Below are 113,787 nucleotides of genomic sequence, written 5' to 3' on the forward strand. Positions count from 1 at the left end.
GCACGTATGATATGGAGATAGTCAATCATGATATTGTTATAGACAAGCCTACCGCTGATCCGGTGAACCTGACATACAGCCTGACCGCAGAAAACGCCCTGATTGCGGCGACGGCGGTCCTAGGCAGCACGGCGCTCAGTGTCGGCCTCACGGCGAGGAGTGTGACGAAGATGAAACCAAAGGCCGTTTTAAGGGCCATGTGAGACCATTCTAACGGGGGGTTGACGATGTCGGTCATCAAAAGAGGCTTTTTGCACATAACCCGCAAGCGGGGCCGGAGCATTCTGCTGCTCATCATCATGTTCGTGGCGGCGGTTCTCGCAATGCTGGGCCTCGCCGTCAAGCAGAGCGCGGATAAACAGGCGGACGCCGTCCGCATGAGCTTGGGAAGCAGTATCGCCATTAACCAAAACGAAGATATGCCGAGCGACAAGGCTCATGTTATCAGCACAGACCTGACAAGCCAAATCCTGAAACTGGACCATATAACGGACTATTATGCGGATATGGTGGCTCCCATGATATACATTGACGCGCAACTAAGCCCCGGTTCATGGGGGGGTGAATACCAATTGTATCAGAAGGACCCCGCAAGTTTTTCGAATATACCCATTAATCTTGACATGGTTACAACTTGGATGCATGTCCCATATATGCGTTACTGCAATAACAGCGGACTCCACGAGTTCTTTAGAAACGGCGCCTTCACGCTTGTTCAAGGGCGTCATATCCAGGAGGCAGATGTCAATAAAGTTGTGATATCGGCGGGTGTAGCCCGTAGGAACAACTTGTCCGTCGGAGATACGATCACTCTCGAAAACAGGGAAGAGTTCTGTGCTTTCCCCTCAGCTGGGGACTATAAAGAAAACGTCGGAGAGCCGATCAGGCTGGAAATCGTGGGCTTGTTCGACATCAACTTTTCGCAGGAACTGTCGTTTGTAGGGGATAAAAACGGCAGTTATGTTATCTTAACATCGGAGTCCGAAATTGCCGATAATATGATCTTCAGCGATCTGGCGACAGGGCTTCAGACCAAAAATATCGTCCGGACATATCGGGAAGCCAACGGTTTAGAGGAGAGGCGCGATACCAGACCAAACCTTAACAGCGCCACGTTCTTTGTAGACAACCCTGAAAATCTGGAGGCCGCCATCGCGGAGGTCAAGGCGATTCAGGGGATCGACTGGAATTATTTCACGATCAAAGCGGACGATTCGACGTACAAGACCGCCGTTAGGCCGCTGACGCAGCTCGGCACCATCTCGGCGGTCCTCATCGCCATCGCCGTCGTCGGCTGCGTGGCAGTCCTGGGGCTCACTCTGAACATGTGGTCGAAGAGCCGGAAGCGCGAAATGGGTATTCTGATGTCGCTGGGCGAGAGCAAGCGGAAGCTTGTGCTGCAGCAGCTCTATGAGAGCCTGACGCTGGCCGTCGTTGCGCTTATCCTCGCCGCCGCCGTTACCGCCGCCCTGGCGGGCCCCGTCGGAAGCATGGCCAACCGGCTCGCGTCTCCCAAGGAGACGGGGAGCACGTATGATATGGAGATAGTCAATCATGATATTGTTATTGGCAAGTCTTCCGCCGACCCGGTGAACCTGACCTACGGCCTGAACGCGGAAAACATTCTGATTGCGGCGGTGGCCGTGCTGGGCAGCACGGCGCTCAGCGTCGGCCTCACGGCAAGGAATGTGACGAAGATGAAGCCAAAGGCCGTTTTAAGGGCCATGTGAATAATTAAATCACCGGTCTGTTATACTCCGGATCGACTCTCAATTTGTCTCCGGTTTCAGCGGTATCATCACGGCCTATTATCGTCATAGAAAACGGACTGTCATCGGCACGATGAGATGATGCAAAAGGCCAACCGGTACGCCGCCTTTTTCATATCGAGCCGACCGATATATTTGGAAGAAAGTGGGTCTATAAGGATGCATATCGCGGTGATTGACGACGGTGTAGACGAACGCTGTTTTGACATTGGCAAGCTGGAAAACAATATTGTCTTTAAGAAAGACGTCGGTGAACGCTCAGCAGCCTTACGTTACAGCCATGGGACGATCTGCGCGGCGATTATCAGGAAATATGCTCCGAACGCGCATCTGAGCAGCATCAAGGTATTGAGCGGCGAAATTCCTACAGGGGAAAAAACAGATTTAGTAAAAGCCTTGACCTGGTGCTTGGATAACGATGTACAGATTGTCCATATGAGTATCGGGACTTCATGCTTTAAGGACTTCGACGATATCCGGGAAATCATATCCAGGCTATATCACAAAGGGACAATTCTTGTCGCGGCCCATAAGAACAGATACTGCTTTTCCGTTCCCGCGTGCCTGCCCGGCGTCATTCGTGTCAGGCATTGCGAGGAGCTGAAGGATGCCGAGTATTCCCTGAAGAAAAACAGTTACTACGACCATGAGATCGTTGCCTCAGGGAATCAATTATTACATGATGATAATTCGATTGTTTGTCCTTCCGGCTCGTGCAACAGCTATGCTGCGCCTGTGATTACCGCCACGATCAATAATATTATGGATGACCCTAGCGAGATTCGGAGCTTTAAAGCTGTTCTGGATGCCTTAGAACGCAATATGCCCCACCCCCGACAGCCACAGTCAGAAGCGATGAAGCCGGTGCCGGGCAGCTGCATCCCTTATTTCATACGTGAAGCAACTGTCTGTGGAGCAACGGAGCATGCGGAGTTGTTCTTTTTCCGGGCGGCACCAATCGGGGAACAGACAAACGCGCTTGTCTATATTCCCGGCCAGACGGAAGCGGGCGACCGTTTTTTGAATGTCGTCGAGCAATCCGGCAAAAGTATCGAGAATATCATTTATGCCGGAATTCTCAAAGATACGGACAAAGAATACTGCCACAAGAATACAAGCGCGGTGGTCTGGGACGAGAGCTTATGCCGCAAGTCCTTCTCTCCGGCAAAGGATAAGCGTCTCACCATTCCGGCAGTGGGAATTAGAGGCGATGGCCGGGACGTCATTCTGCTCCTGCGTCTGCTCCGAAAGGAATTCGCCAGGAACGATTATTTTGCGAAAACCCTGTCAATGACCAGGCGAAGTTATCTGTACGGCATCGATTATATCCCTCAAAATGAAGATCTGATTGATTTTCTTATAACGGTGGAAAAACTTTATGGCTGCGACCTGATCTTAATCGGCATATCCAGGGACCAGACATACGAAGATAGTTTTTTCGATTACACGATCGATCTTGACAACGCCGAGGACGAAAACAGCCGCTTATTTGCTTCGGGCAAAGCTGACGCCGCCGGTTTTATTTTTAATAATATAAAAACATCTTTTGAAGCCTTTGATCCCTGATATCACACCTCCGCGAGCTCTTCACATACGTCAGGAACCTGGTTATGGATTGTGCCACAACCGGGTTCCTTTTTGGTCTTATGTATTATCGGCATTATCACAATCCAGATTAAAAAGCTTCCCTTGCTTTAATTCGAATCTCTCGTGGGCCTGTTTGGCCAGTTCCTGCGAATGCGTGACGACGATCACGCACCTATCGTACTTTTCCGCCGCCTCCTTGAAGATGGTTGTAATCTCCCGCGCGGTGTCCTCATCCAGGTTGCCCGTCGGCTCGTCCGCCAGGATGACGGGTGTTTCGGATGCCAGGGCCCGTGCGATCGCGACGCGCTGCTGCTGTCCTCCGGAGAGCTTCAGCACGTTCCTTTTGATCTCATCCTCCGTCAGTCCGAGCTGACAGAGCGCTTTGACCGGGTCCTCCCTGGCCGTCAGCATGACGTTTTCCAGGGGCGTCATATAGTCGATCAAGTTGTAATTCTGGAACACGAACGACACGTGCTGCCGCCGGTACGACTCCAGGTTTTTCTGCCCGATATCCGCACCCTCGAAAAGGATGCTGCCTTCTTGGGGGATGTCCAGGCCGCCGATCAGCGAGAGGAGCGTTGTTTTCCCGCAGCCGGACGGCCCCAGGATAACGTACATTTTGCCCTTTTCAAAGCGCATATCGATTTCATCCAGGATTTTTCTCTCCACATAATACGCATAAGAGACCTTTTTCAATTCCAAAACGCTCAATTCATTCACTCCATTATAATTAATTATTCACATGGCCCTTAAAACGGCCTTCGGTTTCATCTTCGTGATATTTCTTGCCGTGATGCCAACGCTGAGCGCCGTACTGCCCAGCACGGCCGCCGCCGCAATCAGAATATTTTGCGCAGTCAGGCCGTAGCTCAGGTTCACCGGGTCGGCGGAGGCCTTATCAATAACAATATTAAAATCGACTGTCTTAATATCGTACGCACTCCCCGTCTCCCTGGGGGACGCGATCCGGTTTGCCGCGCTGCCGACGGGGCCCGCCAGGGCGGCGGAAACGGCGGCGGCGAGGATCAGCGCGACGACGGCGAACGTCAAGCTCTCAAAAAGCTGCTGCAGCACAAGCTTCCGCTTGGCGACGCCCAGCGACATCAGGATGCCCATTTCCCGCTTCCGGCTCTTAGTCCACATGTTCAGGGTGAGCCCCAGGACCACCACACAACCGACAACGGCGATGGCGATGAGAACTGCCGAGATGGTGCCGAGCTGCGTTAGAGGATTGGCGGCCGCCTTGTACGTTGAATCATCCGCCTTGATTGTGAAATAATTCCAATCGATTCCTTGAATCGCTTTGACCTCAGTGATGGCAGCCTCCAGCTTTTCCGGGTCGTCTACAAAAAACGTGGCGCTATTAAGGTCCAGTCTGGAATCACGCCTCTCATCCAAGCCGTTATCCTTCCGATATGTCCAGACGATATTTTTGGTCTGAAGCGCTGTCGCAAGATCGCTGAAGATCATATTGGCGGCAATTTCATCTTCCATCGTAAAAACAGTAGTAAGAGTGTAGTTATCTGTTTGAAGTGTATTATACGACAGTTCCTGGGAGAAGTTGACGTCGAACAGGCCCACGATCTCCAACTTAATCGGCTCTCCAACGGTTTTTTTAATGTCTCCATATGCTCCGGGAATAGCGCAATACCATTCTCTGTTTTCGAGCGTGATTGTATCTCCGACAGACAAGTTGCTCCTATGGGCCACATCGGTTGATATCACCGCTTTATTGACGTCATCCGCACGGATATGCCGCCCCTCTTTGAGCGTGAAGGCGCCATTTCTGAAAAACTCGTGGAGTCCGCTGTCACTGCAGTAACACATATATGGGACATGCATACCAGTTGTAACCTCATCAGAATTAAAAGGTACAATTGAGAAATTTTCGGGGTGTTCCTGATAATTTTGGTATTCATTCGCCCATGCACCAGGGCTGAGCTGCACGTCTGCGTATACCATTAAAGACACCATATCCAAATACCTGCCTGTGATATGGGGCAGCCTCAGGATTTGGCCTGTCTGATCCATGCTGATCGCTTTATCTTTTGGTATACCGTCATTTCTTATAATGGAGAAGCTGCTTTCCAGGCTCCTGCGCACGGCATCCGCCTCTTTGTCCGCGCTCTGCTTGATGGCGAGGCCCAGCATCGCAAGGACCGCCGCCACGAACATAATGACAAGCAGCAGGATGCTCCGGACCCGCTTGCGCGTTATATACAGAAAGCCTCTCTTGATGACCGACATCGTTAAACCTCCTAACTTAAAGACGAGAATATCTCTTTCGGTTTCATCCTGATCACCATGATCGACGATATACCGGTGGAAACGATGACGATCAAAAAGCCAATGCCGACGATCAGCAAAAATTCCGTGACGCCCGTTCGGATTGTCAGGGCCTCCTCCGGATTAATTTCCGGTGCCTTAACGGGATCAATGTACATCTGCGGGCTCGTCTGCTTATCTTCCGCCGTATCCGACGCCGCGGTGATATTGCCCAGGAGCATGCTCCCCGCCTGCTGCGCCGCGATGCCTGATACGCCCCAAGCCAGCAGGAAGGCTAGAATAGCAACTAAGAGGTTTTCAGCGATGTGCTGCGCGATGATGTTCATCTTCCCGTATCCGACGGAGAGCAGGATGCCGATCTCGTATTTGCGGTCCTTCATCCACATGACGAGAATCAGCGACAGCATCGCAGCGCTCACAACGACGATAACGATGGTCAGTGTTATCAAAAGGCCGGAAAGCCGCTCCAGCGGAACGGCGGAGTCGTCATAGGCTTTATTGTTTTCGCTGATCTTGTAGCCACTCCAGTCGTATCCGGGGATACTTGGAAGGCTTTTGACGATCTGATCCAGCTTTCCGGGGTCTTTTACAAAAAATGTGGCGCCGTTTGTAAATGCCGTCGTCGTACTGCCTGATAAATCTGCCATCATTGACCTGATGGAGGAGGTATCCGTGAAAATAAAGTTGTCCTGAATATCGCATTCGGCGCTGTTGCTGTCTGACGTCTGCTCCGAGTTTATTTTGTAAATGCCTACTACGGTAAATTCGTATTGTTTATTCGTTTTTTTCATAGACTCAGGCAGAGATTCCGTGTTAAATGACGCTGCAAATGTCCCGCCGACAGAGAGCTGGTTATCCCGGGCCAACGTGTCGGAGATCACGGCGGCAAAGTGATCGTCCGGACCTATTTGGCGCCCTTCCGACAATGAAAAAGATTTTAAGTAAAAGTATTCGTGGAAACTGCTGTCCGTATTTGCCAGAAACCGGGCCAGGTGCGCTTTCGGATCGCCCTGAGACGTAAATCGCCCGGGCGTCAGTTGGAGGCCATTCGTCATGAGGTACTGTATATCCATTCCGTTGAAAACCTTGATCCCGCCCTGCTGCATGACTTTTTGGACTAGAGCGTCGTTAATGTACCCGACCTGGCCGCCGTCACGGTTGGGTTCGATCTTGAAATATCCACCCAAGGACTCGCGGAGCTTCTCCGCCGCGAGATCGGATGCTCGGGCAATTGACAAGCTGGTGAGGACCAGAGAGGCAATCACGGTAAGAATGAACAACAGAATGATGGCCTTTCCTCTTTTCCTGAGCAGGAAAAGAACCGCGCGTTTATATAACTTCATATCTTCACCTCGTCAGTAGTCGTTTTAGCAGGTTCGCGTCCTTGATATTCGTTAAACTGCCTCAATACGCGACTGGATATAACTAGTCTTTATGTTATAATATTACATCATTTTTATTATTTGTCTACAAAATGCAGAAATAAAGATATAAAATGCAAGCTCATATTACTGCTTCCCATATAAGCTGATACTTCTATAAAGGTTAATCCGACTGGTACGCTTCTCCCTTGTAAAATAAATAAGGTGGCACAAGTCACCTTATTTATTAGAATCCATTTGCAATTCATGAACTTACTAAAAGCTATTTCTTAAAATTTTTAATTCCTTCAGGAGCCTTTGGTTGATATGTCCAAAAAGTAGATGCAGTATCATTGGCCCGGCTGACTGCTTTCGCAGCTATATTCGCAACCAATTTAAGTAATGGTGTCTTCATATTTTTCACCTCTGTTCATAATGTATTTTGGAAAATAGTAATAAGAAAAACACTCCGAAAACAGCCCATGAAATTGCAAATGAAATGTCTAGCCTTGAGAAAACACATGAAATGACAAAGCTGGCTGTGATTATACTTATTATTAAAATACTAACCTTTTTATATTTCTTTTTTTGCTCATTGCTTAAAGGCTTATTTTCGTGTTCAACAGGCGCAAATTTAATGATAATAGGCACTGAAATACCAATAAGAACGCAACTTAATATTAGCTTGTATTCTGCTGTTTGATTCAGTATCAACATAATTATGTAGTTTATTACACTAATGCAAAAGCATTTGAGGTATGTGTTACTATGATAGCCGCCTACATATGCCCGGAGAATACAAAAAGAAAGCGAAAAGATTATGCTTATCAGTATTGTTTTTGTAATTATTGCAAGAGCTATAATACCCAAGCAAATCAGTACATTATTTAAGACTAATTCAATACCATATATATAATATTTTCGATTTTCAATTGGTATAATCTTATTCGCAACCATTACCAAACTTAATTCTTCTGCTATCATTCTCAACATGTAAAATTTCCTCTTAAAACAAAAGGATATAATTAAGAATATAAAATGCAATATAAATAGACCGAACGGTATCTATTTTCAACCGAACGGTCATTCTTGGATATTAAGTTCTATCGGTAACAATATTGTTGCCGTGAAAATGTCATTATCTATGTAGAATTTAAATGATCCGTAATTCTTTTCAGCCGCCAACTTAATTGATTGTAAACCATATCCATGAAACATTTTATCCGGCTTACTTGTTTTTACCAGATCATTATCATATTCAATATTATTTTTAAAAGGATTTTTCACTACTATAGACAGAAAATTCTTATAGCAAAAAATTTTTATTGAAATAAAGCGTTCTAATTGTTCAATTTTTTCATTAGCTTCAATTGCGTTGTCCAACACATTGGAGATAATAGCTGACAAGTCCAACGGGTTGATATTTATCTCAGGCAGATTATCAACATTTATTTGTGTTTTGATATCAATTTTCTTACATACTGCGATTTTATAATTTAATACTGAATCTATTATGATATTTCCACTATTAACGGCGGGCTTAGTTTCATCTAAGGCCACTGTAATAGCATCAATATACTTTTTGGATTCTTCCAGATTATTGCGTTTTAATAAATTGGAAATAAGCGCCAGGTTATTCTTAATATCATGTCTAATTATTCGCAGTTCATGTGCTTCAATCTTCTGATGAGCCATTTGTTGTTCTAAGAATTTGGCCTTTATATTTGCAATAGAATTTTGCTTATCTTTTTCGTAGAAATAACAAATTTCTTGGAAAAAGTATATGACTAAAAAGCCTAAAGCGAAAAATGATATTGAAATTCCAAAAAGATATAACGAATAGATATTAGATATGTTTTGTAATGATGCATTGATATACATGATAAAAATTAATGTAACAATGAATAAGGTCAGGATAAAATCCATAGTAACCCAATATTTTTTGGAGATATCATATTTTAGTTTTCTAAAATAATGGATACTAATTAAAAATAAAATAATATTAATCATTTTAGATATTATTGAAGTAATAATTGTGGTGTCGCTTGTAAAAAGTACAATATTAATATCCGTTCTATTTATATACGAAACAGCATTGCCTGCCATTAAATCACTGGTAAGCAGGATGTAATAATTTAATAGGATATAAAATGATTTTATATAAAAGTTTCCTTCAAATAAAAAGCTAATTATTGCAACAGATATTATATAAAATAGGATAATTCTATAGAAAAATGAATTAACAGGGCAAAAATACACAGCAAAAGAATAAAATAGAATTGCTGTGATTATAAAAGATAATCTTTTAACTCCATTATATTTACAAGGCAGAACTCTAAAAACCATATAGTAAAATAATGTGGCTTCAATTAATGTAAAGGGATAGTTACTTAAGAAGGAAATCACTTCAAATCATCCTTACCTAATTATCTCCGAAAATTTATCAAAAATTTGCTGCTTCTTACGTCTGCTAAGTGGTAATCGAGTATTATCATCTAGTCGAATTTCGATATCGTCTACAGAAAATATGTATTTCATATTGACTATACAAGTTCTATGAATATCGATAAATCCCAAAGGGATATAGTGATTAACTATTTCCGAGAATTGGTAATGGCGCAAAGTGAATGTTCCCCTTTGAGAGTGTAAATATACCTTCCTATTAATACTTTCAAAATACACGATATCATCTAAAGGTACTTTGATTTCCATTACTTCATCTCTATCACTATCAACTTTGAAGAATTGAAACTGCGGATTGTCCTCAATAATTGCTCTATTAATTCTTTCGATTAATTGACTTAATTCTTCATCAAGACGGGTCTTCGTAAGGAATCCGATTACGTCATATTGAAATGTGTTTAGTGCTTCTGATTCATAAGCTGTAATAAAAGCCAATTTAAATTTTTTATCTAAAATGCGCAGCTGCTGCGCCACATCTTTTCCATTAATAACCGGCATTTCTATATCTAAAAAAATGACGTCATAATATGGATCATATTTTCTGAACTGTTCTACTAATTCCATCCCATTTGTAAAGCTATGAATAAGCACGTCTGTTTTCAGTTGTTTGAAAATTTTCTCTGTTTTAGGAACGATATATTTTAGAAAACGTGTGTCATCATCGCAAAATGCTATATGCAACATTGAAAGCCACGCCCTTTAAATAAGTAGTTTTATGCTATCCAAAATCGTTGGGTCTTATTTTCTCATGTTAACCTCCATTCTTTATCCAAGCAGAAACTCATACGATACGCATAAAATTTTTGATAAAGCTTTGACTTCATAATCAGCTACAAATCTTGTCCCATTCTCTATACGCAGGATTGTAAGATCACTGAATTCAAAACCTTCTAACTGAAGTTTTTCAGCAAGCACTTTTTGCGTCAGTCCTTGTTCAGTGCGTATTTGTTTAATTTTTGTGCCTATAATATTTTTAGACTTCCCGGTCCAATATATTTTCATATCGTTATTATGCCTCAATAACTTCTAAAAGCGAAGGTTTATATGTAGATTTTAATGGAAAAATATGCCGAATATCCTTCTAAAGATGAAGTCAAAACAAAATAGACTCATCGGCTGACCCTGCCGAGCTTTGAAAACCGAGGTATGAAACCATACGTGGTCAAAGCAAATTTTCTCTCGATATTCTAAACGCCCTAGCTTTGGAGACCGTCCACGATGACGCAAGCGTGAACTGGATAGCTAGGAAATACAGGTGTCGATACGAATTGTATAGTCCACGTAAGACTTCAATATATCTCGTGCAGCGTCAATATAGACTTTGGAGTATAAAAGGGCAAAAAAACGGCCTGAAACTTTCGTTTCAAGCCATTTGGTGGAGATATTGCTGTCGATTGTAAATTTGCACAAGATAAGACTACTGTAGTAGACTGGCATCGTTTCAGCATAGTATACTTGCTTTAAGCATATACCAGAGCGGCCTGTGCCGGTATGCTCTGGATACTAAGGAGAGTAAAGAGATGGAACGGATTTACTCAATTGACGAACTAAAAAGTATTCTGTCGCCCATTTTTACCCGGTATGGCGGAAGCGTGCTATCCTCTTTGGCTCTTTGCTTTTCTGCTAGTGTTTATCTTTGCTCCACGCAGAGGCTTTGTCAGCTCCCTGCGCAGACGTCGGAACCAAAGAATACAGTTTGCTAAAATGATGTTCCTTTTCCATCTTTATAACCATGACGGCAGTGAAGATGAAGCGAGGGAGGCCGGGTTCGATACCATACAAGCGCAACTGCACTGGGATGCGGCCTTTACAAGTAATATCATGGCGCTTCTGAAAAAAGAAGATTGCATAGAGTTTACGGTTGACGCGGTCAAGCTGACCGAACAGGGCCGCATAAACAGCGTTCGTAACTATGAGGCATTGTTCTCGAAATAAGTCCGCATCACCACGAATTCGGAATATCGTCCCTCGTGAAGAATGGTTTTTTTCTGCAACCCGACAAGAGTCAATTAACTTTCCTTAATATTCCCAAGCAGGATGACATCATCACAAACCAAATCGATCAGCAGTTGATCGTGGGTGATCACGATAACGGTTTTGCCTTCCCGAGCCAGTATCTGCACATACCGAACAAGTCTTTGAACATTGATGGCGTCCAGTCCGCTGGTAGGCTCGTCCAAAACAATTAGGTCCGCGTCTGTGCAAAAGGCCGCTGCCAGAGTGACCCGTTGCTTCTCTCCCCCGGAGAGGGAGGCGGGATGCCGGTCTTTGAGGTGCATCAGACCAAACAGATCAAGTGCCTCGTACGCCCGTTTCCGAAGCACGTCAGTCATGGCGCGTCCCAGTACCAGCTCGTTGCCGACGCTGTCCGTATAAAGCTGATAGTCGGCGTCCTGCATCACAAAATAGCTGCCCTCTCTGCGGGCCGCTCTGGAGAGCGTCTTATCCCCGGAAAGCACCTTTCCTTTTTGGGGCGAGAGCAGGCCGCACAGGATTTTGCACAGCGTGGTCTTGCCCGTGCCGTTGCCGCCGGTCAAAGCGGTGACCGTTCCAGGACATAGTGCAAAATCAACGTGCTTGATGCCCCGGCTGCTTTCGCGGTAGCAGTAAGTGATGCCGCGACCATAATAAGGCAGACGCCCAGGCGTTGCAGTATTTTTTCTGTCCTGACCGCGACGCGCTGCATCGGGATGACGTAACCCATACTCCATTGCCTCTGCACAGGACAGTGCGGCAAATTGCTCTCGGCTCCACTCCTTGACAAGCTCACCTTGTCCTATGCATAGATACCGGTCAGCCACCGGCAGGAACTCGTGTAGCCGGTGCTCGCTGACGATGATCGTTGTCCCCGCCTGTTTGATGGCCAGCAGTATCCTGATCAATTCTTCCTTTGAAGCGGCGTCCAGGTTGGCGGAGGGTTCATCCAGAAGCAACAGCAGTGGACTGAGGAGGCATGCGGAGGCAATGGCGACCTTCTGCTTTTGCCCGCTGGACATTTTATTCAGGTCTGTGTCCAAGAGGTCCGTTATCCTGAGCAGGCCGGCAAGCTCGTCTATTCTTTCGATTATCTTGTTAGGCGGTAAGCCGAGGTTCTCGCCGGAAAAGGCCAGTTCGTCCCGGACTTTGGACATGAAGAACTGGCTTCGGGGGTCCTGAAACACCATGCCGATTTTCTGGGCTTTTTCTTCCGGGGAAAAAGCTGCGGGCGGTTTTCCGTCCACCAGGGCCGATCCGTGCATTACCCCGTCGTATACGGATGGGATCAGGCCGCTGATGAGCCGCAGAAGCGTTGTCTTCCCGCAGCCCGACGGGCCGCACAGCACGACACACTCGCCCTTTCGGATGTCCATCGTTACATTGGTGAGTTCGCCATCCATCTCATCCTCGCCATATGCAAAGGACAGATTTTCAAGATGTATCATACGTTTCCCTTCACCAGCCATAGAATCATACAGGCACCCAAGGTATAGAGCCCTACCGCGAGAAGTCCTGTTGGACGAACTCCCACGGGATAGATGCAGCTTCGGGGCCGCCTGCTTTCGACGCCACGGAACTGCGCGGCGCAAGTGAGCTCTGTGGAAAGCTTGAGGCCACGGATAATGAGCGGAAGGACAAAGCACTCATACGCCATTGCGGGATGCAGGAGGATACTGTACCAGCGGGGTAAAATACCGCGGGCGCGGATGCCCTGCCGGATAGCCGCCATCTCGATGCGGATCACCGACGAGAACCGGAACAGGATACAGATCATAATCAAAACCTGTCGCGGCAGGCGCATACGCGCGCCGGACCATAAAATGGCGCCAGGCGGCGATGAAATCAGCAGTGTTCCGATCATCAGCACGGGAAGCATGCGCAGCGTCAGGTAAACGATCATCAGCGCGGTTCCCAATCCGGAGGGCAAAACGATCAGCAGGCAGGACGCAGCCGCATACCCGATTGCGCAGCGGAGGCTTTGACTGCGCCTGCCGTGCGCAAAGAGATAGAGGAGGCTCAGCAGCATCAGCAAATGGAGCTGCCAGTCACTTCGGATGGCAATGGCAAAGATGCCGGCTGCAAGCAGCGTTGCAAGATGGATTCTGGGATCCTCTACGCGGCTCATATTTTGGCTTTTTTCACATGCCGGTTGACGATGGCGCGGCCGATCAGGCAGCCGAGCACCGCGCCTGCCGCAGTCAGGAAAATGATGATGGCAATGGCGCTGGGGCTGGAATACACATTGGTCAGGAACTCCACGGCAGCGGGATCGCTGTAGGCGCTGTACCAGCCAAGATAACTCTCTCGGAACAGCAGCATAGGAAGGATTCCGGCGCCGGAAAACGCGAAGAAATAGATGAAAAAGCCGATGCAGTTGCGCCAGAAATTCTTATACGCATCCCGCCCCAGCATGCACAACTCCCCAATTACACCTAAGACAGCGTATACGCCGAAGGTATAGATCTGGCCGATGATCAGAAAGGCCAGCGCGGTGATCAGATGGACGAAAAACAACACGCCCCGCCTGCCCACCCGTGTCGCCAGCACCATATAAAACGGGCCGGCAAGAACGGCGGCGATCCCTGGGCCGGCATAATACGCCCCGATGGGCGTCAGTACGATATTGGTTGCCATCGTGACCAGCATCATGACGATGAAAATAATGACGGTAAACACAGCCAGCGTGATGACGTTCTTCAGCGTCCACCGATTGGGATGAGCTGTCGCCTCTGAGGCATTGACTTTGGTGACCTCATTCATGTATGAACCCTCCTTGAATTCCGCGCATATGTTTGTTATACTATAAATGAGTTAGAAATATCTAACTCGGCGTCAAGTATAGCATCTCCGAATCGATGATAACAGCTGGCTATTTGCCGTTTGGCTGTTTGCCGTATTTTTTTGGCTTTTAGAAAAAGGTGAGCGATGTGACAGACAATCCCATAAATAAAATGTTTTTTGAGCCCTTGCGCAGTATGAGCGCTTACATCCAGGAAAGGAGCCCGTACAACTGGGAGGGGGTGTGCTTTGCGATGCATGACGAGCGGTGCAGCGCGGAGTACTGGATGTATCCCTGCGGCGATTTGTTCACAATTAGCGTGACGAACATTCTATACAGGAAGGATACCACTCTGACATTTCAGCAGCCGGACGACTATGTCGGGGTATTCTATTATGATTCTGTTGAGGGAGTGGATGAGGAAACGCAACTGCCTATCGCGGTGGGGCGCGTCGCGGGGCATATCGGCACGGGGCAGCCATATACCGCCACATATCGGGGCAACGTACCCATCCGCGGCGTTGCGATCAATATCATGCCGGAGTATTGCGACAGGGTGCTTGCCTCCAAGTTCCCCGGCGGGTATCGCAGGCTGAAGGACGCCTTTTCCTGCCTGAACGATAATCCCGAGATACCAGAGCTGCTGCTGGTGCTCCGGCAAATCCAGAACTGCCGCGCAGAGGGTCCTGCGGCGGCACTGTATTACGAGAGCAAGGTCAACGAGGCGCTCTCCATCATTCTCACAAAATCAGGGGAACCGAAGAGACCGCGTGTGTCCTTGCCGGCGGACGACAGGGAAAAGCTGTTCCAGATGGAAGCGTACATACACAGCCACTATGCCGAGGAGCTGCCGCTTGCCCATTTGGCGTCCATCGCCTGCATGAGCGTGAGCAAGCTCAAATACAGTTTTCAATCGGCGTATGGATGCCCGGTTTCGGAATATATCACCGAGATCCGTATGCGGCAGGCGCAGCACCTGCTGGAAAACGGCGTGGACAACGTCGCACAGATAGCCGGTAAGGTCGGATATTTACGCCCCAGTTCTTTCACCAAGGCGTTCAAGGAAAGAGTCGGCGTTTTACCCAAGGACTACAGGAAGAGCACTTCCGGGCCGCGATAATGCAGCCAAATTTATAGAAGCGGACGTCCCTGCGTTACAAGATGCAGGGGCTTTTCCTTTTGAAAGACCTTTTTCTACGCTTGACGGCCAAACCGTTCCCAAATCACTTGCAGTTCTCGCCGGCTGTTTCCATGATAGAGAATGAACATAAGCGATTGTATCATTGATTCACGAAAGGACTGGTTGAGATTTATGTCTACGTTTCAAAAAGTATATGCCTTTGCCGCTCACGGCAAACGGTATATGCATAAAGCGTTTCTTCTTCTGACATCCAGCGCGGTGATCGGCATCGTGCCGTATATCGCCGTCTATCTCATTATCATGCGGCTCACCGGCGGACAGCTCACCGCCGGGTTTGGCGTCGGCGCCGCGGGGGTCATCCTGCTGAGCCTGCTGCTGAAAAGCCATACCCAGGAAAAGGGGCTTGCAGCCTCACACCGGCTGGCCTACGATACGCTGATGGGGATGCGGCAGAAGGCCGCAGATAAGCTGCTGAGCATGCCCATGGGCGAGATCGAGCGCTACGGCAGCGGCGCCCTGAAAAAGATCTTTGTGGAAGATATCGAGGGAATGGAGCTGATATTGGCTCACGCGATCCCCGAGGGCGTCGGCAACATCATCGGCCTGTGCACGGTCGTGGTGACACTGTTTATTGCCGACTGGCGCCTGGCGCTGTGCGCCCTGGCCGTGATTCCTTTCGGGTTTCTGGCGCTGAGCGGAATCAGCAAAACCGCCACGCAAAAGCTGGAGCTCTATTACCAGGCTTCACGGGAGATGAACAGCACCATCATCGAGTATGTCTCCGGCATGGAGGTGATCAAGGTGTTCGGGCAGGGAGAGAGTGCCTTCTCGCGTTACCGCAAGGCCATTGAGGGGTATAAGAAATTTTCCCTGAACTGGTATAAAAGCTGCTGGAAATACATGAGCATGTACAACGTGTTCCTGCCCACGACGCTGCTCTTTGCGCTGCCTGCGGCCATCCTGTTTTACACCTCCGGCTCGCTGTCTTTCGGCCTGCTGGTGTTGTGCGTCCTGCTGGCCATGAGCATGGGACCGATGCTGCTGCACCTGGTGATCTTTTTCCCGATCATTCCCAACTTGCGTCAGAAGTTCAAACGCATTGAGGATCTGTTTGAAGAAACAGAACTACCCGTGGGCCATGACCGTTCGTTTCCGGATGGATACGGCGTGAGCTTCCATAACGTGACGTTTGCCTATCAGGATATTCCGGTGCTGAAGGATGTTTCCTTTGAAGCCCGCGCGGGTGGGATTACCGCCATCGTGGGAGAGTCGGGCGCGGGCAAATCCACCGTGGCAAAGCTGACGGCCCGCTTCTGGGACGTAGGCGAGGGGAGCATCCGCATCGGCGGCAGGGATATCCGGGAATATGCCTTCGAAGCCCTCATGGATACCATCAGCTATGTTTCTCAGGATAATTTTCTCTTTAATCAGAGCATCATGGAAAACATCCAAGTTGGCAGGCCCGGCGCGTCCGACGAGGATGTCATGGAGATGGCGAAGAAGGCGCAATGCCACGATTTCATTATGGAAATGCCACAGGGGTATCAGACCGTGGTGGGCGAAGCCGGAGACAGGCTTTCGGGCGGACAGCGCCAGCGCATCACCATCGCGCGGGCCATGCTCAAAAACGCGCCGATCGTACTGCTGGACGAGGCGACCTCCAGTACGGACGCCGAAAACGAGGACCTGATCCAGGAGGCGCTCAACCAACTCCTGCGGGGAAAGACGGTGCTGGTCATCGCCCATCGGCTCTCCACCGTCGTGGATGCCGATCATATCATCGTGCTCAAGGCTGGCAAGGTCATTGTCCAGGGCAAACACCCGGATCTATTGCAAGCCTCGACGGAATATGCCCATATGTGGCAGAGCTACCGGCAGTCCGCGCGCTGGGAATACAAAACTGAAAGGAAGGTGGCGGAATCATGCTGAAACTGGTCGGAAGGGTCCTGCGCCTTGCGGGCGAATATGCCGGTAAGCTCAGGCTCTCTCTTGTGCTGAGCTTCGTTGAAAGCCTGCTGCTAGCTGTGCCTATTTTTATGGCCTGGTATGTGTTCAGTCTGGTCCTGGACAATGCGCTGCAGGTGCGGGACGCATGGATATGCTTCAGCATCATCTTGGGTTCCGTGCTGCTCCGTATGGTGCTCCGGTACTGGTTCGTGATGCTGGAGAGCGGTACCGGCTATGAGATCTGCGCGCGTGAGCGGATCACGCTGGGCGAACGACTCCGACATTTGCCCATGCGCTTTTTCAGCGAAGGCAACCTGGGTTGGATCACCTCGATCATCACCGTGGACCTGCCCTTTGTGGAAGAGATGGGGATGGACGCGCTGGATAAGGTGATCAGCGGGCTGGCCGGGGCCCTGATCGGCGTGATCATGCTGCTTTCCATCGACTGGCGTATCGGCCTGATTACGGTTATTATCTATTTTGCTGCTTTCCTGACCTTCCAGCGGCTGGAGCGGGTATGCCGCCGGGAGTCACCCATCAGGCAGAAGCAGCAGGCAAAGCTTGTGAGCGCCGTGCTGGAATATGTCCGGGGCATCCCGGTCATCAAGGCGTTCAACATGGGCGGCGACCGGGCGAAAGCGGTCAAAGACGCCATAGAGAGCACAAGAGATCATTCTGTAGGTTTTGAGCTGCAGTCTGTGAACCCCGTGCTTTGGTACAGGGCCTGCTTCGCCGTCGGCACCGCGGTGACCATTCTTGCGGCTACGTTGTTTGCCATAAACGGCCTGCTGCCCGCACCAACAGCCATCATGGTCTTCATCTTTGTCTTCTACCTGTATATGCCGGTACAGGCATTCACCAACCTCAGCAGCCAAACCCGCATCACGGAAGCGGCTTTGGACCGCTATGAGGACCTGAATGCCGTGGATATGATAGAGGATATGGGCAAGGAGGCTGTACCGCACCGGCATGATATCACCATGCGGGATGTCCGCTTTTCCTATGGGGAGGGGCAGGTACTCGACGGTGTCAGCTTCACAGCTCCCGCAAAGAGCGTCACCGCGCTGGTCGGCCCTTCCGGGGGCGGAAAGACGACCATTGCCAACCTGATCGTCCGGTTTTGGGACGTCGACAGCGGCAGTGTGGAGATCGGCGGAACTAACGTCAGGGATATCGCCTATGACAACCTGCTGGGAAACGTCAGCATGGTGTTCCAAAATGTTTATCTGTTCAATGACACGATCCGCAACAATATCCGATTCGGGCGGCCCGAGGCCAGCGAAGAGGAAATCATCGAGGCGGCTAAAAAGGCGCGGTGCCACGAATTCATCATGGCGCTGCCGGACGGCTACAACACCCTAGCGGGCGAAAGGGGTGACCGCTTATCCGGTGGCGAAAAGCAGCGCATCTCCATTGCGCGCGCTATTTTGAAAAATGCGCCCATCATCCTGCTGGATGAAGCCACCGCCAGCGTGGACCCAGACAACGAGGGGGATATTCAAAGGGCCATCGGCGAGTTGATTCAGGACAAAACGCTGATCATCATCGCGCACCGCTTATCCACTATTCAGAACGCCCACCAGATCCTGGTCGTGGACAACAAGAGGATCGTAGAACATGGAACGCACACAGAGTTGCTAAACCAAGACGGGGTATATCATGAACTCTGGAAGCACCGGGAAAAGGCCGGTGGATGGAAAATATCCCGATGAACCGAGGCATGGTAGCAGGATAGAATCTGTGTTATTTAAACTGCCACAGATGCCGGAAGTTAGGTATTTTCTCTCTCGCTTTTTACAAAATCCATATCCTTTCTTACAGAATATAAGAGTTTGCAAACCTATTTGGAGTGGCGTTTGTTTTCACATAGCAGCTTCCTTTACATTTCCGGTTGGTAAAGCGGCATAAAGAGCAGAGTGTTTCAACGCTCACCACATGCTCTATGGCACAGGCGTCGGATTCCGCGGCTTCATGATTCACGCCCAGCACATCGGTTGCAGTTTAAGCTTCTAGGTATACAAATTGCCGAGGCCGAATTGATGACTCAGCTTAAATCGAAAGCTTTTGTTCCGCACTCCACATGGCCACATACTTGCCGTCCTTTGCCAATAATTCTTTGTGAGTGCCGGATTCTGAAATCCTGCCGCCCGATACGACAAGAATCTGATCTGCATTTTTGATAATAGAGAGGGTGTGCGCGATCATAATAACGGTCTTTTCATCATCCAGCAGATTGACAATGGCCTGCTTGACCGCCAGCTCGTTCTCGATGTCCAAAGAGGCAGTAGCCTCGTCCAGAAGCAGGATAGGGCTGTTTTTCAGTATGGCGCGAGCGATGGAAAGCCGCTGGCGTTCACCACCGGAGAGCAGATTTCCATTTTCTCCAATGGGCGTATCATAGCCCTTTTCCATCTTCCGAATAAAAACATCGCAATTCGCTTTCCGGCAGGCGCTCTCAATTTCCTCATTGGTAGCCTCCGGCCTTGCATGGCGTATGTTTTCACGCACTGTATCATCGAACAGAAATACATCCTGATCGACGATGGATATTTGCTCCAGCACCCGCTGCGCTGTAACATTTTCAACCGGCCTGCCCCCGATCAAAATCCTGCCACCCTGCGGCTCGTAGTATTTCGCAATCAGGTTCAGAATCGTAGATTTGCCGGAACCGGAGGCCCCCACGATAGCGGTCAGTTTATGAACTTTGGCACGGAAGTCCACGCCGTTCAGCACAGTTTCACCCTGCACGTAGGAAAACCGCACATTCTGAAAAGTGATATCATGCGAATCCGGCGCGAATGGTTTATCCATCCCCTGTTCTTCCGGTCCATCCACGACCTTCTGAATATTGTTCCTTGAGATCCGCAGGTTCTTATAGCTGAACAAATCAATGGAGATGGAAGTAAACAGCTTGGCCAGCAGCATGGGCATCATGCAGATCATCAGGTAATCGACGCCCGCCAATCCGCCGGACATCCACGCTTTTGCCGCCACCAACATGACAACGGGCACGGTCAGCCAGTCGATGATACTGAAAGCAAATCCAACCGGAATCCCCATCGCTTCATACTTGTAGCAGACATTGCTGAAATCCTTCATGGCGTTGGTAGTTGCCTTGTTCTTGGCTCCGCTCATATTGTAGGCTCGAAATGTCTGAATGCCCGAAACATATTCCACAATACTGCTGACTGCTTCCGCACAAATGGTGTTTTTTGCCTGCCCGTATTTCTTCACGATTCGGAAGGATAGCCACATGTTAGGGATAAACAGTAGGCTCACCGTCAGTAAAATCAGCCCTGCTGGCAGATATAGCCAGCAGACGAATCCCATAAGCATGATAGAAAGGGTGATGTTCTTCACCAGATTACCCGTCTTGTGGGTCAATATCTGTTCATAGCTGTTTACATCGCTGGTCATGGTGTTCACATACTGGCCCACCTGTCCCTGAGTGAAACGGAACAGCGGAATCTTTTTGAATTTATCGCCCAAATACAGACGGATCTGTTTGGAAACCGCGGCACCCCCGATCTGTCCCTGTGTGTAGCCAATGCTGTATGTAATCAAGCGAATCAGGAAGATCCCCGCCAATCCAAGCGTGAGCTGCGTGAGGCGGCTGCTCGACACGTTGTGATTCAGCAGCATTTCAATCAGAAGATAGAGGGAAAAGTAGATGCAGCTGGAGAGAAGGCCTTCCAGCACTGTAAACGCAACGCCCAACCCAAAACGTCTGTTTTTTTTGAATGGATTGTTATCTTTCAATGCTTTCAGCCCCTTTCAGTGCATAGGCGACATCCCTTGCCGACTGATAGTCCTTCCACACTTTCTGATAGTAGTGATTGGTTTTTAAAACCTCCGCATGGCTTCCGCAGGCGGTAATGGTGTGGTTTTCCACCACCGCCGCTTTATCACACATTTTGACGGCCCCGAGCCGGTGTGCGACAATGATGACGGTTTTTCCACAACATAGGTTTTCAATGGCTTTGTCGATCTCCACCTGATTTTCCGGGTCAGCCGCGGAAGTCGCCTCGTCAAGAATCAGGATCGGAGCATTTTTCAAAATGGCCCGCGCAATAGCGAGGCGCTGCTTTTCACCGCCCGAAAAGCGGGAACCAAAACTCCCCACCTTTGTATCGTATCCGTCGGGAAGCGACATGATGAAGTCGTCAATTTGCGCTTCCTTCGCCGCTGCCCTGACTTTTTCCAGCGTAGCATCCCCGCCCATACGGATATTCTCCAAAACGCTGTCACGGGTCAGAAATGCTTTCTGAAAAACGATCGAGGTGTTTTCCAGCAATTTCTCATAGTTGATGTCCTTTATATTTTTCCCTCCAATGAGAATCTCGCCCTCCTGCACATCGTAAAATCTGGAGATCAATTCAATGATGGTACTTTTTCCCGTGCCGGAAGCACCTACGAGAGCGATCTTTTCTCCGTCTGACACATGAAGGCTGCAATTTTCCAAAACATTCACTTTCCCATCATAGGAAAATCGGACGTTCCGCATCTCAATATCGCATTGTTTCGGAAAATCACCGCCTCCCTGATAAATAGGTAAATTCAAAATCCCTTTAGCCTTGGCCACCCCATTCAGCGATTGAGCGAAGTCCATACTAAGCTGCTGTAAAGGCAGAATTTCTGCTAAGTACAAAGAGCCGATATAAGCAAACAGCAGGAAAATACTGGATGTTATGGAACCGTTCAGAAAAAACATGCCGCCGATGGGCACCATCAGCAGCATGCCGCACTCCAGAATGATGATAAAAGCGGCATAGGGCGGCGCTGTCCTTTTAGATATCTGATTCCACACCTTGTTTTCTTCTTCAATGGCGTCGGAAAATTTTCGAAAGGATTTGCTTCCCATATTATAGGCCTTAATCAGTTTCATGCCACTGATGTATTCGATAATGACCGAGTTGAAGTTTGCCAAAGACTTGCTCACTCTCGGAAGAACGCCGGACATATATTTGAATACCGCTCCCATGATCAAAAAGACGACAGGCAGAGGAACCAGGGAGATCAAGGCCAAAGGCACATTCACGGTCATTAGGTAGACGAAGATGACGACCGGGCCGGTGAGAAAGCTGACCAGTTCCGGTATATTATGTGCCAGACACAGTTCCAGTTTCTCAATATCTTCATTGAGTACGGTCTTGATATCACCGCTCCGTCGTTCATCCAGAGCGCCCAACGACACTTTTGCCAAATGCTCTGTGATCATACACCGAACATGGAACAGCGCTCCATAAGCACCCTTATGGGAAAGGACGCCGGATGCGCCTTGAAAGATCTGACGGATAATCGTTGTAACGGTAATCAGAATTGCGTTGCCGGTGACGATTTCTATCGTGCAGGTGCCGGACAGGATCGCCGTCATGAGCTGATAAATTCCGATATATGCGCCGATGGTAAAAAGCCCGCCGATAAAAGCGCAGGCGACCGACGCTATCAAATAGATTTTATCCCGTCCCGCCCACTTCAGAAGGAGAGCGACAGGATTATCCCGCTTGTTTTTCATCTTTCTTAGTCCTTTCTTTCTAATGTATCGACCGCGCCGATCCGTTCCCGGATCTGTTTCTCGTTTTCTTCGGAAACCACGATTCCGCCTGTCATCTGCCCCTGCCCGAAATGAATGATTCTGGAACACACCTGACAAATAAATTCGTAATCATGGGTAACTACAAAGATAATCTTATCGGCGGCCAATTTTTGAATCAGCGCAGCCACCTGCTGCATACTGTCAAAATCTAAGCCGCTGGTCGGCTCGTCAAATACCAACAGCTCTTTTCCGCATATCATGCTGACAGCCACGGCTACCCGCTGCTTTTGCCCTCCCGAAAGGGTATTGGGATGCTTTTCCCGAAAGGGAATCAGCTCCAACTCGCTCAAGGTCTTTTCCACAAGCTCCATATCGGGATTCTTGATTCCGAAAGAGCATTCTGCCCCCACACTATCGGCAAACAATTCATAATTTACATCCTGCATGACCATGTAAGACCGCTTCATGCGGTCTTTTCCGTTTTGCTGTTTGCCCGACCAGAGGAATGCTCCGGTATAATCCTTATGCAGTCCGCACAGTGTCCGCAAAAAAGTGGTTTTCCCGGTTCCATTGCAACCGACCACACCGATAATTTCTCCCTTGGCCGCCTTCAAAGTAATGTTCTTCACAATAGGTCGCTTTTTATAATGCAGGGCCACATCCTTTACTTCCAACAGGACAGAGTGTTCCCGTCTCGGTTTGTCTTTCGGATGGACGCACCTCAGATCTACCGCCCGCAGCCCCATGCTCTTTCTTGTGTTGCCTGAAAGCGCACAAAAGGATTCCGGCGTGTGGATCGCCTCGATTTTACCTTCTGACAGATAGACGATCCTATCGGCTACATCCATTAAATAATAAAGCCGGTGTTCGGCAATCAATATGGTTTTTCTCTGCTGTTTAAGGAGCTGCAAATATGCTTTCAAATCATAGATGGAAGCCATATCTAAATTGGAGGACGGCTCATCCAGAAGATATACATCGGGATTCATGGCATAAACGGAGGCGAAAGCGATTTTCTGCTTTTCGCCCCCGGAGAGTTCAAAAATATTCCGGCCCTGTAAAGGCTTGATTTTCAGGGTGTCGATAGTGGCGTCAAGCCTTTGATGCAGTTCATCGGGCCGGACAGCTTCGTTTTCGATGCCAAAGGCGATTTCGCTGTCAACGTCTATGTTGAAGAATTGCGTTCTCGGATTTTGAAAAACAGACCCCACCTTTTCCGCGAGCTGGTACATCGGCGTTTGAAAGGCGTCGAGACTGCCTACCTTCACACTCCCGCTGAGCTCACCGGCGAAGTAATGGGGGATCAGTCCGTTAATCAGCTTCGTGATCGTGGTTTTCCCACAGCCGGATCGTCCACAGAGCAGGATACATTCTCCGGCATTTACGGACAGGTTAATATTTTCCACCCCGCCCTCGGCCATCTCTGTTCCTGAATAAGAAAAGTTGATTTGTTTAAGCTCAATCACTCCGGCCCTCCTAACAACAAAGACTGGCGACCGGCACAGCCAGAAAGCAGAGAATGATCAGGACATCCTGTATTCGGAAGCGAATCTGGATGAGGCAGGTTCTTGGTTTTGGGTTTTCTATCCCTCTGGTTACGGAAGCGATAGCAAGCTCGTCCGCAGCCTTTGACGCTGCCATCAAAAGCGGCGAATAGAGGCATTCGACCGTCATTCCCGGATGGGTAAACAGCCCTATGATGGAGGGAGACACATCCCGCAGCCGCATGGCATCCTTGATGTAGCGCCAATCCTCACGGATGGTCGGAATATAGCGCAGCATGACCGCTAAAGGGATAATGATTTTTCTTGAAATATGTGCTTTGTTCATAGCGGACAGAAATTCATTGACCCGTGTAGTGGATACCGCAATTCCAGCCAGCATACCGCCTGGGTAGACCTTAAAGACAAGGCTGAGCCATGCCGTGAACATCGTATGCATTGTTCCTGTGCTATTCTCTAAGTAGAAAACTGTAGATAGATATAGTGCCATAAAGACTGCTGAACCAATCAGGGAATACCTGACTTTTCCGCACACCGAACCGAACCCGGCAATCAGCAGAATCAAAACGCATTCATATAGGAGCGACGGGGTTGTCGTCGCAACAATCATGCTGAGTACCAGCAGAATGATCTTGGTGCGGGGATCGAAACGGATAAATTGCTTTTTCTTTTCTATTGTAACCGTCACGCGATAATACCCGCCTTCTCAAATTGCTTTTTCAGCAATTTGCTTCCGATAAACCCGCTGAGCCAGGCCACAAGAATCGTTCCAACAATCATGATAACAAGCACCCGCCAGTCAGCGGTATTATTCATGGCATTGATGTAATCCTCCGTGGTCCCTTTTTTCAACATGGTACTTGCCCAGGTCTGAGGATCAATGAAATACGCAAAATAGGTTCCGGTAGGTCCGAAAGAATACACTATGTAAGCTAAAATATTCATTTTCTTGCTGCGATACTTCTTCGTACCGGCAACCATATCCGCAAGAAGCGATCCGATCAGCCCTCCTAAGCCCATCGCCCAATGCATACCCAGCACAAGGCTCAACACTGCCACAATCGTGCCGATAATCGCGAGTGCGCCCCTTTTTGGCACCTTTGCCAGAAGCAGCAAAAACACCGGCCCCGGCAATAGAGCTGCGCCGATGGAAAAATAAAAAGTGAGAGTCGGCGTAATGGCAAAGAAAATGCCCCCAATCATGGAGCAGACAGTCAAAAGCGCGGCAAATACGCCCATGATAATTAAGTCTTTCACCGTCAAGCCTTTCTTGACAGTATTGGTTTGTAGCTGATTCGACATAGCTCATTCCTCCATTTTTCTCTTTGATGGTTCATACCAATTGACTTTGCAAGTTCAATGGTGATATTATTTAGTTAGTGCTTTCTAACTTCACTATCCATTGTAATCTCCGCGTTTGTTTTATCCAATAGCTCCAGCGCAGGAAAGACCAAAGCGGATGATAAAACGACCAAAGTGTATTACGGAGGTGACCCTATGATCGATATAGAAAGTATGTATCGCTCCAATTTATTTAAAAATGGATTTCAAGAGGAAATGTCGAATGGGGTCTACAACCCCATAGGGAGACTTTATTCTGTGCCGAAGGAATTGGGTCAGGGCGTTTATTGGGTGTATGGCCAGAGGGACCTGTATGATATAAAGATCCACGACTTTTATTTTTATAAGGATTCCTTTTTCAGCTTTGAAATACCGCAAGGCAGCTTAGGTGTCTGTTATTACGATTCCATATCCGGAGAGGAAATCTCTCCGTACCGGCGCCTGACCGCCGGATGCGTCAACAGCTTCATAGGTGGGTATGAGCCGTGTAAAACCCTTGTCCACAAAAACATTCCCGTCCGCACCATTGATATTGAGATCACGCCCTCTTATTATGAGAAATATCTGAGAGAAAACTTTCCCGATGAATATATCGATCTGCATGACGCTTTCTGCAATATTGCTCTAACGGATCGTTTCCCTGAGATGATCCAGCTGCTCCGGCAGATTTGGAATTATCAAGGAGATGGCATTTCGGCAAAGTTGTTTTATGAAGGAAAGGTGGCGGAAGCCATTTCTCTGATCATGGAATACAACAAGAAGCAAAAAGCAATGCCATCCGTTAAAATATCCAATGCGGATCTTCGTGCGCTGGAGAATGTAACCGCATATATCAACGACCACTTTAATTGCGATATCTCTGTAGACCAACTTTCCCGCATTGCCTGCATGGGGCGGACAAAGCTGAAGCTCGCCTTCAAAGAGGCATATGGACGTGCTATTACGGAGTACATCCAGCAGCGCCGGTTGAGCCATGCGGAAACATTGTTGTCCCTGACGGATTTCACGATTGAACAGGTTGCCGCCGCCATCGGATATCATAACGCCGGACGGTTTGCCAACATGTTCAAGAAAAGCACTGGGGTTTATCCGGCAGAGTACAGGAAAATGGCACTGAAGAAATAGATCCTGCCGCAGCGGGTAGCTTATCTTCCGGCTGGCGGAATGCATCCGGCATTGGGAGGCGACGGATTTTTCAGGGAAGATGGTGGAGGAGGCAAAAAAGCACCCCGCTCCGCCTAACCTGACCTTTACGGTGCGTGGTGCTACGGCTTTACCGTATCTCGATGAAGCCTTTAACGCGGCGTTGATCGCCAACGCCCTGCACATCATGCCGTAGCCGGATAAGGCGCTGGTGAAAATTCATCGCGTTTTAAAGCCGGGTGGTATCCTGCTGTCCCCCACCTTCATATGGGGGACGGACATGAGACAGCAGTTTGGCGAAAAGCTGATGGGACTGGCCGGGTTCCGGGTGCTTCAACGGTGGGACGCCGATGCTTTGGCGGACTATGTGCAGCGGCGGGGCTTTACCGTTTTGGAGCGTGAAACAATGGGTGGCAGCATCCGCCCGCGGTGTTGCCTGCCTGCACAAAAAGCATGCGAAAGGGATGAATGATAATGGCGCACGAGGAAGTCCGGCAAGCCTATCAACTGCTGGGGAATGAGGCCACCCTTTACGACGGGATGATTACCTGCGCCACATTTCTCGGCAAGGCAATCTGCAAGCTGGTGTGGGACATGAATAAAACGGAGGCCGACCGTTACCAGCAGCTGGCGCTTTCTGGTATTCCGGAGGATTTTTCCGGCCGTTTGCTGGAGGTGCCCGTAGGTACTGGCGTGCTCACCATGCCGGTGTACCGGAAACTAAAAAGCGCGGATGCGACCTGCCTTGACTATTCGGCAGAGATGATGTCCACGGCACAGAAACGGGCGGAAAGGTTTGGCTTACAAAACGTCCGGTTCTTGCAGGGAGATGTGGGTGCGCTGCCTTTCGAGGGGGGAAGCTTCGATATTGTGCTGTCCTTAAACGGCTTCCATGCCTTCCCGGACAAGGACGCGGCTTACAGGGAGACCTTCCGGGTTTTAAAGTCCGGCGGCGTTTTCTGCGGCTGTTTTTATATCCAAGGAAAAACCCGGCGCACCGACTGGTTCATCCGGCATTTTTACGAGCCGAAGGGCTTTTTCACACCGCCGTTTGAGACGGCGGAAAGTCTGAAAAAGCAGCTGAATACTCTGTACGAAAGTGTGACTTTGAACACGGTAAAATCAATAGTCTGTTTTTGCTGCCGAAAGGGGGAATAATAATGTTTCGGCGCTTCTTTCAAAATACCCGGAAGCCGGAGGGCTTTCTGGGGCGCATGATGCTCCGCACCATGAATGGCGGGCATACCCCGCTGTCCAACTGGGCGCTTTCCTTGATTCGCCCCGCGCCGGATGCCCGTGTGCTGGATGTAGGCTGCGGCGGTGGCGCCAACATCGCCCGGCTGACGAAGCTCTGCCCCAATGGCTTTGCGGACGGAATCGACTACTCCGCGGAGAGCGTGGCCTTCAGCAAAAAGAAAAATGCCCGCTCGCTCGGAAAACGATGCAACATCCGCCAGGGGGATGTGGGCGCGCTGCCTTATGGCGATCAGACATTTAATCTCGTGACCGCTTTTGAAACGGTCTATTTCTGGCCGGACTTGGGAAAAGCGTTTCATGAAATCCTGCGGGTGCTGAAGCCCGGCGGGCAGTTCCTTCTGGTCTGCGAGATGGACGATGTTACCAACACCACCTGGACGGGACTGATCGACGGCATGACGATTTATTCCGGAGAGGATTTGAAGGCCCGAATCCTTCAGGCGGGCTTTGCGTCTGTCCGCCTTGAGCGGAATCAGTCGTGCTGGATTGCCCTGCTGGCGGAAAAGAGGCGTTAACATTGGAGATAGGAAAGATAACCATTTAAGAATTTTAGTTTACGGTACGGGCGTCATCGGCAGCCTGTACGCCGCATATCTGTACCGGGCAGGCTGCTCCGTCAGCGTACTGGCCCCAGGCCGCCGTCTGGAGGAGCTGCGCAAAAACGGGCTTCTTTATCGGCACAACGGCAGCGTCTACCGCGCGGAAGTGACGGCGCTGGAGCAGCTTGCACCGGACGGAGGACATCTACGACTATATTTTTGTGACCGTCCGGGCGGAACAGCTGCATCAGGCGCTTTCCGAGCTGCGCGACAACCAAAGCCCCACCGTGGTGACGATGGTCAATTCCCTGGAGTCCTATGAATGCTGGGAAACCCTCTGCGGCAAGGGGCGCAAAAGGCGAAATGGACACGCTGCACCAGGAATTTTACGCATTTTTAAACAGTGCGCCGGAATCGCGGTGGTAACCTATGGTGGATACCTCTGCCTTATTCTCTATTTATTCGACTACGTCTTTATATATTTTCTGATTGAGAGAACAGAAACAATAATAGCAAGCAAGACTTGTGGAGCAAACAAATGGATCACGATGGATATCAAATTGTCTATAAGAAAGCCATTACCATATAGCGAAACCCGTATGGCAGGAAATATTATTAACGGTCTGTTATACGGTGAAAGCAGACTATAGCTTGAGGGAATGAAAAGGTCAACGCCCCAAATCATAGAATGCAGGAAAAAAGCAGCGACGCCGGAGAGGATGGCTAAAACCAGATACCCTTTCCTTGATTTTTCCCAACGTTTCGAGTATAACAAAGCGCCGCAGGTACACACCATGAAGTATAGTAAGAGGTTTCCGAACGCTTGACTAATTGAGGGCATTCGCAGTTGCAGGAGCTGCAAATTTTCTTCATTCGTCCAAAAATCCGAAATAGAAAATCCCCCTAAATGCGGAACAAACCAAACACTTATGAGTATTATAAGGAGCAATGGTAAAACAGCTAACAAAATAAAGATGCGTAATAGCCATTTTGAAGATCGGGTGAGATCATGCTTTCCATTTCCTTTGTTCATCTTAATATCCTCCCATTGAAAGTAGTCATAGGGACTTCCGTGATGCGGAAGTCCCTAAAAAATTTGGTATCGCGGTTTTATAATCAACCTACGCCATCGGCGGCCGACATGATGTTTATTATTTTACCGGAGAAGGAGTCGATGGTCACGTTATAGGTTCCGATTTGAGAAAAATCGTTCTGGTTTGTAGGATAGAAAGTGACGCTCCAAACGGGAGCTGCAGGGTCGACAATATTGAGTACGGCATAGGTTGAGAATTTGGACCATGTATCGTCCGTCAGCGCATATTCGCTGTCAACGGATTTTTTTGCGAGTTCGATAGCTTTCTCTTCCGTCAGATCCTTTTCCGATGGGGTTCCGGCAACAAAGGTAGGTTTGTAGTCTTTTTCCATCTTTAGCTTCGCCGCATTAACGGGATCACTTGCTATCAGATCCTGCTCCAACTGATCCTGTTCAGAAACAATGGCCTGATTGCCATTTTCGTCCGCGACCACTGTGGCTGTGTTTCCCGCGTTCGTATTCGCCGGAGCCGCCTCAGAGGTAATCACCGGAGCCTTCTGGCTTGTGTCTGCCGCGAAAGCGGAGGATACGGCAAGAGCGTTTACTCCAATGGCCCCTGCTCCGATAACCGCTGTCACAGCCAGACCCAACACTACTTTTGATAATTTCTTAGACATTTGATTGTTCACTCCTTAGTCGTTATTCTGCAAGCAATTAGCTGCTTGCAGAATTATCATAAGGCTTGGTTATTTCAGAATCATCGCGGAGTTGCGGCAGAATTGTAAACTTGGAAAATTTTATAGCTATTGTTGTTCCTATATCCGGCTGGGAAGAAATCTCCATCCGTGCATAGTGCAAATCACAAATTTGTTTGCATAAGCTGAGCCCCAGGCCGGCGCCGCCGTAAGCGCGCGACCTTGATTTGTCCGCGCGGTAGAAGGGTTCAAAGACCTTTGGAATATCGCCTTGAGCGATTCCTGTTCCATTGTCGGCAATGGAAAGTATGAAGCCGTCCCCTTCGCGGCGAGTCTTCACTTCAATTTTGCCTCCGTCCGGCAATGCCCGCAGAGCGTTTTCCATAATGTTGAGCAGCAAGGATTCTATTAAATCTTTGTCCCCAACTATTAGGAATACTTGAAGGTCTTTCTCTACCTGAACGTGTTTTCCCTTAATATTCTGCTCCAACGTGCTTTCAACATAAGCCAGCATGTCTCGGAGATCGATGGTTTGAGGTGCTATTTCCGTATTGTTAAGTCTGGCCAGATCCATCAGTTTATGCGCCATACTCTTCATTCTTTCGCTTTGATGGATGATATAGTCAATGGCTTTTACGCCTTCCTCCGGCGTATAATTGGCATATTTCAAAAATTCGCCGAACCCCATAATGGCGGTAATGGGAGTACTCATTTCATGGGCGAGATTATCAATAAATCTCTGCCGCTCCTCTGTTACATCGGATAGCTTCTGAATATGCGCCTGCACGGAATCGGCCATCGCATTGAAGTTCCCCGCAAATTCCCCGATTTCATCCTTGCCGTTTATTTGGGCGCGTTTTTGATAATTGCCGCCCGCGATTTCCTCCGTTATTTGATTTAATTTCCGTATGGGGCGGGTTAATCTCAATAAAAGGAAAAGCAGCAGGATAGACAGCAGTATGGAGATAACGACACCGATGATTACGGCATGACGGATCATTTGGGCTTTGTAATCCGCTAAATCCTGGACATTTTTAATGTAAACAAACTTTATATTGGAATAGGGTTCTTCGAGATAACCTGTCACGAAATAGTAGAGAGCGCCGTCAACCTCTCTTGCAATCGTGCTTTTTTCTCCCTGACCAATATCCAGTTCCGGGCGCGCTCCCATCGTGTAGGGGAAATCTGAATAGACAATATCGTCGCCATAGTACAATTCCATATAAATGTTCTGATTCGCGTAATAATCGCCATAGGGAGCAATATACATTTTCAAGTTCTTTGCATTGATTTCTCTATAAAGAGCAGAAGCGCCCGAAATCCTGCTCTGCAAAGATGCCTGGATGACGTGGCGCTCGTTCTCGGCCGTCGAATATTTTTCCTGCATACTCAGCGAATAGCTTTTGTTGATGAGCAAGAAGACAGTGATGTCAAAGCCGATCAGGAAAATGACGATGATGCAGATATAGGCTTTCTGCCAGAATTTCATCGCGGCACCTCCAGCCTGTATCCCATTTTGAATACGGTTTTTATCTTATCGTCCAGACCCAGTTTTTTTCTGAGCCGTTGTATATGTACGTCAACGGTTCGGGTTTCTCCCATATAGTCATATCCCCAAACCAATTCCAAGAGCTTTTCCCGCGAAAGAGCAATATTTTTATTGCGGATCAAAATTTCGAGAAGCATGAACTCTTTTGTTGTAAGTTCAATTGGTTGGTTATCTATCAGAACAGTATGTGCATCCAGATTGACCTCCAGATTATCCAGAACAAAAGTATTCCCGTCAACTTTATAGCGCTTCAACACGGTTTCAATCCTTGTCAACAATTCAATTATTGCAAAGGGCTTAACTATATAGTCGTCCGCACCAAGTTTTAGGCCGGTTATCTTATCGTTTAGCTCTTCTTTCGCCGTCAAGAAAATTACGGGAATTTGAAGCGGCTCAATTTCCCGCATAAGCGAAAATCCATCTTTTCCCGGCAGCATGACATCCAGAATAATTAAATCCGGCTTATGAAGTTCAATACTATTCATTACCTCGTTGCCGCGATCTACGCTGATTCCTGTGTACCCCACTAACCTGAGATTTACTAAAATTAAATCGGCTATTGCGGCCTCGTCTTCAACCACCATTATTTTTGCCATAGTTCCACCACCTTTTCAAATTATACCAAGAGGGATAGAAAAAGTTGTATCAGAGTTGTAAAATGAATATCTAATACTGACTTTTTGGATGAACGGGAACCTCACTTAGTATTCATTCGTCGAAAAAATGATCAATCGAATGGTTTTTACCAAACATAGCACACAGACGGTACAGCCGACCGATACTCTGCCTGCTGTATCCGAGACATCCGTTGCCGTTTCAAAAACAGGCGCTGCAGTTACACGGAACAGGAACAAGTGATGGAGGTACAACGCTGATTGAGGGGTTGGGTAGAATATCTTCTCCATCAGACGATGTCAAACGGTCATAATCGCATCAAATTCTTTAGGCAAAGCCGCTAAACTTGAATGACTTGACACGCAGCCAGTGACGATCCGTCGCCGGCCGCAGCCGAGTTCAGCGGCCGTGTCCGCCGCAGTCCCTCTTACCGCCCAGCTTGACCGGCTGGCGCGACACAACCGGCAAGGCAGCTACCGAACGAAGGACAGGTATTATGATATTATGAGGCCTTCAAACGCTTCTGCCGCTTTCTCGCCGACGAATATCACCTGCAGAAGCTGACAAATCTCTCCGCCAAGCATCTCGTATCCTACATACTAAAACTTCAGGACGAAGGCAAGTCGGCGTCCACCATCAAGACTGATCTTGCGGCGATCCGTTTCTTCCACGACAAGCTGAGCGATGCCAAATACAGGCTGCCCAGCAACGACGCGCTGGGCATCGAATTGGAGCGCCGACGCTTCGGCGGCACGGATAGGACGTGGAGCGTATCAGAGTTTAACCGCTTCCTTGCGCTCTCTATGGCCGAAGGTCAGGAGAATTACACCACCGTCGCCTGCCTGTCGTACTACGCCGGGCTGCGGATACACGAGTGCTTCCGCATCGACACAGCGACTGCCGAGGCTGCCCTGAGAGACGGCACCATCACCATCAAGGGCAAGGGCGGCAAAATCCGCTCCGTGCCCTTAAGCGAAAGCATTCACATCGAGCTTCGTAAGCTTCTGGACATCACTCCCCGAGGGCATAAGCTGTTCGTGCCGGACGGTGTACCTACTGACAGGGCCATTGCCTACCTTCAGACCTACATTGCCTATGCGCGGAACAAAATCCGCGACGAGGGCTCCGTCAGCCCTCTGACGCACCACGGGCTGCGCCACAGCTTTGCCGCGAACAAATACCGGGCGCTGACCGCCGGCGGCATGACGCCGCTGGAGGCCAGCCTTGAGGTCTCGCGGCTTTTGGGACACGAGCGCGCCGACGTGACGCGCATCTATTTGGCGTTGCTGCAAAAGGACGGTGGGTCGAATGGATAAGATCCGATCCTTCGACGAGCTGCCCATTTCTCTCCGCGTGGAGGATTTGACCGCAATCCTGGACATCGGCCGCAACACGGCCTACGAGCTTGTTCGATCCGGCCAAATAGGAAGTGTCCGGGTGGGGCGGCAGATCCGTATCCCAAAGGACGCCGTACAGGAATTTTTTCAGCGGCAAAGAGATTTAAAATAATCCTTTGACCTCTTGTCACACATGGTTTACGCTATTGTTGCTGACCATGTGTGGCGGGAAGGAGGAAACATGGCAAGGTCAGCAACAACCGATACAAATAAGAAAAACCGCCGTGGAAATGGCGAAGGCACCATACATCAGAAACCCAACGGCAAATGGATGGCGCAGGCGCTGCTTGGCTATAAGCCGGACGGTCCGCCCAAAACCAACGCCGGCTATCGGAAGATCGCCGTCCCTCAGGCCGTCCTTGACGTCATCGCCGAGTGGAAGCTTTATGTGCTCACGCTACCGAAAGCGGAACAGATGCTGGACACAAAGAACGCTGTCTTTGCCAGCACCACCACGGGCGGCTACCGGACATATCAGGGCTTCCGCGCCAGCTACCGCCACTTCCTGAGGCGGCACAATCTGGACGACGAGAGCCTGAACCTTCACCGTTACCGGCACACCTATGCCACGATGCTGCTGGAAACGGGCATCAATCCCCGTGTCGTACAGAAGCTCATAGGCCACAGCAACATTTCCACCACGCTCGGCACCTACAGCCATGTGGCGGGCGAGGTATATGAAAACGTGGCCTCCGGGCTGGAAACCACGTTCGATAAATTGATGGACGGGAGCTACACGCCGACTTTGGGCACAGCAGAGGCCGCAAGTACGGCATTTCGACTGCTCGGCGGCGAAAAATGACGTCAAAATCGGATGGGTTGCGCCCCTGAGTTGCAGTTGATACCGCAATAGCCCCGGAACGCCTGATATACCGTAGCTTCCCAGCCTCCCTGTCAGTTGCAGTTTGGTTGCAAATGACCCCAAAAAGGGCGGTTTTAGGGGGTAAAAGACGGTACGAACCGGGATTTAGCCGCCCGTAAAAAAGAGGTTGTAAAAATCCTAGAAGCCTTGAAAACTTAGTGTTTTCAAGGCTTCTAGTTTGGTGGAGATAAGCGGGATCGAACCGCTGACCTCTTGAATGCCATTCAAGCGCTCTCCCAGCTGAGCTATACCCCCGAGTGTTCAATTTTGCGGTGCTGTGTTATGGTAACATAAAGGGCATGGCTTGTCAAGGGTGGATATCAAAATATCGCAGATATTTCGCAGGCTGACACGCTTGCTATAGGCGGAGGCCGATGGTACAATATTACCGGAATCCAGTAAACTCGTTAAAATTTGCGCAGGGAGATGATTTTATGAACAATAAAGCCATGTATAAGCTGGTCTACGGCCTTCACCTTTTAACTTCTCTGGAGGGCGGGCGCGACAATGGGTGCATTATCAACACGGCAGTGCAGGTAACGACGTCGCCAAATCGCATGACCCTTGCCGTCAACAAACAGAATCTGACCCACGATATGATCCTGAAAACGGGCGCGTTCAACGTCTCCACACTCTCCGAGGACGCGCCGTTTTCTCTGTTTCAAAACTTCGGTATGCAAAGCGGAAAGGCTGCCGACAAATTTGCCGGCTTTGACGATGCCTACCGCAGCGAAAACGGTCTTCTGTACCTGACGAAATACGCCAATTCCTTTATTTCCGGAAAGGTCCTCACAGCAACTGACATCGGCACGCACACGCTCTTTCTCGCCGATGTGGCGGACGCGGAGGTCCTGTCGAACGCCGAATCGATGAGCTATGCCTATTATCAGAAAAACGTCAAGCCCTCCGCGCCCAGGACGGCGGCGAAGGGCTGGCGCTGCCGCGTCTGCGGGTACGTCTATGAAGGCGACGAGCTGCCGCCGGATTTTATCTGCCCCGTCTGTAAGCACGGCGCCAGCGATTTTGAAAGAATCGAATAGAATAAACCCCGCCGGAGCATAATGCCCGGCGGGGTTCGTATCTGTATGTATTTACTCAGGCGTTCTCCGCCTCGTCCGGTATCCGGCTGACGTCAACCCAGCCTTTGGCTTTGGAATACTTGAACAGCTCGTCGATCGACAGCTCGATGGCGCTGCTTGGACTGCCTGCCGCCGGAAAGACCGTGTCAAAGCGCAGAAGCGATTCGTCGAGATAGACGGGAATCCCTTCCTTAATCCCGAACGGGCAAACGCCGCCGACAGGATGCCCGACCATTTCATTGACCTCATCGGCCACAAGCATCTTCGGCTTGAAGTTGAAAAAGTCCTTGAATTTTTTGTTATCGACGCGGGCGTCACCGGAGCAGATAATCAGCATGCAGCCTTTATCTGTCTTAAAAGCGAGCGTCTTGGATATTCTGGCGATATGAACGCACAGAGCGCGGGACGCCAGTTCCACCGTCGCGCTGGACGCGTCAAATTCCATGACCCTGTCTTCGATCCCATACATGCGAAAATGAGCGCGTGCCGTCTCAATTGACATATGATGCCCCACTCAAAAAGTAATAAGCGGGCGGCATTTGCTTAACATAATACTCTCCGCCAAGCAGCCGCCCATTTCACAAAGGTGACGTCATTCTAACACAACGTCTATCCGCCGTCAATTCAAACTGTTTAACTTTATATACAAACTTTTCCCTCGAAAATTCGGGCGGTATATACATTTGATACCGTTTTTCGACCTCCAGTTAACATAACGCTCACGCCTCTGCTGCACACGCACAGCGCGGCACAGGGCTGTTCCATTGTCCGCAGATTTTTTAGTGCTTGTAGTTTCACCCCCGATGTAATATAATATATAAGCTGCACCTGAATTTACCGCAGGCTTCATCTTAACAAAGAACGGAGTTGGATTTATGGTAACGGTTCAAACGGAACAGGGATTCATTCGCATCGCCAGTGACGTATTCACGATTATCGCGGGCGTCGCCGCAACGAATTGCTTCGGCGTGAAAGGGATGACCGTGCGCTCCGTGACCGACGGGCTCGTTCACCTCTTGAAGCGTGAGTCGATGGGCAAAGGCGTCCATATCACATATAATGATAACGGCACCATTTCTATAGAACTTCACATCGCTGTTGACCAGGGCGTCAATATCCCGGTCCTGTGTACAAATATCATTGAAGAGGTTCGGTATAAGGTGGCCCTGGCTACCGGCGTAGAGATAAAAAGCGTCGATGTCTTTGTAGACTCGATGATGATTGGCTGAGCGAGGGGGAAGTTGTTTGACACTTCAGATTACCGGAGCCTTATTCAAATCAATGATTATCAACGGCGCGGCCGCGATCGATAATCATAAAGGCGAAATCAACGAACTGAATGTTTTTCCCGTACCAGACGGCGATACGGGTACAAATATGAGCTTGACAATGAGCGCCGGTGCAACGGCGCTCGCTGATTCAGCACCGGGAACGGTCGGCAGAGCCGCGGATATCACCGCAGGAGCTCTGCTGCGCGGCGCCAGGGGCAATTCCGGCGTCATCCTCTCCCTGCTGTTCCGCGGCATTGCGCGTCATCTGAAGGATACGGACACCGCAGACGCATACAGCTTTGCCACCGCCATCATGTACGGCGTCGACTCCGCATATAAAGCCGTCATGAAACCTGCGGAAGGCACCATCCTGACCGTGTCGCGGCTGGCCGCAAGCGCCGCCGTCACCGAGGCGGAACATCAAAACGACATTGAGGCTGTCCTCGAGCAGGCGCTGAAGGTTGGAAACGAAGCGCTGGCAAATACCATCAATCAAAACCCCGTTTTGAAAAAAGCCGGCGTCGTCGATGCCGGCGGAAAGGGTTATCTTTATATTCTTGAAGGCATGCTGAAAGCCCTCAAAGGGGAAAAACTCGCCCGCAGTGCCGACACAGCCGCCGTCGGCGCGGAAAAGGCCGATTTCACCGAATTTGACACGAAAGATATCCGTTTCACCTACTGTACTGAATTCATCGTCGGCAGGAAAAACCACAAGGATGTCAACCTCCTGCGCGACTTTCTCGACGTCCGGGGCGACAGCATCGTCGTTGTGGACGATGACGAGCTCATTAAAGTGCACGTCCATTCCAACGAGCCGGGCAATATTCTGACGGAAGCTTTAACATACGGCCCGCTCATCACGATCAAGGTTGAAAATATGAAGGAGCAGCACACCGGCAAGATCGTCGAGAGCCGCTCTTCGGCCGCCGAAACCGGCGGCACGTCCGAGGATGCCTCCAACACCTCAGGTGAGTCCGACGCGGAAGAGCCTCGCCGCGCGGCCGCGCCGGAAAAGGCATTCGGCATCGTCGCCGTCTGCGCCGGCGAGGGCATGTGCAACGTCTTTCGCGACCTCGGCGCCGACAACATCATTGTCGGCGGCCAGACAATGAATCCGTCGACGGAGGATATCCTGACACAGATTGAGTCCACTCCCGCTGAAACTGTTTTCGTGCTTCCGAATAACAAGAACATCATCATGGCCGCGCAGCAGTGCATACGCCTGACGGATAAAAAGGTCGTCGTCATTCCGGCAAAAACGATGCCGCAAGGCATCTCAGCCATGATCGCCATGGACGCCGGCGCCACCGTGGAAGAAAACACACAGCTCATGACCGAGGCGATCGGGCGCGTCCATACGGCACAGATTACGTACGCGGCCCGTGATTCCGTGTTCGATGGTCAGACCATACAGGCCGGTGACTATATCGCGCTGATGGAGGATACGCTCGTGGCGACCAGCCACGATACAACCACGCTTGTGGACGCTATCGCCGATTCCCTTGCGGCGTATTCGCCCGAGTTCATCACCGTATTCTCTGGCGAGGCTGTGGATGAAAACATGTCAAACGAGGTTTTGAAGCGGCTCTCCTCCGCCATCCCGTCGGCCGAGGCCACCGTCGTCTATGGCGGGCAACCGGTATATTACTATTTAATCTCCGCCGAATAATTGCCATACAAAAACCCCGCCGAGGCTAAGCCCGGCGGGGTTTCTCATTATCTTTGTCAGGTTTTTGTGACGGCAAAGCCGGCCGCCATATCCTTGACCTGCTGTGCCGAGGGATATTCGCAGTCCTCGCCTATTCTGGCATCCGCTACCACGAGGGCGACATACAGCGGCATTTCCTTTTTTCGGATGACGCGCTTGTATTTCTTAACGTCCGTCAGCATCTTGCCGATGGCATAATCAAACATGTCCGGCGTTTTGCAGAGCTTGCCGAACAGCTCCTTGCATGTCAAAAAAGGGATGAGCGTCGTCGCCTCGTTCTCTTTCGGGAAAACCTCCAGCATCAGCTTTACCAGATTGTCCCGTTGTTTTTGGCCGTATGGAAACGCCCATTTTTCATAGTCAACCTGCTCCTGCTCCTGCTGCGCTTTGCTTTTCCACGTAAATAAGTGATAATCCTCGAGCGCCATGGGCTAAGCCTCCTTTGTCTTTCTGCCAAGTCCTATTTTGTGATGATATCATATCCATTCTCTCTTTGCAACATTTAATAGGACATGCGGTATGCGGCCCGTTGCCGTAGCCTGTCGGCTCATGATTTTACTCAATTTCCTTAGTAAAATTTGTATTGTTATTCGCATGAAAATAGTGTAAAATAACATTGTATCGACAAGCATCACAAGTTCGGAGGGCTTACTATATGAAATTAGGCAGATTGGTCATTTTCGCCATTACTACGATCCTGGCCCTGGCGGCGGCAATTACCGCAATCGTATACTTCAAGGATGAAATTCTCGAGATCATAGCGGACTTCCAGAAGAAACTCGACGCGAAGAAGACAAAGATTTTCCATAGCAGCGAGTACACCGATTATGCGGACATTTGATCAATAGGGCAAGCATCGGGGGGCGTCAACGCCCCCCGATTTGATTGTTTTTAAATCTGCCATGAGGAATGCCGGGCGGTGATTATGCATTACAAGGAAGCAAAATCGATTCTGTCGCCCAGGAATGGGATGAACCTCTACCGTGGCTGCACGCACGGCTGTATTTACTGCGATTCCCGCAGCGCCTGTTACAATATGCAGCACGACTTTGAAGACGTGGAGGTCAAAATCAACGCGCCGGCCCTGTTGGAGGACGCGTTAAAGCGAAAGCGGAAAAAATGCATGATCGGCACCGGCTCGATGTGCGACCCCTATCTGCCGCTGGAACGGAAGCTGGAGCTGACGAAAACCTGCTTTGAGCTTGTTGAGCGGTATGGCTTTGGTTTGACGATGATCACGAAGTCCGACCTGATCCTGCGGGACCTTGAACTGCTCAAACGCATCAATGCGTCGGCAAAATGCGTCGTCCAGATGACGCTGACTACGTTTGACGAGACACTCTGCCGGATCGTCGAGCCGAACGTCTGCACGACGAAGCGGCGGTTCGACGTCCTGAAGCTGCTCCGGGACAACGGAATTCCTACTGTCGTCTGGCTCAGCCCCATACTCCCCTTTCTAACCGACACGGAAGAAAACCTCAGGGGCCTTCTGGAGTACTGCAGGGAGGCACGGGTCTACGGTATCATCTGCTTCGGCTTCGGTCTCACGTTGCGCGACGGAGACCGGGAGTATTTTTATAAAAAAATAGATGAGCGCTTTCCAGGGCTCAAGGAGCAATACATCCGCAAATACGGCAACGCCTACGAAATCCTGAGCGATAACAACGACGCGCTCATGCGGGTTTTCACCGAAACATGCGACGAAAATGGAATCGTTCGGGGCAATGAAAGAATTTTTGAATATCTGCACGCCTTTGAGCAGAAGAACACGCAGTTGTCGCTGTTTTGACGCTCATGGTGGAAGTGATTCCGACGGGCACAGGGACTGCCCGAGGCGGCGCATGATCCCAAGACGGCGAAAAAAAGATTCTTCTTTTCAGAAGAATCTTTTTGCAATTTATATCCGACACCTTCTTTATGCGTCGGTCGTTTTTTTGTTGATGGGCTGGTATTCGGAATGCGCGGCCAGCTTGTTTTCCTGTCCGATCTCTACCACGAGTTCTTCCCGGATGACCCGGACATTTTTGGGCGCTTCGATGCCGAGCCGGATCTTATCGCCGTCAATATTGATAACAGTCACAACGATATCATTTCCGATCAGGATACCTTCGTTTTGCTTTCGTGTCAGAACTAGCATAATTCCATACCACCCTTGCCTGACTTCGCGATCAGCTCTGCCACGGGCACGCGAACCCGGTATTTCCTGTCGTCGAGAATAATCTGACAGCCTTTGCTGTTTCGGACATTGATGATAACCGGGGCCGAGAGGTTGATGGTCATGGCATTGACGTTCTGCGGGATGACAAGGATGCACAGTACATAGACGTCCTTGATGTCCTCAATGGCCAGGACGTCTACATCGTTCTGAGAAATATCGAACGAATAATCCGGGCAAACAAGAAAAGGGTCCATCACGGGCAGCGAGATCGCCCTGTTGTCCAGCGACTGAAGCCAGCTGACGGGGCGGCTGTCTTCATTGGAGAGAAGCGCGTATCTCTTGTCTTCCTCAAGCCCGGGGAGGCCTTTTTCGAAAATCAAAATTTTAGTATCGTCAATCTCGACTTCGCCGAAATGGGCGGTGGGTATTTTCATTGTTTGTTCACCAAACCTATCAGTTCTTGATTTCGGAAAGACGATATGGCTTTATGCCTTTTCGTCGATGGTGTTTCCCGTCTCCGGCGGTATCGTCTCCTCAACAACCTTAAATTCCACCCGCGCCTCCTGTGCCAGGTCAATATTAACGGATGGCTTCGGGTCGACAATAAGCACCGGCCCCTGATAATCGTCCCAGTTGATGGTCAAATCCTGGATCGACCAGTCAATGCTGAACGAACCGGTATTGACACTGACGTTGACCATCGGGTCAAAAACGTCCTGCCGGGCGGCAAATTGCCGGACGCTGAGCATCTTACGTCTGGCGATCTCAGCGATTGGGTTCCCGCCACGGTGGGGCAGCGCGGCGACAACATCGCCGTTATTTTCGATTGTCTTTGTCCCCTCCCGGGCCTGGCTGCAGGCCTGCGACACAATGTCCTGCATGAAGGCCGCAATGTCCTTGCGCCCTGTGTTGTTTCGCAGGTTCCTCGCGTCGACCTCAATGCTCGGGTCTTCACGGTTTGTCGTCATCTGTGGGGACGGCTGCTGGATATTTTTGATTCCCCTGTAATTGTAATCAAGGGACAGGCCCGCTCTTTGGGAGTTGGCCCGAAGCCGCGCCAACTCGTACGCTTCCAGCTGGAGTCTGCAAACCTTCATAAATTCACCCCGAAGCTGCAACGGCCTTCATGGCCGCTTTCCCAGGTCACGCCGTGCCCGTATATAAAGAGCTATCTTAAAAAGTCTATCAGTGAGGTCTTGAGAATCTCAGAACCGCCGGCAAGCGCCGCGTTATATATCGTCTGCGCCGTCGACAGGTTCATGATGGCTTCGGCCATATCGGCGTCCTCCGCGTCGGAGCGCATCTTCGTATAGTTCAGTCCATTGGTATCATAACGGCTTGATATGAGAGTCAACCGGTTCTGGGAGGCGCCGATGCTGGTCTCAAGCGTCCGGACATTGCCCATAGCATTCTGAATGGATGTGATCATCGACGACAGTTGGTCCGGATGTTCCTGCGCCTCGCCGCTTTCAAGTATATCGATGGCCCTGCCGAGAAGATGGTAGATGTTATCCGAGCCGGTGCCCAAAAGATCAAGCCCCGTCATCGTAATATCGATGGTCTGCGCATCTCCGACACCGATCTGCAGCCTTGTCGTATTGCCCTGCTCTCCCGCCAGGGAAGGCGTGGGCATGGCCGCCGAAAGATCGCTGATCGCCGTATTTAACGGCGAGCCGGCACCCCCCTCTAAAAGGGACCTGACGGTGTCGTTCCTGGGCGGTGTCGCCGCCGGGTCGACGGTATTGATGATATCATAGACCTTCTGTTTATCGAATTTATTGGCCAGCTCATCGGCTGTATACACGCTGATCCCCTGGTCCGCATAGTATTCATAGTCGATGGCGCCGTCAGGCGTCTTTTGGATCGCGGGATCAGTGTCCAGAATATACTCTCCGGCAAGCTCCTTGGAGACCTCTGTGTTCAATTGATCGACGACAGGAGACAGCTTGTCATAGAACTCCTTAAACGCCTGATACTGCGTTCCGGCTTGGACTGTGCCGTCCACATCGTATTTTTCGACGTCTTTCATCGCCTGCGCTGCGTTAGACATAAGCCCGTTCAGCGCGTTCAGTATCTGCGACGCCTGAGATTTGGCAAATTCTCCATTGTAAGACGTTGAGAACGTGTCGGCGATGCCAAAGGCCGTATTGGCGTTCGCCGTCATCAGCGCCGTATTGGCGTCAAAGTCAGCTTTCCAGGAAACCTGTGAGAGGTTGATGCCGTTGTACATCAGATCGCCTGTCGTCTCGTTGACGGTGAACGGCGGATTCTTGCTGCTGCCGACGATGCTGCCGGTATAGTTGTATCCGCCAAACAGATAGCTCGTCCCCATGGTGGTGTTGGCGATGGAGAGCACTTCCTTCTGCAGGTTCTTCAGTTCCTCGGCGATCGTCTTCTGATCGTCCGCTCCCTTTCCCCCGCTCTGCGCCGTCACAATGTCTCCATAGACAGACTTGAGGATCTCGTTGAGCTCGCTCGTCACCGACTCGGTTTCATTCAGATAGCTGGACGCCGTCGATATATTGGCTTTATACAGCGCCAGATTGGACAGCTTATCGCGCGCGCGCAAAGCCAGCAGCGTACTCTGCGGGTCGTCGGCAATGCCGTTTATACGCTTTGTGGAGTCTACCTGAGACTGATACTTGCTCACCCTGTTTAAGGCGGAATTGGAGTCCGTTAAAAACTGATTGACCATCATGGCGTTCGTGATTCTCATATAAACTCCCCCCCTATTGGAAATTAGTTGATACCCATTTTATTGATCATCGTATCTAGCATATCGTCAAGCGTGGTGATTATTCTGGCCGCCGCGTTATACGACTGCTGGAAGACAATGAGATTCGTGGTCTCTTCGTCGAGGGACACGGACGAGACGGATTTTCTCTGCGTATTGACGTTGTCGAGCAGCGACCCTTTTGTGCTTGCGATGCTGTCCGACGTTTTGGACGTGATTGCGAGGTTGTCGACAATACTGTTGAGCTTGTCGTTATATCCGCTGTTTGTGAGGTCCTTGGCGAGCTTTTCGGCAATGCCGGCGTTGCCTGCATTCGTCGATCCGGCACTCAAATCAATCTTCAGCTCGGAGCCGGCGATGTTGTAAACACTCTCGCGCACCGCGTCGCTGATCGAGAAATTGCCGGCGGTCACATTGTCATAGGCGTGTGTGTAATCAAAAAGGAGATTGCCATCGGCATCGACATCCTGGGTGCCGTCTCCATCAGCGTCCACAGGCACCGGATTGGCTTGAAAGAACATAATACCTTTTACCGAGGTATTGCCATTACTGCCGTCTGGATACGTATAGCCCTGAAGGTGGATATCGTTGATATTTTTAGCAATCTCCCGCACGAGCTCGTTCATCTGGTTCATATAATACGGGATGCCGGGATTTTCGGAGCTGCTGTTGGAGATCATCTCAATATTGGAGTAGAGCTGCCCACCTGTAATCGCGCCGCCAGAGCCGATATCCAGCTCATAGCTGGCAGCTGTTGTGCTGTTGACAAGCGTCAGCCTGTTGCGCGAGAGGAACGATAACATGTCGACGTCGCCGCCGGCGGCATCCTCCGCAGAAAGCGCCGTCGTGCCTTCCACCACCGTTTTGCCGTCGTACAGGATGTCCCATTGCGTCGGATCGTCGGCATTGAGCTGCATCGTTACGGTGCCGGGCGCCGTGTGGGCATTCATCTGATCGACAATGGCCTGTATGGCGGCCTGCTTGTCCGCTGCCGTCGGAAGCGTGGCGTCGCTGTTGATCGCGGCGGCCTGCGCCGCCATGTCGGACATCGTCCAGGTATTGACCGTGTTCGCATTTCTGCCTTCCACGAGCGCGATGCCACCGATACTGACGTCCACCATGCTGGAATTTTTAGCGTTTGGCGTATACGTGATATTCACGTAGCCTGAAAGCTCGTCCAGCAGGAGATTCCGCTCGTCGTTTAAATCGTTTGCCGTCGCGCCGTTCTGCTCGCTCCTGGCAATGGCATCGTTCAGATTGGCGATCTTCTGAGCCAGGGAATTGATTTGCTCCGACGCCGTATGGATGCTGCTGTTTTGATCCTGCCAGAGGCTCTGCATTTCTTCATATACATTGCGGAAGCTCTCCGTCATGCTTTCCGCCTGCTTCTGGACAGCCGTCCTGTATTCCTTGCTGGTGGTGTCCGAGGCGAACTTGTTCAGCGCGGCAAAGAAATCTTTAATGGACGTCTTCATACTGCTGTCGTCGTCGAGCTCGTTGAAAAGACCATCCATATACGCCAGGGCATCGCTCCGCGCGGCACTGTAGCCATAGTTCGTGTTCAGATTTCTGTACTGCTGGTCGAGGTAAGCGCTTCTAATCTGCTGGACGCCAGTGGCTTCAACACCCTGCCCGACGGCCGCCTTGCTGAGCTGCGCCACCAGATAAGCGGGCGACGTGGGCTCCTTGGCAGAGGTCAGAACCCGCTGACGGGTATAGCCCAGCGTATTGACGTTGCTGATATTCTGCTCGGTGACATTGAGTTGCTGCATTGCGACAGACAGTCCTGATTTTGCCGCCTCAAACGACCCGAATGTTGATGACATAATCCTTTCCAATCCGCCGCTGCGCCGGCTGGCTCAAGTTGTCGGCACGCCGCTGCGCAGAAAGTGCGGTGCCGCTGTTACTCTGACTTCGTATGATTTCTGTCAAACGTGCAGGTCGAGCAGGCTCAGCTCACCTGAAACGTCTCTCCTGCTCCCTTGGACATCGTAGGCGTTGCTCTTGGTTTTCGGGATATATATGAGGTTGAGCATATATTCCGTATAGTTGATCTGGAGCGCGAGAAGCTGGCGCAATTTATCGTTCTGGGAATTCAGCGCCGTCACACAGTCGCCGAGCTTATTCTTCAGCTCCGTCAGCCGGGTCTTGGCGCGGTTGTCCGTCAGCCGCGCGATCACCGACGACAACGGGACATTTGTGTCAAAAAGGCCGATGGCTCTTGAAAGTACACCGGCACAAATTTCTCTATCCTTCTCCAGCCTCTTAAGCTCGACAATCAACTCTTCTTCCCTGTCCGTTGCCGCGCGCAGATTTTCGATATCGCCAGCGGACACGGAATTTTCCTTCTCGGCGGCGATTGACGTCAGCGCCGTCAGCAATTCCAGTGTTCTCGTCAGATTGAGGCACAATTCGTCTGAAGCACTGCGTACTTCCATAAATTTCTCCCTGAAGGCGGGTTCGGCGGTTTGCCGTCCCGGCCCGATCAAATTTTCGCGTCAGTTTCCATTCGGACCGGGCGAGGCCCGGCGCTTAAATATGGGTGGGAATACCGCTGAGTATCCCGCCGACGATATCGTCCGTCGGGACCTCATACGTATTGCTGTCCAGCTTTTCCATAATGTCGGCGGCCCGTGCGTCTTCCGCCGTGCTGGATTTGTCTATGGAGTCCTTGGCCGATTTGAGGAACGCGGCGAATTTCTGCGCTCCCGCCGACAGTTCGACACTGTCGGAAATTTCAGCCTTGAGCGGGCTCTTGACGGGCTTGCTGTTGACATTATTGATGTATTTGGAAATTGCGTCATTCTGGGAAACTGAATTGATTCTCATCCTCAGTCACTCCTTACCAGGTAATTATCAATCATCGTTGTACGATATAGGCACAACGGTTTTCTTTCCGGCCGACTTTCTGGCCTCAGCGTTCTTCTCCGTCAGCTTTTCCGCCAATATCTTCGCCGCGCACTGATCGCAGAGCGCCCCCCCGGTTGTTTCCTTCCCGCAGGCACGGCAGCGGTGTGCGCCGTTGAGTCTGTTGCTCACAAGAATTCTGTCCTTGTTAATCAGGTAGCTGAGAGCTTTTTCGGTGATCCCGGTTGCCTCGATGATCGACGCGAAATCACTCGTCTTTGAATTTTGGTAAATATACCTTCTTGCCTTAATGTATGACTCCTCGATAAGCTTTGAACACTCGGGGCAAAGGTCAACACCGAAATTGTTGAAGGCTTTGCCGCAATATTCACAAACACATATCGGCATTAAAACTCCTCCTTACAAAACTGCTAGCTGTGCATCGTATCGGCAAGACCCATCATGTCGTCCGTCGTCGTCAGCGCCCTGCTGGCCATGGAATATGCGCGCTGCGCACGGATGAGCAGCGTCAGTTCTTCGGACAGGTCCACGTTGGAACGCTCCAGACTCCCCTGCGTCACGCCTGAGGTCAGGTCCTGCACTGGCTGGCCTGAATTTGCCGTCACTCTGAAGCAGGAGTTGCCCGCCGGAGACAGGCCGTTTGGATTTTGAAAGCTCACAAGCCCGATGGCCCCGTAACTCTGTCCGTCCGCAGTGATGGTGCCGTCGGCGGATACCTGGGCGCTGCTTATGTTGTCGGGCAGTGTGATTCTGTTGCCGTCAGCATCCAGGACAAAGTAGCCCTCCGGCGTCACCAGATAATTGCCGCCGTCGATTATCGTCGCGTTAAAGGCGCCGCTGCGCGTGTACAGTATCTCGCCGTTGTCCGCCTGGACCTGGAAAAAACCGCCGCCCTGTATGGCGAAATCAAGCGGCAGGTCTGTCTGGGACACGGTGCCCTCTGACATGTTGATATTCGTGGCGCCCAGCAGGACGCCGCTGCCTGCCAAAAGGTTATTCGCGGCGCTGTCCGCCAGGACAGGATCGATCATGGTGGTATACAACGCGTCTTTAAAATCCGTGCGCGTCGATTTATACCCCGGCGTATTGACATTGGCGATGTTGGCCGAGATGGTGTCAAGCCTGGTCTGCTGGGCGGAAAGGCCCGAGGCTGCCGTATAAAGTGACTGCATCTTCCTTACCCTCCGATCCTTCCGAGGTTCACAGTCAGTTCAAGCGTTTTATCCGTCATATTGACGATCTTCTGACTGGCCTCGTATTTCCGATAGACGGAGATCATATCGACCATCTCATTGGACATATCGACATTCGAGCCCTCCAGCGTCCCCTGGCGGACGGTGGTGCCCGTTGCGGCAACCGGCGCGGCGCCGCCGTAGATGGTATATAAATTGTTGCCTTCCTTGCGCAGGACGCCCTGGTCGGCAAAGGTCACGATATTGAGGGTATCCGGCGCCGCCGTGGCCCCCGTGATCGCGCCGCTGTCTGACACGGTAAATTTATCGGAACCCACATAAATCCTGCCGTTCTGCCCCAGAACATAATTCCCGTCCTGGGTCACGAGATATCCCTGGGTGTCGACGGTAAAGTTTCCGCTCCGCGTGTAGCGGACGCCAGCGGCCGTTTCCACGGTAAAGAACCCGTCGCCCATGAGCGCAAGGTCCGTATATTTGTCCGTCTGTTCAAGTGTGCCGCCGCCGAAATTCGTGTACAGCTCGTCGATATGGGTGCCGAAATCGTAACCGCCCACCGTCGGCGCACCGACAATGCTGATGTTGGGGTCATTGATTCTCTGGAGCATCACTTCATCGAATGTCGACGTGAGCAGACTGTCGGACTTATAGCCCGGTGTCTCTGCGTTGACGATATTGTTCGTCAGAACATCCATTCTGTTCCGCTGAACCGTCATACCCGTGGCCGCCGTATATAATCCGCGAACCATAACATTACCTCCCGGTATGACGCGGCCGTAACATCATCGAAGCGTCCGGCGCTTTCGATTCTTACGGTGTCACATCATACATATCGTTATTTTTTTACAAAATTTTCGTATATGTTGGGTACTTTTTTTCTTTTTGTTAAATTTGACAAGGACGCGTTGCTTTAACACGTTATTTTTGTCGTTTTCGGAGGTCAAAAAAAGTCGTTTTTTGTTTATTCCTCCAAGACCATTCGCATCTCCAAAAGTATCCTGGAGTGTATCTGGGAGACGCGCGACTCGGAAATCTGCAGTATCTTGGCAATACTCTTCATCGTCAGGCCCTCGTAATAGTGCAGCGTGATCACCATTTTCTCGCGCTCCGGGAGCGAATCTATCAGCTTTTTAAGCGCTTCAGACATGACCTCGTTTTCGATTTTCTGATAGGGGTCGTTTTTCGTGGGCTCGAGAAATTCCTCGTTTTCCTTTTCATAAAGCAGCGACTCGAAATAAACGAGGTTGAACATGTGCGTCTTCTGCATGACCTTTTGAACAACGACTTCCTTAACGCCCAGATAGTTCGCGATCTCCTGCTCCGTCGGCCGCCTGTTATACTGCGCCTCCAACGTTTCATAAGCTCTCTGAATACTGCTGATCTTCTTTCGGAGGCTTGACGGCGCCCAGTCCTGCTTGCGCATATAATCGATGATCTCGCCGCGGATGCGTACGGTGGCGTATGTCTGGAACTTGACGCCGAAGGACCGGTCGAATTTGTTGACGGCATCAATGAGTCCCAACACGCCGCAGCTCATTAATTCGTCCTTTTCGCTGTAATCCTTATATTGTGGCATCAGGCGCTTCACGACGATCCCGACGATATAAAGATAATGCGAGATTATCTTGTTTTTTACTTCGGCGTCGCCGGTGTTGAAGTATTGCTCCCAAAGGTCGTCCACATTCGTGAGTTCCTCTGTTCCCATACTATCGCCCCAATCTGCCGCCGTGCCGGCGGGCATCATCTTCGGCCGCTCATTGGGCAGGCGCCGGCACATGGCTTTCTATCTGAACTTTTTTGTCTGCCTGTATGTCAGCTTGTCACGCTGGCTCAGGACCACCATCTTTATAAGCGCGTCCCGCGCCTTTTCGGGCAGATCTACAAACTGAACGCCGAGACGGAAGCCGAATTCCCTGTTCCTTGTCGGGATGCACCGGACGACCGTGCCTTTGATCCTCGATAAGATTTCATTGAGGCCAAATAGATTGAGGCGCAGCGTCATCTCCATCTCCTGTCCGATTTCACAGTCTTCGTCGAATCTCAAAAGTATGCCCGTTTCAGCGATATCGACGGTGCTTGTCTTGACCCACTTGCCGTCCGGATACTTCCGGGCGTTGACCGCGATGCTCTCCCTGACGCGAAACGCCTGCCTCCTCTGAACGCGCCGGGCCTCGCCCCAAGTCCTCAGGTGGATGATAATGACATTTGACGCGGCATCCACGTCGGTCACAACGACCTCGAACATATACAGGCCCCGCTCGGTCACACAGGATACCGAAAAAATCTCAGAGGTCCGTACGATGACCTGGTGTCCCTGCTTATAGGGCGCGAGGATCGTAAACGAGTTCTCGCCGGTCACCTCGTCGATCGTGGTTATAAAGGCTTCCGTACCGTTGATCATACGGACCTCGTTCCCCGTTTTCAGTATTTTTTCCAGATTCACCGCTTTGCACCTCGTTCAGTTGGGATATGCCGAAGCCTCAGGTCATTTTGATGATGCTCTCAATATGGAGCTCCATGCTCTGCTCGACCTCCGCATATGACAGCACGGTAAGGTTCGGCGCAATCTGCTCGATCAGCTTTTTAAATCTCGGACGGATGGCCGGTGCCGTCAGCGCCACGGACTTTTTGCCCTGGATCGTCATCTTGTCCATGATTTCCCGCGTGTTTTTAAAGATACTCTGGAGCTGCGAGGGTTCGAGCACGGTCACGATACCGGCCTCGGTACGTTTTGTCTTTTCGGCGATAAGCTGCTCAACCTTGGAGTCCAGCGCCAAAACGGCCACGTCGTCGCCGGTCAGAAATCTGCTCGTGATGACCCGCGCGAGATTCTGCCGGACATATTCCGTCAGGTCGTCGGGATTTTTCGTCACCGTACCGTACTCGGCAAGCGTTTCGATGATCGTGGCCAGGTTTTTTATCGGGATATTCTCGCGGAGCAGCCGGACGAGGATCTTTTGGATATCCCCATAGGTGAACATCTTTGGAACGACCTCCTCCACCAGCGCCGGCTGCTGCTGCGACAGGTTTTCCATCAGCATCTGCACCTGCTGCCTGTTGACAAGCTCGTAGGCGTGGGCCTTGATGACTTCCATCAGGTGCGTGGTGATGACGGAGGGCGGATCGATCGTTGTATAGCCCAGAAGCTCGGCTCTCTCACGCTGCTTTTTGGTGATCCATAGGGCGGGCAGGCCGAAGGTCGGCTCGATCGTCTCGACGCCGGTGATCGTCTCGTCCACACCGTCGGAATTGATGGCCAGATAGTGATCCGGCATGACCTCGCCCCCGGCGACCTCGACGCCCTTGATCATGATCTTATATTCGTTCGTATTAAGCCGGACATTGTCGCGCATGCGGATCGACGGCAAAATGATGCCGAGCTCGATGGCGCACTGACGCCGGATCATAATAATGCGGTCCAAAAGGTCCCCACCCAGGCTTGTGTCGATCATCGGGACGATCCCGTAGCCGAACTCAAGCTCCAGCTGCTCGACCTGCAGGAGATTCAGGACATTCTCCGGCTTACGCTTTTCCTCCGCGAGCTCTTTCGTTTTATCCTCCGGGACAGGTTCTCCCGCCGGCTTCGTTTTGATCTTGCTTCGCATGTAGAGCCCCGTGCTGATGAGCACGGTGGAGATGACGAGGAGCTGGGGTACCGGGAACCCCGGAATCAGGCACATGGCAAGCAAAATGCCGCCGCAGACCAGCATGGTGGTCGGGTTGCTCAGCAGCTGCTTCGTCAGGTCGACGCCGAAGCTGGCGTCGGAAGCCGACCGCGTCACGACGATACCGGTCGAGGTGGAAATGAGCAGTGCCGGGATCTGGCTTACGAGGCCGTCGCCGACAGTGGCCAGCACATAAATATTGACCGCCTTGGAAATATCATAATGCTCCATTGTCAGGCCGACGATGAGCCCGCCGACGATATTGACGATGATGATGACGATGGCAATGATGGCGTCGCCCTTGATGAACTTGCTGGCGCCGTCCATGGCGCCGTAGAAATCGGCCTCGCGCTGAATGTCCGACCGGCGCTTGCGCGCCGTCGCCTCATCGATGGCGCCGGTATTCAGGTCGGCGTCGATGGCCATCTGTTTGCCCGGCATGGCGTCCAGCGTGAATCTGGCGGCCACCTCCGAAACGCGCTCGGCGCCCTTCGTGATGACAATGAACTGAATGGCGACGATAATGAGGAACGCCACGATGCCGACAACCAAGTTGCCCCCGATAACAAACGATCCGAAGGTCTTGATCACCTCGCCGGCGTCACCCCCGTTGCCGAGAATCAGCTTGGTGGAGGACAGGTTCAGGGACAGGCGGAACAGCGTTGTGATCAACAGGAGCGTCGGCAGGACGGAAAACTCCAGCGCCTCCTTGATAAAGAGCGTTGTCAGCATGATGAAGAGCGACAAAATGATGTTCATGATGATGAGCGCGTCGAACAGCCAGGTCGGCAGCGGGAGGATGATGATCATGATGATGCCGAGTATGAGAGCGCTTGTCATAATATCGGATTTCTTCATTTCGCATCACCTCTGCCGGAATTGATATGTCTCTATATGCTTTAAGCCTTGATGGCCTTGTAGACGTAAATAAGGATATCCGCGATCGCCTGGTACAGCTCGGGCGGAATCTCGTGGCCAACCTCGCAGGCGGCATACAGGGCGCGGGCCACAGGCTTGTTCTCGACGATGGCGATGTCGAGCTCCTTGGCTTTCTTTTTGATCCTCTGGGCCAGATAATCCTGGCCCTTGGCGATGACGACAGGCGCTTTGTCCAGCTCGTCGTCGTACCGCAGCGCCACGGCAAAGTGGTCCGGGTTCGTGACGACGACGGTGGCGTCGGGCAGGTTCTTCATCATCCGCTGGGCGCTCATCCGGCGCTGCTTCTGCCGTATCTTCGCCTTGATCTGGGGATCGCCTTCCAGCTGCTTGTTTTCTTCCTTGACTTCCTGCTTTGTCATGCGGATATCTTTTTCAAACTTCCACCACTGGTATAGGACGTCGACGGCCGAAAACGCGATAAGCGCCAGGCCGATCATGATCCCCATCGAAAAGCTCGTCGACAGCACCTTGGAAAACGCGGCGCCCACGTCGGAATAGATCATGTTGGCAAAGCTTTTCAGCGCGGAAGAAAAGTAGCTGTAGACGATATAGCCGAGAATAACGATCTTGAAAATCGACTTGCCCAGCTCCACCAGCGAGGCGGAGGAGAAGATACGCTTGAAGCCGTTGATCGGATTGATCTTCTTAAAATCCGGCTTGAGCTTTTCGGTGATGAACATCGGACCGGTCTGGACCACATGCACGACGGCCCCGCCGATCATCACGATCAGCATAAACGGCAGGAGCAGCGGGAGGATACCGTTCAGGATGTCTTTATAGTACAGGACGACCGACGAGGCCGTGACGTTTTTGGCATTGCCGACGATAACGCTGTCGGAGAGGAGCCAGGATGAAAAGCCTCTCATGGAGCGAAGGAATCCCTCATAGCCGACCTTCAGCGTCCCGAAGGTAATAAAAAGCATGATTGCCGAACACATATCGGAGCTCTTGTGAACCTCGCCCTTTTTCCGGGTGTCTCTTCGCTTTTTTGGCGAGGCTTTTTCAGTTTTTTCGCCGCTGCCCTGCGCCATAAAGCCGGTTCACCTCTGCTTTATCCGTGTTTTTCTATAAGCTCACGCCGTTCCGGCCAGGTGGTCAAACATGACGCCGATATAGTTGAACATCTGCGTGAAGATGTCTTTCGTAAAATTTGCAAACAGCGAAAATGTCATCAGCATCACGACGAGGCCGACAATGATCTTTATCGGGATGCCGACCACGAACATGTTCATCTGCGGCACCGTTTTGATCATCGCGCCAAGGGCGATTTCAATCATTACGCCCGCAGCAAGCACCGGCATTGCCACCATGATCGACAGGAGAAACGATTTCGTCATCACCTCGGCGGCAACCCAGAGGATATCAGGGGGCGCCATAGCCGTACCGATGGGCACCGCCGTAATTGTCTTTTGTATCACCGATATCAGCTTCAGATGCCCGTCGTACATAAAAAACAGGATGAGCATCATGATATTGAACAGATTCCCGGAAACCGGGCTCTGGCTGTTGTTTTGAAAATCGTAGATGCTCGCCATGCTGTAGCCGATCTGGTAGTCCATGATGGCCCCGGCGGTCATCGTCAGATTGAATATCGCCGTGAGGACGAATCCCATCGCCACGCCGAACGCCAGTTCCCGCACAACGACCAGCGCATATTCAAGGAGATTGTTGAAAACCGGATATGAGGCCGGCGCGGGAAGCCCTGACATGAAAACGACGGTCAGTACGGCACAAAAGCCGATCTTGGCGATATTGGGCACGTTTTTTCTGCCGAAAATAGGGCTTGAAATCAGAAGGCCGGTGACACGGACAAAGAGCAGGAGCACGTAATCCAGATGATCGCGTATCAGCGCGAGCTGAGACATTATACTCATAGCTTATTTCAGCATGGTATTGATGGCGCCGTATATCTCGTTGGTGAAATCGGTGACCTTGCTGATGATCCATCCGCCGAACACAAGAAAAGCGAACAGGATGCCGATGATCTTCGGCACAAAGGCCAGCGTCTGCTCGTTGATTTGCGTCGTCGCCTGGAAGATCGACACAAGGACTCCGATGATAAGCGCCGCGCCAAGCATCGGCATCGACCCCATCAGGACGACGTAGACCGCGTCCTTGATCACCGTCAGAATTTCCGGTTGTGATAACATGTCGTTTCCCCCAAACTAAAAGCTGTTGATGAGCGTACCGATCGTCATTTTCCAGCCGTCCACCAGCACGAAAAGAAGGATTTTGAACGGCATGGAGATCATTGCCGGCGGAAGCATCATCATACCCATCGCCATCAGCGTGCTCGCCACGATCATGTCGATGACGATGAAGGGAATATAGATAAAAAAGCCGATGGCGAAAGCGTGCTTGAGCTCGCTGGTGATAAAGGACGCGATAATAACATGATCGGGCACGCTCTTGACATCTGTGGAGGCGTCGATTTTCGCCAGGTCCTCAAAAAAGCCGAGGTCGGACTGATATGTCTCTTTCAGCATAAAATCCCGGATCGGCTCCATCGCCTTTTCGGAAAATTCGGTAAACTGGATCTCATTTTTAATGTACGGCTGGTACGCCACGTCGTTGATCTGCGTCAGAACCGGACTCATGACGAAATATGTAATAAAAATCGCCAGGCCGATGATTACCGTGTTCGGCGGCATATTCTGCAGGCCGATGGCGTTGCGCACGATCGACAGCACGATGATGATCCTGGTAAAGCCCGTCAGCATGATGAGCATCGTCGGAATCAGCGTGATTGCCGTCAGGATCATGATGATCTGCAGCGACTGCTGGTCGTTGTCCAGAAGCGACTTGATCGTATCGAAGGGCGCCGCCGACGCGTTTCTCGACACCGCTGTCAGCGCCGCGACGCAGATAATAAACGCCACGCTCGTGCCCAGGCAGATTTTCGCTGTTTTCATGACCTTTTTCCAGACCGTGGCGCCGCGATCGGGGACCGGCAGCCGCGGCTGGCTGTAAACCGTTTTCAAAGACCCACCACATTTCAAAAGCTGTGATACCGCAGCCCGTATCTCGCACACGGGTTCGGCGTTATTCCGGAGCGGCGCTCCGGGGGTTCTCAATCGTCCTTCTTTTGCCTGTTGAATCTTTTGTTCAGTTCTTCCTTAAAGCTCTCTCCGAAGGACGGCAGAGATGCAGAGGGCTCTTCTTTCTTCAACCCCGATTCCGACTTGTCGAGCTTGTCCAGCAGCTCAACGCGCTGCGCGCTGACGCCGAGGATGTAGTGGAACTGGCCGATCTCGACGATGGTCACCGATTTGTCTCTGCCCAGCGACTGTGAGCCGATCAGCTTTATGCCGGAGCTCCTGCGGAAACCGCCGCCGCCTGTTTTCGCCACCAGCTTTGTCACGTAGTACGCCGCGAATATTACGGCCGCGATGATAACGATGGCCTGAACATAATCCCAGAATGTATTCACAGCGTCCTCCGTTCAAATAGATGCAGAGAGGCGGCTGTCGTCGCCTCTCATACAGGCGGATGCGCTTAGACCTGCATGTTCATGATTTCCTTATACGCCTCCACGGCCTTGTTCCGGATCGCCACGGTCAGATTGAGCGTGATCTCCGATTTCTGGGCCGCGATCATGGTATCGGAAAGATCGTCGGTATTGCCGGTCAACAGGTCCAGCGTGGCCTGGGCGTTGTCGTCGCCGACCTTGTTGAATTTTTCCAGGGCCTCGTTGAGCGCCTCTTTAAATCCGCCGCTGCTCCCGGTTTCGGAAGACTTCGCGGCGGCGGCGTTTACAATGCTGCTTAAATTGCTGACAGGATTTGAACCGATGACAGGCATATAGAAAACTCCTTTAAGTCAGATTTTACTTGCCGATTTCCAGCGCTTTGACCGCCATGTCCTTATAGGCGTTGAACGCCGTGACGTTGGCCTCGTAGGATCTGTACGCCGAAATCATGTCCACCATCTCCTGGGTGATGTCCACATTCGGCATCTGGACGTATCCGTCGGCATTGGCGTCGGGATTTGTCGGGTCGTACACCAGCTGGTACGGCGACGGGTCGTTGGAAATCTCGGCCACGCGGACGCCGCCCTCGGTGCTGTCGTGTTCCGAATTTTTCAGCACGTCGGAGAAGTTGGGGTTGCGCTCCTCCAGAATCGTCACTTTCCTGGTATAGGGCAGTCCGTTGGCCGCTCTGGTCGTATCGATGTTGGCGATATTCTCGGAGATGACGTCCATGCGCAGGCGCTGGGCGGTCAGTCCCGAGCCGCTGATATTCATTCCGCTTAAAAAGCCCATTTGTCAAAGCCTCCTTATGATCAGGTCACGTTGATCGCCGAATTCAGCTTTCTGAATTCGGAGTTTATTTTGCTCACCGTCGTGTAATAGTCGATGGAGTTTTTCGCCAGGTCCACCATCTCGTTGTCGATATTGACGTTGTTGCCGTCCAGGCGCGTGGAGGTCGTCTCATCGGTAAGGATTTCCGGCTCAACGTTCTCGATGGAGCCGCCGGCTGACGGCAGCGCGATGTGCCGCTCGTTCGTCACCGTAAGAGGCAGCGTACCGTCATTGGCGCTCACCGCTTCGGCCATGAGGTCTTCAAACCGTACATGAGACGCTTTAAAGCCCGGCGTGTCCACATTGGCGATGTTGTTGCTGATGACCTCATTCTTGAGCCAGGACGCGCCCAAGTCCTTCTGCAGCGTATTTACCGAGGAAAACATATTGTCCAGCATGTGCGTCATCATCTCCCGTTTTAAAATAAATATCAGCTTAAAAGCTTGTTGGCATCGATCATCGCTTCGATATAAAACTGATTTGTCTTCGCCTGGTCAACGCCGCATTTCCCGGCGATTTCCTCAGCCTCGTCCCATTCGGCGCGCTCGATGTGATAGATGATTTTAAGAAGATCCGCCTTTTCTCCCTCGCCCGTGATGAGAGGCCTTGTGATCTCGTCGCTCAGATGCGTCTCGCTGAGTATGGCGTCGATCGGCGTGTCCATAATGGCCTCCGCCAGTGAAAACAATCCGACGAGGAAATATTCGTCCCTGCTTTTCCGCCTTTTTTGAAAAATCGCGAGCTTTTCCATAAATATGCCCCGGACAAGCGCCGCGCGGATCAGCTCACTCGGTTTTGTCGTTTTGATCTGGTTCAAAACAATGAGCGAGATCCACTTCTTGATCTCGTTGAGACCCAGGATTAAAAGCGCGTGCAGGATACCGGTGACCGTATATTTAAGGCCGTAATAAGCCGAGTTGACGATTTTCAGAAGTCTGTACGACAGCACCAGGTCGCGCTTGATGACATTGGCCAGATCGAAAAAGCTGACCTCAGGGTCCGCGATGTATTTGATAAGCTGCAGCTTGCTGACCTGGAGCGCCTCGGCACACTTGGCGTTGGCGATAATCGGCTTGCAGAAGAAAAAGCCCTGAAACAGGTTAAATCCCAGTTCCCGCGCAAATTCGAGATCCTCATACGTCTCGATTTTTTCAGCAAGCAGGATTTTCCGCCTGTTGTTGTTGATCTTGTAGACGTTCTTTTTGATATCTTCAACGCCGCACTTCATAAAGTCGATCTTGATGATATCGGCAACGCCGATGAGCGGCTCAATCTCCTCGCTGTAGGAAAAATCGTCCAGCGCGATGAGATAGCCCCTCCTCTTCAGTTTTCTGCAGGCTGCAAGGATGGCCTCCGTCGGATGGACGTTTTCAAGGAGCTCGACGATCAGTATATCGTTGGACAGCATGTGGGGCACTTCATCCAGAACGAGGTCCGATGTGAAATTCACAAAGGCCTTTCGTCCTCCCGTAATCGCCTCGATACCGATATCGCTGAAAGCCGTCACCAGGACGTCCTTCGTCGCGCTGCTGCCGTCAATACCGTCGTATTCCGTAGAGTCCTTCCCCGCCCTGTATAACAACTCATATCCAAATATTTCTTTTTTGATGTTGAATATCGGCTGACTTGCTACACACTCAAACACATAAACCACTCGCAATACTATGTAAATTGGCCATCCTTGCCGGCGACCGGCTTATTTGATGATTTCGGTGATGCGGACGCCGTAGTTATCGTCAATGACAACAACCTCTCCCTTTGCGATCTTTTTCCCGTTGACGATCACGTCCACAAGCTCGCCGGCCAGCTTGTCCAGGACGATGATGGAGCCAATCCCGAGATTCAGCACCTCGTTTAGGTTCTTTTTCGCCTTACCGAGCTCCACCGTCACCTGGAGCGGTATATCGTTGATCAGATCATAATTGATGTGGCTGATATCGCCCGCCGACGCGATAAACGGCTCGTCGAACGACTGATAGGTGGCCTGCCTGACAGGCTGAACGCGTTTTGGCTCCTGCGGTTGGGTCGCGGACGGTCTCGGCTGTGACGGAGCCGCCGCCTCGTACTGCTGCGGGACCGCTACCGCCGCTTTTTGGGCGCCCTTCCCTTCCCTTGGCATCAGGCTTTCAATCAGCAGCTTTCCCATGTCAACCGGCATGATCTGCATCAGCTTGCTCTTTAAGAGGCCCTCGATCTCCATGTCGAAGCTGATCTTGATAACAAGCGGGGCGCCGTCGAGGAAGCTGGCGGCATCGTCCTCTGCCGTCGCTCTCTGGACCAGCGGGGGCGAGATGTTGACCTCCCGGCTCATCATATTTGCCATGGCTGTGGCCGCCGAGCCGATCATCTGATTCATAACCTCGCTCATGGCGCTCAGATGGATTTCGTTCAGGACGACATTGCCCTTTTCCACCTGACCTTCGCCCCCCATGAGCAGATCGGTGATCACCGCGGCGTCGTAGTCCTTCATAATGAGCAGGTTTTTTCCGAACACGCCCTCGGTGAATTCCACGCTGATGGCGAGAAACGGCCACTGAAAGGCCGACAGGACGTTTTCGGCCTTATAAAGGCCGACCTTCGGCGTTGTGATATTCACCCGCCGGCCGAGGAGCGCGTACATCGTCGTGGCCGACGTCCCCATGCAGATATTCCCGACTTCGCCGAGTGCGTCGATCTGATCCGGGGTAAAGTAGCCCGTGATGTCTTCCTGAGCCTGCGCGTCAAGTTCCTCAAAGGTCTGTATGTCCTTTTCATCCTCAGCCAGCATCTCTTGGGTCGACGCCGTTTTGCCGCCGCTGATGAGCGCGTCGATCTCTTCCTGAGTCAGATCACTCATTGTCATCTTCTCCTTTGATTTCTTCGAGGATTTTCAAAGCCAGGCTGTTCCTGAACTTCCCCATGGATGCGCGGTATTTTGGCAACTGCTGATATTTCACGATCAGCGGTTCATCGACCTTATGCTGCAGCTGTATAACGTCGCCCACGTCGAGACTCGTAATATCCCGCACCGTGGCCTCCGTTGGATTGAATATCGCACTGACAAGGATATCCGTCCGTCTGATGGAATTGATGATATTCGTGGGATCCGCGTCGATTTTCTTGTTGACGTTCCCGGAGTACATATGCCTTGTATTCAGCTTTTTCGTAAAGGGCTCCAGCGCCTGATGCGGCAGGCAGAAGCCAATGAGTCCGCTTTCATTGCCGATGGTAACGTTCAGCGTCACCATCAGCACCGGCTCGTTCATATCGACGATCTGGGCAAACTGCATGCTCGTATCGATCTTTTCCAGCGTCGAGCTTGTTTCCATGATCTTGCTCCAGGCCTCGTCGAAGTTTTTAAGGCTCTGCCATAGAACGCGCTCCATAATGGCCAGCTCTATCTCGGTAAATTGCCGGCCTTCAGCGGAGATTTCCTTTGTCCCTCCGAGCACGCGGCTGATGATGGAATAGGAAATCTCTTTCGTCATCTCCAGAATGATCGAGCCCGTAAACGGTTCGGTATCGATGACCGCGATGATGACGGGCGAGGGCACGGAGTTGTTGAATTCGTTGAAAGAGATTTCTTCAACGGAGAGCACTTCGGAATCGCATGTCGCCCGCAGCGTGCCCATAAGATAGTTTGACAGCAGATGTCCGAAGTTTTTGAACACGACGTTGATTGCCCTGATCTGTTCCTTGGTAAAACGGTTTGCCGTCTTAAAGTCATACGGCTTGGCAACACTTTTCGCCTCTGCTTCATTTTCCTCCGCACCGCCTGTGGCCAGATCCTTGAGCAGTTTATCTATTTCAGCCTGGGATAAAACGTCCAACAATTACACCACCCCCTCTTCAATTTCCGGGCTCCCGCCCCGGTCCGGCGTGCCGTCCGCGTTAATGCGGGAAGACTACTTCTCCGTTTTCCGCCCGCGTAACGAGAACGGCCCGCTGAACGCGCCGGATCAGCTCGGCAATCTCCTCGGCCGACTCGGCAACGGCGATCTTCTTGCCGGTGACCATCGACAGGATCGTATCCGGGGTCTCCTCCATGAATTCGATCTGGTTTTCGTTGACCCAGAATTTTTCGACCTTATTGATTCGTGTCAGCTTGATCATAATGCCACCGGCCGCCCGTATCAACGCTTGAGGTTGATGAGCTCTTCCAGCATGGAGTCCGTCGTGGTGATGACTCTCGAGTTGGCCTGGAAGCCTCTCTGGGTGATGATCATGTTCGTCAGCTCGGTGGACAGATCCACGTTCGACATCTCCAGGCTGCCGCCCTTCAATTCACCGCAGTGGTTGCCGGCAAAGTTGTATTGCGCCTCACCGCTGTTGGACGACTCAACATAGTAGCTCGATCCGACCTTCTCCAGGCCGCCCGTGTTGTTGAACGTCGCCAGCGCAAGACGGCCCACCGTTACCGTGTCGCCGGAGGCGGTGAGCGCCTGGATGACGCCCTTGCTGTCCACGGTGTAACCTGTGAGACCCGTGAGATCCACAATGTCGCCTGTCGTTGTATGATCGCCGTCGAGATCATATTTACCAGGGACAAGCGTGCCGGTCCCGTCATCAACCATAATGTTCCCGGTGATCTGAATCCTTGTCAGGTTCGCTGGCACAAGGTTCTTGACATCGGTATTTTCAATGGCACTGTTCGGGTTATCTGTAAATGCCGGCGTGGTGGTGCTATCGTCAAAGGGATCGCCGGTGGCGGCATAGTCGGTGCCTATATTGAGTCCGTTGGCATTTGTGGGGCCGCTGATGTTGCTGACTCCCAGGATATAGTTGCCGTTGCCGTCGACGAGATAGCCCTCGGCGTCAAGCGTAAACGCGCCGGCGCGCGTATATTTGAGCGTGCCGCTGCCGTCGTCGACGATGAAGAAGCCCTCGCCGGCAATGGCGAAGTCGAGCGGGTTGGAGGTCGACTGCGTGCTGCCCTCCGTCATGTTCATTCCGATGGTGGAGACACTCACACCCAAGCCGACCTGTTTGGCGTTGCTGCCGCCCGTGGTGGCCGTCGGCGCCGTGGCGCTGGCGATTGTCTGGCTGAAGATGTCCTGAAAGACTGTCCGGCTCGTTTTGTAGCCGATCGTGTTGACGTTGGCGATGTTGTTGCCGATGATGTCCATCGCCGTCTGGTTGCTTTTCAGACCTGAAACGGCTGAAAAAAGTGAACGCATCATAAAGCAAGTCTCCTGTCATAATAAATTGGGGATGCGGGTGCTGTTTTATATAGTAAATGTATGAGGCTCAAGGTGTTTGTTCCGGATCGGGGTCCTCGTCCGTCGGATCGCCGGAATCCGGCGGATCGGTGAGAACCGAAGGATCGAAAACCTGCTGTATATCCAAAAGATTGATCGCCGTATTGCCGACAACGGCGTACGGGACGCCGTTCCTGATGACGATGCCGCTGACGATGCCGGTATAACCCGTTGTGATACCGCTGTTCTTATCCAGAACTTCGGCATAGATCGCCTTGCCGATCAGGTCATAGGCCTGCGAGTTTTTCAGCGTCGTGTTCATGTTGGTCATCGACTCCAGCGACGACATCTGGGCCAGCTGGGAAACAAACGCGGTGTTGTCCTGCGGCGACAGCGGGTCCTGATATTTCAGCTGAGCGACAAGAAGCTTCAGAAAAGTCAGCGTGTCGATGGACGGGTTCTGGTTGTCTTGGGCGGTATCTCTCGTATAGGTTATCGTATTGCCCGACGTATCCGATGCACTGACTGCGTTAACCGACATAATCGCTCCCCCTTTCTATATTCTGTAGTCTACCGTGGCGTCGCCGCTTGTCTCGCCGCCGTAATATTCCTGCCAGAAATCGGCGCCGTTCGCGTCGCTGTCCTGATATTTTCCGGGTGTAAACGTAAACCCCTTCGGGGTGTCGTCGCGCCCGCGGTCAAAATGCTGCTGGCCAAAGCCGGTGTTCTGTTCCGTCTGGCTGTAAACGACATCGACGTTCGTGAGCCGGATACCCTTGCTCTCCATGGACGATACCAGCTTTTGCAGCTGATCTGAAATCGCCGCGACGATTTCCCTGTCCTCGGCTTTTATTTTTGCCGTTATGCCCGTCTCCGTCTTCGTCACCGAAATCGTCAGCGTTCCAAGCGACTCGGGCTGAAGGACGATCTTGATCTCCTGGGGGCCGCCCTGGAAGCCCCTGAGGTCCTCAGCGAACCTGTTCAGCGCCTTCTCGACAGCCGCCGTTTTTTCAGCCGCCGTCTCGCCCTTAAAGGATGCGCCGGCGGTTACCTGCTGCGTGGCCGTCCCTGTCGAGTCCGTCTCGTCCGCTTTGCTTTTGTCCCGCGCGCCGAGCTCGGCGCCATTTTCCGATTCCCCACCTGCGGCTGTCGATTCAACAGCCTTGACGTTTTCGGCCGTGGGGGCCGCGTCCTGCATCGCCGCCAGCCTTCCGCTCGGGTCCGTGCCGCTCCTTACTTCCGCCGTGCGCGCGCCGGTCTGCCTGACCCCTGCCGGCGCCGCGGTGAGCCTCGGGTCGGCAGGCGCTCCATCGCTTGCCTCCGGCGGTGCTGGAGCCGTCGCGTCGATTGTTGCTATATCACTCGCGGCCTGACCGTCCGGCTCGGACGTATTCTGAACGAAATTGGACAGATTCTGGGTTAAATCGGGCGTTTTCTGCGGCAGATTTTCCTTCAGTGCCTCGGTAATGCCCGCCAGCGCGGCGGCAACATCGGTCCCGTTCTGTATCCCGCCGTCGCCGCTGTCCCCGGCGGTGAGCGCTTTCAGGATTTCCGCGGCCTTGGCGGCGTCATCCTGAGGAAGGGCGGCCAAAAACGCCGCGCTCTGCTGCAGCAGGTCGCCAGTCGCCAAAAGTCCGCCCGGGCCCCCGATATCCGTCACGAGGCCGTCCGGACCTGTGGACGCCCTGCTGTCTCCCTCTTCGCCGGCCTGCGCGCCGCCGGCAGACGTCGGTGCCGGAGCGACGTTCATGACCAGAAGCTGCATTAAGAGGCTGCACACGTCCGAGGCGTCGTCGGCCTCTTTCTCGCCGGTCCTGTCGGCGTCCCCCGTGCCGGATACGTTGCCGGACGAGAGTCCGGAGGGCGCGTTCCGTTTGATGCCCTTCTGCAGGATCGCCGTAAACAGCGAATCGCGGGATTTTTTCTGGTTTGCCGAATTCACCCTGATGCCTTGTCCCGAAGAAGATGCCTCGCCGGCCGGATCAACGGTGTTGGCCGCCGCCGGCATAATAATAAGGGATGTTGCCTGCATATGTATCATCTCACAATCTGGGATATTTTGAGTATCTTTCAGCTTGTCATGAGCTTTGTCACCTGGGCCGCCAGTCCTGCGTCCAGCTGGGCCAGCAGGAGGGCCGAGGCCGCTGGAGGCATGTTATAAACGATGATCGCAATCTGCTCGGGGTCATAAATGTTCGTCATGATCGCCCCCGCCGCGGCAGGGTCCATTTTAGAGTATATCAGCCCCACCCGTTTCAGTTCCGTGAGCTTCTCCTCGGAAAAATCGGCCAGGATTTTCTCAAAGGTTCTCTCTTCTGTATCGAAACCGTCCGGCGAAGGGGATGCTTCCGGTGTGGGAGATTCTTCCGGGGAATCCGACACGTTGGGCTCCTCCGGCGTTATGGACGCCTCCGGCGAAGCCGATGCCTCAATATCCGGCGCGCCCGATGTCCCGGCCGTGTCCGACGGGGCCGCCGTACCCGGCGCGATCATTTGCAATCCGATGGCGTTCAATGTATTGTTGATGATATTGTTCAGATTGCCCGACAGGTAAAGTGCGGCGCCGGCGCCGCCCAGCAGGACGAGAATAATCATTACAATAATGAGGATTCTCAGAAATTTGGGCTTCTTCTTTTTCCCTTTTTTGCCGTCCTTGCCGTCTTTACCGTCCTTGCCCTTTTTATCCTTGTCCTCCAGCTCCTTGGCGGTCTTGTCCCGGCCCTTCGGCTTAAAGGTCTCTTCAAATTCCTTGCCGTCAAGCCTGCCCGTTTTGACCGTGGCTGTTTTTTGGGCTTCCGCTACTGGACTCATTCACTCAACTCCCCGACGCGTCGCATCCGTCGTTTTTCATAAAATTTGTCCCGGATGCAAGGATTTCACCGTTCCGGTCGTATACATTATGAAGCCGATTCCATTTCGCTGTCCTTGGTATCCGTTATCTGAAAAGAGACAATGTCCTCAACGGCTTTCGTTTCGCTTTTCTCCAGGTCCTTCAGATATTCGCCGTATTGCTTTTCGTAGAGCTTTTCAAGAACCTTAATCTCCTTGAAAACAGCCACAAGCTCGTTTCTTTTTCGATTTACCTCCTGAAGCGCCCTGTCGACAGCCAGGGCGGCCGCCTTGATCCGCTCCTGGAGCTCCTCAAAGTAAACGTCGTAACCCAAAAGCTCGCTGACGGTCATCCCGTTTTTAGCCTTTTGCTCGTGCTCTTCCTTTTTCTCATCGAGCGTATTCTCGAGGCTCTCTTTTCTTTCGACGGCGGCCCTGTGAGCCGCTTCCGCCGCGGCATACTCCGCCTGCAGCTTGTCGCGCAGCGTCTTTTTGACGTCATAAAGCGCATTCAGCGAAAAAACAAATTTCTTCATCGTCTATATTAACCCCGACATTACCGTGTTCGCCCCCGCGGCGCCGATACGATCAGCCAATGGCGTAGAGGGCTTCTTTAATCTCATCGTAGCTTGCCGTCTCATCCACGCCCTGCCTTAAAAAGGCATTGATGATGGGGTTTAATCGAATGGCTTCGTCGATTTCGGCACTGGACCCGCTCTTGTAGGCGCCGATATCGATGAGGTCTTTGGCTTTTCTGTAGACGGACATAACGTTCTTGATAAAGCCCGCCTTGTCGTACTGTTCCCTCGGGATGATCTCCTTCATGACGCGGCTGATGCTTTCAAGCACATCGATGGCCGGATAATGATTGCTGGTGGCCAGCGCTCTGGACAGGACGATATGCCCGTCGAGAATACCGCGCACCGTATCCGATATCGGCTCGTTCATGTCGTCGCCTTCGACGAGGACGGTGTACAGGCCGGTGATGGAACCCTTGTCCGATGTACCCGACCGCTCCAAAAGCTTCGGCAGGATCGAGTAGACAGACGGCGGAAAACCGCGGGATATGGGCGGCTCGCCGACCGCCATGCCGATTTCCCTCTGCGCCATGGCAAAACGCGTGACGGAGTCCATCAGAAGCAGGACCTTCAGCCCCTTGTCCCTGAAATATTCCGCGACGCTCGTGCCCACAAGCGCCGCCTTCAGGCGCAAAAGCGCGGGCTGGTCGCTGGTGGCGATGATAAGAACGGATTTAGCAAGGCCCAAGGGCCCCAGATCCTTTTCGATAAAATCCTTGACTTCCCTGCCGCGTTCGCCGACAAGCACGATGACGTTGACGTCGGCGACGGCATTCCGCGCAATCATCCCAAGGAGCGTGGATTTTCCGACGCCGCTGCCGGCGAAAATCCCCAGACGCTGTCCCTGGCCCACCGTCAGCAGTCCGTCTATAGCGCGGACACCCAGCGGAAATTCATTGGCGATGCGCGTGCGGCTGAGCGGATTCGGCGGCGCGTTGTCCACCGGATAATAAACAACGTCGCCGATAGGCGGTCCATCGTCCATCGGTTTCCCCAGAGCATTCAAAACACGCCCGATCAGCTCGTCCGAAACAGCCACCCGGAGCGACTGCCCCGTGGACACGACCCTGCTGCCAAACCCGATGCCGGTCATATCTCCGAACGGCATCAGCAGCACACGCTGGTCGCGGAAACCGACGACCTCGGCCTCCACATAATTGTCGCCGACGGAGGGATATATCCTGCAGATGTTCCCCATATTGACGGCGGGCCCGTTTGATTCAACCGTCAGACCGACAACCTTCATCACCTTGCCGCTGTATTCAACAGTGTCAAGGTTTTTCAGGATATCGTGATAGCTCCGAAAATCGGTCTGCATGGCGTAATCCTCTTAGCTTTCGAATGCTTGCTCGATCTGGTCCAGCTGCCGGCCGACGGAAAGGTCGACCATCTCCCCCTCGGACTCGACCACGAGATCGCCCACCGAAAAGTCCGGTTCTTCGGCAACCGACACCTTGACATCCCCCGCATCCAGCGCCGGGCCCCGCTCACCGCCGAAGTATCTGGCGTAATCCTCCGAGCTGACGCGGACAACGAGAGAGCCGACGTGCTTCAGCCGGTCCAGTGCGTCTCTGACGAGACCGAGGAAAACGTCGTCCGACTGTGACAGCTTGATTCCAATGACCTTTCGGACGATCTCCATCACGAGGCCGATGACCTCGTCCTGCATCCCGTCGACAAGCGTTTCGTATGCGCTTCTCATCCCGGACTCCAGGTCCCGGAGTTCCTTTTCTTCCCGAAGCCTTCTCTCCTCCGCCGCGTTCTCCAGCGACGCCTGGAGCTCTTCCTGCAGTTGCCGCGCGTCGGCCTGCGCCTTATCGGTAATCTCCTCCGCCTGCTTTTTGGCGTTTTCAACGATCTCCCGGGCTTCGTCGGACGCTTTGGACAACATATTTTCCGCCTGCTCGGCGTGCTCGGCTAATAGCCGCTCGTAGATTTCATTATAAATTTTGCTGATATCCTCAACGGACATTCCCTGGTCGGCAGGGCGCTCCTGACTGTGTTCCCCGCTCTGCTCCTGGCTCTGCTTCTGAACCTGGGGCGGGGGCGTCGCGCGGACCGGTTGAGTTTCGGCCGTCTGAAAGGAGACATACTGCCTGTCGATCCTAAAGGAGGACATCGCTGGCGTCCCCCCTCGAAACGATGATCTCTCCGCTTTCCTCCAGCGACCTGACGGCATTGACGATCTTCTGCTGGGCGTCCTCCACGTCTTTTATCCGCATCGGGCCCATCACCTGGAGGTCGTCCGCGATCATCTCTTGCAGGCGCTTACTGAGGTTGGACATGATAATGCCCTTGACCTCTTCGTTCGCGCCCTTGAGCGCGATGGCAATATCGTTTTGCTGCACATCCTTGAGCACGCGCTGGATTGCCTGATTGGAAAGCTTGGCGATATCTTCAAAGACAAACATGTTCTTTTTGATGTTTTCCGAAAGATCGGGGTCGACGATATCGAGGCTTTCGAGGATATTCTTCTCCGTCCCCCTGTCGACGCTGTTGATGATCTTCACGACCGAGTCGATGCCGCCCACCGTCGTCTGGTCGCTCATGCCCATTTTTGCCAGGCGCTGCTCGAGGATCATCTCGGCTTCCCGGATGTACTCCGGGATCACGCTCTCCATATTCGCCATGCGCGTCACGACGTCGACCTGCAGGTCGACCGGAAGCGCGGCCAGGACGCTGGCCGCTTTTTTCGGCTCCAGATAGGACATCAAAAGTGCGATCGTCTGAGGATTTTCATTGGCGACGAGGTGAACGATCTGCATCGTGTCGGCTTTCCTGACGAACTCAAAGGGCCGCACCTGGAGCGTCTCCGTGAGCTTGTCGAGAATCTCCCCGGCCTTGTTGTCGCCCAGGGCTTTTTTCAAGACGCCCCGCGCATAGTCCAGGCCGCCCTCGGAGATATATTTCTGGGCCAGACAGGTCTCCAGAAACTCGGCCAGCACGCTGTCGCTCTCTTCTTTTGTCACCTTTGTCGTCGTGGTGATCGCCAGCGTCAGCGTCGCGATTTCTTCCTCTGTCAGATATTTAAAGATTTGCGCCGCCTGATTTTTACCGATGGCGATCAGCAGGATGGCGGCCTTCTCGCGCCGGGTCAGCTTTGTATCAGTCTTTCCGGCCATATTCAGTTGTCCTCCGCCAGCCATGTGCGCAGGATCTGCGCCACTGTCTCAGGATACCTGTCCATAAGCTCCTCTATCTTTTCCGCTTCGCTCGATTTTTTCAGAACAAGATCAGCCATATCATACTCTTCATCAGGCGGCATATCCGTAAAATCTCCTATCGTGACGCCGACAGGCTGAGCGCCCTCGACAAGCGGCTGCCCCTGCGCTGCCATACGCTGCTTTGGTTTTCTGAAAAAGAACCACGCGACGATAACGATGGCCGCCAGCACAACCCCGGCTGTGACGATCGTCGTGATCAGCTTGTTCCTGCTCAGCGCTTCCATCGTCTGCTGGTTCTGCGCGAACGCATCCGACAGACTGTTGTTCGAGGCAAACGGTATGAGCTCGACGGAAACATAGTCCGGCTTGACGCCGATGGACTTTGCCACCAGATTCTTGAGATTTTCGGCATATCCGGAGACGCCCTGAATACTGCTGTTGACCACAACGGCCACGGAAAGGTCCTGGATGGTCCCCTGCGCCTTCTCGATCTGCGTCTGGATCTGATTTAATTCATAGTTATATGTTTTTGTGTAATCACCGTTCGCGCCATCCGGAGACGGTGACGGCGCCACATAAGCCGGTGGGCCGGAGCCGTTGGTGGTCGTCCCGGCCGCGCCGGCCGCGCCGGCGTTTGCGTCCGTACCGCTGTAGGTCTCCTCGCTGCTGCGCACCAGCCCGCTCGTCTCGCCCTCCACCGGCGGCGCAAACTCGACCTTGCTGAGCGTCTGCTTGTCAAAGTCAAGGCCGCAGTTGACGGACACCGCCACGTTGCCCGCCCCGGCAACCGGCTCCATGACATTCAGCACCTGCTTTGTAAGAACGCTCTTCATCTGCTCGGTCATCTGCTGCTGGGTCACGGAATAGTTCTGCTCTTTTTCTTCCTCGGCATCGTCGTCGTTAACATTATAATAATGCATCTTGGAATCGACGATGCTCACGTTTTCCGGCTTTAAGTTGGGGACGCATTTCAGCACAAATTCCTGGATCGTCCTGGCCTCGGTGTTCGAGAGCGTCTCCTCGTCCTTCAGGCTGAGCTCCACGGCCACGCTGGCCTCCGACTTGCTGTCCGATACCACGAAGGAGGAGTCCTGCGCCAGGTTGACGATGACGATGCAGTCCTGAACCTTTTCCATGCGCCGGATCGTCGCGCGCATGTTTTCCTGCAGCTGATACTGCAAATAGGTCCGCCGTTCAAGATCGGTGGAACCGATCGCCGACGAACCGGAAAATATATCGTAGTTGAGGCCGGTGCTTGGGTATCCCTCGGAGGCCAGCTCAATGCGCAGCGTATCGGCCTGCTCTTCGGGCACAAGAATGGTGCTCGTACCCTGAACCTTTGATTTGACACCCTTGCCGTCAAGAACCGTCTTGACAGTGCCCGCCTCGCTGGCGTCCAGCCCGGAATACAGCACCGTATAGTGAACCTGATTAAGAAGTATGGCCCCGACAATTCCGGCGATAACAATGACTGAGGCCAGCGTTATGAGCAATATCAACTTCTTTTTTTCGATATTCTGAAAAAACTCAACAGTCTTTTTCAAAATAGTTTTCATAAAAGACGCCAATTCAACCGCCCCTGCCCTTTATCAGACTCAATACCGATATTTTTTTAGCTCTCCGGGATTAAATGATGACAATTTTTACGATTTCAAAAAGAATAATTATTCATCAGGTGCATATGTATTCATTCCTCTGTTTTGGACCGCCAGATCGTCAAAAAAACAATTTACATTCTTTTTACACAGTCCCGGACCCATTTTGCCCCGCTTTATATGACTAAGATTACTATAAATCCTGACAAAAATCAACATAATTCTAAAAAATTCGAAATTCTCATTTTTGTATACTTTGCACTTATAATGCAGCTGTATAATTGGCATTATTGGTTCATATTCGATAGTTTTTCAAAGTTTTTTCACTGTTTTTTCCTCTTTTTTACCGCTGACACCCCAAAAACTATTTAAATTTACACTAAATTATTTTAAAAAAAATTCGATATAACTTTTTTAACGCGCCTCTCTCACGAAATTCTCACAAAAACGACAAAAAATATGAGAAAAAGTGCAAGAAAACTCAATAAAAATATTCTTACATTTTAACTAAAGTCGGATGATGATCTTTCGATAATGTATAATGCAGGAAAATCTACACCGTTTGACAACGGTTTTCTGCCCAGAAAGCCGAGCGGCACGGATGCCGCCGGGAACATCAAGGAGGAAAAACAATGCGTATCAACACAAACCTCACCGCGATGAACACCTTTACCCAGTACACCAAGAACCAGAACAAGATCTCCAGCGCCGTGGCCAAGCTGTCATCCGGCTACGCCATCAACTCCGCGGCCGACAACGCCGCCGGCCTCGCGATCTCCGAGAAAATGCGCGCCCAGATCCGCGGCCTCGACAAGGCCAACTCCAACGCTCAGGACGCCATCTCCCTCGTGCAGACGGCCGAAGGCGCGCTGGACAGCTCCACACAGATTCTCCAGAGAATGCGCGAGCTGGCCGTCCAGTCCTCCAATGACACCAATAACGATGATATCGACCGCACCGCCCTGCAGGACGAGTTCACTCAGCTCCAGGTCGAGCTCAACAACATCTCCTCCGGCACGACATTTAATAAAAAGAATCTGCTCGACGGCTCCCTCGGCGCTTCGACGACCAACATCGGCAACGTATCGCTTGCCAACAGCAGCATGGCGATTTCCGCCGGTAACGTCAGCGCCGGCAATTACGGCTTCAACATCAGCGTCAAGCAGGAGACCGCTGCCATTTCCGCCAAGACCGGCACGACGACAGTTTCTTTCGGCACGAAAGCCTCCTCCACCTTCACCGCGGCCACCACAACGGCTCCCGCGAAGGCCGGCGCCATTTACAACGGCAACTATACGCTGAGCACAACGGACAATAAAGACGGCACTTTGACGGTCAACGCAAAGGGCGATAATGGTCAGATCTTTACTGCCACTGTTTCGAAAGAAGCTCTCACCGCTGTCAGTTCAAATTTTGCCGCCGGTTCCAGCGACACAATTGCGCTCAACTTTGAATCCTCTGACGGCGCTGCCGACGGCTTCACAGCCAGCCTGACCCTTGGTTCCGCCGCTTCCACGTCCACCAATGGTCTTATTGCTCTTTCTGACGCCATCAACAACACGACAATTTCCGTTGACGGCGGCGTGGACGCCCAGGCTGCCACATACGGTGTTTACGCTTCGGTTACCGGCGGCCAATCCGTCAAGTTACACGCCGGTGACAGCTCCGTTACTTTCTCTAACGGTATTACTGTAGGATTTGATAAGCTTGCTGCTACCGATGCCGCCGTTGGGCTGAACACAACAAGTATTGCTGCCGTAACCGATTCCGGAGTCACTGTAGCTACCGGTACCGCTACTTTCGATGTAGATTTGAATGACGTCGTTGCAGATTATAATGCTGGCGATCTTAAGACCTATACCGTGAATATCGGCAGCAACACGTTCTCTTACACCACGACTGGTAAGGAAGCTGATGCCAACGCTGTTAGAGATGCCCTCGGTACTGCAATTGGAACTAATGGATCACTTACGTTTAACTCCACCGATACAACTCCTGTTTCTGCGACATTTGCAAGCAACTACGATGATGGCACCGGAGTATTGACATATACAGCAACCACTACCGGTACCGGTTTTGACGATGTCACCACCTCTGCGACAGTAACGGCTGCCAGCCTTTCCACAGGTCTTCTGAATAAAACCGGCTCGGCGGATAACATTACCGACGTAACCTCCGGTCCCGTCGTCAAAACAGATACGACATCCTTTACGGTCAGCAAGGCAGCCAACGCGGGCCTCACCTTCCAGGTCGGTGCCAACGAAGGCGACGAGATGTCCATCAACATTGAGAAAATGGACGCTCAGTCGCTCGGCGTCAACTCCGCGAAAATCGACACGCAGGACGCCGCTAAGGCCGCCATCTCTACTGTCGACAGTGCGATCAACGCGGTTTCTTCGCAGCGCGCGACGCTCGGCGCCATCCAGAACCGCCTCGATTACAAGATCGACAACCTCAACACCTCGTCCACGAACCTGACCTCGGCCGAGAGCCAGATCCGTGACGTCGACATGGCCAAGGAGATGACCGAGTTCACGAACGCCAACATCCTGTCCCAGGCCGCTACCGCAATGCTCGCTCAGGCCAACAGCCTGCCTCAGAGCGTCCTCTCCCTCATCGGCAAATAAGCCAACGTCAACCTCCCTTAATTATAGTGAAAAGCCCGGTTTCCCGGGCTTTTCATTTTTTTGCTGTCTTTAAGCAGCCTCTATATATTGTGTTTTGGATAATATTCAATTTCAAAAATCAATAAATATAGGGAAACAAATAGAATTTCTCACTTTATCTTACTGATTTAACACTATAACTAATAGCTTCTATCTTTTTCCTTAATTGTTTCGATATACAAGTTATGAGAGCATTCTTTGCCCTTAATACAGTTTATCGAAAGGAAAATGAATATGAACCGTAAACGCAGCGCGAAAGCAACAATTGCGACAGCAGTATTGGCGATACTGCTCCTGGCATCCAATCTGACAGCCCTGGCCGCCGACCCGACATGGGTGGCAAAAGCGCCGATGGGGACGGCACGAGATTTTTTTCAATCAGAAGTAATTGGTGGCAAGATATACGTAATTGGAGGATATAACGGTTCTTATTTATCATCCATAGAGGTATATAATCCTTCTGACAATACTTGGACCACGCTTGCTCCAATGGCAACGGCACGAGGCCAATTTCAAACGGTAGTATTAGGCGGTAAGATTTATGCAATTGGTGGATATAGTGGATCATCCGTCTTATCATCAGTGGAAGCATATGACCCTTCCACCAACACTTGGACTATTCTTGCCTCGATGGCAACTCCTCGACAACAACACCAAGCAGAAATTGTTAATGGCAAAATATATGTTACAGGTGGCCTTAGTGGCAGCACTGTAACTACAGCTTTAGCATCAACAGAAGTATATGATCCATCAACTAATTCCTGGACCACACTGAGTTCCATGTCAACACCTCGCTGTGGTTTTCAAGCAGAAATAATTAACGGCAAGATATATGCGGTTGGAGGTTCCAATAGTTCCGGGGGCCTTGCATCAGCGGAAGTTTTTGACCCTGATACAAATACGTGGACGTCGCTAGCATCAATGTCGACATCTCGAGGTCTGTTTAAAATATTGGTCATTAATGGTAAGCTTTATTCAATTGGTGGCAGTAATAGCACCGTTTTATCTCTGAATTCAGCTGAAGTATATGACCCATCTACAAATACGTGGTCTACACTTACTCCAATGATAACGGCACGACGTTCTCTGGAAGCAGTAGTTATTTCCGGTAAGATATACATTCTAGGTGGAATGACAGGAGCTACCACTTCATCATCAACTATTTTATCATCAGCTGAAGTATATAATCCATCCACAAATACATGGTCAAAAATTGGTTCTTTGTTGACAGCAAGAAGATATATGCAAGCAGAAGTTATCGGAGGAACAATCTATGTTATAGGTGGCTCCACATCATCATCATCAGCTGGAATAGTTACTTCTGCTATGGAAGCATATACGGCTGCAATCATGCCCTCCTTCCCAACCCTTACCGCCACCCCCGGCGACGCGCAGGTCATACTGAACTGGACCTCCGTCCCCGACGCCGCAAGCTATAACGTCTACCGTTCCACAACCCCCGGAGGGCCGTATACGCAGGTCGCCGCGGACGTCACCGGCACAACTTATACGGATACCGGCCTGACAAACGGGACGGCATATTATTACGTCGTCACAGCCGTCGATTCTTCCGGCGCGGAAAGCGGCTACTCAAACGAGGCTTCGGCAACACCGGCAGGAGTCTCGAACGCTCTTCTGAGAATTACAATGACAACGGGGGAGCAGAAGGAGTACAGCCTGTCCGCCGATCAGATCAGCGATTTCATCGCGTGGTATAACGGCAACGCCGCAGACAGCCCGAGCTATGTTTTTAACAAGACATATAATCTGGGTTCACTGGCCAGCCGCAGGGATTATATTGCTTTCAGCAAGATCGCGTTTTTCGAAGTCATGGCTTATCAGAACGAGCCCGCGCCGGCAACGCCTTCGGCAGGGACAAAAACCGCCTTATTAAAGGTGACGATGTCCACCGGCGATATCATGGAATATGAGATGACAAGCGATCAGCTGGCCAGCTTCTCAGACTGGTACGACAGTGATGTCACCAGCACCCCGACATATTCAATCAGTAAGGATTATAATCTTGGGCCGTTTATCAGCCGCACGGATTATCTCGTGCATGACAAAATTGTTGATTTTGAAGTTTTCGAATATTAAGCCCCAGTAAAACATCAGCCCCTGCGCGCTCAACGTGCCGGGGCTGATGTTTTATAGAGGCGGTCTGCCCGGTGGCCCCTATGTAAAATATTCCGTCAGCCTGTGCGGGCCGGCGATGATGTCCTTGCCGACGTAGACGGTGCCGTCCTCGTGGGTTTTCTGGCCCCATTTGACGAGGGTGATGTTGCCCAGGCTGATTTCGATGCCGGTGATGCTGTAAGGGTGGACGCAGCTGCCGTCGTTGAAGTACTTCCCTTCCCCGGGCTCGGGGAAAACGGGCCGGTGGGTGTGCCCCGCCAGCATGAGCGTGCCGGTTTCCTTTGTCCATCCCGACAGCCTCTTCTCCACCTTTTCCTTGACCTTGTTGTTTCTGGCGGCGCTGGTGGGATCGTTGGTCAGCCCAAAGAGCTCCATCGGTCCCCAGACGTGCCGCACCAGGAAGCGCGCCAGCCGCCACAGCCTGTCGTTGAGGAAATCTGCCTGATGGCCGTGCAGCAGAAACAGCGCGCGGCCGGCCGCGCCGTATCGCAGTAAAATACTCTCATAGATTTTAGCCCCCGGGAAGAGCGGCACCTTGGTCTTCATTGCCTCGTCATATCTGCCGGCAAGCATGCCCGGCTTGTATTTCTTTTTGATATCGTGGTTGCCGTAGACGAAATAGATGCGGTTATCCTTGTAAAACTGCTCCAGCAGCAGGAAAACATCCTTATGGACCGTCGTGATCTCCGAGAATCTTTTATATTTCCAGAGCTCGTCGCCGTCGCCGAGCTCTATGTATGTATAGCCCTGCCGGTTGTACGATTTCAGCGCCGCGTAATAGACGACCTGGTTTTTGGCGAAGTCGTCCGCCCAGTTGCCGCCGCCTCTGTGCACATCGCTCATAATGACGAATTTCGAGGTGTCGCCGAGCTTCACCGTCAGCGCCGCCTCGTAAGCGTCGTCTATTCTTTTATTAAATGAAAACATGTCGCCTCCGTCCGATTTTGGTTGTTCATTTTCCATTTAAATGTCAACATCTAGTGTTTTGCATAATTATACATTTTATTTCTTCGCATATATTGTGGTGTGGGGCAGGCCGGTAGCGGGAGAGCGGCCTGTCGCGATGGCCGCTCCCCTCCCCGGGTTTTACCGCCCTTCGATATAAGGCCGGAGCTTGTCGTGCGCCTTGTAAAATTTCCTCGGCCGGCCCAGATTCAGCGCAAGGTTATAGAGGAGCGGCGATTTCCGCCGCAGCGTTTCAAGAATATCCGTCATATTGGCAAGACCCTTTGTCAGCTTTTTGTATCTCCGCACCAACCATTTGTCATAGTGCAGCGCCAGCCGGCCGAGCAGCCCACGGCGCGGCAGCGGCTGCCTGGAATGTGGCCGCGTATACAGCACCAAAACAGTATTGCCGCTGTAGCGGTATTCGCCCGCGCCGTAGCCGGCCTGCGTGAGTCCGACAAGGAACGCGTTCCGCATGTCACGATCCCTGAATGTTATGGACGCTTCCATCGACAGTACCGGCGGCGCGGCGTATTCGCCCAGCATAAAGCCGGTCAGCCACCAGTGCCGGGCGGCGCGGCGGAACAGCGCTTTCCCCTCTCTGAACAGGGTATATGTCATGCTCAGCATATCCTCATCGCCCGCGCAGTCGTAAAATGTCCCATTGAACACGCCGGGAATATCGAGCGCCGGCCCCGTCGTATTATAAATGCCGATTTCAGCGCCAACGGCCATGCCGTATTGGCCCTTCCACAGCTCCAGCAGCCACTTTTTCCCGCCGTAGTCGAAATATATCGGCTCGCAGTCAATGACAATTCCGAGAGGCGCCGACGTCTCGTCGTACAGGCTGCAGTAGCCGAACTTTCTCTGCCAGGTATTCAGCTTGGAATAAAAGACGTTCTGGCGCCAGTCGTACGCGTATCCGGTATCGGCCAGGATATCATTCAGCACGTCTATCTGCGAAGCGGAGCTCAGCACCTGGCCTTGTGCGGCGGCGTCCGGCCCACCCAAACGCCTGTCTATGATGTGCCGCCTGATAATGGAAAAGATAAAAATGCAGGCCGCAAGCACAGCGGAGGAAAACAGCACCCAGAACAGCGGGGACCCGAAAGTAACCATTGAAACACCCCCGTTTCTCGCTCTGTATCATTTTATTCAGGCACCGCCGCATAGGTTAAGGCATGCACTTACCGGCGGACGACCGTTATTCATTGTGTCGGGCGCACAAAATAAGGAGCGGCCGTTGGCCGCTCCTTATTTTGAATACTAATTCAATTCATAATATGGTGTTATTTCTCGCTTTCCGGATGATTCAGCTTATCCGCCAGCGCGCGAATGCCCTCCAGCGCTTCCTTAACTTCGACGCTCGGCACGTCATCCGAATTATCGGCAAAGATCGTGCCGACGGCTTTGGCGTTCATGTCGCTCAGCAGGACCTTGGCCGTCTCGATGCCTTTTGTCAGCGGGCCCGCGCCGCCGCGGACGACGATGATGCCGCCGCGCTTTTTCTTGGGGACCGGCTCCTCGTGTCTCAAAAACTTCGCGCACCAGTAGGTCTGCAGCCGGCTCAAAACTGCCAGGAGCTGCCCCGACAGCTCCGAAAAATACGTTGGAGAAGCGATGATAATATTATCGGCCTCCTGGATATCATCGTAGATATCCTGCATTCCGTCCTTCACCGCGCAACCGCTGTTTTTCCAGCAGAACCGGCAGTCGATGCACGGCTTCACATTGCAGTCATAGGCCCGGATGATTTTGACGTCGCCGTCGAGCTGGCGGACAAGCTCCTCCACCAGCGCCGAGGTATTGCCCTTCTTTCTGGGCGATCCGTTAAAAATGAGTGTTTTCATATCCGTCTCCGCTTCATTTATTATAATCGGTAGCCGCTTATTATTTTTTGACGACGGGTATCCAGCTTTCACTTTTGTGAATTTGCAGCTTCCCTCAGGACAGCATTTCCCTGACGATCGCCGCGATGTGTATCTGCGCCGTATCCAGCAAAATCGTATTGAGGTCGCCCGGCCTGAAAGCCAGCGGGAGCTCCGTGCAACCGAGCACCAGCGCGTCCGCGCCCGACGCGGCGAGCAGGTCCTCCGAGATATGCAGCAGCTTCTGCTTTTCCTCGGGCAGGACGATGCCCTCCTCCAGATTCGGGAATATAATGTTGTACACGTCATTTTGTGCCCCGTCGTCCGGCACGACCGCCGCGATACCATGCTTCTCGAGCGCGTTCGTATAGAGGCCGCTTTTCATTGTGAACAGAGTACCCAGGACAACGGCCTTTTTAACGCCTCTTTTCGCCGCGCAGCGGCACGTCTCCTCCACGATGCTGAGCAGCGGCAGTCTGGCGCGTGCCCGGACGTCCTCGAACACGATATGCGGCGTGTTTGAGGCGATCGCGGCAAAATCGGCGCCGGCCGCCGCCAGATGATCGATAGCGTCAACCAGAATATCTATCAGCTTGGCCCGGTCATTGGCGGCAACATAGCCGAGCATTTCCGTCATGTTGATGCTGTCGATAACGATTTTCGGATATTCTCCACTCTTTGTCAATTCACGGACGCCATTGATGATCCCGCTGTAATAATCGAGCGTGGACGCGGGCCCAATGCCGCCGACGATTCCGGCCTTTTTCATGCTGACCTCCAAAAGAAGAAATAAAAGAAACTACTCTTAATGTACCATAAACACGCTGAAAGACAAGATAAAAAACAGTCCCGGCCGCGGACTGTGCCGCCACCGGGACTGTCATGATTCATTCTCAGTCGTCGTTGCCAATGTCGAAAACGGCGTTGACATTCAGTATCTGGCGGATCTTTCCGTCGATGCTGGCGATCTTGGACGTGTAGTACGCCTGCTCGCCGCCGCTGATCGCCGGGGAGTCCAAAAGATCCCGCGCCGATATATGGATAACGTCCTGAACGGAATCGACAATCGCCCCGACAAGCTCCGCCTCCAGGAGAATGACGATAATGCAGGCCCTGTCGTCGTACTCGACCGGCTGGAAGCCGAGCTTCCGGCGCATATCGAGCACAGGGACGATCATCCCGCGGATATTGATGATACCGCTGCAAAAATCCAGCCCGTTCGGTATTGGTGAAGCCGGCTGTATTTCGATGATCTCCTGAACGAGACCGATATCAATACCGAAATCGATCTTGTCCACCGTGAATACCAGGTATTCCTCGATATCGTCCTCCAGGCCGGTTATGTTCTGTTCATCCATGCGATGCACCTCCACATCTTAAATAAAGTCTCTACTGCACGCTGTTGACGTCGATGATCAGATTGATCGACCCGTCGCCGAGTATTGCGCATCCGCTGACACCGTCCAGACTCGAGGAACAGTGCTTCAGATAATTCGGCAGCTTTTTAACGACCACCTGATACTCTCCGTCGAGATGGTCAAAGAAAATACAGAATTCTCTCTCCTCGGACGCGATGTGCATGACCATGCCGTCCGCCAGATCGGTGACGGCGTCTTCAATATTGAAGAACCGGGAGAGCCTGATGAGCGAATAGACGTTCCCAAGGAGCATGATCATCTCGTTGCCCTCGGGGTCGGTAAAGATATCCTTGACATCCGGCTTTACGGCGGAGCGCACGGAGACGGTGGGAACGATGAAGTTCATCTTGCCCACATTGAATTTCATGCCGTCGACGATGGTCAGCGTCAGGGGGATGCGAATGGTGTGCGTCGTCCCCATGCCGGGCGTGGAGTCCACCGTCACCGAACCGCCGATGACGCCGATATTTTTACGGACGACGTCCATGCCGACGCCGCGGCCCGAAAATTCCGTGACCTGGTCCTTGGTGGAGAAGCCGGGCAGGAAAATAAGGCCGTAGACCTCTTTGTCGCTCATTTCCGACTCAGGCTTGGTCAGAAGCCCTTTCTCGGACGCCTTCTTCAGGATATTATCCCGGGAAAGCCCGCCGCCGTCGTCCGTAATGGTAACGATAACGTCGCTGCCCGTCATCCTGGCTTCCAGCGTGATCTTGCCGTAGGCCGGCTTGCCGTTGCTTGTCCGGGTCGCGGCGTCTTCAATGCCGTGATCAACGGAGTTCCTGATGATGTGCAGCAGCGGGTCGGAAAGGTAGTCGATCACATTCTTGTCGACCTCGGTCTCCTCGCCGATGATTTCGAGCTCGATCTGCTTGCCGAATTTTTTGCTCATATCGCGGACAAGACGGCGCATCTTCTGGAACAGCGTGGACACCGGGATCATACGGATGGACATCACGATATCCTGCAGCTCGTTGATTAGGGAATGGAGCTGCTGCGCGGCGGAATCAAAGCTGTCGTGCTGCCGGTCGCCGAAATCGGCGTTGTTGATCACCATGGACTGGGCCGTGACGATCTCGCCGACAATATTCAAGAGGTTGTCCAGCTTGTTGACGTTGACGCTGATAAAATTCTGCTTGGCGACGGACTCCAGCGAAACGCCGCCCTCGCCGTTTGCCTGGTGGTCGTCCGCCTTGGCCTGCAGCGTCTCGTGCGCCGCCTCGGCGCCTGCCGTATCCCGGCCCTGCCGGATGGCCGCCGGTACCTCCTCGTCGTCGCCGTCTATCGGGAGAACGCTGCAGGACTTCAGGAACAGCGTCGTCTCAAGGAGCGCCTTGATCCTGTCCGGATTTTCGCCGGACTGCAGGAAAACGAGGAACCCGTTGTTCCGGATCTCCTCTGTCGCCGCGTCGCCGTTCAGATCCTCGGGAATATGCGCGAATCTGACGCTGATTTTTCTGACAGCCTGGACGACGCCGAACGCCCGAATATTCTCCATCTGGCTGTTTTCCTCAAAAAACAGCTTCACCTTATAATAAGCTTCATCGCCCTTGTGGTCGAATACGGGAGTTTCCGCCGTGACCGCCTCGGGCTCCTTTTTCGCCGTCGCGGCCGGCGCCGCGCTTTCTCCCTTCATCCGGGCCACCAGCAGCTTCAGCTTGGCGATAAGGTCGGAGGAATCTCCGTCCATCGTCTGCTTGTCAAGAAGCTTGGCCAGTTCGCCGTTAAAAAATGAGATGGCGCTGAAAACATTATCAAAAATCGCCGGCCAATCGTAAGAACCGGCGTCGTTTTCCCTGATCAGCGCAAACATATCCTCGAGCGAATGCGCCAGCTTCGCCATGTGCTCGAACTCCATCATGGCGGACGCGCCCTTGATCGTATGCATGATGCGGAAAACTTCGTTAATCTGCTCGGTATTCAGCTTTTTGTCGTTTTCACCGGCAAACAGCGTGTTTTCGAGAGATTCCAGAAGCTGCTGCGTCTCGTATATGTAAACATCAAGCATCGATTCGTCAACATTCATTTAATCTCACCCATTTCATAATAAACTGGAATATGCGCCGTGAAGCCTACGCGAGCTTGTCTATAGCCGACAGAATGCCCTCTTCCTTGAAAGGCTTGACGATAAATCCCTTTGCCCCGCTCATAATTGCTTCGCGGACCATTGCTTCCTGTCCCATCGCCGAAACCATGATAACATTCGCGCCCGGATTAATCGATATAATCTCCCGAAGTGCCTGCAGCCCGTCCATCTCCGGCATTGTGATATCCATTGTCACGATATCCGGCGACAGCGCTCTGTACCGCTCTACCGCCAACTTGCCGTTTTCAGCTTCACCGACGACCTCGTGTACGCTTTTCTTAAGCATATTCTTTATCGTGATCCTCATGAATGCCGCATCGTCTACGATCATTATTTTTGCCATTACTTTTTTACCTCCGACTTTGATTGGTATTTTTAAAGATCAACCAAAAGCTATATCACTTTCACCGCCCGATCGACGGTCTTGATCGTCAGCTGTCCTGTATCGATATCGAAAATGATCGTCCGTCCCTTGTTTCCCCCGGTATCATGCGCGACGAGTTCTATGCCGAGCATTTTCAGGGTATCCTTGCTGCTTTGAATGTTTCGTTTACCGACCTCGTGTATGCTGGATGTGGATTTTATCGTAAACATGGATGCCCCCCCCGCCATTTTTGCTTTCAGCCGTACGCGCGACGCGCCGGCCTTGAGCAGGGCCTCCACCAGGTCCATAATGCCGGAATCGGCAAATTTTGTTCTGACGTGATTTCCGTTTTCAAACCCCTGCGAGGACGGCAGCAGTATATGTATGAGGCCGCCTATTTTGGCCTTAGGATCATAGATGGCGACGCCAATGCAGGAACCGAGGCCAAGCGAATACAACTGGTCGGGCGCGCGGGCAACCTTCATCATCGCAATGTCAACCGCATAGCTGTTACCGTTCATTTATATAAATCCTAACGACTGCAGAATTTTATCGCATGAGGTCTGGTCCGGGATCAGAAAGATATCCCCGATAATACGTTCCTTTTCGTTAAACAGCTCTGATTGGAAAAAAATCGCGAAATCGCCGGTTTTTCCGGCTTCGGCAATGGCGATATTGAGAACGGCGCCCACCATATCCGCGCACAGATAAGGCGTTGAGGGAAGCGCGTGCAGATTTGTCAGTTCCGAGATGGCCGTCAGATAGGAGCCGCCGAGAATGTTGACGGTTTCTCCGATGACGGATTTCTCGATCGCCGTGTATTTTCGCAGCTTGCCGGGCTGGAGCGGGCGTTTCTTTTTGCCGAGCATCATCGAAATAATCTTATCCGCCTGCTCGATTTCAAGAACCACAATGAAAAATCCCGAGATGTCACCGGTAATGTCCAGAAGCCCGGCCACAACCAGCTTTTCGGCCCCTCCGAGCTGCTCGGACACTTTCCCGAACGGTATCAGCATAACGTCCGGCACGGACTGAACAATGGGACGTTCGAGGAGGGCGGCCAGCGCTGTCGCCGCGTGACCGGCGCCGATATTCGCGATTTCTTTTAAAACGTCCCTTTTTTCAAAGTCGATGCTGTCCGGATTACTGTTCATTGACTTCCTCCAGTCCCAGAGATTTATTCATATATATTAATTTCGTAACATTCGATAATAAATTAACTATTTGTCTTCCAAATAAATACTATCATCACTTTGCACAATAATGCCTCCGGATTTCGCTCGAATCTATCAATTTCGCTCATCCGGTACTATCTGCGGCTCGATACGCCTTTAATAAGCGGCAATTTCCATATACCGGCAGGCCATATGTACCGCGCTGAAAGCGTCCGGGCAGCGGAGAAAGATTTATAAATTTGCATCCAGACGTTAATTTTGGTAGAATTGAACCGATAATGATAAATAGAAAGCTCCGGGAGCGTTCAAAAAAAGATATCCGTTTCACAAATACTTATTAAAATGTGTGCGGATTCATCCGGAATCGATTGGAGTTGATCATTTATGGCTTCTGTCAATTCAACAAGTGCAGCAGGCGCCAATTCGTACAGCACGAGATACAGCAGCAACCGGCTGACCGGCATGTTCTCGAACCTGGATACCGACGCCCTTGTTCAGGCGATGACGTCAGGTCAGCAGGCGAAAATTGACAAGGTTAAGCAGCAGCAAACAAAGCAGGGCTGGCTGGAAGAAACCTGGTCGAGTGTTCAGAAGACGATTAACACGTTTCAGAATACATACGCCAGCGTTACCGGCTCTTCAAGCATGCTGAAAACGGCGACTTATTACAGCTATAAGGTGACCTCGGACGTCACCACCAGCGCCGTTTCGCTCTCCGCGTCATCGACGACGGCCGCTGGCAGCTATACAGTCCAGGTTGACCAGCTGGCTCAGAACGCGTCAATCTCCAGCAGTAATATATCTGCCGGCGGAAGCGGCGATATTTCATCCGGCAAGACACTTGCGGAGCTGAATTTCGGAAACGCCCTGAAATTCGGCAGCGGCGGTAATATCTCGTTTTCCATCAACGGAAAAGCATTCACGTTCTCCAGCGATACGACGCTGCAGAGCATGCTCAATACAATCAATAATGATACGACGGCCAACGTCACGATGAAATACAGCCAGCTGACCGACGGCTTCACCATCACCTCCGATTCGGGCGGCGCCGGCAGCAGCGTCTTGATCAGGAACATTTCAGGAAACGCCTTTGGGACAAACAGTGCCTTCGGCATCGAGGAAGGTATTATTTCAGCCGACACCGCCGCTTTCAGCAGCCAAGGCGTATCCAGCGGGATCAGCACATCATCGTCTCTGGCCGGCTTATCTTTTTCAAAGGCGCTTCAGTTTGACGATGATGGCAATATATCTTTTTCCATTAATGATAAAACGTTTACTTTCTCTGCTGTAACAAAGCTTCAGGATATGCTTGATCAGATTAACGCTGATCCGGACGCCGGAGTGACGATGTCTTACAGCAGTGTGACAGACGGATTTACGATCCAGTCCACCGGCGGCGACCCGGTCAAGATTATAAATATCTCCGGCAATGCTTTCGGCGACGACGGTGCTTTCGGCATCGCGGAGGGTACGACCAGCGGCGACGTCGTATCCAGCAGCAATATCAGCGGTATTGATACGTCAGCCAATCTGTCGAGCCTGTCTTTCGCGAAAAAACTGATGTCGGACGCCAACGGCAACTTCTCCTTTGCCATCAACGGCAAAACCTTTACCTTCGCAAAAACGACGACGCTGCAGGGTATGCTCGACACGATAAACAGCGATCCGGACGCCAAGGTGCACATGTCATACGACAGCGCAACGGACGGATTTACGATCAGCCCCACTTCGGGCGGCAGCGTTTCTATCCAAAATATCTCAGGGAATCTCTTCGGGAAGAACAGCGCTTTTGGCATTCCGGAAGGGACGCGGCAGGGCGGCACCGACGCCGTTGTCTCTATTAACGGGGTCAAGGTCACCCGGGACTCGAACGAATTCACCATCGATAATGTGACGTATTCCCTGAAAGCCGTCACAAAGGGCACCGCCAACGAAAAAATAAACTTCTCGGTCGAGCGGGATTACAGTGCCACGACCAACGCCGTGAAGACTATGGTCGATGCGTTTAATACGATGATCACGTCGCTGACAACGCTGCTCAACGAAAAAAACAATTCCGCGGACTATCCTCCCCTGACCGACGCACAAAAGGAATCCATGACGACGGAGCAGATCGACGCGTGGAACGAGAAGGCGAAAAGCGGCCTTTTGCGGCACAACATGCAGCTGGAGAGCTTCATTTCAAATCTTAAAAACGCCTTTTATTCCCCCCTCGGCGGTACGGGAATGAACATGACGTCGATCGGCATTACCACAGCCAGCTATTTTGACAGCAACGCCGGCCAGTTGGTCCTCGACACGGACGAGCTGGAAAAAGCCCTTAAAAACAATCCCGATCAGGTCGTGGCAATGTTTACAAACGGCAGCAGTACCTCGGCGTCGTCCGACCAGGGGCTGATGTACAAGCTGCGCTCGATCATGTCAAACTATGACGACACCCTGGACGATACCATCGAGACCTCGCAAGAAAAAATATCATCCTATGAAAGTGATCTTTCCGATTTGCAGGACAAGCTGGACAGCCTGGCAAGCCGTTATTATGCCAAGTTCAGCGCCATGGAGACGGCGCTGTCAAAGCTCAACTCGCAGGCGTCCTATATCAGCCAGATGTTTGGCTCGACTTCGGGCTGACCGTAAATAGCAGGCAGTAACAGAACAAGTAGTGAGGTATTTAAGGTGGATTACAGAAATAAAAACTTGCGGCAGGAATACTTAAAGCAGAGTGTCATGACGGCCAGCCCGTGCGAGCTGATTGTCATGCTCTACGACTCCTGTATCAAAAACCTGAAGCTCGCGGAGATCTGTCTGACTGAAAACAATGACCTCAGCGGCGCCCATACACACTTCCGGAACGCGCAGGATATTATCATGGAGCTTATTAATTGCCTGGACCCCGGCGTGGAGCTGTCGGCCAAGCTTTTGGACATCTACGAGTATCTGCTTCGCACGCTGCGCGATATGAACATCAAAAAGGATTTGACGCTTCTCCCCGACATGCTGGATATCCTCACGTCAATACGGGATACATGGCAGCAGATCTCCAAATCCTCCTACGGCTTCGCTTCAGAGGTGAGCGCCGGATGAATACGGCCAGGACCGCCCATGAGGAGCTGCGCACGCTGATGACGGAAGCGCTGCAGTCGTGCATGGCGCTTCAAAAATACTCCGACGACAATTTTGACGTCTTTCTGGGCGACGATGACGATAAAATCCTCGAGGTCGTGAGCAACCGTGAGAAAATCATCGAATCGCTGGTCAACACGGAGCATAAAATCGATCTCATTTTAGAGAGCACGGACGGCAACGACTCCGGCAGCGTGCTGCCGGCGGACGTGGACGAAACACGGCGGTCGATCCGGGCTGTTTTAGACGAGGTTTCCGCAAAAGATACGGAGCTCATGAAGATCGTCAGCGGCAGGATGCAGCAGTATAAAACAGAGATCTTGAAGGTGCGCAACAAAAAAAATCTCTCTGCGTATATACGCCCGGGGTTTATGAGTGAGCCGGGAGACAGTGTTGATTTCACAAAATAACGCGGCAGGCCGCTGTGAGGATTAGACGATGGATTTAGGCAGAATCAAACGTTCGGACAGCGCTATAGGCTATGGTATTCCCTCGATTCCGACGGGTTCCGGCGGGAATGCGGGCGGCAGCTTCCGAGAGCAGCTGGGCGGCCATCTGAAAGAGGATTACAAAAACCGCGTTGCGGCCATTCTCGATGAGATGGCCGCGCTTTCGAAGGATCTGCTTGTCCATGTCAACATGCAGGCGTTTGAGCGCTATCTCGACCAGCTGAAAAGCCTGCTGTCCGAAATCGTCAGAAATGCCTACATGCTCGACTCCGAGCAAATCCTCGACCGCGGCGGCCGTCAGCGGATCTTCTCCTCCGTCGGCATCGTCGATGAGAAGCTCGACGAGCTGGGCAGGGATGTTTTGAGCCAGAACAGCGACAGGCTGGATTTTCTGAGCAAGGTCGATGAAATCAGGGGTCTCCTTATGGATATGCTGCTGTAATACATATTTAATGTATATCGAAATCCCACGTCGACGCCGTGGGATTTCTTGTTCCCGCCGGGCAACCTGCCTTTTCTCCATAAATTACATACCATATATTTGTACGATTTGTGATATTTTGACAAATTCATAAATTGTTTTCAAAAAAATCCGATAAATCTTACAGCATTGAAATATTCCGCTTGGACTGCTGTGCGCGGAATTTTCAAAATTAAATGTAAAGGATCTGTGACTTATGAGAAAATGGTACAGAAGGTTGAGCATTACCGGGAAGCTGGTCTTTACCTTTACGATGATCGGCGTCCTTGTCATTTTATTATGCCTGCTGGCGCTCAACCCGGCGCTCGGCCTGGTCGCCTTCAGCAATCTGACCCAATTCATCGTGATTGGCGTTTTATTTCTTATATGCTTCTTTATTTCATTTTTCACCATCCGATACTTTAAGAAAAAAATAGCGGCCTATATCGCCGGTCTGACCGTGGGCATGGGAAAGCTGGCCGAGGGCAATCTCTCATATTTTGACAACGACCCTAACTTCGACACCGCCAGCAAGGACGAGACCATCAAGCAGGCCCTGATGTTCATCAACCTCGTCAACTGCAACAGGGAAAAGGTCGCCGACGCCAGGCAGATCGCGCAGGGCGACCTGACAACTCAAATTCATATGAAATGCAATGAGGATGAGCTCGGGCAGGCGCTCCTGGAGCTTGTCCACAATACGCACCGTGTCGTCAGCGCCATATCCTCCGCCGCCGATCAGGTGTCCTCCGGCTCCAGCCTCGTCGCCGACTCGAGCTTTTCTCTCTCACAGGGGGCCACCATGCAGGCCAGCTCCATTCAGGAGCTGACGGCGGCATTGTCGGAAATCGCGACGCAGACGAACCTGAACGCCAAAAACGCCGAAAAGGCCAATGACTATGCCCAGAAGGCCAAATCCAACGCCGCCGCCGGCAACGGGCACATGCAGGGCATGCTGAACGCCATGGACGAGATCAACGCATCCTCCTCCAGCATCAGTAAAATCATCAAGGTCATCGACGATATTGCCTTCCAGACGAATATTCTGGCGCTGAACGCCGCCGTCGAGGCAGCCAGAGCCGGACAGCACGGCAAGGGCTTCGCCGTCGTGGCCGAGGAGGTCAGAAATCTTGCAGCCAGATCGGCCAGCGCCGCCAATGAGACGACGGACCTGATCGAAGGCTCCAAGCGAAAAGTCGAGGCCGGCACGAAAATCGCCAGGGACACCGCCGAGGCGCTCAGTCAGATCGCCGCACAGGTGGACGTGGCCGCCGACCTCGTCAACTCCATCGCGCTGGCCTCAAACGAGCAGGCGCACGCCCTCGAGCAGATCAACAGCGGCATCCAGCAGGTTTCGCAGATCGTCTCCACCAACGCCGCCACAAGTCAGGAGAGCGCCGCGGCCAGCGAGGAGCTGTCGAGCCAGGCATCTCATCTGAAAGAGTCCGTCAGCGAATTCAAGCTGAGAAGAGCGGCAAAGCAAAGCGCCGGCGGGCCGGCGCGCCTGACGGCGTCAATCCCCGCCGCCCAGAAAATCAGCCTGGGTGGGAATGACTTCGGAAAATACTGAGCGAGGAGCGTTACAGCATGAAATGGTTTGTGAATTTAAAGGTCCGGACGAAGCTTGTCGTCAGTTTTCTGCTTATCGCCGTCATTGCCGCCGCCATCGGGGCTCTTGGAATATTGGTTATCCTGCAAAAGCCCGAGAACTCGCAGACTTTTGTCATTATTCTCGCCGCCGCGTCCCTTCTTGAGCTTGTTCTCGCTGTTTTGTTCGGCTTCTACAATGCTTTTCTTGTCGTCGATCCCATGTGGAAAAACGAGCGCATCATGGAGCGGTTCTCCGTCGGCAATCTGAACACCGCCGATTTGCTGCGGAAGCGAGATGGGGTCACGCTCAACTATAAAGACGAGATCGGCAGCTTCTCGCGCACCTTCTCCCAACTGATCGGCTATATGTTCAATCTGTCAGGCTGCGTTAAGAGCGTGGCCCAGGGCGACCTGTCCGTCGAGGTGCCGGTATGCTGTCCCGAGGATCAGCTCGGCAACGGCGTATCCGAGCTCGTCACCAATTTTCACCGTCTTGTCGCGTCGATCGCCGGCGCTATCGACCAGGTGGCGTCCGGCGCCGAGCTCGTGTCCACCTCCAGCCTGTCGCTGTCGGAGGGCGCCGCGCACCAGGCCAGCACCGTGCAGCAGCTGACGGCGTCGCTGACGGAGATTTCCTCCCAGACACATCTGAACGCTGAAAACGCGGAACAGGCAAACAGTCTTGCCAGAAACGCCAAGGAAAATGCCGCCGACGGCAACACCCAGATGCAGGATATGCTGAAGGCCATGGATGAAATCAGCATCTCTTCCAGCAATATCAACAAGATCATCAAGGTCATCGATGATATCGCGTTCCAGACAAACATCCTCGCCCTGAACGCGGCCGTGGAAGCGGCCAGAGCCGGCCAGCACGGCAAGGGCTTCGCCGTTGTGGCCGAAGAGGTCAGGAATCTGGCCGGCCGGTCGGCCAATGCCGCCAGGGAGACGACGGAGCTCATAGAGAACTCTATCCAAAAGGTTGAAACGGGCACGAAGATCGCCAATCAGACAGCGAAAGCGCTGGATGAAATCGTCACCAATGTGGACAAGGCCGCCGAGCTTATCAGTTCCATTGCCGTGGCGTCCGCCGAGCAGGCGCGCGGCATCGAGCAGGTCAACCTTGGGATCGCGCAGGTCTCGCAGGTCATTCAGACGAACGCGGCCACGGCACAGGAAAGCGCGGCGGCCAGCGAAGAGCTCTCCGGTCAGGCGGCGCAGCTGAAGGAGCACGTCAGCCTGTTCAAGCTGCGGGGCGGGAAGCCGGCCCCGTCCGGGACCGGCGCCCGGAAAGCGGCGGCCAAGCTGCCGTCAAGGAGCGCCGCGGCGGCAAAAATCTCCCTCACCGACGATTTCGGCAAATACTGAACGTCCTGCCACCGCGCCGGCATGAATCTCCCGGCGCGGCAAAACGGACGAAGACGATCATAAATATTTTGGAGGTACGGTCATGAGCGAAATTGCAACCACAACAGAGATTATCGAAGACGCACAGAAAGGCAGATTCCTGGATTTTTTAGTCGGTAACGAATCCTTCGGCATCGAGATCAAATATGTGACGGAAATCATCGGTATTCAGAGCATCACCGAAATGCCCGAAATGCCGAGCTATGTCAAGGGAATCATCAACCTCAGGGGCAGGATCATTCCGCTCATCGACGTGCGGCTGCGCTTTGGCAAGGAGCCGAAGCCGTATGACGACAGGACATGCGTCATCGTCGTCGGCATAAACGGCTTTTCGTACGGCCTCATCGTCGACAGCGTTTCGGAGGTCCTGACGATACCGGATGAGGAAATCTCTCCCCTGCCCGGCATCAACACCTCGACAGGCAACAAATTTGTCAAGAACATCGGCAAGACGGCAAACGGTATCGTTTTAGTCGTAGACTGCGAAAAGCTTTTAACAGCCGACGAGATCGGAGAGCTCAGCATATAACCTGATATCTTACGGGCAGGCGCGCAGTACGCGTCCGCCCTGCTGCTGTCGGAGGCCTCGGCGGGCTGAAACGCGCCATACCCACAAATCAAAGCAGCCGCTTCAAGGGACGGGATACCCCTGTGTTTCCTCCCTCGGCAACGGAGTGACAAGATGATAAAAATAACCGAAAAAGAGTTTCGGCAGATAGCCGATTATATTAAGGCAAATTACGGCATCCAGCTGAAGGAAGAAAAGATGGCCCTCGTCACGGGCCGCCTTCACGGGATTCTCACCCAGCACGACTTTAAGAGCTTTACCGAGTACTTTGAGTATATCCTTCGCGACAAAACCGGCGAGGCGGCCATTGAGCTCATGAACAAGATCACAACGAATCACACGTTTTTCATGAGAGAACCGGAGCACTTCAATTACTTCCGCGACAAGGTGCTCCCTTATCTGAGCCAGGAGGTCAGAAGCCGTGACCTGCGCGTTTGGAGCGCCGGCTGCAGCACCGGCGAGGAGCCGTACACTCTGGCAATGATCATCGACGAATACTTCGGCGCCGACAAGAGGAACTGGGACACCAAGATTCTGGCCACCGACATCTCCCTGAAGGCTTTGGACGCGGCGAAACAGGGCGTGTACAGCAAGCGGGAGATCGAGCCTGTCCCGCCGCTTTGGAAGTCGAGCTACTTTACGCCTGTTGACGCCGAAACCAGCGCCGTCAGCGATAAAATAAAGAACGAGGTCATTTTCAGAAGATTTAATCTTATGAACCAGTCGTTCGCGTTCAAAAAGAAATTCCACGTGATCTTCTGCAGAAACGTCATGATCTACTTCAACAACGATACCAAGCATGAACTTGTTGGCAGGTTTTACGACGCAACCGAAGAAGGCGGCTATCTGTTTATTGGCCACGCAGAATCGCTCAACCGGGAGCAAACAAAATATAAATTCATTATGCCTGCTGTTTACCGAAAAGAATAGAGGAGCGTTAATGTGAAGCAGGCAAAAAAAATACGTGTTCTCGTTGTAGACGACAGCGCGCTTTTCCGGGGCGTCGTTTCAAAGGGCATTTCCGCCGACCCTGACATTCTCGTCGTGGGGACGGCCGTGGACCCGTTCGACGCCAGGGACAAAATCGTCGAATTGGAGCCCGACATCATGATCTGCGACGTCGTTATGCCAAAAATGGACGGCATCGAATTTATCCGCAGGCTGCTGCCTCAGTATCCCCTGCGGGTCGTTATCGTCAGCTCCGTCAGCGAACGGGTGCTGGACGCCATGAATGCCGGCGCCGTCGATTTCGTCGCCAAGCCGGACATCGCCACCGGCCGTACGCCGGCGATTTTTTTGAGCGAGCTTGTTGAGAAAGTCAAAATCGCCTACGGCGCCCAGGTCCCGAAGCCCAAAGCCGGCGCGGAGCCGGCGCGGAATGTGCAGCAATCCGCCAAGGCGGCAACGAAGAGGGTCATCGCCATGGGCGCCTCCACCGGAGGGACGGAGGCCCTGTTCAACGTGCTCACCTGCCTGCCGGCAAATCTGCCGGGCATTGTCATCGTACAGCACATTCCGCCCGTCTTCTCACAGATGTTCGCCGACAGGATGGACAAGGCGCTCCCAATGCGCGTCAAGGAGGCCCAGACGGGTGATTACGTCGAACCCGGCACCGTGCTCATCGCCCCGGGTGACAAGCATATGACCGTCAAAAAGCTGGGGGACCGGCTCCGGGTGGAGGTCGCCGCCGGCGAAAAGGTCAACGGGCACTGCCCGTCGGTGGACGTGCTGTTCAATTCCGTGGCGGCAGCCTGCGGCGGCGACGCCGTCGGCGTTATTCTGACCGGCATGGGCAGCGACGGCGCCAAAGGGCTTTTGGCCATGCGCCAGAAGGGCGCCAGGACGATTGGCCAGGACGAGGCCTCCTCCGTCGTCTACGGCATGCCGAAGGTCGCCCGCGATATCGGGGCCGTGGAGAAGCAGCTCCCCCTCGAAAATATCGCCCAGGCCATTATCCACGCCGTGACGGCCTAATGGTATCCAGATTAATATTCGCATCAGGCGGGGTGGCAACACCCCGCCGTTCTTATCGGCGGAATGAAGTTCTCCTGTCCTCGTTATCTCAAGTCTTGTATACGCCCGAAAAATCAATTACAATATAACCATCATAACAATGGGGGGATGACAGCATGGACACGGCGGAAACAGCCGGGCTCCTCTCGGCACATTTTTCGGCCTGGGCGCATCTGACAAAGGAAGAGCAGGATGGTATGCTCTCCGACACCGTCCTGACGCGCTACGCAAAGGGCGCCTGCATCCACAACGGCGAAAACGACTGCAAGGGCATGCTCCTCATCAAAAAGGGCCAGCTGCGCACGTACATGCTCTCGGAAAGCGGAAAAGAAATCACGCTTTACCGCCTGGGCGCCGGGGACGTCTGTGTTCTGTCGGCCTCCTGCGTTTTATCGGCCATCACCTTTGAGGTTCAGATTGACGCCGAGGAGGATTCGGAGGTGCTGTTTATAAGCCCCCTGTACCTTCAGTCGCTGATGGAGCGCAATATCCACGTGGAGTGCTTTGTCTACAAGACGGCGACGGACCGGTTTTCCGACGTGATGTGGGCCATGCAGCAGATCCTGTTTATGAGCATGGACAAACGGCTGGCCGTCTTCCTTTGGGACGAGATTGCGAAAACGGCGGATGACACGGTGCATCTGACCCATGAGCAGGTGGCCCGGGACGTGGGCAGCGCCCGGGAGGTGGTCAGCCGGATGCTCAAGTACTTTTCCTCCGAGGGCATCGTGGAGCTCTCCCGCGGCGGTATCAGGATTATCAACAAGCAGAAGCTCAGAAAGCTGGCGGAATAAAAGCTGCATTTAATAGTGAAGAATCTCCAGGAGAACCTGCTCGGCACAACGGCCGAGGGCTTCCTGGAGATTCTTCGCTTCGCTCAGAATGACAGCTGACGTTTACATATGCGAGGGCTCTTGCCCCTTGTCTTTTCTATGCTTCCAGCATCCTCAGTATGTCCTCCTTCGGGCGGACGCCGACCACGGTCTTGACGACCTTGCCGCCTTTGACGACGGCGAGCGTCGGGATGCTCATGACGCGGAAAGCCTGGGCCAGCTCCGGTTGTTCATCCACGTTCACCTTGCCGACCTTGGCCGCGGGCACCTCGCGGGCCACCTCGTCCACCACGGGTGACACCATCCTGCACGGGCCGCACCAGGCCGCCCAGAAGTCCAGCAGCACCGGTTTATCGGAATTGATGACCTCGTTTTCAAAGTTGTCCTTTGTTATCGTTAATGTCGACATGCACATCGCTCCTCACGTTTTTATTTATGGTTTTATTATACCCTGTTTCCCATCGTTTTCTGTGAGTAAATCACAGTCCCCGCTGGCCGCGGGACGCCTCGTCTTGTAAATATTATTCCTTGTTATTTAACCCGATTTGTGCTAATCTTAACACGAATGTAACATATATTTAACGTAACCGCAGCAAAGGCGCGCCGCGGTTCCGGACAGGAAGCTGTTCTCCGGGGAAAGAAAATGCTTGAAATGGATGTCTTTGATTCGACATACACAGAATTTTATAGGAAATTTCGCTCCGCGAACGACGCGAGCCGCTTCAGACGAAATACTCAGCCCCAAGACACCGACGATATCGGTGCTTTGTAAAACCGCTGAGTGTTTTTTTATGAGGTGCATCAGAGTGAATTTAGAATAATCCCTAGAGAGATTAATATCAACGAAAGAAGTGGTTGGATATGTTCCGCGTTACGCGAAAGGAAGAGATTTTTTTTGACCTGTTTGTCGATACGGCCGATATGGCCTGCCTTGCGGCAAAAAAACTGAACGATCTCATTATCAACTATACCGATGTCGATAAGAAAATCGACGCCATCCAGCAAATCGAGCACGACTGCGATATCAAGGTGCACGACATCGTTCAGCAGCTGAACAGGTCGTTTATCACGCCGATCGACCGGGAGGATATCAACGAGATCGCCAAGGAACTGGATAATATCACCGACGCCATTGAGGATACGGCCCACCGCTTCCGCATGTTTGACATTAAATCCATCAGAGACGACGCGAAAAAGCTGTCGGACCTGATCGTTGCGTGTACGGACGAGCTTAAGATCGTGATGCTCGAAATGAAAAATATGAAGACAAGCAAGCTCCTGTGCCCCAAGATCATTGAGGTCAACCGCATTGAAAACGACGGGGATGTTCTTTACCGGAGCGCCATGTCGTCGCTCTTCACCAGCGGCATGGACGCGCTTGAAATCCTCAAATGGAAGGAAATTTACGAATTCCTCGAAAACTCCCTGGACGCGTGCGAGGACGTGGCCAACACCGTCGAAGGGGTCGTAATGAAGCATGCTTAGTTTAATGCTGATCGCGGTTATTGTCATCGCTTTGACCTTCGACCTTATCAACGGCTTTCACGACACGGCAAACGCCATTGCCACCTCGGTTTCCACGCGTGTGCTCACCCCGAGGATAGCGGTCATGATGGCGGCGGCCGCCAACTTCATCGGCGCCGTGTTTCTCAGCACCGGCGTCGCAGAGACGATATCAAAGGGCCTTGTCAACGGCGCTCTGGAACAGTATGTCATCGTCGCCGCTCTTTTGGCGGCCATCATCTGGGATTTGATCACATGGTATCTCGGCATCCCCAGCAGCTCCTCTCACGCGCTCATCGGCGGGCTGGTGGGCGCCGCCGTGGTGTACGCCGCCAGCTTTGAAAAGGTCGTATGGTCCGGGGTTCTCGACAAGGTCGTCATCCCCCTTGTGACCTCCCCGCTCGTGGGGTTTGTCTTCGGCTTTCTAATCATGAAGGCTCTTTTCAAGATCTGCGCGAGATCGACGCGTATGGCGGTCCATAAGGTCTTCTCCGTTTTGCAGATCATCTCCGCTTTCTTCATGGCGTTGTCCCACGGCAGCAATGACGCGCAAAAATCCATGGGCATCATCACGCTGGCGCTCGTCAGCGCCGGCCTTCTGGACCAGAGCGCCGGCATACCGCTCTGGGTCATCGTCGCCTGCGCCACAGCCATGGCCATCGGCACATCGGTGGGCGGCTGGAAAATCATCAAAACCATCGGCGTCAACATGATCAAGCTCGAACCGATCAACGGCTTTGCCGCCGAGACGGGCGCGGCCATCGTCATCCAGGTCATGACCGCGCTGAAGGCGCCCGTCAGCACAACACACGTTATCTCCGCGGCCATCATGGGCGTGGGGGCGTCGAAAAGGCTTTCCGCCGTCAGGTGGTCGCTTGTGAAAAATATCGTCACGTCGTGGTTCGTCACGATCCCAGCGACCATGCTCCTCGGGGCCGGCATCACGTTTCTTATGCAGCTGTTCATGGGCTGACAGGTCGGATAGCATACCGAGAACTGGATAACATATTGAAGGATTCACAACTTCAGGAAGGAGCACAAAATGAAAGCAAGCGTCGATAAATCCGGCTGCATCAGCTGCGGCCTTTGCGTCACCACCTGCCCCGAGGTATTCCGTATCGGCTCGGACGGCATGGCGGAGGCGTATGCCGAGGTCACCCCTGCGCTCGAAGACAGCGCCCAGGAAGCCCGCGACAGCTGCCCCGTCTCAGTCATCTCCATCGATGACTGAAGCATCTTAATAATTGCCTTGTCAAAACGCGGCGGCCGTGAAAGGCCGCCGCGTTTTATCCTGAGAGCCGCAATCAGCCGTGTTTTTCTATAAGCCGATTGCGCCAGCCCCTTGTCAGGCGGGCAAGCCATATGCTCAATAATTCCCCTGACTATGTCAGCTTTTTTTGCGGTTCCTTCGGCGATATTTTCTATAGTATATAGGCTGCGGCGAGAGGCTATCCTGCTTGTTTAAAGCTATGCCCAATCATAGATATTGACCTGAAGCTTCCGCCCACTCGGTTCGGTCACATACAGGCCAAGCGCGTTGCCCCCAAGCCATGCGGATGTAATGACAGACCCTTCGGCGGGGACGTAGTTTTCATAGTTGGCTTGTGAAGGCCCCGTCCCTGCCTCGAATTTGGTGATGGGGTCTAATATCATACCTTTCGAGTATGGAATATCGCGCGGGAGCTGTTCGGCAAGGTTTACTGCTTTGCCCGTTTTCATATCAAAGCATATCGTATAAAGCACGGGCATGTTGAACCACGGGCCGTCGTAGGTTTGCAGGGGGAAGCTCACCGACAGATAGTCGCCCCACCGCCCATAGGCGGGCTGTAAGCGGTAGGCGTTTTCGGGATGTTCGACATACCAGCCATCAGCGTACCATTTTACAAACATATCAAGCAATTTGGTCTTGCCATTATCGCCCGGGAATCCGTCGGTCCACGCTTTGAGCTGGCTGTTGATCCGTTCGGCAACATCGGGCGATTGCGTCAGCTTCACGTCCAGCGTGAACAGGTCGACGTTTGGCAGCATACGCCTGCCGTAATGGTATACAACTGAAAAATCGTCAATCCCTATTCCATACGGGCTTATGTCGGACGTCAGGCGGATTCTGAAGGTCACAGGCCCGTTGAAGAATGGATTGCTCTCCGGCAGATTGATGTAGAGATATCTGCTGTCCTTGTCCATATCCGCAAGCTCATAGCTGGGATAGTCATTCGGTATGCCGGTAAATGCGCGTTTGGCGTTCTCCGCCGCGGGGCCGCTGCTCAAAGGGCCCGGACTGTATAAAGAAGCGCTCTCCGGAGAGTTCAGCCAGCTCGTTATCTCGCTGTTGATATACCGGATGTAGTTGAACCCGTCGTAGAACAGAGCCGACAGCGGCTTCCTGACGCCATTGACAACAATTTCGTCTATCGCGCCCGAGGGCTTAAGCTCCGTGCCTCCGGTGCCGCTGGAATTATCAACGTCACCGAGATAAACCGGGTCCATCGTTTCGTCGGGGAAGACGTTTGCAAGGGGCCGCAGCGGGATATAGCCCGCGCGCGCGGCCACGGTCTGTCCGTCGTCGGTGCGCAGCCAGTCAATCAGCTGACGCGCGGGGCTGTCGGCGGGCATGTCTTTGCGCACGACAGCGTAGTAATAGTCCTCCAACGGGTATTCGCCGCGCGTTATCGTCTCACGCGACGGCTTTACGCCGTCTACGCCGAGCAGCTTGAAAGAGCTGTTGCCGTACATATTATTGACATAGTAGAACATTGAGTAGCCGATGGCCTCGCGTGCGTTGTCATAGCTTGACACCACCTCGACCAGGGCGCCCATCGACTCGGCCACCCACTCTTCGGGCGGCTTAACAGGCTCCAGCCCATCCATCACCAGCTTGTTGAGGAGCGTCTGACTGCCGGAACCCTGGGTACGCTGATAAGGTGCAATGTTTTCATCAAGCCCGCCGAGCGTTTTCCAGTTCGTGATTTTCCCGGTGTATATCTCGCACAGCTGCTGGAGCGAAACGCCGTCAACCGGATTTTCGATGTTCGCGAGGAAGACCAGCGCGTCCTTGGCAATGGGAATGATATCCAGTTCCATACCAAGATCCCGCGCTTCGGAAAGCTCTTTTTCTGACGGATAGGTGACAAGGATGAGGTCTTTCGAACCGTGAAACAGATTGTAATACGCACTCGACGTTGTATAGTGCGTCGGCGGACTTCCGGCGCCGCCGAAGAAACCATGCAGCGCGGTCGTCAGCGGTATTGTGGCGGTCGAGCCGTCGATTCTCACCCAGAGTCCGGACAGCGCATCCGCGAGACCGGCAGGCGGTACAGGCGCTTCAGCGGACGCTGTGACAGACGCAGGCGGCGCCGTTTCGGGAGGAACCACGCTGCCGCTGCATGAGGTCAGCAAAACAGCCGCGCATACGGCAGCAAACAATATAACGCTATGCTTGTTCATATGGCCACCCCTAATATGTTTTTCACCCCGGAGGATGTGTTTTTGTGCCTGTTGGAGCGTCTGCTGTATAAGCCGGTTTTGATGGTGCATGCCTAAAATCCATGTAAGTGGTTACCTTTACATAGAACTGTTTCATAGGGATGCGGACCCTTCTCGACAATTTGCAGAGTTCAATGACTGCGCCATTACCGCAGCTTTGTGCTGCTCGCATGGAACCTTTCACGCTGTCGCCGAATACCACCTCTGTCATGCCCGTCCTCCATGTTTATATAAATCAGCTTAACCCGCCATGGCGACGGTGATGCCTGCCGTGACCAGCGCCGCCGTTAAAAGCGGAATCATCCCGTCGACATACCCTGCGCGGCCTCCAAGCTTATAGTACAGCACATAGCAGACGAGGCTGATCACTGCGGCAGCCCCGGCCACAACGGCAAAGGTGACCGCCAGAAGGTAAGAGAACCGGCCCATCCCATACAGCGCGTTGAGCTCCGACAGCGCCAGCACTGCCCACCCGACAATAAGAATCAGTTCTGTCGTGACCGGCCTCTTAAAGAGCAGGCGCGTGACCGCCAGCAGGATGATATACGCGGCGATACCACCCCATAAAAGCGCCCCGCTTGGGAACAGCGCCGCGCCGGCGGATGCGGACCGGACCCCCTTTACCGCCAGAAACACTGCCGCCAACCCCGCGACGACGGCCGGAATCAGGAGCCATCCCGTTTTCATGCCCTTGACAGCTCCGGTGGGTTTGAAGGCCAGCATCCACCAGGTCAGATAAAACACGCAGCAGATAATCAGCAGAATATTGCCCCAAAAAATCTGCTTTGCAGAAAAATCATGGACCGCCAAGCCTTGTCACCTCCTCGCCTTTTGGGAACTGCAATCAGTTTCGGGAATATCCCTTAGCCCCTAATAAACATAATGAGAAGTTTTGTTATTATGATTTCCTATATTGAGCTCTGCTTCCATATACTATCTGTCATTTTATAACAGAGCGCGCTATAAAACAAGGCGTCACGACGGCAGCGCGCATATTTCCACAAAATCTTTCAAATAGGTACCCCAGATTCAACGTACCGCCGCCGCGTATAGAGAACCTATGGCTTAAATCGACTTAAAACAGCAAAATCCCGCTAAACCATATCGTTTGGCGGGATTGCCGGAGACGATTGCCGATGGCCCTCAAATACATCCCAACCGGCCCTTTCATCTCTCTAATACTGTTCTTACCTGCTAACCCTCAGCCAATTTGCGTAGAGTTCTTCTTTAAAAGCCTCCACATCGCGGATTGTCGGCAGATTAACCTCATGGGTCAAAGCCTCGGCCTGATTCCCGATAAATCCTCGCTCAAGGTCAGCCGGGGTAACCGCATACCGATGCCTGTAATCGGCAAACATCGCCTTTTCAAGCAAATACACCGCCGATACTTCATCCCAGGCGTAAAAGCCGTTCAGATCGTACATTTTGACTTTAACGTCAAACCAGCTTTTCGTTTGCTCGTATATGTACCGCCCAACAGGATTGGGCGAATTCAGCAGACGGGATTTATAATCCTCGTGCCGGATATATGCCGGAAGGCAGTTGTTGCCCGTCGCGATCGAGACGTTTCTGCCGTTTGTCAGAACACAACAGGAGGCTTCGGGATCGCAGGAAAAGTTAAGCTCGTCCAGCTTGACGCCGTTCAGAAAAAGCGACTCCGTGATACCGCCCATTAGGACGATCTCCTTGACTTTTCCGAAGAATTCATGATCCAGCTCGTAGGCGGCGCACAGATTTGTCAGAGCGCCGGTGGCCAGAATCTTCAGGCTGCCCGGATATAGATTAGCCTGTTCCACCAAAAACTCCGCCGCTTCAGATTTACGGTTATTTTTCGACGCGCCTCCTTTTAAGACGGGTATATCGGTCCTGCCCAGGTCCAGCAGCATGTTTTTCGTATTGTCATAAACGACGTCAACATTGCTGTTCCCGTAGGTCGTTGTGACGCCTGTCAGACGGGCCTGCGGCTTGCCCAGCAGATAGAGGAGCGCCAAGCCGTCATCCACCGGACATTCACGCACCCCAAATGTATTGTCGCAATCAAAAACTATGTTATCCATTCATCCGCTCCGGAGCTACAAAAGCTCATTTAAAATCTCTATGGCATCGGCCGCGACCTTCGGGCAGAAATTCAGGAGCAGGCCTTTTTCCAGGATGATCTTCATTTCCTCCGGCTTGCTTATATCATAGCCTAAAAGCTCGCGGCAGACCGTGGACGAATATTTCTCCATGAACTTTTGCTGAAATTCCAATACCTTGGCCGTGTTCTGATTCTTCCTGTCCGGCGTGTTCGGCTCATAATGCCCGTATTTCATGCCGAGCGCGATGATCGCGCCGGCAACGGCCCCGCAGGTCTGCCCCCGGAACAGGCCACCGCCGAAGCCCGCCGTCATTCTGTATGCCTCGCTCCGGTCGAGGCCAAGCCTCTCGGCGGCGCTTGCGAGCACGACCTGCCCACAGTCAAACCCCTGCGTGAACAGCCCGGCGATCTCCTTTTCGGTTGTCATTACAATACGCCTCCCGCTCAGCCGTGTTCCAGCACATAGGTTAAATCCAAGGGGATCTTGTCCTCATTGCCGCGGCGGATGTACTTGAAACCGCTGTCAAACAGCATTTTCCGGCATGCCGCCATATCCATCCCCCTGCTGTTTGAGGTCTCCGCCACGTGGTCTCTGGGGTTGACGCCCGTTTCGGCCGTGACGACGTTGGCCCCCGAGACGTAGCCGATTTCGGCCGGCTCATGGACGCCCATATACGTCATGGTCGGCATTGAAAATGTCGCCAGTGCGACGACGGCGACGATCTGCCCCAGCCGGAGATTTGAAATCTGGCCGTATTTGGCCAGCGGCGTCCCGGGAACCGGGACCCGGCGCATGGCGGCGTGCTGGGTGCAGCCCTGGTCGATGCCGATAAACATATTTTCCACGAGCTCTTCAATCGTATGTTCAGGGCCGATCGGCTCAAGGCAACTGAAAATCTGAAGGCCCGCGTCCAACGCGTTCTGCATGGTTTTCATCCGTCTTTCAGGGTCTAACGCGGTCACACAGCCTTCCCCAATGCGGCAGACGTGATAGACGCCGGTAATGCCGGCTTTTTTCATTTCCTTAAATGCGTCAAGGTCCGTATCGCCGACGTTTGACAAGAGCTGTGTCGAGCCGGGGATCAGCTTCTTGGCCAGGCGCACCTTTTCAAGAAAAAAGTCCAGATCATATTCATGCATGGACATCAGGTACAGGCCGTACAAATCGTCGTCCTTGCAGAAATCCGTCAGCTTTGAGGCGAAATCCTCATCGCTGATCCTGTTCTTTTGAAATTTGGTGTGGTCCTTGCCGAAGGAGCAAAAGCCGCAATTTCCCGGGCAGGGGGCCATCTCCAGGCCGATCTGGCCGAGAATAATGGCGGAGTTGTCATTCCGGCTGCGCACAATATGAGAGGCAACGGCGCGCATCATATATGCTTCCAGTGAATTTTCATCGAAGGCGAGCAAATAGGCGCAGTCCTCCCGTCCCGGTGACTGCTCGGCATAGGCGTTGTCCAGAATATCTCTTACTTTTTTATCAATCCGCATAGCTTCTCCTTAAGCTGTCGCGCCGCCGCAGCTGGAACCCGCGCCGGCCGTGCAGGCGTAGCAATGATTGCCGAAAACGATTTTTCTCTCCGAAAGCCCTGTATCCGCCAGGTCCTGAATACGATACGGGACGTTGGCCGTAAGCCCCAGCGCCAGATTGAAATCACAATCGTAAATCGTGCCGTCCCAATCCACGGAAATCTGATTGCGGCACATCATGTTCTCAACAGAGGCAGGGTTGAAGGCTGAAACGAGGCGGTCCATATATCCCGCCAGATTGCCGCTCCTGTCTAGGAAATCACCGAATCTCCCAATCGGATTATTTGTGATCGTATACAGGTTATTGAATGTAATTCCGTATAGCTCGGAGAGCTTTTTCCTGTATTCCACAGCCAAGCTTTCCTGATCCGGGGGCAGGAACGCGCCGCCCGGATTGTAGACAAGATTCAATATTAAGGCTGAGTTCCTCCCATATCCGAGGCCGTTCAATTCGCGAAGCATGGCGACGCACGAGGCGAAAACGCCTTTACCGCGCTGCCTGTCCGTGTCCTTCTCAGTATAGTAAGGCAGCGAACCAACCAACTCGACCTTGTTTTGAGCATAAAACTCAGGAAGATGCCTGCAGCCCTCTTCGTTTAATATGGCAAGGTTCGATCGGACGATCGTGTGTATCCCGTGTTTGGCTGCTTCCCGCACAAACCACTCTAAGTCGGGATTCATTTCAGGCGCGCCGCCGGTAATATCCAGCGTCCTGAATTGATTTTTCTTACAGGCCTCCAGGCAGGCTGCCATGACATCCCTGCTCATCATTTCCATGCGGTTGGGTCCGGCCTCGATATGGCAGTGCTTGCACGCCAGGTTGCACTTTTTGCCGATGTTCACCTGCATGATGTCGAGCTTTTGTTGGGTCGTACCGAATGTCTGACATTCCTCCAGCTCGGAGAAGGATGGAATGTTTTTTATTCTTTCCAGGTATTTATTGCCCATCGCCGGCTACAGCTCTAATTTTCTGATGACGTTCTTGGCCTGCATGCCGTGGGCCAGCGTGGCCCCGCCTCTGATTGCGGCGGCGACGTGGACCGCTTCAATCATCTGCTCCTGATTGACACCTTTCTCCAGAAGAGCCTGCGTATATGAGTCGATGCAATACGGGCACTGAACGGCGTGGGCGACGGCAAAGGCGATTAAAGCCTTTTCCCTGGCCGTCAGAGCCCCGTCCTCAAAAACCTTGCCGTAATACGCCATAAATTTCTCCCACAGCGCAGGGGCGTCCTCGCCCATATTGCCAAACTGCGCCAGATCTTCAGGGTTATAATATGTGTTCATTGGTACTTCTCCTCTTTAGTAATTTCATGCTGTCAACAGCAGATACGGGCGATACTCGTCCCGTCCGTGTCCGCTCGCCCAGACATTGCCTTGGCGCGGCGCAGGAAGCGATGCGCGTAACGGGAAACACGGAGCGTGCCCTCCATATTGCGCTTGACAATGGCATTCAGCAAGCGGCTGGCATATTCGCAGCCCTCCGTGTTGATGGAGTAGTAGCTCCACTTGCCGACGCGGCGGCGCTTCACAATACCTGAATCGCAGAGAATTTTCATGTGATGCGAGAGCGTGGGCTGACTGATATTCAGGTCATGCAGCAGGACACAGGCGCATTGCTCGCCTGATAAAAGAATTTCGAGGACGCGGACGCGGCTTTCGTCCGTAAAGGCGCGGAATACGCGGATATACTCATTCTTCATAGGACGGTCTCCTTTCACTTTCTTAAAATGAGGAAAGATAAGGAAAATATATCAGATGTATCGAAAATTTTCAATATGAAATAGAGAATTTTAGATAATGAGGTGCGAAAAATTCAGATGTGCAGAAACCGGCTGATTGCGGCTGTTTTTTGATAGTATAAATTGCTTACGCACAGAATTGGGCTTTGGATGTGTCAACACTTTCCGTTAATGAATAGATTAAAGTACCGAGGTGATGTTTTTGGATACAAGAGAATTATTTGCCAGGCTGATCCGATGCGAGGCTGAGGGCGAGGGCGACGGCGGCATGCGGGCCGTCGCGACGGTTGTCATGAACCGTGTTCATGTCGCATACGGAGAATACCTCAGGACCGGCCAGGGCGACCTGCGCCGGGTTATCGAGCAGACGTGTCAATTTTCATGCTATAAAACTATAATCGGCGGTCAGACAAACTCGCAGAACATATGGAACATGACGCCGGAGCCGATCCATTACGAAATTGCGGATTGGGCGCTCCAGGGCGGCACATTTTCCGGAGTCGGCACCGACTCACTGTGGTACATGAACCCGTTCAATCCGGTTTGCCCCGATCCGTTTCCATACAACGGCACAGGGTACTGGTATACGAGAATCCGGCAGCACTGCTTTTATAACCCAACGGCGGCTTATGCGGAAACATAATTATATAAGGTGGTTCAGCTATGAATAGAAACAACTTAAGCTGGGTTGACAACAAAGTCTTCTCAAACCCGGGCAGCACGCAAAACGCAACGCCTCAGCTGCGCCCGTACACGGATACCGCCCCCGCACAGTATCAGGCGGCACCGAACCAGACGGGCGTCTCTCCCGCGACATATCAGGAAACACCCAAGACCTCAACACCCACGGGCGTCTCCCCCGCGACATATCAGGAGGCACCCAAGACCTCAACACCCACGGGCGTCTCCCCCGCTACATATCAGGAGGCACCCAAGACCTCAACGCCCACGGGCGTCTCCCCCGCTACATATCAGGAACCCAAGACATCGACGCCCACAGGTGTTTCTCCCGCCACATATCAGGAAGCACCCAAAACCTCAATGCCCATGGGCGTCTCCCCCGCCACATACACGGCACCCAAAGCGCCGCAGCCGACAGGCGTGTCCCCCGCGACGTATCAGAATATGACGGCCGGCAATCCCAATCAAACGGGCCTTTCACCGGCACAGTACCAGGCGCCGTCGAATATGCTCAATCAGATGGGCGTCTCTCCGGCGCAGTATCAGGCACCGGCAAATATGCTCAATCAGATGGGTGTCTCCCCGGCGCAGTATCAGGCGGACCCTCCTGTTGTCTATCCTGTCCAGACAGGTCTGCCGGCTGCCGGCACGGCCGCCGGCGGGGTGGCTGGCGCCAGCACGGGCATGGGCATGCCGAGCACGCTGACGAGAGACGTCACCTACGGCCCCAGCCCCACCGTGGAAGGCCCGCCGACGGTTATGGATACCGGTTATATCCCGGCGTATCTGAAGTCCCAGATCGGGAAACGGGTCCGCGCGGAATTCAGCATCGGCGGAAACCTGTATACCGACAGAACGGGCATTCTCACAGAAGTAGGCTACAGCTATTTCGTCCTCGAAGACCTCATCACGCGCGCAACAATCATGTGCGACCTGTATTCCCTGAAGTTCCTGACGTCGCTGTGACGTCCGCCCAAAGAAAAATCCCTTGAATTCATTATGAATCCAAGGGATTTGTTTTATATCCTACTTGCTGTAGTTGATACGGGACTGCTTGTAGAGCTCTTCCCTGAACGCAGGTGTCATATATTTCATGCCGTTGAAGTTAAAGAAGGAGGGCTTGGCCGGATTGCAGAACTTATCGGCATATTCCCTGGCCCTGGCGCGCTGCTCTTCCTCTGACGTCGTTTCGGGATCAAACGGCTCCGGCAGGACGCCGACAAGGATCTGGTCGCCGTAGAGCTCGTAGATTTTGGCCGTATCGTTCATCGGCTGCCCGCCCCAGGCGTCCCAGCCGGCTTTGATCATGTTGGGGACCTGCTTTAAAAGCTGGCCGCAGCTGTGCAGCTCGCAAAACTTCCCTTTGGAGTGGATAAAGTCGGTGACCCTTCTCATGTAGGGCACGATCATCTCCTCGGCGACGGCCGGCGAGAAGAACGTCTCTTTCTGGCTGCCCCAGTCGTCATGGATGTAGAAGCCGTCGATGCCCGGGAAATAGGTGATGAACTTGTCAAAGATTCTGATATACAGGTCCGACAGCTTGTCGAAAAAGGCGTGCACAGCGTCCTTCTGATCCTCGTCGAAGATGGCCATGATGGCGTTTTCGAAATCCATGAAGGAAATGAGACGCTCGTAAAATCCGGTCTGGAACCAACACAGGTTAAAGGCGTCCGGCGTGAGATAATCCTTGTTTTCCTTCGCGCTGCCTTCCCAGTCCCACTTGTCGATATCCGGCCAGACGACCTTGTCCGCGATATCGTTGGCGTCCTCGACAAACGGCTTGCCGGGGCGGACCATCGAGCCTCCGACCTGCGCTATGTACTCCCATTCGATGCCGAACATATCCTTGCCGCCGCCCTTGTTGGGGTCGAAGGGCGTGGCCTCAAACACAAACGCGCGCGCGACGTTGTCGGGAAGCACTCTGGGGGTAAACGTCCGGCCCTCAACGTTGCCGAGCATCTGCCAGTACGGTTTTCTCGACAGGGCAGCGACGCAGTTTTCCTTCGTCGTCACGGGGAAATCATAGATTTTCATCCCCGGCATGATGGGGTTGGCCGGTATCTCGGCAACAACCTTGAGTTCCTTCGGGTCAAACTTTGGTATAGACATTTTCTGGCCTCCAACTTGTACTATATATATTATATTTTTTATTAACACCGTCACCGGATACGCCGCCGGAAATGCGCCGTATCCCGAGTAAAGGGGGCCGCCGGCCTGGGCAGCCCCCTCTCTCTGATCACTTGCTGTAATTGATGCGGGACTGCTTATAGAGTTCTTCTCTGTAGGCCGGCGTCAGCCACTGGCCTGCATAGATATTGTAGAAGGACGGCTTGGCCGGATTGCTGAACTTGTTGGCAAAATCCCTGGCCTTTGCCCGCTGCTCCTCCTCGGAGGTCGCGGCAGGGTCGAAGGCTTCGGGCGCAACGCCGACGATGAGCTTGTCGCCATAGAGCTCATAGATCTTGTGCGTGTCGTTCATCAGCTGTGGGAACCACGAGTCCCAGCCGGCGGCGATGATATTCGGCACCTGCTTTAAAAGCTGGCCGCAGCTGTGCAGCTCGCAGAACCGGCCCTTGGAGTGGATAAAATCAGTAACACGCCTCATGTAGGGCACGATCATCTCCTCGGCGGTCGCCGGAGAGAAGAATGTCTCCTTTTGGCTGCCCCAGTCGTCGTGTATGCAGAAAGCGCTGATATTCGGGAAATATGTAAGGTATTTGTCAAATATCCTGATGTAAAGGTCGGACAGCTTGTCGAAGAAGTCCTTGACGGCGTCCTTCTGGTCCTCGTCGATCATGGCGACGATGGCGCCTTCGAAATCCATAAAGGAGATAAGCCGTTCATACCAGCCGTTTAAAAACCAGCAGATGTTGAAGTTCTGCTCGGAGAGGTACTCGGCGTTTGCCTTGGCACAGCCCTCCCAGTCCCACTTTTCTATATCGGGCCACACGACCTTGTCTGTGATCTCATTGGCGTCCTCAATAAACGGCTTGCCCGGCCGCACCATGGAACCGCCGACCTGCGGAACAAATTCCCATTCGATGCCGAACATATCGGTGCCGCCTGTCTGGGGCGTATGCGTCCCGTCAAAGACAAACGCCCGGGCAATATTGTCCGGGTTGCACTTCGGGGCGAACATCCTCGACTCCATCGTTGTGATCTGCCAGATCGGCTTCTTGTTATACAACGCCGTGTAAGCCTCTTTTGGCGTCATCGGGAAATTGTATACGATAACATCCGGATTTCCGGGCATCCCGGGAAATCTTCCGACCTCCTGCAGCTCTTTGGGATCAAATTTTGGTATCGCCATGAATTGTGACCTCCCATGGAAATTATTGGCAGCATGCGGCCATATTTCTAATTCGTGCTTATTTTGTGCTTATTATTATACAGGCACGACTGGAAAAAATCAAACCAATCGCCTTATTTATTTTGGCAGTTTGATATGATGTTTTTTTGTAATATTTTGCGATATTTTGCCGCGGCCTTTTTCCGGAGCATGCCGCGCCTAAGGTTTACGATGAGGCGGATTTTCGAAGCGCCGCGCTCCCGGGCTTTCATTTTTTATGGCGGTAAAATTCCCAATTTTTAATCGCCACGTTTGTTATAATATATAATTATTCATCATTTATCCCGCATATGTTTATTTAATGTTGACAACTATCAAGTGCAGGACTATTATTGCTTTGTGGCAAATTCTGTAATCTATGCGACGTTAAAAGTATGGGGGATGGTACGGAAATAAAGTATAGGCACAGTCCATGGTGGATGTCAGGCAGCATCAACGCGTTCGTCCAAAATTTGTACTTAGGGGTGGTATGTAATGTCGGATCTTACAAAAGCTCAGAGCGGCAGTCTTCTCAAAGATAAATTCGGCATAGCCTTTGGCGCCTTCGGTTCGAATCTCGGCTCAGCGTTTCTGATGACCTATTTGACCTATTACATGACAGACAGCATGATGATATCCGCGGCCAGCGGCGCTATAATTTTATTGGTGGCGCGCATCCTTGACGGCATCGCCGACCTCTGGATGGGAACACTCATCGACAGGTGCAAGCGTAAGTCGGGCAAGGCTCGGCCGTGGCTTTTATGGATGGCGGCACCCACCGTCGTCTCCATGGCGCTTTTGTTCTACGTGCCGAATTTCACGGAAGGCGGAAGGGTCGCTTACACCTTCGTGACATATATTATCTGTGCCTTCTTCACCCTGACGGCGATTTACCTCCCCGTGCAGTCGCTCACCGCCCTCGTGACGTCCGATCCAAAGCAGCGCCTGGTGATCAGCCAGATTTCCGGCTTCTTCGTCACGCTCGGCGCCGTGTTTCTCAACTACTTCTCCACGCCGATCATGGCCGCTTTTGGCGGCGGAAATGCGGGTTACTTCTGGTACGCCACACTGCTTGGTTTCATCGCCGGGGTTTTCCTGGTGATCTGCTTCTTCCTGACAAATGAACGCGCGCTGTCGGAAATGGCGGCGCCGCAAAAGGATAAGACGCCGGTCCTGAAGGGTCTTTCCTACATATTCAGGAATAAATACTGGTGGATCGCCATGGTACTTTATCTCGTGGTACAGCTCGTCCCCTCCTGCTGGGCCGCGACGCCATACTACACTAAATATTTCACCAACGACAGCGTCGACACGGGACATCTGATGGCACTCCTCTGGGGCGGCATTACGATCGGTATCCCGCTGTTTGTCCCGGTAACGCGAAAAATCGGTAAAATGTACTCCTCGGCGATCGGCATCGCGCTACAGGCCATCGGCGGCGTTATGCTGTGGCTTGCCCCCTATTCCATTGCCATGTGCTGGGTCTCCACCGTGTTCCGCTCCATTGGCGTCGGCGCGCTGCTGGGCAACATGGGCGCCCTGATGGCGGATGTGTGCGAATACGGCGACTGGAAATTCGGCGTGCGCTCCGAGGGGCTCATATATAGCGGCACCAGCCTCGGCAACAAGATCGGGCAGGCGCTCGGCGGCGTCGTCGTCATGGCGCTGCTGGCCTGGGGCAACTATGTGCCGAACGCGGTCACGCAGACCGCGCAGGCAATGACCGGCATCAAGGTCGCCTTTATCGCCTTCCCGTTTGTGGGCGACCTGTTGATTATTGTGCTGCTCCTCCTGTTCAGGGTCGAGAAAATGATGCCTCAGATCAGGGCGGACCTGGAGGAACGCCGGAAAAAAGCGTCGGCTTAAACAATAAACGTCAAACAAACGGGCTGCCTCACGGCAGCCCGTTTCAAACTGTCGATAAAGCCCTTTGGGCTTTATCGACAAGCCAAAAGCATAAAAGGCGGCGTTCAATAAATAATAAAACCGTCTGATAAGGAGGGACAGCTGGTGGACAACAATAAAAACAGGAAAAAGGACCGGGAAAAGAGCAACACCGAGCTGCGCAAAATGCAGCCCAGGGACAACAAAAACGCCGGTATGCTGGACGGCAACAAAATCGGCGTCCATGACAGCAAGCACGAAAAAAATTGAATGTATATTCAATACATTCCCGGAAAGGACGAAAACTATGGATACGATGTTTTGCAGCGTCTCCGGCATGCAAAATAAGGAGAGCAAAACGCAGATCAAAAACGCGCTTAAAAAAATCGACGGCGTCTCTCAGGTCGGCGTCAACCTGACGACCGGCACGATACAGATCGACTACAACACGCCGGCCACAGAAAACGCCATCAAAGACTGCATCGAGGATTCGGGCTTTAAAATCGTGTTCGAGTGATCGATTGCCTGGGCGGCCATAACAGGGAGGGCTCTTCGCGCCCTCCCTGTTATTATTTGGAATTGACATCCCGGCACGGCGAAATTATCCTGACGGAGAGTACGCTCGTTCATTTCTTGGGCGCTTTACAACTAATTTACAACTCGGAAGTAGTTTTTAAATAACTGGCTTATATAATAAAAGGCATTAAAATGCGACGTTCGGCACGGAGGTAATATGGAGAATATTTTGATTGTTGAAGACGATACGGCAATCTCCGATCTGATCAAGCTCAACCTGGACGTGGCCGGCTACGACGGCCGTCAGGCCTTCGACGGGCACGCCGCGCTCTCCGCTCTGTCCGGGACACCGCCAGACCTCGTGCTGCTGGATGTGTCTCTGCCGGACATGGAGGGCTTCGAGCTCCTGCCGCAGCTGAAAGCAAAAGGCCTACCCGTCATATTCCTGACGGCGCGGGGCAGTCTTCCCGACAAGGTAAAGGGCCTGAAAATGGGCGCCGACGACTATATCGTCAAGCCGTTTGAGTCCATGGAGCTTCTGGCCCGTATCGAGGCGGTATTGCGCCGGTACGGCGGCAAAAGCGACGTTACCTTTTTTGAGGATCTGGAGATCAATACCGAGGAGCGTTCCGTCAAAAAAGGCGGCACGGCGGTCGAGCTGACCATGAAGGAATACGAGCTGTTGCTGCTGCTCGTCAAAAACCGCAATAAGGCGCTGTCCCGGGATAAAATTCTCGAGCTCGTCTGGGGATATGATTACGCCGGCGAGACGCGCACCGTGGATATACATATTCAAAAAATCCGGAAAAAGCTGGGCTGGGAGGAGCAGATCAGGACCGTTTATAAGTACGGCTACAGGCTGGAGGACAATACATGAAGCTCTGGCATAAGGTTTTTCTCTGTACTTTTATCCTGTTTGAGCTTTTGTTCAACGCCGCCTCCTTCTATCTGATCGAGCATAACTTTAATTTAAGCCAGCAGAAAGAAATCGAACGCGGCTTGGCGGAGCAGCAGATCGTCGGCTCACAGATTCAAACGGACTGGGCCTACGTCTATTCCATGGATCATCAGCTCATCCTCGCGGGCAGCGCGCAGGATTTCATCAAGAACAATGCCGGGAAATACACGCGGTATTTTGACGGCAGCCGTGTCTTTGTTGAAATCCTGGACGATCAGGATAACACCGTCTTCACTAATTTCGGCGACGGGCTCAGCGGGTCCAGGCCGGAGCTTGCCGGCATCAGCTCCGGAAGCAGACAGTATATCCTCCGGGACATCGGAGATAAGACGTATTTGTTTGTCAGCGGCGGACTGGTGCTCGATAATACGGACTTCAAGCTCAGCTATATCCGCGACATCTCCGATGTCTACGCTGACAAATCGTCGCAAGTCAGCCTGTTTTTCAAGATGAATATCGCCATTACCGTCATCCTCGCCCTCGGGCTGTACGGGCTCATTTGGTTTTTGACACGCTCTGTCCGCACGCTCAATAAATCGGCGCAGACGATTGCCGGCGGCGACTACTCGCAGCGCGTTCCCGTTTTGTCGGGTGATGAAATCGGCGTTCTCGCCACAAGCTTCAATCAGATGGCAGAAGCCGTTGAGAGCAAGGTGGAGGAGCTGGAGGTCACGGCAAGAAACAGGCAGAATTTCATCAACTGCCTGACCCATGAGCTGAAAACCCCGCTGACCACCATCATCGGCTACGCCGACTTTTTGCGCACCGCCAAATATAACGAGGAGGTTTTTTTCAAAGCCCTGACGTATATTTATATGGAGGGCAAACGGCTTGAAAGCCTCTCCTTCAAGCTGCTGGACCTGCTCCTTCTCGGAAATGAAACGCCCGATCTGACATATGAAGACGTTTCGGCCATCTGCGCCGACATTGAGGAGGCGATGCGGCCCCAGCTTGAAAAATTCAGCGTCACGCTTCAGGCAGAGCTCGAGCCGGGCAAGGTTTTGATAGAGCAGGACCTGTTCAAGCTGCTCTGTACGAATCTCCTGGATAACGCCGCCAAAGCGTCCGCGCCGAGCAGCCAGATCTCCCTAAGAGGCCGTATCACCGGGGACAAGCGTTATGCCCTTGAGATCGAAGACGAGGGTATCGGTATCCCGGAAGAGGATATTCCAAAAATATTCGAACCTTTTTTCGTGGTGGACAAGGCCCGGTCCAAAGCGCATCACGGGGCTGGGCTGGGCCTTGCCATCTGCGCCCAGATCGTTCGGCTGCACAAGGCCGACCTTACCATCACAAGCCGTCTGGGCGAAGGCACAATAGTCAGGATAACATTTCCCGGTTTATACAACTAATTTACAATTCTTCGATACTTATGAAATAACGGTTTTATATAGTAAATCCGCAAGCTTGTGCTGCACACCACCAAGCACTATATAAAAACGGAGGTCAACATCATGAAAGAAAACACAGCAAAAAACGGCAAGAAAATTGCCGGGCTCGCCCTGACGGCGGTCCTCGTCGTCGGCAGCCTCGGAACAGCCGCGGCCCTTGCCGCAAACGGCAGCGACGCCGTCCCCAAGGACACAGTGATGTCTGCCAGCGCATCCATATCCCCGTCGGATACGGCGGCAGTGGCTCAGGGAACGATCCAATACAGCAAGGATGTCTACGCCAGAGCGGACGGCAGCCAGGACTTCACAATGGAGAGCTGGTATAACCCGGAGACGAAAGACCTGAGGTCGGACCTGCATGAGTACAGCCCGGATCATCAGCTGATCAGATACCAGAGCACCTATTACGTTAACAGCGGCAACGATCTGATCATCATTCAAAGAGATGCAAACGGGAACCCCACGAGCGGCACCATTATGAAGCGCGCGGACCAGCCAACCATATTTACAAAATATGAGAAGACAAACCATGGCTATAACGGCGTCAAGGATTATCTGACCGGCGGCAGATGGACTTCCATCGGCACCGAGCAGACAGCGGACGGGAAAACGCTCAATAAGCTTATGTCGAGCTATCAGTCCTATATCAGCGATACCACGCAGGCCAATATGCAGCTCATCGAATTCGTCGATCAGGATACCGGCCTGCCGGTCAAGGAAGAGCTCTACGAGGACTCCACCGGGCAGTATAAGCTCTTCAGCACCGACATCAGCGAATACAAATACGTCACCGACGACGGTATGCTCTTCAAGCCGGGCAACATCACGCTGACGTCGGCCCCCGGCCCGTCTGTAACCCTGGGCAAATAAAGCTGCCGCCCCCTCTGCGCCAATATTAAGCAAAGGGGCTGCAGCTCTTTGGATTGATTCATCCTTAGAGCTGCAGCCCCCTTTTATAGTTCCCTGATCTCTTTTTCACGGGCGAAAAGCGCGCACCCGCCAAGATGTTCCCCCGCAAGATATCCGCCGAGCTCCAGCTTGCGAAACAGCGGAGACTTCAGCGCGTCTTTGATCGAGCATGTCTTTAAGCTGGTGTCGGAAAACGGTGAAAACGGGCACGGCTCCGCGTCGCCCGTCGGGCTGATATGGAAGAAGCCGCGTCCGGCGGCAAGACAGCCTCCCGCTTCCTCCTCGTCGCCGGGAAAAGCCACGAAAAGCATGTCGTCAAACCGGTCCCGCAGCCGGTCCTGGCGCGCCTGCAGCGTCTGCCTGTCGGACATGTCGGGTGCCGTCGTGCCGGGCGTATCTGCCACCGGGACGTATTCGACAAAGAGGACGATTTTGCAGCCGAGCTCCCGCAGGTCCCGTATATATGCCGGTGCCGTCACGCTCATGAGATTTTCCCTTGTGACGGTGATGGACGCGCCGAACAGGATGCCCTTAGCTTTCATCGCCTCCATAGCGCATACCAGCTCGGTGTAGACCCCCCGGCCGCGCCGCGCATCCGTCTGCTGCCGGTCGCCTTCCAGGCTCAGCACCGGCACCAGATTGCGGTTTTTATGAAACAG

General features: G+C 52.5%; 122 protein-coding genes, 1 tRNA gene and 1 pseudogene (1 of these 124 only partly in view). 45 read left to right on the plus strand and 79 right to left on the minus strand.

Annotation, left to right across the window (positions count from 1 at the left end; genetic code table 11):
* The 3 genes from BUB60_RS20090 to BUB60_RS05220 form a co-directional block, all read left to right on the plus strand.
* Nucleotides 1-203 (plus strand): hypothetical protein (locus BUB60_RS20090; RefSeq protein WP_159435346.1); only part of this gene is annotated, 203 nt, incomplete at its 5' end.
* A 24-nt stretch (nt 204-227) separates the two neighbouring features.
* Nucleotides 228-1,730, plus strand: coding sequence for an ABC transporter permease (locus tag BUB60_RS05215; protein WP_073076612.1), 1,503 nt, complete (start codon nt 228-230; stop codon nt 1,728-1,730).
* Nucleotides 1,731-1,940: 210 nt separating this feature from the next.
* Nucleotides 1,941-3,335: a S8 family serine peptidase gene (locus tag BUB60_RS05220; protein WP_159435347.1), complete on the plus strand. Its 1,395-nt coding sequence runs from the start codon at nt 1,941-1,943 to the stop codon at nt 3,333-3,335.
* A gap of 78 nt (nt 3,336-3,413) precedes the next feature.
* Here BUB60_RS05220 and BUB60_RS05225 read toward each other — a convergent pair whose 3' ends face one another.
* The 8 genes from BUB60_RS05225 to BUB60_RS05260 form a co-directional block, all read right to left on the minus strand.
* Complete coding sequence (locus BUB60_RS05225) at nt 3,414-4,067, minus strand: ABC transporter ATP-binding protein (protein WP_073076614.1); 654 nt, start codon at nt 4,065-4,067, stop codon at nt 3,414-3,416.
* Nucleotides 4,068-4,094: 27 nt separating this feature from the next.
* Complete coding sequence (locus BUB60_RS05230) at nt 4,095-5,603, minus strand: FtsX-like permease family protein (RefSeq protein ID WP_073076615.1); 1,509 nt, start codon at nt 5,601-5,603, stop codon at nt 4,095-4,097.
* A gap of 11 nt (nt 5,604-5,614) precedes the next feature.
* Nucleotides 5,615-6,985 (minus strand): ABC transporter permease, encoded by a 1,371-nt coding sequence (locus tag BUB60_RS05235; protein WP_073076616.1) that lies wholly within the window; start codon nt 6,983-6,985, stop codon nt 5,615-5,617.
* Between the two features lie 301 nt (nt 6,986-7,286).
* Nucleotides 7,287-7,418, minus strand: coding sequence for a cyclic lactone autoinducer peptide (locus BUB60_RS05240; RefSeq protein ID WP_084726266.1), 132 nt, complete (start codon nt 7,416-7,418; stop codon nt 7,287-7,289).
* 5 nt (nt 7,419-7,423) lie between these two features.
* Nucleotides 7,424-7,996 carry an accessory gene regulator ArgB-like protein gene (locus BUB60_RS05245; protein ID WP_073076617.1) on the minus strand — a complete coding sequence of 191 codons (573 nt, stop codon included), beginning with the start codon at nt 7,994-7,996 and terminating at the stop codon, nt 7,424-7,426.
* A 90-nt stretch (nt 7,997-8,086) separates the two neighbouring features.
* Nucleotides 8,087-9,409 carry a sensor histidine kinase gene (locus BUB60_RS05250; protein WP_073076618.1) on the minus strand — a complete coding sequence of 441 codons (1,323 nt, stop codon included), beginning with the start codon at nt 9,407-9,409 and terminating at the stop codon, nt 8,087-8,089.
* A 12-nt stretch (nt 9,410-9,421) separates the two neighbouring features.
* Nucleotides 9,422-10,150 carry a LytR/AlgR family response regulator transcription factor gene (locus BUB60_RS05255; protein WP_073076619.1) on the minus strand — a complete coding sequence of 243 codons (729 nt, stop codon included), beginning with the start codon at nt 10,148-10,150 and terminating at the stop codon, nt 9,422-9,424.
* An 81-nt stretch (nt 10,151-10,231) separates the two neighbouring features.
* Nucleotides 10,232-10,468, minus strand: coding sequence for a helix-turn-helix domain-containing protein (locus BUB60_RS05260; RefSeq protein ID WP_073076620.1), 237 nt, complete (start codon nt 10,466-10,468; stop codon nt 10,232-10,234).
* 702 nt (nt 10,469-11,170) lie between these two features.
* Here BUB60_RS05260 and BUB60_RS05265 point away from each other — a divergent pair.
* Nucleotides 11,171-11,401, plus strand: coding sequence for a hypothetical protein (locus tag BUB60_RS05265; protein WP_143162274.1), 231 nt, complete (start codon nt 11,171-11,173; stop codon nt 11,399-11,401).
* Nucleotides 11,402-11,475: 74 nt separating this feature from the next.
* On the opposite strand, the gene BUB60_RS05270 is transcribed toward BUB60_RS05265, so the two are convergent.
* Genes BUB60_RS05270 through BUB60_RS05280 form a run of 3 tightly spaced genes read right to left on the minus strand, consistent with a single transcriptional unit; the run spans nt 11,476 to nt 14,203 of the window.
* Nucleotides 11,476-12,888, minus strand: coding sequence for an ABC transporter ATP-binding protein (locus BUB60_RS05270; protein WP_073076622.1), 1,413 nt, complete (start codon nt 12,886-12,888; stop codon nt 11,476-11,478).
* Nucleotides 12,885-13,568 carry an energy-coupling factor transporter transmembrane component T family protein gene (locus BUB60_RS05275; protein WP_073076623.1) on the minus strand — a complete coding sequence of 228 codons (684 nt, stop codon included), beginning with the start codon at nt 13,566-13,568 and terminating at the stop codon, nt 12,885-12,887. The genes BUB60_RS05270 and BUB60_RS05275 overlap by 4 nt, the downstream gene beginning before the upstream one ends.
* Nucleotides 13,565-14,203: an MptD family putative ECF transporter S component gene (locus tag BUB60_RS05280; RefSeq protein ID WP_073076624.1), complete on the minus strand. Its 639-nt coding sequence runs from the start codon at nt 14,201-14,203 to the stop codon at nt 13,565-13,567. The genes BUB60_RS05275 and BUB60_RS05280 overlap by 4 nt, the downstream gene beginning before the upstream one ends.
* A gap of 215 nt (nt 14,204-14,418) precedes the next feature.
* Here BUB60_RS05280 and BUB60_RS05285 point away from each other — a divergent pair, with 215 nt between their 5' ends.
* The 3 genes from BUB60_RS05285 to BUB60_RS05295 all read left to right on the plus strand — a co-directional run bounded on the left by BUB60_RS05285 (nt 14,419) and on the right by BUB60_RS05295 (nt 19,022).
* Entirely contained in the window at nt 14,419-15,342 is a 924-nt protein-coding gene (locus BUB60_RS05285; protein ID WP_159435348.1) for a helix-turn-helix domain-containing protein, read from the plus strand.
* Nucleotides 15,343-15,585: 243 nt separating this feature from the next.
* A complete protein-coding gene (locus tag BUB60_RS05290; RefSeq protein WP_159435349.1) occupies nt 15,586-17,292 on the plus strand; it encodes an ABC transporter ATP-binding protein in 1,707 nt (568 codons plus the stop codon).
* Nucleotides 17,286-19,022 carry an ABC transporter ATP-binding protein gene (locus tag BUB60_RS05295; RefSeq protein ID WP_073076627.1) on the plus strand — a complete coding sequence of 579 codons (1,737 nt, stop codon included), beginning with the start codon at nt 17,286-17,288 and terminating at the stop codon, nt 19,020-19,022. Before BUB60_RS05290 ends, BUB60_RS05295 begins: the two co-directional genes overlap by 7 nt.
* A gap of 103 nt (nt 19,023-19,125) precedes the next feature.
* Here the strand turns inward: BUB60_RS05295 and BUB60_RS20830 are convergent, their stop codons facing one another.
* Genes BUB60_RS20830 through BUB60_RS05325 form a run of 6 tightly spaced genes read right to left on the minus strand, consistent with a single transcriptional unit; the run spans nt 19,126 to nt 25,650 of the window.
* Nucleotides 19,126-19,299, minus strand: coding sequence for a helix-turn-helix domain-containing protein (locus BUB60_RS20830; protein ID WP_084726268.1), 174 nt, complete (start codon nt 19,297-19,299; stop codon nt 19,126-19,128).
* 60 nt (nt 19,300-19,359) lie between these two features.
* Nucleotides 19,360-21,069 (minus strand): ABC transporter ATP-binding protein, encoded by a 1,710-nt coding sequence (locus tag BUB60_RS05305; protein WP_073076628.1) that lies wholly within the window; start codon nt 21,067-21,069, stop codon nt 19,360-19,362.
* On the minus strand, nt 21,059-22,825 hold the full coding sequence (locus BUB60_RS05310; protein ID WP_073076629.1) for an ABC transporter ATP-binding protein: 1,767 nt from the start codon (nt 22,823-22,825) through the stop codon (nt 21,059-21,061). The genes BUB60_RS05305 and BUB60_RS05310 overlap by 11 nt, the downstream gene beginning before the upstream one ends.
* Nucleotides 22,826-22,830: 5 nt before the next feature.
* Nucleotides 22,831-24,312, minus strand: coding sequence for an ABC transporter ATP-binding protein (locus tag BUB60_RS05315; RefSeq protein ID WP_073076630.1), 1,482 nt, complete (start codon nt 24,310-24,312; stop codon nt 22,831-22,833).
* Between the two features lie 10 nt (nt 24,313-24,322).
* Nucleotides 24,323-25,036 (minus strand): energy-coupling factor transporter transmembrane component T, encoded by a 714-nt coding sequence (locus tag BUB60_RS05320; RefSeq protein ID WP_073076631.1) that lies wholly within the window; start codon nt 25,034-25,036, stop codon nt 24,323-24,325.
* Nucleotides 25,033-25,650, minus strand: coding sequence for an MptD family putative ECF transporter S component (locus BUB60_RS05325; protein WP_073076632.1), 618 nt, complete (start codon nt 25,648-25,650; stop codon nt 25,033-25,035). Before BUB60_RS05325 ends, BUB60_RS05320 begins: the two co-directional genes overlap by 4 nt.
* 195 nt (nt 25,651-25,845) lie before the next feature.
* Here BUB60_RS05325 and BUB60_RS05330 point away from each other — a divergent pair, with 195 nt between their 5' ends.
* The 6 genes from BUB60_RS05330 to BUB60_RS20840 all read left to right on the plus strand — a co-directional run bounded on the left by BUB60_RS05330 (nt 25,846) and on the right by BUB60_RS20840 (nt 28,950).
* Nucleotides 25,846-26,814 (plus strand): helix-turn-helix domain-containing protein, encoded by a 969-nt coding sequence (locus BUB60_RS05330; RefSeq protein WP_200796602.1) that lies wholly within the window; start codon nt 25,846-25,848, stop codon nt 26,812-26,814.
* 31 nt (nt 26,815-26,845) lie between these two features.
* Nucleotides 26,846-27,028, plus strand: coding sequence for a class I SAM-dependent methyltransferase (locus BUB60_RS20835; RefSeq protein WP_423242345.1), 183 nt, complete (start codon nt 26,846-26,848; stop codon nt 27,026-27,028).
* Nucleotides 27,029-27,112: 84 nt separating this feature from the next.
* The gene (locus BUB60_RS05340; RefSeq protein ID WP_073076633.1) at nt 27,113-27,304 is read left to right on the plus strand and encodes a hypothetical protein; all 192 of its coding nucleotides are present in this window, start codon (nt 27,113-27,115) and stop codon (nt 27,302-27,304) included.
* A 2-nt stretch (nt 27,305-27,306) separates the two neighbouring features.
* The gene (locus BUB60_RS05345; RefSeq protein ID WP_084726269.1) at nt 27,307-27,990 is read left to right on the plus strand and encodes a class I SAM-dependent methyltransferase; all 684 of its coding nucleotides are present in this window, start codon (nt 27,307-27,309) and stop codon (nt 27,988-27,990) included.
* A 2-nt stretch (nt 27,991-27,992) separates the two neighbouring features.
* Nucleotides 27,993-28,604, plus strand: coding sequence for a class I SAM-dependent methyltransferase (locus BUB60_RS05350; RefSeq protein WP_073076635.1), 612 nt, complete (start codon nt 27,993-27,995; stop codon nt 28,602-28,604).
* Nucleotides 28,576-28,950, plus strand: a complete 375-nt coding sequence (locus BUB60_RS20840; protein WP_073076636.1) for a ketopantoate reductase family protein — start codon at nt 28,576-28,578, stop codon at nt 28,948-28,950. The genes BUB60_RS05350 and BUB60_RS20840 overlap by 29 nt, the downstream gene beginning before the upstream one ends.
* Nucleotides 28,951-29,094: 144 nt before the next feature.
* Here the strand turns inward: BUB60_RS20840 and BUB60_RS20595 are convergent, their stop codons facing one another.
* The 4 genes from BUB60_RS20595 to BUB60_RS05375 all read right to left on the minus strand — a co-directional run bounded on the left by BUB60_RS20595 (nt 29,095) and on the right by BUB60_RS05375 (nt 32,501).
* Nucleotides 29,095-29,661 carry a hypothetical protein gene (locus tag BUB60_RS20595; protein ID WP_073076637.1) on the minus strand — a complete coding sequence of 189 codons (567 nt, stop codon included), beginning with the start codon at nt 29,659-29,661 and terminating at the stop codon, nt 29,095-29,097.
* A gap of 83 nt (nt 29,662-29,744) precedes the next feature.
* Nucleotides 29,745-30,338 carry a hypothetical protein gene (locus tag BUB60_RS05365; RefSeq protein WP_073076638.1) on the minus strand — a complete coding sequence of 198 codons (594 nt, stop codon included), beginning with the start codon at nt 30,336-30,338 and terminating at the stop codon, nt 29,745-29,747.
* Between the two features lie 37 nt (nt 30,339-30,375).
* Nucleotides 30,376-31,845: a sensor histidine kinase gene (locus BUB60_RS05370; RefSeq protein WP_073076639.1), complete on the minus strand. Its 1,470-nt coding sequence runs from the start codon at nt 31,843-31,845 to the stop codon at nt 30,376-30,378.
* Entirely contained in the window at nt 31,842-32,501 is a 660-nt protein-coding gene (locus BUB60_RS05375; RefSeq protein WP_073076640.1) for a response regulator transcription factor, read from the minus strand. Before BUB60_RS05375 ends, BUB60_RS05370 begins: the two co-directional genes overlap by 4 nt.
* A 540-nt stretch (nt 32,502-33,041) precedes the next feature.
* On the opposite strand from BUB60_RS05375, the pseudogene BUB60_RS20845 reads away from it, so the two are divergent.
* The 4 genes and pseudogenes from BUB60_RS20845 to BUB60_RS05395 all read left to right on the plus strand — a co-directional run.
* A pseudogene (locus BUB60_RS20845) lies at nt 33,042-33,191 on the plus strand (site-specific integrase); the annotation flags it as partial.
* Nucleotides 33,192-33,323: 132 nt separating this feature from the next.
* Complete coding sequence (locus BUB60_RS05385; protein WP_073076641.1) at nt 33,324-33,836, plus strand: site-specific integrase; 513 nt, start codon at nt 33,324-33,326, stop codon at nt 33,834-33,836.
* Complete coding sequence (locus BUB60_RS05390) at nt 33,829-34,029, plus strand: helix-turn-helix domain-containing protein (protein WP_073076642.1); 201 nt, start codon at nt 33,829-33,831, stop codon at nt 34,027-34,029. The genes BUB60_RS05385 and BUB60_RS05390 overlap by 8 nt, the downstream gene beginning before the upstream one ends.
* Nucleotides 34,030-34,098: 69 nt before the next feature.
* The gene (locus tag BUB60_RS05395) at nt 34,099-34,719 is read left to right on the plus strand and encodes a tyrosine-type recombinase/integrase (RefSeq protein ID WP_073076643.1); all 621 of its coding nucleotides are present in this window, start codon (nt 34,099-34,101) and stop codon (nt 34,717-34,719) included.
* A gap of 239 nt (nt 34,720-34,958) precedes the next feature.
* On the opposite strand, the gene BUB60_RS05400 is transcribed toward BUB60_RS05395, so the two are convergent.
* Nucleotides 34,959-35,034, minus strand: a tRNA-Ala gene (locus tag BUB60_RS05400).
* A 179-nt stretch (nt 35,035-35,213) separates the two neighbouring features.
* Between BUB60_RS05400 and BUB60_RS05405 the strand changes: the two genes are divergently transcribed.
* On the plus strand, nt 35,214-35,819 hold the full coding sequence (locus BUB60_RS05405) for a flavin reductase (protein WP_073076644.1): 606 nt from the start codon (nt 35,214-35,216) through the stop codon (nt 35,817-35,819).
* 55 nt (nt 35,820-35,874) lie between these two features.
* On the opposite strand, the gene BUB60_RS05410 is transcribed toward BUB60_RS05405, so the two are convergent.
* Complete coding sequence (locus BUB60_RS05410; RefSeq protein ID WP_341444144.1) at nt 35,875-36,327, minus strand: YbaK/EbsC family protein; 453 nt, start codon at nt 36,325-36,327, stop codon at nt 35,875-35,877.
* 406 nt (nt 36,328-36,733) lie between these two features.
* Here BUB60_RS05410 and BUB60_RS05415 point away from each other — a divergent pair, with 406 nt between their 5' ends.
* Both BUB60_RS05415 and BUB60_RS05420 read left to right on the plus strand, forming a co-directional pair.
* On the plus strand, nt 36,734-37,087 hold the full coding sequence (locus tag BUB60_RS05415) for an Asp23/Gls24 family envelope stress response protein (RefSeq protein WP_073076646.1): 354 nt from the start codon (nt 36,734-36,736) through the stop codon (nt 37,085-37,087).
* 16 nt (nt 37,088-37,103) lie between these two features.
* Nucleotides 37,104-38,798, plus strand: a complete 1,695-nt coding sequence (locus BUB60_RS05420; protein WP_341444145.1) for a DAK2 domain-containing protein — start codon at nt 37,104-37,106, stop codon at nt 38,796-38,798.
* A 56-nt stretch (nt 38,799-38,854) separates the two neighbouring features.
* Here the strand turns inward: BUB60_RS05420 and BUB60_RS05425 are convergent, their stop codons facing one another.
* Nucleotides 38,855-39,265 carry a hypothetical protein gene (locus tag BUB60_RS05425; protein WP_073076647.1) on the minus strand — a complete coding sequence of 137 codons (411 nt, stop codon included), beginning with the start codon at nt 39,263-39,265 and terminating at the stop codon, nt 38,855-38,857.
* A 227-nt stretch (nt 39,266-39,492) separates the two neighbouring features.
* On the opposite strand from BUB60_RS05425, the gene BUB60_RS05430 reads away from it, so the two are divergent.
* Nucleotides 39,493-39,678 (plus strand): hypothetical protein, encoded by a 186-nt coding sequence (locus BUB60_RS05430; RefSeq protein WP_073076648.1) that lies wholly within the window; start codon nt 39,493-39,495, stop codon nt 39,676-39,678.
* Between the two features lie 84 nt (nt 39,679-39,762).
* A complete protein-coding gene (locus BUB60_RS05435; RefSeq protein WP_073076649.1) occupies nt 39,763-40,626 on the plus strand; it encodes an SPL family radical SAM protein in 864 nt (287 codons plus the stop codon).
* A 126-nt stretch (nt 40,627-40,752) separates the two neighbouring features.
* Here BUB60_RS05435 and csrA read toward each other — a convergent pair whose 3' ends face one another.
* From csrA to fliF, 34 genes are all read right to left on the minus strand, one after another.
* Nucleotides 40,753-40,974 (minus strand): carbon storage regulator CsrA, encoded by a 222-nt coding sequence (gene csrA / locus BUB60_RS05440; RefSeq protein ID WP_073076650.1) that lies wholly within the window; start codon nt 40,972-40,974, stop codon nt 40,753-40,755.
* Complete coding sequence (gene fliW, locus BUB60_RS05445; protein ID WP_073076651.1) at nt 40,968-41,429, minus strand: flagellar assembly protein FliW; 462 nt, start codon at nt 41,427-41,429, stop codon at nt 40,968-40,970. The genes csrA and fliW overlap by 7 nt, the downstream gene beginning before the upstream one ends.
* A 51-nt stretch (nt 41,430-41,480) precedes the next feature.
* Nucleotides 41,481-42,092 carry a DUF6470 family protein gene (locus BUB60_RS05450; protein ID WP_073076652.1) on the minus strand — a complete coding sequence of 204 codons (612 nt, stop codon included), beginning with the start codon at nt 42,090-42,092 and terminating at the stop codon, nt 41,481-41,483.
* Between the two features lie 71 nt (nt 42,093-42,163).
* Nucleotides 42,164-43,711, minus strand: a complete 1,548-nt coding sequence (locus tag BUB60_RS05455; RefSeq protein WP_073076653.1) for a flagellin N-terminal helical domain-containing protein — start codon at nt 43,709-43,711, stop codon at nt 42,164-42,166.
* Nucleotides 43,712-43,734: 23 nt separating this feature from the next.
* On the minus strand, nt 43,735-45,555 hold the full coding sequence (flgK, locus tag BUB60_RS05460) for a flagellar hook-associated protein FlgK (RefSeq protein ID WP_073076654.1): 1,821 nt from the start codon (nt 45,553-45,555) through the stop codon (nt 43,735-43,737).
* Nucleotides 45,556-45,657: 102 nt separating this feature from the next.
* Nucleotides 45,658-46,167, minus strand: coding sequence for a flagellar protein FlgN (locus BUB60_RS05465; RefSeq protein ID WP_084726272.1), 510 nt, complete (start codon nt 46,165-46,167; stop codon nt 45,658-45,660).
* A 94-nt stretch (nt 46,168-46,261) separates the two neighbouring features.
* Nucleotides 46,262-46,558, minus strand: coding sequence for a flagellar biosynthesis anti-sigma factor FlgM (locus tag BUB60_RS05470; protein ID WP_073076656.1), 297 nt, complete (start codon nt 46,556-46,558; stop codon nt 46,262-46,264).
* Between the two features lie 27 nt (nt 46,559-46,585).
* The gene (locus BUB60_RS05475) at nt 46,586-46,984 is read right to left on the minus strand and encodes a hypothetical protein (RefSeq protein WP_073076657.1); all 399 of its coding nucleotides are present in this window, start codon (nt 46,982-46,984) and stop codon (nt 46,586-46,588) included.
* 23 nt (nt 46,985-47,007) lie between these two features.
* Nucleotides 47,008-47,769 carry a flagellar basal-body rod protein FlgF gene (gene flgF, locus BUB60_RS05480; RefSeq protein ID WP_073076658.1) on the minus strand — a complete coding sequence of 254 codons (762 nt, stop codon included), beginning with the start codon at nt 47,767-47,769 and terminating at the stop codon, nt 47,008-47,010.
* 5 nt (nt 47,770-47,774) lie between these two features.
* Nucleotides 47,775-48,536, minus strand: coding sequence for a flagellar basal-body rod protein FlgF (gene flgF / locus BUB60_RS05485; protein WP_073076659.1), 762 nt, complete (start codon nt 48,534-48,536; stop codon nt 47,775-47,777).
* Nucleotides 48,537-48,748: 212 nt separating this feature from the next.
* Nucleotides 48,749-49,492, minus strand: a complete 744-nt coding sequence (locus BUB60_RS05490; RefSeq protein WP_073077029.1) for a sigma-70 family RNA polymerase sigma factor — start codon at nt 49,490-49,492, stop codon at nt 48,749-48,751.
* Nucleotides 49,493-49,570: 78 nt separating this feature from the next.
* Nucleotides 49,571-50,230: a flagellar brake protein gene (locus BUB60_RS05495; protein WP_073076660.1), complete on the minus strand. Its 660-nt coding sequence runs from the start codon at nt 50,228-50,230 to the stop codon at nt 49,571-49,573.
* Between the two features lie 37 nt (nt 50,231-50,267).
* Nucleotides 50,268-52,310, minus strand: a complete 2,043-nt coding sequence (flhA, locus tag BUB60_RS05500) for a flagellar biosynthesis protein FlhA (protein WP_073076661.1) — start codon at nt 52,308-52,310, stop codon at nt 50,268-50,270.
* 41 nt (nt 52,311-52,351) lie between these two features.
* Nucleotides 52,352-53,422, minus strand: a complete 1,071-nt coding sequence (flhB, locus tag BUB60_RS05505) for a flagellar biosynthesis protein FlhB (protein ID WP_073076662.1) — start codon at nt 53,420-53,422, stop codon at nt 52,352-52,354.
* Between the two features lie 42 nt (nt 53,423-53,464).
* Nucleotides 53,465-54,265 carry a flagellar biosynthetic protein FliR gene (gene fliR / locus BUB60_RS05510; protein ID WP_084726274.1) on the minus strand — a complete coding sequence of 267 codons (801 nt, stop codon included), beginning with the start codon at nt 54,263-54,265 and terminating at the stop codon, nt 53,465-53,467.
* 3 nt (nt 54,266-54,268) lie between these two features.
* Nucleotides 54,269-54,541, minus strand: coding sequence for a flagellar biosynthesis protein FliQ (gene fliQ, locus BUB60_RS05515; RefSeq protein WP_073076664.1), 273 nt, complete (start codon nt 54,539-54,541; stop codon nt 54,269-54,271).
* Nucleotides 54,542-54,556: 15 nt separating this feature from the next.
* Entirely contained in the window at nt 54,557-55,372 is an 816-nt protein-coding gene (gene fliP, locus BUB60_RS05520; RefSeq protein WP_242941161.1) for a flagellar type III secretion system pore protein FliP, read from the minus strand.
* Between the two features lie 89 nt (nt 55,373-55,461).
* A complete protein-coding gene (gene fliO / locus BUB60_RS05525; RefSeq protein WP_073076665.1) occupies nt 55,462-55,821 on the minus strand; it encodes a flagellar biosynthetic protein FliO in 360 nt (119 codons plus the stop codon).
* Nucleotides 55,822-55,886: 65 nt separating this feature from the next.
* Complete coding sequence (gene fliE, locus BUB60_RS05530; protein WP_073076666.1) at nt 55,887-56,192, minus strand: flagellar hook-basal body complex protein FliE; 306 nt, start codon at nt 56,190-56,192, stop codon at nt 55,887-55,889.
* Nucleotides 56,193-56,217: 25 nt separating this feature from the next.
* Nucleotides 56,218-56,652, minus strand: coding sequence for a flagellar basal body rod protein FlgC (gene flgC, locus BUB60_RS05535; protein ID WP_073076667.1), 435 nt, complete (start codon nt 56,650-56,652; stop codon nt 56,218-56,220).
* 20 nt (nt 56,653-56,672) lie between these two features.
* Nucleotides 56,673-57,089, minus strand: coding sequence for a flagellar basal body rod protein FlgB (flgB, locus tag BUB60_RS05540; protein ID WP_073076668.1), 417 nt, complete (start codon nt 57,087-57,089; stop codon nt 56,673-56,675).
* Between the two features lie 32 nt (nt 57,090-57,121).
* Nucleotides 57,122-58,336, minus strand: coding sequence for an EAL and HDOD domain-containing protein (locus BUB60_RS05545; RefSeq protein WP_143162275.1), 1,215 nt, complete (start codon nt 58,334-58,336; stop codon nt 57,122-57,124).
* A 51-nt stretch (nt 58,337-58,387) separates the two neighbouring features.
* A complete protein-coding gene (fliY, locus tag BUB60_RS05550; protein ID WP_073076670.1) occupies nt 58,388-59,527 on the minus strand; it encodes a flagellar motor switch phosphatase FliY in 1,140 nt (379 codons plus the stop codon).
* Complete coding sequence (fliM, locus tag BUB60_RS05555) at nt 59,520-60,503, minus strand: flagellar motor switch protein FliM (protein ID WP_073076671.1); 984 nt, start codon at nt 60,501-60,503, stop codon at nt 59,520-59,522. The genes fliY and fliM overlap by 8 nt, the downstream gene beginning before the upstream one ends.
* 58 nt (nt 60,504-60,561) lie before the next feature.
* Nucleotides 60,562-60,783 (minus strand): flagellar FlbD family protein, encoded by a 222-nt coding sequence (locus BUB60_RS05560; protein ID WP_073076672.1) that lies wholly within the window; start codon nt 60,781-60,783, stop codon nt 60,562-60,564.
* Nucleotides 60,784-60,803: 20 nt separating this feature from the next.
* Nucleotides 60,804-61,850, minus strand: a complete 1,047-nt coding sequence (locus tag BUB60_RS05565; RefSeq protein ID WP_073076673.1) for a flagellar hook protein FlgE — start codon at nt 61,848-61,850, stop codon at nt 60,804-60,806.
* A 67-nt stretch (nt 61,851-61,917) separates the two neighbouring features.
* Nucleotides 61,918-62,409 (minus strand): flagellar hook assembly protein FlgD, encoded by a 492-nt coding sequence (locus tag BUB60_RS05570; protein ID WP_073076674.1) that lies wholly within the window; start codon nt 62,407-62,409, stop codon nt 61,918-61,920.
* 15 nt (nt 62,410-62,424) lie between these two features.
* The gene (locus tag BUB60_RS05575) at nt 62,425-63,900 is read right to left on the minus strand and encodes a flagellar hook-length control protein FliK (RefSeq protein WP_073076675.1); all 1,476 of its coding nucleotides are present in this window, start codon (nt 63,898-63,900) and stop codon (nt 62,425-62,427) included.
* Nucleotides 63,901-63,938: 38 nt separating this feature from the next.
* The gene (locus BUB60_RS05580) at nt 63,939-64,679 is read right to left on the minus strand and encodes a MotE family protein (protein WP_073076676.1); all 741 of its coding nucleotides are present in this window, start codon (nt 64,677-64,679) and stop codon (nt 63,939-63,941) included.
* An 86-nt stretch (nt 64,680-64,765) separates the two neighbouring features.
* A complete protein-coding gene (fliJ, locus tag BUB60_RS05585) occupies nt 64,766-65,233 on the minus strand; it encodes a flagellar export protein FliJ (RefSeq protein ID WP_073076677.1) in 468 nt (155 codons plus the stop codon).
* Between the two features lie 52 nt (nt 65,234-65,285).
* Nucleotides 65,286-66,593 (minus strand): flagellar protein export ATPase FliI, encoded by a 1,308-nt coding sequence (gene fliI, locus BUB60_RS05590; RefSeq protein WP_073076678.1) that lies wholly within the window; start codon nt 66,591-66,593, stop codon nt 65,286-65,288.
* Between the two features lie 12 nt (nt 66,594-66,605).
* Complete coding sequence (locus BUB60_RS05595; RefSeq protein WP_073076679.1) at nt 66,606-67,394, minus strand: FliH/SctL family protein; 789 nt, start codon at nt 67,392-67,394, stop codon at nt 66,606-66,608.
* Entirely contained in the window at nt 67,381-68,397 is a 1,017-nt protein-coding gene (gene fliG / locus BUB60_RS05600) for a flagellar motor switch protein FliG (protein ID WP_073076680.1), read from the minus strand. The genes BUB60_RS05595 and fliG overlap by 14 nt, the downstream gene beginning before the upstream one ends.
* A 2-nt stretch (nt 68,398-68,399) precedes the next feature.
* A complete protein-coding gene (fliF, locus tag BUB60_RS05605) occupies nt 68,400-69,995 on the minus strand; it encodes a flagellar basal-body MS-ring/collar protein FliF (protein ID WP_143162276.1) in 1,596 nt (531 codons plus the stop codon).
* Between the two features lie 671 nt (nt 69,996-70,666).
* Here fliF and BUB60_RS20745 point away from each other — a divergent pair.
* A complete protein-coding gene (locus BUB60_RS20745; RefSeq protein WP_073076683.1) occupies nt 70,667-72,661 on the plus strand; it encodes a flagellin N-terminal helical domain-containing protein in 1,995 nt (664 codons plus the stop codon).
* 273 nt (nt 72,662-72,934) lie between these two features.
* The gene (locus BUB60_RS05620; protein WP_159435353.1) at nt 72,935-74,797 is read left to right on the plus strand and encodes a Kelch repeat-containing protein; all 1,863 of its coding nucleotides are present in this window, start codon (nt 72,935-72,937) and stop codon (nt 74,795-74,797) included.
* Between the two features lie 78 nt (nt 74,798-74,875).
* On the opposite strand, the gene BUB60_RS05625 is transcribed toward BUB60_RS05620, so the two are convergent.
* The 9 genes from BUB60_RS05625 to BUB60_RS05665 form a co-directional block, all read right to left on the minus strand.
* A complete protein-coding gene (locus tag BUB60_RS05625) occupies nt 74,876-75,763 on the minus strand; it encodes a metallophosphoesterase (RefSeq protein WP_073076685.1) in 888 nt (295 codons plus the stop codon).
* Nucleotides 75,764-75,922: 159 nt separating this feature from the next.
* The gene (locus tag BUB60_RS05630; RefSeq protein ID WP_073076686.1) at nt 75,923-76,900 is read right to left on the minus strand and encodes a DUF4474 domain-containing protein; all 978 of its coding nucleotides are present in this window, start codon (nt 76,898-76,900) and stop codon (nt 75,923-75,925) included.
* Between the two features lie 170 nt (nt 76,901-77,070).
* Nucleotides 77,071-77,631: a flavodoxin family protein gene (locus BUB60_RS05635; RefSeq protein ID WP_073076687.1), complete on the minus strand. Its 561-nt coding sequence runs from the start codon at nt 77,629-77,631 to the stop codon at nt 77,071-77,073.
* Between the two features lie 94 nt (nt 77,632-77,725).
* Nucleotides 77,726-78,418: an aspartate/glutamate racemase family protein gene (locus BUB60_RS05640; RefSeq protein WP_073076688.1), complete on the minus strand. Its 693-nt coding sequence runs from the start codon at nt 78,416-78,418 to the stop codon at nt 77,726-77,728.
* A 124-nt stretch (nt 78,419-78,542) separates the two neighbouring features.
* A complete protein-coding gene (locus BUB60_RS05645; RefSeq protein ID WP_073076689.1) occupies nt 78,543-79,007 on the minus strand; it encodes a chemotaxis protein CheW in 465 nt (154 codons plus the stop codon).
* A gap of 31 nt (nt 79,008-79,038) precedes the next feature.
* Nucleotides 79,039-81,090, minus strand: a complete 2,052-nt coding sequence (locus BUB60_RS05650; RefSeq protein WP_073076690.1) for a chemotaxis protein CheA — start codon at nt 81,088-81,090, stop codon at nt 79,039-79,041.
* 46 nt (nt 81,091-81,136) lie between these two features.
* Complete coding sequence (locus BUB60_RS05655; protein ID WP_073076691.1) at nt 81,137-81,493, minus strand: response regulator; 357 nt, start codon at nt 81,491-81,493, stop codon at nt 81,137-81,139.
* A gap of 50 nt (nt 81,494-81,543) precedes the next feature.
* On the minus strand, nt 81,544-82,035 hold the full coding sequence (locus BUB60_RS05660) for a chemotaxis protein CheD (protein WP_073076692.1): 492 nt from the start codon (nt 82,033-82,035) through the stop codon (nt 81,544-81,546).
* A complete protein-coding gene (locus tag BUB60_RS05665; RefSeq protein WP_073076693.1) occupies nt 82,036-82,668 on the minus strand; it encodes a chemotaxis protein CheC in 633 nt (210 codons plus the stop codon).
* Between the two features lie 405 nt (nt 82,669-83,073).
* On the opposite strand from BUB60_RS05665, the gene fliD reads away from it, so the two are divergent.
* The 10 genes from fliD to BUB60_RS05715 all read left to right on the plus strand — a co-directional run bounded on the left by fliD (nt 83,074) and on the right by BUB60_RS05715 (nt 93,090).
* Nucleotides 83,074-85,320 (plus strand): flagellar filament capping protein FliD, encoded by a 2,247-nt coding sequence (fliD, locus tag BUB60_RS05670; protein ID WP_073076694.1) that lies wholly within the window; start codon nt 83,074-83,076, stop codon nt 85,318-85,320.
* Between the two features lie 45 nt (nt 85,321-85,365).
* Nucleotides 85,366-85,773: a flagellar export chaperone FliS gene (gene fliS / locus BUB60_RS05675; RefSeq protein WP_084726279.1), complete on the plus strand. Its 408-nt coding sequence runs from the start codon at nt 85,366-85,368 to the stop codon at nt 85,771-85,773.
* Nucleotides 85,770-86,222 (plus strand): hypothetical protein, encoded by a 453-nt coding sequence (locus BUB60_RS05680; RefSeq protein WP_073076695.1) that lies wholly within the window; start codon nt 85,770-85,772, stop codon nt 86,220-86,222. Before fliS ends, BUB60_RS05680 begins: the two co-directional genes overlap by 4 nt.
* A 28-nt stretch (nt 86,223-86,250) precedes the next feature.
* Nucleotides 86,251-86,703, plus strand: coding sequence for a YaaR family protein (locus BUB60_RS05685; protein WP_073076696.1), 453 nt, complete (start codon nt 86,251-86,253; stop codon nt 86,701-86,703).
* Between the two features lie 235 nt (nt 86,704-86,938).
* Nucleotides 86,939-88,291, plus strand: a complete 1,353-nt coding sequence (locus BUB60_RS20850) for a methyl-accepting chemotaxis protein (protein WP_084726280.1) — start codon at nt 86,939-86,941, stop codon at nt 88,289-88,291.
* A 17-nt stretch (nt 88,292-88,308) separates the two neighbouring features.
* Nucleotides 88,309-89,676 (plus strand): methyl-accepting chemotaxis protein, encoded by a 1,368-nt coding sequence (locus BUB60_RS20790; RefSeq protein WP_073076697.1) that lies wholly within the window; start codon nt 88,309-88,311, stop codon nt 89,674-89,676.
* Between the two features lie 82 nt (nt 89,677-89,758).
* Nucleotides 89,759-90,244, plus strand: coding sequence for a chemotaxis protein CheW (locus tag BUB60_RS05700; RefSeq protein ID WP_073076698.1), 486 nt, complete (start codon nt 89,759-89,761; stop codon nt 90,242-90,244).
* 153 nt (nt 90,245-90,397) lie between these two features.
* Nucleotides 90,398-91,213 carry a CheR family methyltransferase gene (locus tag BUB60_RS05705; protein WP_073076699.1) on the plus strand — a complete coding sequence of 272 codons (816 nt, stop codon included), beginning with the start codon at nt 90,398-90,400 and terminating at the stop codon, nt 91,211-91,213.
* A 12-nt stretch (nt 91,214-91,225) separates the two neighbouring features.
* Nucleotides 91,226-92,257, plus strand: coding sequence for a protein-glutamate methylesterase/protein-glutamine glutaminase (locus BUB60_RS05710; protein WP_073076700.1), 1,032 nt, complete (start codon nt 91,226-91,228; stop codon nt 92,255-92,257).
* A gap of 155 nt (nt 92,258-92,412) precedes the next feature.
* On the plus strand, nt 92,413-93,090 hold the full coding sequence (locus BUB60_RS05715) for a Crp/Fnr family transcriptional regulator (RefSeq protein ID WP_073076701.1): 678 nt from the start codon (nt 92,413-92,415) through the stop codon (nt 93,088-93,090).
* Nucleotides 93,091-93,226: 136 nt separating this feature from the next.
* Here the strand turns inward: BUB60_RS05715 and trxA are convergent, their stop codons facing one another.
* Nucleotides 93,227-93,538, minus strand: a complete 312-nt coding sequence (gene trxA / locus BUB60_RS05720; RefSeq protein WP_073076702.1) for a thioredoxin — start codon at nt 93,536-93,538, stop codon at nt 93,227-93,229.
* Nucleotides 93,539-93,990: 452 nt separating this feature from the next.
* On the opposite strand from trxA, the gene BUB60_RS05725 reads away from it, so the two are divergent.
* From BUB60_RS05725 to BUB60_RS05735, 3 genes are all read left to right on the plus strand, one after another.
* The gene (locus tag BUB60_RS05725) at nt 93,991-94,614 is read left to right on the plus strand and encodes a DUF47 domain-containing protein (RefSeq protein WP_073076703.1); all 624 of its coding nucleotides are present in this window, start codon (nt 93,991-93,993) and stop codon (nt 94,612-94,614) included.
* Nucleotides 94,607-95,605 carry an inorganic phosphate transporter gene (locus BUB60_RS05730; protein ID WP_073076704.1) on the plus strand — a complete coding sequence of 333 codons (999 nt, stop codon included), beginning with the start codon at nt 94,607-94,609 and terminating at the stop codon, nt 95,603-95,605. The genes BUB60_RS05725 and BUB60_RS05730 overlap by 8 nt, the downstream gene beginning before the upstream one ends.
* Before the next feature lie 69 nt (nt 95,606-95,674).
* Nucleotides 95,675-95,863 (plus strand): ferredoxin, encoded by a 189-nt coding sequence (locus BUB60_RS05735; protein ID WP_073076705.1) that lies wholly within the window; start codon nt 95,675-95,677, stop codon nt 95,861-95,863.
* Between the two features lie 236 nt (nt 95,864-96,099).
* Here BUB60_RS05735 and BUB60_RS05740 read toward each other — a convergent pair whose 3' ends face one another.
* From BUB60_RS05740 to BUB60_RS20795, 8 genes are all read right to left on the minus strand, one after another.
* Nucleotides 96,100-98,076 (minus strand): PstS family phosphate ABC transporter substrate-binding protein, encoded by a 1,977-nt coding sequence (locus BUB60_RS05740; RefSeq protein WP_073076706.1) that lies wholly within the window; start codon nt 98,074-98,076, stop codon nt 96,100-96,102.
* A gap of 279 nt (nt 98,077-98,355) precedes the next feature.
* Nucleotides 98,356-98,925, minus strand: coding sequence for a hypothetical protein (locus BUB60_RS05745; protein WP_073076707.1), 570 nt, complete (start codon nt 98,923-98,925; stop codon nt 98,356-98,358).
* Nucleotides 98,926-99,302: 377 nt separating this feature from the next.
* Nucleotides 99,303-100,172: a nucleoside hydrolase gene (locus BUB60_RS05750; protein ID WP_073076708.1), complete on the minus strand. Its 870-nt coding sequence runs from the start codon at nt 100,170-100,172 to the stop codon at nt 99,303-99,305.
* 15 nt (nt 100,173-100,187) lie between these two features.
* Nucleotides 100,188-100,619: a C-GCAxxG-C-C family protein gene (locus tag BUB60_RS05755; RefSeq protein ID WP_073076709.1), complete on the minus strand. Its 432-nt coding sequence runs from the start codon at nt 100,617-100,619 to the stop codon at nt 100,188-100,190.
* A 17-nt stretch (nt 100,620-100,636) separates the two neighbouring features.
* Complete coding sequence (locus BUB60_RS05760) at nt 100,637-101,680, minus strand: radical SAM family protein (RefSeq protein WP_073076710.1); 1,044 nt, start codon at nt 101,678-101,680, stop codon at nt 100,637-100,639.
* 9 nt (nt 101,681-101,689) lie between these two features.
* The gene (arsS, locus tag BUB60_RS05765; RefSeq protein ID WP_073076711.1) at nt 101,690-102,667 is read right to left on the minus strand and encodes an arsenosugar biosynthesis radical SAM (seleno)protein ArsS; all 978 of its coding nucleotides are present in this window, start codon (nt 102,665-102,667) and stop codon (nt 101,690-101,692) included.
* Nucleotides 102,668-102,673: 6 nt separating this feature from the next.
* Nucleotides 102,674-103,006, minus strand: coding sequence for an arsenosugar biosynthesis-associated peroxidase-like protein (locus tag BUB60_RS05770; RefSeq protein WP_073076712.1), 333 nt, complete (start codon nt 103,004-103,006; stop codon nt 102,674-102,676).
* Between the two features lie 32 nt (nt 103,007-103,038).
* Complete coding sequence (locus tag BUB60_RS20795; protein ID WP_073076713.1) at nt 103,039-103,422, minus strand: ArsR/SmtB family transcription factor; 384 nt, start codon at nt 103,420-103,422, stop codon at nt 103,039-103,041.
* Nucleotides 103,423-103,657: 235 nt separating this feature from the next.
* Here BUB60_RS20795 and BUB60_RS05780 point away from each other — a divergent pair, with 235 nt between their 5' ends.
* Complete coding sequence (locus BUB60_RS05780) at nt 103,658-104,104, plus strand: cell wall hydrolase (protein WP_073076714.1); 447 nt, start codon at nt 103,658-103,660, stop codon at nt 104,102-104,104.
* A gap of 20 nt (nt 104,105-104,124) precedes the next feature.
* On the plus strand, nt 104,125-105,108 hold the full coding sequence (locus BUB60_RS05785; protein WP_073076715.1) for a hypothetical protein: 984 nt from the start codon (nt 104,125-104,127) through the stop codon (nt 105,106-105,108).
* 60 nt (nt 105,109-105,168) lie between these two features.
* Here the strand turns inward: BUB60_RS05785 and BUB60_RS05790 are convergent, their stop codons facing one another.
* Nucleotides 105,169-106,251 carry a uroporphyrinogen decarboxylase family protein gene (locus BUB60_RS05790; RefSeq protein WP_073076716.1) on the minus strand — a complete coding sequence of 361 codons (1,083 nt, stop codon included), beginning with the start codon at nt 106,249-106,251 and terminating at the stop codon, nt 105,169-105,171.
* Between the two features lie 127 nt (nt 106,252-106,378).
* Nucleotides 106,379-107,452, minus strand: a complete 1,074-nt coding sequence (locus BUB60_RS05795) for a uroporphyrinogen decarboxylase/cobalamine-independent methonine synthase family protein (protein ID WP_073076717.1) — start codon at nt 107,450-107,452, stop codon at nt 106,379-106,381.
* A 513-nt stretch (nt 107,453-107,965) separates the two neighbouring features.
* On the opposite strand from BUB60_RS05795, the gene BUB60_RS05800 reads away from it, so the two are divergent.
* The 6 genes from BUB60_RS05800 to BUB60_RS05820 all read left to right on the plus strand — a co-directional run bounded on the left by BUB60_RS05800 (nt 107,966) and on the right by BUB60_RS05820 (nt 113,089).
* Complete coding sequence (locus BUB60_RS05800; protein WP_073076718.1) at nt 107,966-109,336, plus strand: MFS transporter; 1,371 nt, start codon at nt 107,966-107,968, stop codon at nt 109,334-109,336.
* 144 nt (nt 109,337-109,480) lie between these two features.
* Nucleotides 109,481-109,624, plus strand: a complete 144-nt coding sequence (locus BUB60_RS20390) for a hypothetical protein (protein WP_200796603.1) — start codon at nt 109,481-109,483, stop codon at nt 109,622-109,624.
* A gap of 37 nt (nt 109,625-109,661) precedes the next feature.
* Nucleotides 109,662-109,871 carry a heavy-metal-associated domain-containing protein gene (locus BUB60_RS05805; RefSeq protein ID WP_073076719.1) on the plus strand — a complete coding sequence of 70 codons (210 nt, stop codon included), beginning with the start codon at nt 109,662-109,664 and terminating at the stop codon, nt 109,869-109,871.
* 216 nt (nt 109,872-110,087) lie between these two features.
* Nucleotides 110,088-110,747 (plus strand): response regulator transcription factor, encoded by a 660-nt coding sequence (locus BUB60_RS05810; protein ID WP_073076720.1) that lies wholly within the window; start codon nt 110,088-110,090, stop codon nt 110,745-110,747.
* Nucleotides 110,744-112,180: a sensor histidine kinase gene (locus tag BUB60_RS05815; protein ID WP_073076721.1), complete on the plus strand. Its 1,437-nt coding sequence runs from the start codon at nt 110,744-110,746 to the stop codon at nt 112,178-112,180. Before BUB60_RS05810 ends, BUB60_RS05815 begins: the two co-directional genes overlap by 4 nt.
* Before the next feature lie 102 nt (nt 112,181-112,282).
* Complete coding sequence (locus BUB60_RS05820) at nt 112,283-113,089, plus strand: hypothetical protein (RefSeq protein ID WP_073076722.1); 807 nt, start codon at nt 112,283-112,285, stop codon at nt 113,087-113,089.
* 83 nt (nt 113,090-113,172) lie between these two features.
* On the opposite strand, the gene BUB60_RS05825 is transcribed toward BUB60_RS05820, so the two are convergent.
* A protein-coding gene (locus tag BUB60_RS05825) for a radical SAM/SPASM domain-containing protein (protein WP_084726282.1) crosses the window boundary here: on the minus strand, nt 113,173-113,787 show its 3' portion. 459 nt of this gene lie beyond the right edge of the window; the window shows 615 of its 1,074 coding nt (coding positions 460-1,074); the start codon falls outside the window, past its right edge; it ends in the stop codon at nt 113,173-113,175.

Origin of the sequence: Sporobacter termitidis DSM 10068 (genome assembly GCF_900130065.1) — a bacterium.
Classification (GTDB): Bacteria; Bacillota; Clostridia; order Oscillospirales; family Oscillospiraceae; genus Sporobacter; species Sporobacter termitidis.

Bases quoted from the DNA above. Each gene is read 5' to 3' on its own strand.
- BUB60_RS05465 (WP_084726272.1), bottom strand. From the start codon at position 46,167: ATGGAAGTACGCAGTGCTTCAGACGAATTGTGCCTCAATCTGACGAGA.
- BUB60_RS05750 (WP_073076708.1), bottom strand. From the start codon at position 100,172: ATGGATAACATAGTTTTTGATTGCGACAATACATTTGGGGTGCGTGAA.
- BUB60_RS05805 (WP_073076719.1), top strand. From the start codon at position 109,662: ATGGATACGATGTTTTGCAGCGTCTCCGGCATGCAAAATAAGGAGAGC.
- BUB60_RS05730 (WP_073076704.1), top strand. From the start codon at position 94,607: ATGCTTAGTTTAATGCTGATCGCGGTTATTGTCATCGCTTTGACCTTC.
- BUB60_RS05575 (WP_073076675.1), bottom strand. From the start codon at position 63,900: ATGCAGGCAACATCCCTTATTATTATGCCGGCGGCGGCCAACACCGTT.
- BUB60_RS05640 (WP_073076688.1), bottom strand. From the start codon at position 78,418: ATGAAAAAGGCCGGAATCGTCGGCGGCATTGGGCCCGCGTCCACGCTC.
- BUB60_RS05785 (WP_073076715.1), top strand. From the start codon at position 104,125: ATGAATAGAAACAACTTAAGCTGGGTTGACAACAAAGTCTTCTCAAAC.
- flhA (WP_073076661.1), bottom strand. From the start codon at position 52,310: ATGAAGAAATCCGATATTATGACAAGCGCTCTCATACTCGGCATCATC.
- BUB60_RS05665 (WP_073076693.1), bottom strand. From the start codon at position 82,668: ATGAACAGTAATCCGGACAGCATCGACTTTGAAAAAAGGGACGTTTTA.
- BUB60_RS05755 (WP_073076709.1), bottom strand. From the start codon at position 100,619: ATGACAACCGAAAAGGAGATCGCCGGGCTGTTCACGCAGGGGTTTGAC.
- BUB60_RS05270 (WP_073076622.1), bottom strand. From the start codon at position 12,888: ATGATACATCTTGAAAATCTGTCCTTTGCATATGGCGAGGATGAGATG.
- BUB60_RS05370 (WP_073076639.1), bottom strand. From the start codon at position 31,845: ATGAAATTCTGGCAGAAAGCCTATATCTGCATCATCGTCATTTTCCTG.
- BUB60_RS05570 (WP_073076674.1), bottom strand. From the start codon at position 62,409: ATGTCGGTTAACGCAGTCAGTGCATCGGATACGTCGGGCAATACGATA.
- BUB60_RS05470 (WP_073076656.1), bottom strand. From the start codon at position 46,558: ATGAGAATCAATTCAGTTTCCCAGAATGACGCAATTTCCAAATACATC.
- BUB60_RS05635 (WP_073076687.1), bottom strand. From the start codon at position 77,631: ATGAAAACACTCATTTTTAACGGATCGCCCAGAAAGAAGGGCAATACC.
- BUB60_RS05435 (WP_073076649.1), top strand. From the start codon at position 39,763: ATGCATTACAAGGAAGCAAAATCGATTCTGTCGCCCAGGAATGGGATG.
- BUB60_RS05265 (WP_143162274.1), top strand. From the start codon at position 11,171: ATGATGTTCCTTTTCCATCTTTATAACCATGACGGCAGTGAAGATGAA.
- fliY (WP_073076670.1), bottom strand. From the start codon at position 59,527: ATGAGTGATCTGACTCAGGAAGAGATCGACGCGCTCATCAGCGGCGGC.
- BUB60_RS05680 (WP_073076695.1), top strand. From the start codon at position 85,770: ATGAATACGGCCAGGACCGCCCATGAGGAGCTGCGCACGCTGATGACG.
- BUB60_RS20795 (WP_073076713.1), bottom strand. From the start codon at position 103,422: ATGAAGAATGAGTATATCCGCGTATTCCGCGCCTTTACGGACGAAAGC.
- BUB60_RS05655 (WP_073076691.1), bottom strand. From the start codon at position 81,493: ATGGCAAAAATAATGATCGTAGACGATGCGGCATTCATGAGGATCACG.
- flhB (WP_073076662.1), bottom strand. From the start codon at position 53,422: ATGGCGCAGGGCAGCGGCGAAAAAACTGAAAAAGCCTCGCCAAAAAAG.
- csrA (WP_073076650.1), bottom strand. From the start codon at position 40,974: ATGCTAGTTCTGACACGAAAGCAAAACGAAGGTATCCTGATCGGAAAT.
- BUB60_RS05780 (WP_073076714.1), top strand. From the start codon at position 103,658: ATGTTTTTGGATACAAGAGAATTATTTGCCAGGCTGATCCGATGCGAG.
- fliF (WP_143162276.1), bottom strand. From the start codon at position 69,995: ATGAAAACTATTTTGAAAAAGACTGTTGAGTTTTTTCAGAATATCGAA.
- BUB60_RS05560 (WP_073076672.1), bottom strand. From the start codon at position 60,783: ATGATCAAGCTGACACGAATCAATAAGGTCGAAAAATTCTGGGTCAAC.
- BUB60_RS05725 (WP_073076703.1), top strand. From the start codon at position 93,991: ATGTTCCGCGTTACGCGAAAGGAAGAGATTTTTTTTGACCTGTTTGTC.
- BUB60_RS05230 (WP_073076615.1), bottom strand. From the start codon at position 5,603: ATGTCGGTCATCAAGAGAGGCTTTCTGTATATAACGCGCAAGCGGGTC.
- BUB60_RS05375 (WP_073076640.1), bottom strand. From the start codon at position 32,501: ATGGCAAAAATAATGGTGGTTGAAGACGAGGCCGCAATAGCCGATTTA.
- BUB60_RS05255 (WP_073076619.1), bottom strand. From the start codon at position 10,150: ATGTTGCATATAGCATTTTGCGATGATGACACACGTTTTCTAAAATAT.
- BUB60_RS05795 (WP_073076717.1), bottom strand. From the start codon at position 107,452: ATGGCGATACCAAAATTTGATCCCAAAGAGCTGCAGGAGGTCGGAAGA.
- arsS (WP_073076711.1), bottom strand. From the start codon at position 102,667: ATGGGCAATAAATACCTGGAAAGAATAAAAAACATTCCATCCTTCTCC.
- BUB60_RS05800 (WP_073076718.1), top strand. From the start codon at position 107,966: ATGTCGGATCTTACAAAAGCTCAGAGCGGCAGTCTTCTCAAAGATAAA.
- BUB60_RS05340 (WP_073076633.1), top strand. From the start codon at position 27,113: ATGAGACAGCAGTTTGGCGAAAAGCTGATGGGACTGGCCGGGTTCCGG.
- BUB60_RS05790 (WP_073076716.1), bottom strand. From the start codon at position 106,251: ATGTCTATACCAAAGTTTGACCCGAAGGAACTCAAGGTTGTTGCCGAG.
- BUB60_RS05815 (WP_073076721.1), top strand. From the start codon at position 110,744: ATGAAGCTCTGGCATAAGGTTTTTCTCTGTACTTTTATCCTGTTTGAG.
- BUB60_RS05820 (WP_073076722.1), top strand. From the start codon at position 112,283: ATGAAAGAAAACACAGCAAAAAACGGCAAGAAAATTGCCGGGCTCGCC.
- BUB60_RS05345 (WP_084726269.1), top strand. From the start codon at position 27,307: ATGGCGCACGAGGAAGTCCGGCAAGCCTATCAACTGCTGGGGAATGAG.
- BUB60_RS05425 (WP_073076647.1), bottom strand. From the start codon at position 39,265: ATGGCGCTCGAGGATTATCACTTATTTACGTGGAAAAGCAAAGCGCAG.
- BUB60_RS05365 (WP_073076638.1), bottom strand. From the start codon at position 30,338: ATGTCTAAGAAATTATCAAAAGTAGTGTTGGGTCTGGCTGTGACAGCG.
- BUB60_RS20850 (WP_084726280.1), top strand. From the start codon at position 86,939: ATGAGAAAATGGTACAGAAGGTTGAGCATTACCGGGAAGCTGGTCTTT.
- BUB60_RS05390 (WP_073076642.1), top strand. From the start codon at position 33,829: ATGGATAAGATCCGATCCTTCGACGAGCTGCCCATTTCTCTCCGCGTG.
- BUB60_RS05310 (WP_073076629.1), bottom strand. From the start codon at position 22,825: ATGAAAAACAAGCGGGATAATCCTGTCGCTCTCCTTCTGAAGTGGGCG.
- fliG (WP_073076680.1), bottom strand. From the start codon at position 68,397: ATGGCCGGAAAGACTGATACAAAGCTGACCCGGCGCGAGAAGGCCGCC.
- BUB60_RS20745 (WP_073076683.1), top strand. From the start codon at position 70,667: ATGCGTATCAACACAAACCTCACCGCGATGAACACCTTTACCCAGTAC.
- BUB60_RS05405 (WP_073076644.1), top strand. From the start codon at position 35,214: ATGAACAATAAAGCCATGTATAAGCTGGTCTACGGCCTTCACCTTTTA.
- BUB60_RS05810 (WP_073076720.1), top strand. From the start codon at position 110,088: ATGGAGAATATTTTGATTGTTGAAGACGATACGGCAATCTCCGATCTG.
- BUB60_RS05275 (WP_073076623.1), bottom strand. From the start codon at position 13,568: ATGAGCCGCGTAGAGGATCCCAGAATCCATCTTGCAACGCTGCTTGCA.
- flgC (WP_073076667.1), bottom strand. From the start codon at position 56,652: ATGGGCTTTTTAAGCGGAATGAATATCAGCGGCTCGGGACTGACCGCC.
- BUB60_RS05240 (WP_084726266.1), bottom strand. From the start codon at position 7,418: ATGAAGACACCATTACTTAAATTGGTTGCGAATATAGCTGCGAAAGCA.
- fliD (WP_073076694.1), top strand. From the start codon at position 83,074: ATGGCTTCTGTCAATTCAACAAGTGCAGCAGGCGCCAATTCGTACAGC.
- BUB60_RS05475 (WP_073076657.1), bottom strand. From the start codon at position 46,984: ATGCCGATATGTGTTTGTGAATATTGCGGCAAAGCCTTCAACAATTTC.
- BUB60_RS05760 (WP_073076710.1), bottom strand. From the start codon at position 101,680: ATGCGGATTGATAAAAAAGTAAGAGATATTCTGGACAACGCCTATGCC.
- BUB60_RS05620 (WP_159435353.1), top strand. From the start codon at position 72,935: ATGAACCGTAAACGCAGCGCGAAAGCAACAATTGCGACAGCAGTATTG.
- BUB60_RS05415 (WP_073076646.1), top strand. From the start codon at position 36,734: ATGGTAACGGTTCAAACGGAACAGGGATTCATTCGCATCGCCAGTGAC.
- BUB60_RS05770 (WP_073076712.1), bottom strand. From the start codon at position 103,006: ATGAACACATATTATAACCCTGAAGATCTGGCGCAGTTTGGCAATATG.
- BUB60_RS05645 (WP_073076689.1), bottom strand. From the start codon at position 79,007: ATGGATGAACAGAACATAACCGGCCTGGAGGACGATATCGAGGAATAC.
- fliI (WP_073076678.1), bottom strand. From the start codon at position 66,593: ATGCAGACCGATTTTCGGAGCTATCACGATATCCTGAAAAACCTTGAC.
- BUB60_RS05280 (WP_073076624.1), bottom strand. From the start codon at position 14,203: ATGAATGAGGTCACCAAAGTCAATGCCTCAGAGGCGACAGCTCATCCC.
- BUB60_RS05295 (WP_073076627.1), top strand. From the start codon at position 17,286: ATGCTGAAACTGGTCGGAAGGGTCCTGCGCCTTGCGGGCGAATATGCC.
- BUB60_RS05700 (WP_073076698.1), top strand. From the start codon at position 89,759: ATGAGCGAAATTGCAACCACAACAGAGATTATCGAAGACGCACAGAAA.
- BUB60_RS05290 (WP_159435349.1), top strand. From the start codon at position 15,586: ATGCATAAAGCGTTTCTTCTTCTGACATCCAGCGCGGTGATCGGCATC.
- trxA (WP_073076702.1), bottom strand. From the start codon at position 93,538: ATGTCGACATTAACGATAACAAAGGACAACTTTGAAAACGAGGTCATC.
- fliE (WP_073076666.1), bottom strand. From the start codon at position 56,192: ATGCCTGTCATCGGTTCAAATCCTGTCAGCAATTTAAGCAGCATTGTA.
- fliW (WP_073076651.1), bottom strand. From the start codon at position 41,429: ATGAAAATACCCACCGCCCATTTCGGCGAAGTCGAGATTGACGATACT.
- BUB60_RS05385 (WP_073076641.1), top strand. From the start codon at position 33,324: ATGGCCGAAGGTCAGGAGAATTACACCACCGTCGCCTGCCTGTCGTAC.
- BUB60_RS05580 (WP_073076676.1), bottom strand. From the start codon at position 64,679: ATGAGTCCAGTAGCGGAAGCCCAAAAAACAGCCACGGTCAAAACGGGC.
- fliR (WP_084726274.1), bottom strand. From the start codon at position 54,265: ATGAGTATAATGTCTCAGCTCGCGCTGATACGCGATCATCTGGATTAC.
- flgF (WP_073076659.1), bottom strand. From the start codon at position 48,536: ATGGTTCGCGGATTATATACGGCGGCCACGGGTATGACGGTTCAGCGG.
- BUB60_RS05330 (WP_200796602.1), top strand. From the start codon at position 25,846: ATGATCGATATAGAAAGTATGTATCGCTCCAATTTATTTAAAAATGGA.
- BUB60_RS20790 (WP_073076697.1), top strand. From the start codon at position 88,309: ATGAAATGGTTTGTGAATTTAAAGGTCCGGACGAAGCTTGTCGTCAGT.
- BUB60_RS05705 (WP_073076699.1), top strand. From the start codon at position 90,398: ATGATAAAAATAACCGAAAAAGAGTTTCGGCAGATAGCCGATTATATT.
- BUB60_RS05490 (WP_073077029.1), bottom strand. From the start codon at position 49,492: ATGGGAACAGAGGAACTCACGAATGTGGACGACCTTTGGGAGCAATAC.
- BUB60_RS05325 (WP_073076632.1), bottom strand. From the start codon at position 25,650: ATGTCGAATCAGCTACAAACCAATACTGTCAAGAAAGGCTTGACGGTG.
- BUB60_RS05595 (WP_073076679.1), bottom strand. From the start codon at position 67,394: ATGTCCTCCTTTAGGATCGACAGGCAGTATGTCTCCTTTCAGACGGCC.
- BUB60_RS05715 (WP_073076701.1), top strand. From the start codon at position 92,413: ATGGACACGGCGGAAACAGCCGGGCTCCTCTCGGCACATTTTTCGGCC.
- BUB60_RS05260 (WP_073076620.1), bottom strand. From the start codon at position 10,468: ATGAAAATATATTGGACCGGGAAGTCTAAAAATATTATAGGCACAAAA.
- BUB60_RS05285 (WP_159435348.1), top strand. From the start codon at position 14,419: ATGAGCGCTTACATCCAGGAAAGGAGCCCGTACAACTGGGAGGGGGTG.
- BUB60_RS05450 (WP_073076652.1), bottom strand. From the start codon at position 42,092: ATGAAGGTTTGCAGACTCCAGCTGGAAGCGTACGAGTTGGCGCGGCTT.
- BUB60_RS05630 (WP_073076686.1), bottom strand. From the start codon at position 76,900: ATGGTTACTTTCGGGTCCCCGCTGTTCTGGGTGCTGTTTTCCTCCGCT.
- fliQ (WP_073076664.1), bottom strand. From the start codon at position 54,541: ATGTTATCACAACCGGAAATTCTGACGGTGATCAAGGACGCGGTCTAC.
- flgK (WP_073076654.1), bottom strand. From the start codon at position 45,555: ATGTCATCAACATTCGGGTCGTTTGAGGCGGCAAAATCAGGACTGTCT.
- BUB60_RS05625 (WP_073076685.1), bottom strand. From the start codon at position 75,763: ATGTTTTCATTTAATAAAAGAATAGACGACGCTTACGAGGCGGCGCTG.
- BUB60_RS20595 (WP_073076637.1), bottom strand. From the start codon at position 29,661: ATGAACAAAGGAAATGGAAAGCATGATCTCACCCGATCTTCAAAATGG.
- BUB60_RS05395 (WP_073076643.1), top strand. From the start codon at position 34,099: ATGGCAAGGTCAGCAACAACCGATACAAATAAGAAAAACCGCCGTGGA.
- BUB60_RS05455 (WP_073076653.1), bottom strand. From the start codon at position 43,711: ATGAGAATCACGAACGCCATGATGGTCAATCAGTTTTTAACGGACTCC.
- BUB60_RS05735 (WP_073076705.1), top strand. From the start codon at position 95,675: ATGAAAGCAAGCGTCGATAAATCCGGCTGCATCAGCTGCGGCCTTTGC.
- BUB60_RS05685 (WP_073076696.1), top strand. From the start codon at position 86,251: ATGGATTTAGGCAGAATCAAACGTTCGGACAGCGCTATAGGCTATGGT.
- BUB60_RS05660 (WP_073076692.1), bottom strand. From the start codon at position 82,035: ATGAACGGTAACAGCTATGCGGTTGACATTGCGATGATGAAGGTTGCC.
- BUB60_RS05565 (WP_073076673.1), bottom strand. From the start codon at position 61,850: ATGATGCGTTCACTTTTTTCAGCCGTTTCAGGTCTGAAAAGCAACCAG.
- BUB60_RS05245 (WP_073076617.1), bottom strand. From the start codon at position 7,996: ATGTTGAGAATGATAGCAGAAGAATTAAGTTTGGTAATGGTTGCGAAT.
- BUB60_RS05650 (WP_073076690.1), bottom strand. From the start codon at position 81,090: ATGAATGTTGACGAATCGATGCTTGATGTTTACATATACGAGACGCAG.
- BUB60_RS05430 (WP_073076648.1), top strand. From the start codon at position 39,493: ATGAAATTAGGCAGATTGGTCATTTTCGCCATTACTACGATCCTGGCC.
- flgF (WP_073076658.1), bottom strand. From the start codon at position 47,769: ATGCAGTCACTTTATACGGCAGCCTCGGGCCTTTCCGCCCAGCAGACC.
- BUB60_RS05215 (WP_073076612.1), top strand. From the start codon at position 228: ATGTCGGTCATCAAAAGAGGCTTTTTGCACATAACCCGCAAGCGGGGC.
- BUB60_RS05235 (WP_073076616.1), bottom strand. From the start codon at position 6,985: ATGAAGTTATATAAACGCGCGGTTCTTTTCCTGCTCAGGAAAAGAGGA.
- BUB60_RS05410 (WP_341444144.1), bottom strand. From the start codon at position 36,327: ATGTATGGGATCGAAGACAGGGTCATGGAATTTGACGCGTCCAGCGCG.
- BUB60_RS05740 (WP_073076706.1), bottom strand. From the start codon at position 98,076: ATGAACAAGCATAGCGTTATATTGTTTGCTGCCGTATGCGCGGCTGTT.
- fliJ (WP_073076677.1), bottom strand. From the start codon at position 65,233: ATGAAGAAATTTGTTTTTTCGCTGAATGCGCTTTATGACGTCAAAAAG.
- flgB (WP_073076668.1), bottom strand. From the start codon at position 57,089: ATGCTGGACAATATGTTTTCCTCGGTAAATACGCTGCAGAAGGACTTG.
- BUB60_RS05350 (WP_073076635.1), top strand. From the start codon at position 27,993: ATGTTTCGGCGCTTCTTTCAAAATACCCGGAAGCCGGAGGGCTTTCTG.